At 50.0% G+C, this 115,343-nt stretch carries 107 protein-coding genes, 1 tRNA gene and 2 riboswitches (1 of these 110 cut by a window edge); of the genes, 46 read left to right on the top strand and 62 right to left on the bottom strand.

What is annotated here, in order from left to right; genetic code table 11:
• A protein-coding gene (locus tag ACEPSU_RS04165) for a peptide ABC transporter substrate-binding protein (protein ID WP_395345296.1) crosses the window boundary here: on the bottom strand, positions 1-359 show its start. 1,273 nt of this gene lie to the left of the window's left edge; the window shows 359 of its 1,632 coding nt (coding positions 1-359); it begins with the start codon at positions 357-359; the stop codon falls past the left edge of the window.
• Positions 360-928: 569 nt separating this feature from the next.
• Here ACEPSU_RS04165 and hflX point away from each other — a divergent pair.
• The gene (hflX, locus tag ACEPSU_RS04160) at positions 929-2,206 is read left to right on the top strand and encodes a GTPase HflX (RefSeq protein ID WP_395322916.1); all 1,278 of its coding nucleotides are present in this window, start codon (positions 929-931) and stop codon (positions 2,204-2,206) included.
• An 802-nt stretch (positions 2,207-3,008) separates the two neighbouring features.
• On the opposite strand, the gene ACEPSU_RS04155 is transcribed toward hflX, so the two are convergent.
• The 9 genes from ACEPSU_RS04155 to ACEPSU_RS04115 form a co-directional block, all read right to left on the bottom strand.
• A complete protein-coding gene (locus tag ACEPSU_RS04155; protein ID WP_027825936.1) occupies positions 3,009-3,662 on the bottom strand; it encodes an amino acid ABC transporter permease in 654 nt (217 codons plus the stop codon).
• Between the two features lie 19 nt (positions 3,663-3,681).
• Positions 3,682-4,320 carry an amino acid ABC transporter permease gene (locus ACEPSU_RS04150; RefSeq protein WP_020089045.1) on the bottom strand — a complete coding sequence of 213 codons (639 nt, stop codon included), beginning with the start codon at positions 4,318-4,320 and terminating at the stop codon, positions 3,682-3,684.
• Positions 4,317-5,153, bottom strand: a complete 837-nt coding sequence (locus ACEPSU_RS04145; RefSeq protein ID WP_395322915.1) for a transporter substrate-binding domain-containing protein — start codon at positions 5,151-5,153, stop codon at positions 4,317-4,319. The genes ACEPSU_RS04150 and ACEPSU_RS04145 overlap by 4 nt, the downstream gene beginning before the upstream one ends.
• Before the next feature lie 21 nt (positions 5,154-5,174).
• Positions 5,175-5,915 (bottom strand): amino acid ABC transporter ATP-binding protein, encoded by a 741-nt coding sequence (locus ACEPSU_RS04140; protein ID WP_020089047.1) that lies wholly within the window; start codon positions 5,913-5,915, stop codon positions 5,175-5,177.
• Between the two features lie 539 nt (positions 5,916-6,454).
• The gene (locus ACEPSU_RS04135) at positions 6,455-7,402 is read right to left on the bottom strand and encodes a DUF6681 family protein (RefSeq protein WP_395322914.1); all 948 of its coding nucleotides are present in this window, start codon (positions 7,400-7,402) and stop codon (positions 6,455-6,457) included.
• A gap of 20 nt (positions 7,403-7,422) precedes the next feature.
• Entirely contained in the window at positions 7,423-7,956 is a 534-nt protein-coding gene (locus tag ACEPSU_RS04130) for a hypothetical protein (RefSeq protein ID WP_020089049.1), read from the bottom strand.
• A 687-nt stretch (positions 7,957-8,643) separates the two neighbouring features.
• A complete protein-coding gene (locus ACEPSU_RS04125) occupies positions 8,644-9,111 on the bottom strand; it encodes a transcriptional repressor (protein WP_020089051.1) in 468 nt (155 codons plus the stop codon).
• Between the two features lie 84 nt (positions 9,112-9,195).
• Positions 9,196-9,756, bottom strand: coding sequence for a guanylate kinase (locus tag ACEPSU_RS04120; RefSeq protein ID WP_395322913.1), 561 nt, complete (start codon positions 9,754-9,756; stop codon positions 9,196-9,198).
• Positions 9,746-10,171: a bis(5'-nucleosyl)-tetraphosphatase gene (locus ACEPSU_RS04115; protein ID WP_395322912.1), complete on the bottom strand. Its 426-nt coding sequence runs from the start codon at positions 10,169-10,171 to the stop codon at positions 9,746-9,748. The genes ACEPSU_RS04120 and ACEPSU_RS04115 overlap by 11 nt, the downstream gene beginning before the upstream one ends.
• 742 nt (positions 10,172-10,913) lie before the next feature.
• Between ACEPSU_RS04115 and ACEPSU_RS04110 the strand changes: the two genes are divergently transcribed.
• The 3 genes from ACEPSU_RS04110 (at position 10,914) to ACEPSU_RS04100 (ending at position 16,483) form a co-directional block, all read left to right on the top strand.
• Positions 10,914-12,314, top strand: a complete 1,401-nt coding sequence (locus ACEPSU_RS04110) for an APC family permease (RefSeq protein ID WP_395322911.1) — start codon at positions 10,914-10,916, stop codon at positions 12,312-12,314.
• Between the two features lie 357 nt (positions 12,315-12,671).
• Positions 12,672-15,110 carry a Xaa-Pro dipeptidyl-peptidase gene (locus ACEPSU_RS04105; RefSeq protein WP_395322910.1) on the top strand — a complete coding sequence of 813 codons (2,439 nt, stop codon included), beginning with the start codon at positions 12,672-12,674 and terminating at the stop codon, positions 15,108-15,110.
• 461 nt (positions 15,111-15,571) lie between these two features.
• Complete coding sequence (locus ACEPSU_RS04100; RefSeq protein ID WP_395323135.1) at positions 15,572-16,483, top strand: proline-specific peptidase family protein; 912 nt, start codon at positions 15,572-15,574, stop codon at positions 16,481-16,483.
• A 387-nt stretch (positions 16,484-16,870) separates the two neighbouring features.
• Here ACEPSU_RS04100 and ACEPSU_RS04095 read toward each other — a convergent pair whose 3' ends face one another.
• Positions 16,871-17,860, bottom strand: a complete 990-nt coding sequence (locus ACEPSU_RS04095) for an IS30 family transposase (RefSeq protein WP_260145207.1) — start codon at positions 17,858-17,860, stop codon at positions 16,871-16,873.
• 164 nt (positions 17,861-18,024) lie between these two features.
• Here ACEPSU_RS04095 and ACEPSU_RS04090 point away from each other — a divergent pair, with 164 nt between their 5' ends.
• Positions 18,025-19,257: a DUF5776 domain-containing protein gene (locus ACEPSU_RS04090; protein WP_395361608.1), complete on the top strand. Its 1,233-nt coding sequence runs from the start codon at positions 18,025-18,027 to the stop codon at positions 19,255-19,257.
• Positions 19,258-19,529: 272 nt separating this feature from the next.
• On the opposite strand, the gene ACEPSU_RS04085 is transcribed toward ACEPSU_RS04090, so the two are convergent.
• From ACEPSU_RS04085 to ACEPSU_RS04075, 3 genes are all read right to left on the bottom strand, one after another.
• Positions 19,530-19,985 (bottom strand): hypothetical protein, encoded by a 456-nt coding sequence (locus ACEPSU_RS04085; protein WP_395322908.1) that lies wholly within the window; start codon positions 19,983-19,985, stop codon positions 19,530-19,532.
• Between the two features lie 553 nt (positions 19,986-20,538).
• On the bottom strand, positions 20,539-21,132 hold the full coding sequence (locus ACEPSU_RS04080; RefSeq protein ID WP_395322907.1) for a L,D-transpeptidase: 594 nt from the start codon (positions 21,130-21,132) through the stop codon (positions 20,539-20,541).
• A gap of 91 nt (positions 21,133-21,223) precedes the next feature.
• On the bottom strand, positions 21,224-22,747 hold the full coding sequence (locus ACEPSU_RS04075) for an ABC-F family ATP-binding cassette domain-containing protein (RefSeq protein ID WP_033388736.1): 1,524 nt from the start codon (positions 22,745-22,747) through the stop codon (positions 21,224-21,226).
• A 215-nt stretch (positions 22,748-22,962) separates the two neighbouring features.
• On the opposite strand from ACEPSU_RS04075, the gene ACEPSU_RS04070 reads away from it, so the two are divergent.
• The gene (locus ACEPSU_RS04070; RefSeq protein WP_020089059.1) at positions 22,963-23,346 is read left to right on the top strand and encodes a VOC family protein; all 384 of its coding nucleotides are present in this window, start codon (positions 22,963-22,965) and stop codon (positions 23,344-23,346) included.
• A gap of 669 nt (positions 23,347-24,015) precedes the next feature.
• The gene (locus ACEPSU_RS04065) at positions 24,016-24,708 is read left to right on the top strand and encodes a CPBP family intramembrane glutamic endopeptidase (RefSeq protein WP_395322906.1); all 693 of its coding nucleotides are present in this window, start codon (positions 24,016-24,018) and stop codon (positions 24,706-24,708) included.
• Between the two features lie 474 nt (positions 24,709-25,182).
• Here the strand turns inward: ACEPSU_RS04065 and ACEPSU_RS04060 are convergent, their stop codons facing one another.
• From ACEPSU_RS04060 to ACEPSU_RS04045, 4 genes are all read right to left on the bottom strand, one after another.
• Positions 25,183-25,953 carry an ABC transporter ATP-binding protein gene (locus ACEPSU_RS04060; protein ID WP_260339040.1) on the bottom strand — a complete coding sequence of 257 codons (771 nt, stop codon included), beginning with the start codon at positions 25,951-25,953 and terminating at the stop codon, positions 25,183-25,185.
• Complete coding sequence (locus ACEPSU_RS04055) at positions 25,883-26,851, bottom strand: ABC transporter permease (protein WP_260339039.1); 969 nt, start codon at positions 26,849-26,851, stop codon at positions 25,883-25,885. Before ACEPSU_RS04055 ends, ACEPSU_RS04060 begins: the two co-directional genes overlap by 71 nt.
• A 19-nt stretch (positions 26,852-26,870) precedes the next feature.
• Positions 26,871-27,842: an ABC transporter substrate-binding protein gene (locus tag ACEPSU_RS04050; protein WP_020089067.1), complete on the bottom strand. Its 972-nt coding sequence runs from the start codon at positions 27,840-27,842 to the stop codon at positions 26,871-26,873.
• A gap of 676 nt (positions 27,843-28,518) precedes the next feature.
• Complete coding sequence (locus ACEPSU_RS04045) at positions 28,519-29,406, bottom strand: DegV family protein (protein WP_395322905.1); 888 nt, start codon at positions 29,404-29,406, stop codon at positions 28,519-28,521.
• 1,345 nt (positions 29,407-30,751) lie between these two features.
• On the opposite strand from ACEPSU_RS04045, the gene trpX reads away from it, so the two are divergent.
• Genes trpX through ACEPSU_RS04025 form a run of 4 tightly spaced genes read left to right on the top strand, consistent with a single transcriptional unit; the run spans position 30,752 to position 33,851 of the window.
• The gene (gene trpX, locus ACEPSU_RS04040) at positions 30,752-31,747 is read left to right on the top strand and encodes a tryptophan ABC transporter substrate-binding protein (RefSeq protein WP_395361606.1); all 996 of its coding nucleotides are present in this window, start codon (positions 30,752-30,754) and stop codon (positions 31,745-31,747) included.
• On the top strand, positions 31,747-32,646 hold the full coding sequence (locus ACEPSU_RS04035; RefSeq protein WP_395323558.1) for an ABC transporter permease: 900 nt from the start codon (positions 31,747-31,749) through the stop codon (positions 32,644-32,646). The genes trpX and ACEPSU_RS04035 overlap by 1 nt, the downstream gene beginning before the upstream one ends.
• A complete protein-coding gene (locus ACEPSU_RS04030) occupies positions 32,639-33,409 on the top strand; it encodes an ABC transporter ATP-binding protein (RefSeq protein WP_395322903.1) in 771 nt (256 codons plus the stop codon). The genes ACEPSU_RS04035 and ACEPSU_RS04030 overlap by 8 nt, the downstream gene beginning before the upstream one ends.
• A gap of 10 nt (positions 33,410-33,419) precedes the next feature.
• Complete coding sequence (locus ACEPSU_RS04025; protein ID WP_395322902.1) at positions 33,420-33,851, top strand: GNAT family N-acetyltransferase; 432 nt, start codon at positions 33,420-33,422, stop codon at positions 33,849-33,851.
• Between the two features lie 68 nt (positions 33,852-33,919).
• Here the strand turns inward: ACEPSU_RS04025 and ACEPSU_RS04020 are convergent, their stop codons facing one another.
• The 4 genes from ACEPSU_RS04020 to ACEPSU_RS04005 all read right to left on the bottom strand — a co-directional run bounded on the left by ACEPSU_RS04020 (position 33,920) and on the right by ACEPSU_RS04005 (position 37,840).
• A complete protein-coding gene (locus ACEPSU_RS04020) occupies positions 33,920-34,345 on the bottom strand; it encodes a hypothetical protein (protein ID WP_395322901.1) in 426 nt (141 codons plus the stop codon).
• 267 nt (positions 34,346-34,612) lie between these two features.
• A complete protein-coding gene (locus ACEPSU_RS04015; RefSeq protein ID WP_395322900.1) occupies positions 34,613-35,476 on the bottom strand; it encodes an NAD(P)-dependent oxidoreductase in 864 nt (287 codons plus the stop codon).
• A 614-nt stretch (positions 35,477-36,090) separates the two neighbouring features.
• The gene (locus tag ACEPSU_RS04010; protein WP_395323557.1) at positions 36,091-36,915 is read right to left on the bottom strand and encodes a hypothetical protein; all 825 of its coding nucleotides are present in this window, start codon (positions 36,913-36,915) and stop codon (positions 36,091-36,093) included.
• Positions 36,916-37,072: 157 nt separating this feature from the next.
• A complete protein-coding gene (locus ACEPSU_RS04005; protein ID WP_395323134.1) occupies positions 37,073-37,840 on the bottom strand; it encodes a TerC family protein in 768 nt (255 codons plus the stop codon).
• Positions 37,841-38,251: 411 nt separating this feature from the next.
• On the opposite strand from ACEPSU_RS04005, the gene ACEPSU_RS04000 reads away from it, so the two are divergent.
• A complete protein-coding gene (locus ACEPSU_RS04000; protein WP_395322898.1) occupies positions 38,252-39,571 on the top strand; it encodes a serine hydrolase in 1,320 nt (439 codons plus the stop codon).
• Positions 39,572-39,702: 131 nt separating this feature from the next.
• Here the strand turns inward: ACEPSU_RS04000 and ACEPSU_RS03995 are convergent, their stop codons facing one another.
• A complete protein-coding gene (locus tag ACEPSU_RS03995) occupies positions 39,703-40,326 on the bottom strand; it encodes a glycoside hydrolase family 73 protein (RefSeq protein WP_020089080.1) in 624 nt (207 codons plus the stop codon).
• Positions 40,327-40,442: 116 nt separating this feature from the next.
• Here ACEPSU_RS03995 and ACEPSU_RS03990 point away from each other — a divergent pair, with 116 nt between their 5' ends.
• Positions 40,443-41,429 carry a YdcF family protein gene (locus ACEPSU_RS03990; RefSeq protein WP_395322897.1) on the top strand — a complete coding sequence of 329 codons (987 nt, stop codon included), beginning with the start codon at positions 40,443-40,445 and terminating at the stop codon, positions 41,427-41,429.
• 117 nt (positions 41,430-41,546) lie between these two features.
• On the opposite strand, the gene ACEPSU_RS03985 is transcribed toward ACEPSU_RS03990, so the two are convergent.
• Both ACEPSU_RS03985 and ACEPSU_RS03980 read right to left on the bottom strand, forming a co-directional pair.
• Complete coding sequence (locus ACEPSU_RS03985) at positions 41,547-42,524, bottom strand: linear amide C-N hydrolase (protein ID WP_395322896.1); 978 nt, start codon at positions 42,522-42,524, stop codon at positions 41,547-41,549.
• Positions 42,525-42,843: 319 nt separating this feature from the next.
• Positions 42,844-43,080 carry a hypothetical protein gene (locus ACEPSU_RS03980; RefSeq protein ID WP_260339023.1) on the bottom strand — a complete coding sequence of 79 codons (237 nt, stop codon included), beginning with the start codon at positions 43,078-43,080 and terminating at the stop codon, positions 42,844-42,846.
• Between the two features lie 204 nt (positions 43,081-43,284).
• On the opposite strand from ACEPSU_RS03980, the gene ACEPSU_RS03975 reads away from it, so the two are divergent.
• Both ACEPSU_RS03975 and ACEPSU_RS03970 read left to right on the top strand, forming a co-directional pair.
• Positions 43,285-46,077, top strand: coding sequence for an MMPL family transporter (locus ACEPSU_RS03975; RefSeq protein ID WP_395322895.1), 2,793 nt, complete (start codon positions 43,285-43,287; stop codon positions 46,075-46,077).
• A 413-nt stretch (positions 46,078-46,490) separates the two neighbouring features.
• Positions 46,491-48,647: a KxYKxGKxW signal peptide domain-containing protein gene (locus ACEPSU_RS03970; protein ID WP_395322894.1), complete on the top strand. Its 2,157-nt coding sequence runs from the start codon at positions 46,491-46,493 to the stop codon at positions 48,645-48,647.
• Between the two features lie 85 nt (positions 48,648-48,732).
• On the opposite strand, the gene ACEPSU_RS03965 is transcribed toward ACEPSU_RS03970, so the two are convergent.
• Both ACEPSU_RS03965 and ACEPSU_RS03960 read right to left on the bottom strand, forming a co-directional pair.
• Positions 48,733-50,496: a DUF5776 domain-containing protein gene (locus tag ACEPSU_RS03965; protein WP_395322893.1), complete on the bottom strand. Its 1,764-nt coding sequence runs from the start codon at positions 50,494-50,496 to the stop codon at positions 48,733-48,735.
• Between the two features lie 328 nt (positions 50,497-50,824).
• The gene (locus tag ACEPSU_RS03960) at positions 50,825-52,261 is read right to left on the bottom strand and encodes an MFS transporter (RefSeq protein ID WP_395361604.1); all 1,437 of its coding nucleotides are present in this window, start codon (positions 52,259-52,261) and stop codon (positions 50,825-50,827) included.
• 180 nt (positions 52,262-52,441) lie between these two features.
• Between ACEPSU_RS03960 and ACEPSU_RS03955 the strand changes: the two genes are divergently transcribed.
• Positions 52,442-53,083 carry a methyltransferase family protein gene (locus ACEPSU_RS03955; protein ID WP_395322891.1) on the top strand — a complete coding sequence of 214 codons (642 nt, stop codon included), beginning with the start codon at positions 52,442-52,444 and terminating at the stop codon, positions 53,081-53,083.
• A 146-nt stretch (positions 53,084-53,229) separates the two neighbouring features.
• Here the strand turns inward: ACEPSU_RS03955 and ACEPSU_RS03950 are convergent, their stop codons facing one another.
• Complete coding sequence (locus ACEPSU_RS03950) at positions 53,230-53,700, bottom strand: MerR family transcriptional regulator (protein WP_020089824.1); 471 nt, start codon at positions 53,698-53,700, stop codon at positions 53,230-53,232.
• 204 nt (positions 53,701-53,904) lie between these two features.
• Between ACEPSU_RS03950 and ACEPSU_RS03945 the strand changes: the two genes are divergently transcribed.
• Positions 53,905-54,384, top strand: a complete 480-nt coding sequence (locus tag ACEPSU_RS03945; RefSeq protein WP_260339014.1) for a C40 family peptidase — start codon at positions 53,905-53,907, stop codon at positions 54,382-54,384.
• Between the two features lie 183 nt (positions 54,385-54,567).
• On the opposite strand, the gene ACEPSU_RS03940 is transcribed toward ACEPSU_RS03945, so the two are convergent.
• Positions 54,568-55,002, bottom strand: a complete 435-nt coding sequence (locus tag ACEPSU_RS03940) for a GNAT family N-acetyltransferase (RefSeq protein WP_020089822.1) — start codon at positions 55,000-55,002, stop codon at positions 54,568-54,570.
• 15 nt (positions 55,003-55,017) lie between these two features.
• Positions 55,018-55,683 carry a histidine phosphatase family protein gene (locus ACEPSU_RS03935; RefSeq protein ID WP_020089821.1) on the bottom strand — a complete coding sequence of 222 codons (666 nt, stop codon included), beginning with the start codon at positions 55,681-55,683 and terminating at the stop codon, positions 55,018-55,020.
• Between the two features lie 560 nt (positions 55,684-56,243).
• Here ACEPSU_RS03935 and ACEPSU_RS03930 point away from each other — a divergent pair.
• On the top strand, positions 56,244-58,334 hold the full coding sequence (locus tag ACEPSU_RS03930) for an LTA synthase family protein (protein ID WP_395323133.1): 2,091 nt from the start codon (positions 56,244-56,246) through the stop codon (positions 58,332-58,334).
• Between the two features lie 86 nt (positions 58,335-58,420).
• On the opposite strand, the gene ACEPSU_RS03925 is transcribed toward ACEPSU_RS03930, so the two are convergent.
• Positions 58,421-59,416, bottom strand: coding sequence for an NAD(P)/FAD-dependent oxidoreductase (locus ACEPSU_RS03925; RefSeq protein WP_395322890.1), 996 nt, complete (start codon positions 59,414-59,416; stop codon positions 58,421-58,423).
• Between the two features lie 52 nt (positions 59,417-59,468).
• Between ACEPSU_RS03925 and ACEPSU_RS03920 the strand changes: the two genes are divergently transcribed.
• On the top strand, positions 59,469-60,224 hold the full coding sequence (locus tag ACEPSU_RS03920; RefSeq protein ID WP_395322889.1) for an alpha/beta fold hydrolase: 756 nt from the start codon (positions 59,469-59,471) through the stop codon (positions 60,222-60,224).
• Here the strand turns inward: ACEPSU_RS03920 and ACEPSU_RS03915 are convergent.
• Positions 60,209-61,252, bottom strand: coding sequence for a PrsW family intramembrane metalloprotease (locus ACEPSU_RS03915; RefSeq protein ID WP_020089817.1), 1,044 nt, complete (start codon positions 61,250-61,252; stop codon positions 60,209-60,211). The genes ACEPSU_RS03920 and ACEPSU_RS03915 overlap by 16 nt on opposite strands.
• Before the next feature lie 177 nt (positions 61,253-61,429).
• On the opposite strand from ACEPSU_RS03915, the gene ACEPSU_RS03910 reads away from it, so the two are divergent.
• Positions 61,430-62,386: a nucleoside hydrolase gene (locus tag ACEPSU_RS03910; RefSeq protein WP_020089816.1), complete on the top strand. Its 957-nt coding sequence runs from the start codon at positions 61,430-61,432 to the stop codon at positions 62,384-62,386.
• A gap of 124 nt (positions 62,387-62,510) precedes the next feature.
• Here the strand turns inward: ACEPSU_RS03910 and ACEPSU_RS03905 are convergent, their stop codons facing one another.
• The 7 genes from ACEPSU_RS03905 to ACEPSU_RS03875 form a co-directional block, all read right to left on the bottom strand.
• The gene (locus tag ACEPSU_RS03905; RefSeq protein WP_395322888.1) at positions 62,511-63,164 is read right to left on the bottom strand and encodes a hypothetical protein; all 654 of its coding nucleotides are present in this window, start codon (positions 63,162-63,164) and stop codon (positions 62,511-62,513) included.
• Positions 63,165-63,245: 81 nt separating this feature from the next.
• On the bottom strand, positions 63,246-64,061 hold the full coding sequence (locus ACEPSU_RS03900) for a Cof-type HAD-IIB family hydrolase (protein WP_395322887.1): 816 nt from the start codon (positions 64,059-64,061) through the stop codon (positions 63,246-63,248).
• Between the two features lie 43 nt (positions 64,062-64,104).
• Positions 64,105-64,932 carry an alpha/beta hydrolase gene (locus ACEPSU_RS03895; RefSeq protein ID WP_395322886.1) on the bottom strand — a complete coding sequence of 276 codons (828 nt, stop codon included), beginning with the start codon at positions 64,930-64,932 and terminating at the stop codon, positions 64,105-64,107.
• Positions 64,913-66,205 carry a PTS transporter subunit EIIC gene (locus ACEPSU_RS03890; protein ID WP_395322885.1) on the bottom strand — a complete coding sequence of 431 codons (1,293 nt, stop codon included), beginning with the start codon at positions 66,203-66,205 and terminating at the stop codon, positions 64,913-64,915. The genes ACEPSU_RS03895 and ACEPSU_RS03890 overlap by 20 nt, the downstream gene beginning before the upstream one ends.
• Positions 66,206-66,290: 85 nt before the next feature.
• Positions 66,291-67,106 (bottom strand): HAD-IIB family hydrolase, encoded by an 816-nt coding sequence (locus tag ACEPSU_RS03885; protein ID WP_395322884.1) that lies wholly within the window; start codon positions 67,104-67,106, stop codon positions 66,291-66,293.
• A 257-nt stretch (positions 67,107-67,363) separates the two neighbouring features.
• Positions 67,364-68,530 (bottom strand): serine hydrolase, encoded by a 1,167-nt coding sequence (locus ACEPSU_RS03880; RefSeq protein WP_395322883.1) that lies wholly within the window; start codon positions 68,528-68,530, stop codon positions 67,364-67,366.
• A 275-nt stretch (positions 68,531-68,805) separates the two neighbouring features.
• Positions 68,806-69,978, bottom strand: a complete 1,173-nt coding sequence (locus ACEPSU_RS03875; protein ID WP_395323556.1) for a D-alanyl-D-alanine carboxypeptidase family protein — start codon at positions 69,976-69,978, stop codon at positions 68,806-68,808.
• A 210-nt stretch (positions 69,979-70,188) separates the two neighbouring features.
• Positions 70,189-70,280: riboswitch (TPP riboswitch) on the top strand.
• A gap of 84 nt (positions 70,281-70,364) precedes the next feature.
• Between ACEPSU_RS03875 and ACEPSU_RS03870 the strand changes: the two genes are divergently transcribed.
• From ACEPSU_RS03870 to ACEPSU_RS03850, 5 genes are all read left to right on the top strand, one after another.
• Positions 70,365-70,919 (top strand): ECF transporter S component, encoded by a 555-nt coding sequence (locus ACEPSU_RS03870; protein ID WP_020089808.1) that lies wholly within the window; start codon positions 70,365-70,367, stop codon positions 70,917-70,919.
• Between the two features lie 419 nt (positions 70,920-71,338).
• A complete protein-coding gene (locus tag ACEPSU_RS03865) occupies positions 71,339-72,748 on the top strand; it encodes an ABC transporter ATP-binding protein (protein ID WP_395322881.1) in 1,410 nt (469 codons plus the stop codon).
• On the top strand, positions 72,745-73,398 hold the full coding sequence (locus ACEPSU_RS03860) for an energy-coupling factor transporter transmembrane component T family protein (protein ID WP_395322880.1): 654 nt from the start codon (positions 72,745-72,747) through the stop codon (positions 73,396-73,398). Before ACEPSU_RS03865 ends, ACEPSU_RS03860 begins: the two co-directional genes overlap by 4 nt.
• 24 nt (positions 73,399-73,422) lie before the next feature.
• A complete protein-coding gene (tenA, locus tag ACEPSU_RS03855) occupies positions 73,423-74,109 on the top strand; it encodes a thiaminase II (RefSeq protein ID WP_395323555.1) in 687 nt (228 codons plus the stop codon).
• 45 nt (positions 74,110-74,154) lie between these two features.
• Complete coding sequence (locus tag ACEPSU_RS03850; protein ID WP_395322878.1) at positions 74,155-74,517, top strand: hypothetical protein; 363 nt, start codon at positions 74,155-74,157, stop codon at positions 74,515-74,517.
• A 1,015-nt stretch (positions 74,518-75,532) separates the two neighbouring features.
• On the opposite strand, the gene ACEPSU_RS03845 is transcribed toward ACEPSU_RS03850, so the two are convergent.
• A complete protein-coding gene (locus ACEPSU_RS03845; protein WP_020089803.1) occupies positions 75,533-75,703 on the bottom strand; it encodes a hypothetical protein in 171 nt (56 codons plus the stop codon).
• A 263-nt stretch (positions 75,704-75,966) separates the two neighbouring features.
• Here ACEPSU_RS03845 and ACEPSU_RS03840 point away from each other — a divergent pair, with 263 nt between their 5' ends.
• The gene (locus ACEPSU_RS03840; RefSeq protein ID WP_020089802.1) at positions 75,967-76,161 is read left to right on the top strand and encodes an LBP_cg2779 family protein; all 195 of its coding nucleotides are present in this window, start codon (positions 75,967-75,969) and stop codon (positions 76,159-76,161) included.
• Between the two features lie 104 nt (positions 76,162-76,265).
• Here ACEPSU_RS03840 and ACEPSU_RS03835 read toward each other — a convergent pair whose 3' ends face one another.
• The 5 genes from ACEPSU_RS03835 to ACEPSU_RS03815 all read right to left on the bottom strand — a co-directional run bounded on the left by ACEPSU_RS03835 (position 76,266) and on the right by ACEPSU_RS03815 (position 79,666).
• A complete protein-coding gene (locus ACEPSU_RS03835) occupies positions 76,266-76,778 on the bottom strand; it encodes an O-acetyl-ADP-ribose deacetylase (RefSeq protein WP_020089801.1) in 513 nt (170 codons plus the stop codon).
• 4 nt (positions 76,779-76,782) lie between these two features.
• On the bottom strand, positions 76,783-77,037 hold the full coding sequence (locus ACEPSU_RS03830; protein WP_020089800.1) for a zinc-ribbon domain-containing protein: 255 nt from the start codon (positions 77,035-77,037) through the stop codon (positions 76,783-76,785).
• 11 nt (positions 77,038-77,048) lie between these two features.
• A complete protein-coding gene (locus ACEPSU_RS03825) occupies positions 77,049-77,378 on the bottom strand; it encodes a hypothetical protein (RefSeq protein ID WP_395322877.1) in 330 nt (109 codons plus the stop codon).
• Positions 77,379-77,390: 12 nt separating this feature from the next.
• On the bottom strand, positions 77,391-78,557 hold the full coding sequence (locus tag ACEPSU_RS03820) for a hypothetical protein (protein WP_395322876.1): 1,167 nt from the start codon (positions 78,555-78,557) through the stop codon (positions 77,391-77,393).
• A 125-nt stretch (positions 78,558-78,682) separates the two neighbouring features.
• Positions 78,683-79,666 carry an asparaginase gene (locus tag ACEPSU_RS03815; protein WP_027825997.1) on the bottom strand — a complete coding sequence of 328 codons (984 nt, stop codon included), beginning with the start codon at positions 79,664-79,666 and terminating at the stop codon, positions 78,683-78,685.
• Between the two features lie 294 nt (positions 79,667-79,960).
• Positions 79,961-80,059: riboswitch (purine riboswitch) on the top strand.
• Positions 80,060-80,244: 185 nt separating this feature from the next.
• Between ACEPSU_RS03815 and ACEPSU_RS03810 the strand changes: the two genes are divergently transcribed.
• From ACEPSU_RS03810 to ACEPSU_RS03790, 5 genes are all read left to right on the top strand, one after another.
• The gene (locus ACEPSU_RS03810) at positions 80,245-81,561 is read left to right on the top strand and encodes a nucleobase:cation symporter-2 family protein (RefSeq protein WP_395323132.1); all 1,317 of its coding nucleotides are present in this window, start codon (positions 80,245-80,247) and stop codon (positions 81,559-81,561) included.
• A 558-nt stretch (positions 81,562-82,119) separates the two neighbouring features.
• Positions 82,120-83,016, top strand: a complete 897-nt coding sequence (locus tag ACEPSU_RS03805; RefSeq protein WP_395322875.1) for an ABC transporter ATP-binding protein — start codon at positions 82,120-82,122, stop codon at positions 83,014-83,016.
• Complete coding sequence (locus tag ACEPSU_RS03800; RefSeq protein WP_395322874.1) at positions 83,009-84,232, top strand: ABC transporter permease; 1,224 nt, start codon at positions 83,009-83,011, stop codon at positions 84,230-84,232. Before ACEPSU_RS03805 ends, ACEPSU_RS03800 begins: the two co-directional genes overlap by 8 nt.
• Before the next feature lie 84 nt (positions 84,233-84,316).
• A tRNA-Ala gene (locus tag ACEPSU_RS03795) sits at positions 84,317-84,389 on the top strand.
• A gap of 222 nt (positions 84,390-84,611) precedes the next feature.
• On the top strand, positions 84,612-85,424 hold the full coding sequence (locus ACEPSU_RS03790) for a hypothetical protein (RefSeq protein WP_395323553.1): 813 nt from the start codon (positions 84,612-84,614) through the stop codon (positions 85,422-85,424).
• 211 nt (positions 85,425-85,635) lie between these two features.
• Here the strand turns inward: ACEPSU_RS03790 and ACEPSU_RS03785 are convergent, their stop codons facing one another.
• Entirely contained in the window at positions 85,636-86,889 is a 1,254-nt protein-coding gene (locus ACEPSU_RS03785; protein WP_395322872.1) for an RNA-guided endonuclease InsQ/TnpB family protein, read from the bottom strand.
• Positions 86,890-86,984: 95 nt separating this feature from the next.
• Between ACEPSU_RS03785 and tnpA the strand changes: the two genes are divergently transcribed.
• Positions 86,985-87,404 (top strand): IS200/IS605 family transposase, encoded by a 420-nt coding sequence (gene tnpA / locus ACEPSU_RS03780; protein ID WP_395322871.1) that lies wholly within the window; start codon positions 86,985-86,987, stop codon positions 87,402-87,404.
• Between the two features lie 139 nt (positions 87,405-87,543).
• A complete protein-coding gene (locus tag ACEPSU_RS03775) occupies positions 87,544-88,380 on the top strand; it encodes an alpha/beta fold hydrolase (protein WP_395322870.1) in 837 nt (278 codons plus the stop codon).
• A gap of 112 nt (positions 88,381-88,492) precedes the next feature.
• On the opposite strand, the gene ACEPSU_RS03770 is transcribed toward ACEPSU_RS03775, so the two are convergent.
• Together ACEPSU_RS03770 and ACEPSU_RS03765 are read right to left on the bottom strand one after the other, a co-directional pair.
• Complete coding sequence (locus ACEPSU_RS03770; protein WP_395361603.1) at positions 88,493-88,651, bottom strand: hypothetical protein; 159 nt, start codon at positions 88,649-88,651, stop codon at positions 88,493-88,495.
• A 112-nt stretch (positions 88,652-88,763) separates the two neighbouring features.
• The gene (locus ACEPSU_RS03765; RefSeq protein WP_395323551.1) at positions 88,764-89,648 is read right to left on the bottom strand and encodes a LysR family transcriptional regulator; all 885 of its coding nucleotides are present in this window, start codon (positions 89,646-89,648) and stop codon (positions 88,764-88,766) included.
• A gap of 145 nt (positions 89,649-89,793) precedes the next feature.
• Between ACEPSU_RS03765 and ACEPSU_RS03760 the strand changes: the two genes are divergently transcribed.
• A complete protein-coding gene (locus ACEPSU_RS03760; RefSeq protein WP_395322867.1) occupies positions 89,794-90,276 on the top strand; it encodes a GNAT family N-acetyltransferase in 483 nt (160 codons plus the stop codon).
• Between the two features lie 471 nt (positions 90,277-90,747).
• Here the strand turns inward: ACEPSU_RS03760 and ACEPSU_RS03755 are convergent, their stop codons facing one another.
• On the bottom strand, positions 90,748-91,077 hold the full coding sequence (locus ACEPSU_RS03755) for an ASCH domain-containing protein (protein ID WP_395322866.1): 330 nt from the start codon (positions 91,075-91,077) through the stop codon (positions 90,748-90,750).
• Between the two features lie 35 nt (positions 91,078-91,112).
• Complete coding sequence (locus tag ACEPSU_RS03750) at positions 91,113-91,340, bottom strand: hypothetical protein (protein ID WP_395322865.1); 228 nt, start codon at positions 91,338-91,340, stop codon at positions 91,113-91,115.
• A gap of 138 nt (positions 91,341-91,478) precedes the next feature.
• On the opposite strand from ACEPSU_RS03750, the gene ACEPSU_RS03745 reads away from it, so the two are divergent.
• The 5 genes from ACEPSU_RS03745 to ACEPSU_RS03725 all read left to right on the top strand — a co-directional run bounded on the left by ACEPSU_RS03745 (position 91,479) and on the right by ACEPSU_RS03725 (position 96,205).
• A complete protein-coding gene (locus ACEPSU_RS03745) occupies positions 91,479-92,225 on the top strand; it encodes an alpha/beta hydrolase (protein WP_395322864.1) in 747 nt (248 codons plus the stop codon).
• 198 nt (positions 92,226-92,423) lie between these two features.
• Entirely contained in the window at positions 92,424-93,536 is a 1,113-nt protein-coding gene (locus tag ACEPSU_RS03740) for an ABC transporter ATP-binding protein (protein ID WP_395322863.1), read from the top strand.
• The gene (locus ACEPSU_RS03735) at positions 93,514-94,338 is read left to right on the top strand and encodes an ABC transporter permease (protein WP_395322862.1); all 825 of its coding nucleotides are present in this window, start codon (positions 93,514-93,516) and stop codon (positions 94,336-94,338) included. Before ACEPSU_RS03740 ends, ACEPSU_RS03735 begins: the two co-directional genes overlap by 23 nt.
• A complete protein-coding gene (locus ACEPSU_RS03730; RefSeq protein WP_125700408.1) occupies positions 94,335-95,138 on the top strand; it encodes an ABC transporter permease in 804 nt (267 codons plus the stop codon). Before ACEPSU_RS03735 ends, ACEPSU_RS03730 begins: the two co-directional genes overlap by 4 nt.
• Positions 95,135-96,205, top strand: coding sequence for an ABC transporter substrate-binding protein (locus tag ACEPSU_RS03725; protein WP_395361601.1), 1,071 nt, complete (start codon positions 95,135-95,137; stop codon positions 96,203-96,205). The genes ACEPSU_RS03730 and ACEPSU_RS03725 overlap by 4 nt, the downstream gene beginning before the upstream one ends.
• A 74-nt stretch (positions 96,206-96,279) precedes the next feature.
• On the opposite strand, the gene pstB is transcribed toward ACEPSU_RS03725, so the two are convergent.
• From pstB to ACEPSU_RS03705, 4 genes are all read right to left on the bottom strand, one after another.
• Positions 96,280-97,083, bottom strand: a complete 804-nt coding sequence (gene pstB / locus ACEPSU_RS03720; RefSeq protein ID WP_395322860.1) for a phosphate ABC transporter ATP-binding protein PstB — start codon at positions 97,081-97,083, stop codon at positions 96,280-96,282.
• 11 nt (positions 97,084-97,094) lie between these two features.
• Positions 97,095-97,982 (bottom strand): phosphate ABC transporter permease PstA, encoded by an 888-nt coding sequence (gene pstA / locus ACEPSU_RS03715; protein ID WP_020090000.1) that lies wholly within the window; start codon positions 97,980-97,982, stop codon positions 97,095-97,097.
• Positions 97,972-98,925 carry a phosphate ABC transporter permease subunit PstC gene (gene pstC / locus ACEPSU_RS03710; protein ID WP_020090001.1) on the bottom strand — a complete coding sequence of 318 codons (954 nt, stop codon included), beginning with the start codon at positions 98,923-98,925 and terminating at the stop codon, positions 97,972-97,974. Before pstC ends, pstA begins: the two co-directional genes overlap by 11 nt.
• Before the next feature lie 82 nt (positions 98,926-99,007).
• Positions 99,008-99,898 (bottom strand): phosphate ABC transporter substrate-binding protein PstS family protein, encoded by an 891-nt coding sequence (locus ACEPSU_RS03705; RefSeq protein WP_020090002.1) that lies wholly within the window; start codon positions 99,896-99,898, stop codon positions 99,008-99,010.
• Between the two features lie 278 nt (positions 99,899-100,176).
• Between ACEPSU_RS03705 and ACEPSU_RS03700 the strand changes: the two genes are divergently transcribed.
• A complete protein-coding gene (locus ACEPSU_RS03700) occupies positions 100,177-100,527 on the top strand; it encodes a hypothetical protein (RefSeq protein WP_260339662.1) in 351 nt (116 codons plus the stop codon).
• A 417-nt stretch (positions 100,528-100,944) separates the two neighbouring features.
• On the opposite strand, the gene ACEPSU_RS03695 is transcribed toward ACEPSU_RS03700, so the two are convergent.
• Positions 100,945-101,148, bottom strand: coding sequence for a hypothetical protein (locus tag ACEPSU_RS03695; RefSeq protein ID WP_260339664.1), 204 nt, complete (start codon positions 101,146-101,148; stop codon positions 100,945-100,947).
• Between the two features lie 65 nt (positions 101,149-101,213).
• On the bottom strand, positions 101,214-101,480 hold the full coding sequence (locus ACEPSU_RS03690; RefSeq protein WP_395322859.1) for a PTS sugar transporter: 267 nt from the start codon (positions 101,478-101,480) through the stop codon (positions 101,214-101,216).
• Positions 101,481-101,630: 150 nt separating this feature from the next.
• Here ACEPSU_RS03690 and ACEPSU_RS03685 point away from each other — a divergent pair, with 150 nt between their 5' ends.
• Genes ACEPSU_RS03685 through ACEPSU_RS03675 form a run of 3 tightly spaced genes read left to right on the top strand, consistent with a single transcriptional unit; the run spans position 101,631 to position 105,601 of the window.
• Complete coding sequence (locus ACEPSU_RS03685; RefSeq protein WP_395322858.1) at positions 101,631-103,994, top strand: ATP-dependent DNA helicase; 2,364 nt, start codon at positions 101,631-101,633, stop codon at positions 103,992-103,994.
• Positions 103,991-104,677, top strand: a complete 687-nt coding sequence (locus tag ACEPSU_RS03680; protein WP_260339667.1) for a hypothetical protein — start codon at positions 103,991-103,993, stop codon at positions 104,675-104,677. The genes ACEPSU_RS03685 and ACEPSU_RS03680 overlap by 4 nt, the downstream gene beginning before the upstream one ends.
• A 3-nt stretch (positions 104,678-104,680) precedes the next feature.
• Positions 104,681-105,601: a sce7725 family protein gene (locus ACEPSU_RS03675; protein WP_395323550.1), complete on the top strand. Its 921-nt coding sequence runs from the start codon at positions 104,681-104,683 to the stop codon at positions 105,599-105,601.
• 289 nt (positions 105,602-105,890) lie between these two features.
• Here the strand turns inward: ACEPSU_RS03675 and ACEPSU_RS03670 are convergent, their stop codons facing one another.
• Complete coding sequence (locus ACEPSU_RS03670) at positions 105,891-106,934, bottom strand: lactonase family protein (protein WP_395361599.1); 1,044 nt, start codon at positions 106,932-106,934, stop codon at positions 105,891-105,893.
• A gap of 140 nt (positions 106,935-107,074) precedes the next feature.
• On the opposite strand from ACEPSU_RS03670, the gene ACEPSU_RS03665 reads away from it, so the two are divergent.
• Positions 107,075-107,530 (top strand): GNAT family N-acetyltransferase, encoded by a 456-nt coding sequence (locus ACEPSU_RS03665; RefSeq protein WP_395323546.1) that lies wholly within the window; start codon positions 107,075-107,077, stop codon positions 107,528-107,530.
• 370 nt (positions 107,531-107,900) lie between these two features.
• Here the strand turns inward: ACEPSU_RS03665 and ACEPSU_RS03660 are convergent, their stop codons facing one another.
• The 3 genes from ACEPSU_RS03660 to ACEPSU_RS03650 form a co-directional block, all read right to left on the bottom strand.
• On the bottom strand, positions 107,901-109,481 hold the full coding sequence (locus ACEPSU_RS03660; RefSeq protein WP_395322854.1) for an APC family permease: 1,581 nt from the start codon (positions 109,479-109,481) through the stop codon (positions 107,901-107,903).
• Between the two features lie 96 nt (positions 109,482-109,577).
• Positions 109,578-110,285 carry a VIT family protein gene (locus ACEPSU_RS03655; protein WP_020090012.1) on the bottom strand — a complete coding sequence of 236 codons (708 nt, stop codon included), beginning with the start codon at positions 110,283-110,285 and terminating at the stop codon, positions 109,578-109,580.
• A gap of 15 nt (positions 110,286-110,300) precedes the next feature.
• Entirely contained in the window at positions 110,301-110,987 is a 687-nt protein-coding gene (locus ACEPSU_RS03650) for a VIT family protein (RefSeq protein WP_020090013.1), read from the bottom strand.
• A gap of 447 nt (positions 110,988-111,434) precedes the next feature.
• On the opposite strand from ACEPSU_RS03650, the gene ACEPSU_RS03645 reads away from it, so the two are divergent.
• The gene (locus ACEPSU_RS03645; protein ID WP_020090014.1) at positions 111,435-111,938 is read left to right on the top strand and encodes a Fur family transcriptional regulator; all 504 of its coding nucleotides are present in this window, start codon (positions 111,435-111,437) and stop codon (positions 111,936-111,938) included.
• 226 nt (positions 111,939-112,164) lie between these two features.
• The gene (locus ACEPSU_RS03640) at positions 112,165-113,235 is read left to right on the top strand and encodes an N-acetylmuramoyl-L-alanine amidase family protein (RefSeq protein ID WP_395322853.1); all 1,071 of its coding nucleotides are present in this window, start codon (positions 112,165-112,167) and stop codon (positions 113,233-113,235) included.
• A gap of 170 nt (positions 113,236-113,405) precedes the next feature.
• Here ACEPSU_RS03640 and ACEPSU_RS03635 read toward each other — a convergent pair whose 3' ends face one another.
• Together ACEPSU_RS03635 and ACEPSU_RS03630 are read right to left on the bottom strand one after the other, a co-directional pair.
• Positions 113,406-114,188 carry a YibE/F family protein gene (locus tag ACEPSU_RS03635; RefSeq protein WP_260339675.1) on the bottom strand — a complete coding sequence of 261 codons (783 nt, stop codon included), beginning with the start codon at positions 114,186-114,188 and terminating at the stop codon, positions 113,406-113,408.
• Positions 114,185-115,303 carry a YibE/F family protein gene (locus ACEPSU_RS03630; RefSeq protein WP_395322852.1) on the bottom strand — a complete coding sequence of 373 codons (1,119 nt, stop codon included), beginning with the start codon at positions 115,301-115,303 and terminating at the stop codon, positions 114,185-114,187. The genes ACEPSU_RS03635 and ACEPSU_RS03630 overlap by 4 nt, the downstream gene beginning before the upstream one ends.
• Positions 115,304-115,343: the final 40 nt, after the last annotated feature.

Genomic DNA, 115,343 nt, shown 5'->3' with positions numbered 1-115,343 from the left:
CACCCGTAAACGAAATCGCGAGCCGTTACTTTGTCTCCGTTACTCCAGTTAGACTTCCGCAAGTTAAATGTGTAAGTCTTTCCGTCCTTAGACTTGGTGTAACTCTTGGCAACCCCGGGATGGGTGCTACTGTTCTTACCGAACTTCAGCAGACCTTCACCCGTGTTGTTCAACGTTTCACCGGAAACGACATCGGTTGCCAGCGAATTATCCATCGTTGGTAAGGTAGAACTTTCCATCCAGGTCAAGGTTTGATCCTTAGCCTGCTTGCTACTGCTAGAAGAAGTGCCACACGCTGCTAATGAAACTGTTGCCAGCGCTGCCACCGCTCCTAATTTAACGATTGACTTTACCTTCATAAAATTCCGACCCCTCTAAATATGTAATGCTCACATTGCGACGTTAGTTTTGGCTCGCGTCATCGACCGGCGGGGCATTGTGCCCGCACACCCCTCACGGAAGATGTCCGACTTACAACCACCCTAATCATCGATTGTCCGAAAGTTAACGGCGCAAATGGGACTTGCCTGTTGACTAAGCAACAGCAACCATTGTAGATTAAAGTTCTATGAGAATCAATACTGATTTCTAATTTTTTGAAAATTTATTCACTTTTTTGGAGGTCACCCTTGTGTTCACCCCCACTGAGCAAACTCATATTCACCAATGAATGTAGCTGTATACGCTGTCAGATAGGCATTCATTACCAACAATTTTTTATTCACTCGTGCTCACGTCATTTTACCTAAAAATGAGATATCAATAATAATGCGTTTTTAAGTTCATTAATTTTGCTCGACCGTTACCACGCCATCTCACCCAAACCGTCTACAAGACTGCGCCAGCCTTACTTACCCCGGCTAATCTTTATTCGTCAGTGAGCAAACATGTTATACTCAAGTCATAGACTTTAAAGGAGGGTGATCTTTTGGAAGAAACCCCACGTACACCCGTCATCACGATTGGTCTAAACGCTGGTCAAGCCACGTTTAACTACTCCATGACGGAGCTTAGAAATTTGGTGGAAGCCAATAACATGACCGTGGCAGAAGAGATTCAACAATCTTTGACTAAGCCCAATCCCGGGACCTACTTTGGTACTGGGAAGGTTGAGGAGTTAGCCCAAATTGTCGCTGACGATGGTGTCGACATCATTATCGTCAACGATGAGCTGACTCCCAGTCAGATTCGAAACCTGGAGAACGGGACGAAGGCCAGAATCATTGACCGGACCGGTCTGATTCTTGAAATTTTCGCTAACCGGGCACAGTCTCGCGAAGCTAAGTTACAGGTTCAACTGGCCATGTTGCAATACCAACTGCCCCGCCTGCACACCAGCGCCTCACAACGACTGGACCAGCAGACCGGTAGCGGCGGTGGCGGTGGCTTCACCAACCGTGGTTCTGGTGAATCACAGACTGAAATGAGTCGCCGGACCATCCAACGTTCCATTAACCACGTCAATCACGAACTCAAGGAAATCACCCAGGCAGCGGCTACCCAACGGCAACAGCGGGAACGTAACGAATTACCTTCCGTTGCCCTAGTCGGGTACACCAACGCTGGGAAATCAACGTTAATGAACGCCCTCGTCCGTGAATTCGGGAAGAGTGAAGACAAGCAAGTCTTCGTGAAGGATATGCTGTTCGCCACGCTGGATACCAGTGTCCGGCAGTTAGTCTTCCCCGACCAAAAGAAGATGCTGTTGAGCGATACGGTTGGGTTCGTGAGCCAACTGCCAACCCAACTGGTCAAGGCCTTCCGTTCCACGTTAGCCGAAGCAGCCAGCGCCGACTTACTGGTTCAGGTCGTGGATTATGCCGATCCGAACCGCGAGGCCATGATGGCCACCACGGAGAAGACACTGGAAGAAATCGGTGTGACCGACGTGCCAATGATCACGGTCTTCAACAAGGCTGATTTGACGGAAGCAAGCTATCCTAGCCGCGTCGGCGACCAACTGATTCTGTCAGCCAAGGATCCCGATTCCATTGCCATGTTGGTCAAGGCAATGAAGGAAAAGGTCTTCCACAACTACGTCACCGCCAACTTCCTGGTACCTTTCTCAGACGGCGAAATCGTCTCTTACTTAAACGAAAACGCCAACGTTCTGGATACCAACTACGAAGCTGAGGGAACGGCCCTGAAGGTTGAGCTACAACAGGCTGACTTCGACCGTTTCAAGAAATTCGTGGTTACTGAATAAATCAAAAAGATCATCCCCACATCAGTTGAGGATGATTTTTATTTGGTACTGGTTACTACTGGTCGTTGTCAGGCCTCCGGGCCGGTGAAAATGGGCCGTGACGCTGAGGGCGAACGTTAGTGGTTGTCGCCTGCGGCTGTCAGGGGTTCCACCTGCTGTGGGGACCACTTCCAGCCAAAGAACGGGCTTCCAGTTCGGTTTGAAACCTCGTCAGACCCAGACGAGTTTCCAAACACGTCCCGCGATGTAAGACCGAAGAACATGGTCTAACATCGCCGTCACAGCTGGTTCCATCCCTGACCTCCTCCAGCTAAGCTTCAGTCCCAATCGACCTAGCCAGCTGTCCCACGTTCCATGCTAAAATTAGAAATATCAGTTCCACGCAAAATAGCCATCAATGCACTCAAACTGAATGTGTTGATGGCTATTTTCAATTTATCTAAAATTCATTACACTACCAGCTCAACGGCCAGTTTATGATTGTTAGCAGCTTTCACGTACCGACAACTAGTTGTTGATCACCAATGCCCCACGGTCACAGCCCCAAACATAACTTTTGTTAGAGCTGTCACGTAGAGCCGGAGGCAGCCAGGGATGTAGCCGGCCGTGACGATGCTGTTAGCCCGGGCGCTAGGTTCTTCCCGGGGTTACAGCATGGGACGCGTTTGGAAACTCGCATGAACCTCGCGAGGTTTCAAACCGAGCCGGAAGCCCGCTCTTTGGCTGCAGGCGGTCCCCACAGCAGGCGGAATCCCTGGCTGCCGCAGGCGGCACATCACCACAACACATCCCTAACACAACCTTAGGCTTGGCGCTTCTCTAAGTAGCGTGATAGGAGCGACAGCAGGTAACAAACGATGAAGTACATCAAAGCAATCGCCACGAACATTGGAATAATGTAATTGGTGTTTTGCCCGTAAATGATCTGTGACCGGAACAACATTTCTGGTAACAGGATAATCGTCGCCAAAGACGTGTCCTTAACCAGTGAGATGAATTGGCTCACGATGGCCGGAATCATTTTGACTAAAGCTTGCGGCAACACGATGTGCCACAGACCTTGCCAGTAAGTTAGCCCGTTAGCTCGGGCCCCTTCCATCTGACCGGAGTCGACCGCTTGAATCCCAGAACGCACAATTTCAGCAAGCATTGTGGATTCAAAGATGGTCATGGCGAGGATGGCCGCCGGAATAATCTCCGGCTTAACTCCCAGGTTGGGTAAACCAAAGTAGGTAAAGAACAGAATCAACAACAGTGGCAGGTTCCGAATCACATCGATGATGAACCCAACGACTGCCGATAAATATTTGATCTTCACATAACGAATCACACCGAGAATCGACCCGATAATAAAACTCCCAATGATCGAGACGACGGAAACCAGAATCGTAATCCATAAGCCCCCGAGCAGGTAGCGCAGGTTGTCGGGAGAATAGGCATCAATAAAGTTTTGCAGCATAATGATTCTCCTCCCCTTAAGCTAACCGCTTTTCCAAGTAGCGCATGTAGTAACTGATTGGCATCGTAATAATCAGGTAGAGGACCCCGACAGCGGAGTAAGCCGCCATGGTTTCCAGTGAGCTTGAGGCGATGACGTTTCCTTGGTACATCAGGTCAAACCCACCGACAAAGGCTAACGTCGAAGAGTTCTTGACCAAGTTCACGAATTGATTTCCCAGTGGTGGGATGACGTAGCGAAAGGCCTGAGGCAACACCACGTAGCGCATGGCTTGCCAGTACGTAAACCCATTTGACCGGGAGCCTTCCATTTGACCGGGATCGACGGACTGAATGCCCGCCCGCACCGTTTCGGCGATAAAGGAAGACGTGTAGAGTGTCAATCCAATCGTCCCGGCGGTGAACCCGTTCATCTTGACCACGTATAGCGGGAAGACGACGTAGAAGAACATCGTGATTACCAGCAGTGGAATATTCCGGAAGAGCTCGATATAAGCCCGCGCGATTCGCCGGCCAATCTTGCTTGGTGATTCCTCCAGTAAAGCGAAGAACGTCCCAATTATCAGACTAAAAATCAATGCGATGAGGCTACACAATAGCGTTTGGCCAAGGCCATAGAGGAGTGTGCCTCCGTATGCTTGAAAGATATGAATCATTCTTTAGCCGCCTCCTTGTAGTCAAAGCCCTTCACGTTGTGGAACCACTTGTGAAGAATCTTGTCATATTCACCATTCTCACGCAACTGCGTCAGCGCCTTGTTCACGGACACCTTGAATGGCTCCTGGTTCTTGTCGATTGCAATCCCATAAGGTTCGGAGACGAACGTGCCCCCAGTAACCTCGTAGCCAGGGTTCTGAACGGACATCCCGTAAAGAATCCCGTTATCGGTCGTCAACGCTTGACCTTGACCGGACTTCAAAGCGGTCATGGCTTGCGCGTAGTCGGTCAATTGAAGCACCTTGGCATCGGGAGCGACCTTCGCCACATTTTGCACGGAGTCCGACCCCACAACACCGAGGACGGTCCCCTTCTGTTTGTTTAAGTCCTTCACGTTCTTGATCCGACTACCCTTCTTGACCAGCAGTGACTGCCCGGCAAAGAAGTAGGTTTTCGAGAAATCAACTTGTTTCCGCCGTTCTGGTGTGTTGGTCATCGTGGCAATGATGGCATCGATGTTCCCATTTTTCAGCATCGGCATCCGTGTTGAACTCGTCACCTGAATGAATTTAGCCTTGGCATCCTTACCGAGCATCTGCTTGGTCAATGCCGTAGCGAGATCCACTTCAAAGCCTTTAATTTGATTGTCCTTGGTGTCGAGTAACCCAAAGAGTCGGGTATCCGCCTTGACACCCCAAGTAATCGTCTTGTCCTGGCGGTCCGTCTGCAACACATTGCGTTGTGACAGCGGCTTATGGCCGCAAGCACTGGCGACCACCGTCAATGTTAACAGGGTCAGAACTAAGCCGAGGATTCGAATAAACTTTTTCATATGTCGTGTTCCTCCCCCGTTTTAGTGTGTAATAATTTTGCTTAAGAATTGACGCGCCCGTTCATTCGTTGGTTGCCCATCGAAGAAGGTTTCTTTAGAGTCATCTTCCAGAATCCGGCCATCCGCCATGAAGATAACCCGGTTGGCTACTTCACGAGCAAATCCCATTTCGTGGGTCACGACTAAGGTAGTCATACTGGAGTCCCGCGCGATGGTCTTCATAACGTTCAGCACATCATCGATCATTTCGGGATCCAAGGCACTGGTTGGTTCGTCAAACAACAGACACTTAGGTTTCATTGCCAGCGAGCGGGCAATCGCGATTCGTTGCTGTTGCCCCCCGGATAATTGGGAAGGCATCTTTGGTGCTTGATCAGCCAAGCCCACTCGGTCGAGCATTTCCATGGCAACCTTTTTGTTTTCGTTTTCGTCACGGTGCAGCACGATTCTTGGCGCTAACATGATGTTTTCAAGAATTGTTTTGTTGGCGTATAAATTAAAGTGTTGGAACACCATTCCCACGTTCTTACGGATCCGGTTCATATCGGTCTTGGGGTTGGCGAGGTCCTGACCGTTTACAATCAGTTGCCCATGGCGAATCGATTCCAGACCATTGATGGTCCGAATCAACGTCGACTTCCCAGACCCAGATGGTCCGATCAGCACGACCGTTTCACCGTCCTCAATCGTCAGATTAATGTTATGCAGTGCGTGAAAGCTACCGTAGTATTTTTCAACGTTGTGAAATTCAATCATTGACATAAGTCTTTCCCTCCACTAACTAAAGTATTTGCCCAAAGGCGACTCCCACTCCTGAATTTTTATTCCGTGTTTTTTGAGTCTAGGTTAAAGTTTAAACCAAAAAAATAACCCGGTCAAAATAAACACATCATATGTAACCACCCCCAGTGATGGTTTAAGCTCAAAAACGTTAGTCATACCACGGGTTAAGCCTCTGTGATATTCACGAGAAAATTTTTCTGTCAGTTAGCACCGTGATGTTAGAAAACGTGACATTTAGGCTATCAAAACCCGAACATTTTTTTACAAGTTCGCTGGTTTTCTCGCATCAGTTGGGACCAGCATGTTAGCTATGCACTATCTCACAGCGATATAGTCTGTTACCGACCACCCCGACTCTAGGAAAAGTCACCTGTCCACTTTGGCTATTTTGTAGCAGACTGACGTCACAATGTCATGGCCTCGGACGGCCGTTAGCGCATCTATAGCAACAATAATGGGTACAAAAAAGCACGTTCAGAGAGACAATCCCTGAGCGTGCCGGTTATCATGCTGACTCATTAATGGTGGTAACGGGAGGTCCGCGTCATCGGTTCAGACTCGGTCTCCGTCTGTGGCGCGTCGTCGTAACGGGCCCGTTGTGATGTCGCCGTAGACTCACGGGTCATCTGGTCAGTGCTCGTTGGCGCTAGCTTGGTGCCACCCTGGTGCTTATATGCCAGTTGAACGGCCACTTGAAAGTCGTTGGCCTGTTCAATCACTGACGTCCGGCCGAGAACCTTGAAAGGACCCCCGACTAACGTGGCATTGGCTAAATACAGTTCGATTTGATCCCGAACATCGGCCACATTTTGCAGACCGACCGTGCTGACCACACCGACGCGTTGCTTTTCAGCTTGATTAATGCCGGCGTAAACGACCAACTGATTATTTTCCGTTTGCATCTCGAAGTAAGGAATCAAGGCACCGGGACCAGAAGCGTAAACGGGCTTTCCCGTCTGCCGAGTCTGTTCCGTAATTTCACGGTCGCCCAATCCCGAATAGTCCATCTGCAGCAATTGATTCTGTTGCAGGCGCCCCGCCAAGTTTTGAATGTTGGCTTGTTCGATTGGCGTCGAGGTTAATTTCCCAGGTAATATTTTTTTCTCATCGAAGTAACCATTAGCGGGAATATTTCGACCACCCATCGTCCGTCGGGGCTTGTCCTCCTCGGCTTCTTTCGGCTTCATGTGCAGCGCCTTTTCAATCTTAGGCGAAATATCGAATGGAGCCTTCTTCTGGGTGAAGTAGTACACCGTATTGAGATAGACAAAGTACAGCAGTACCAAGGCAATCAACAGAATCAATAAGCCCCAGAATGGGTGACCATTTTGGAGATAACGCACGGCAATATAAAACAGGTAGAGATCCCCTAATGCGCCCAAAATGACGTAAATGCGGTTCTTAATCTTAACACTCACATTGATGTAGCCCAGGTAATGGTTGACCATATCAAGAAAACTAAGCATTGTCGGTCCCCCTTTCTTCGTTATTGACCCGTATCGTTGGTATCATTCGTATTGTTATAAGTCGTGGCGTGACTATACGTGCCTGATCCGGTATCGTCCGTGGTATCATCACTGTTCGTCGTGTCATCACTCGCGGTATTATCATTATCAGTCGTTGCTGAACTCGTCGTGCTGGATGACGTCTTCTTCTTGGAAGTCGTCCCCGTGTTGCCGGTGTTCCCCGTAGTTGTGCCATTATTCGTGTTGTCTTCGGATGTCGAATTTGCTGAAGAGCTTTCCGTATCCGTCGAGGAACTACTACTGCTACTCTCCTTGTTAGATGAGTCGCTGCTGTCCTTCTTGGAAGAATCAGAGTCCTTCTTCTTACTGTCGTCGCTAGCCTTCTTCTTAGAATCATTTGACTGGTTGACGACCAGCGATGAACTCGTCGACGTCCGTGAAGCCCCTTCATTGGTCTTCGTCACGGAATTAGTGACCACGTTGGTAGCGCCGAGCGCGAGTGCCATTGAAACGATGGCAAACGGCGTAATAAAGGGTGGTGTCCGGTACGCCATGCTACATTCCTCCTTCTGAATTAACTCAATGGTTCTTATTATCCCACGTTAAGTTCAAAAAAATCTCAAATTTCTTTTAATTTTTCCTAAGGTTTAAAACGATGTCTGCTTTCGCCTGCGGCTGCCAGGGATTCCGCCTGCTGTGGGAACCGGTCCAAGCCTGAGAAGCGGTCTTGGACCTCGACTTGAAACCTCGCCAAAACCGCGAGTTTCCAAGCTCGTCCCATGGTGTAAGAACGGGAAGAATCGCTCCCGTCCTAGCACCATCATCACGGCCGGTTCCATCCCTGACCTCCTCCGGCTTAAACAGGTTTTAAAACCGGATATCCAGTCTCTTTCTGTATTCCTTACGATTGACACAAGACAACTCTCGCTGACTAGGTGGCCACTTATGAATCATCCAACTTATCATAGTTCCTAAGTTCGTGAGAATCAGGTCGTTGACCACTCAGCTAACGTCAGATTAACAAGTTTTCCTAGCTGGAGGCAGCCAGAGGTGTAGCCAGCCGTGACAGCTGCGTTAGACCGGGTGCTCGGTTCTCCCCGGCCTTACACAGCGGGACGTGTTTGAAGACTCACAGAAATTTTGTGAGGCTTCGAACCGAGCCGGAAGCCCGTTCTTTGGCTGCAGGCGGTCCCCACAGCAGGCGGAATCCCTGGCAGCCGCAAGCGAAAACTTCTAACTCGTTAGTTGTTGACCAACGTCTTCTTGGGCGCCGCAACAACCCCGGCCGCCTTGCACTCTGCGCAGATGCCGTAGAGTTCGAAGCTGTGGCCCGTGATGTCGTAGCCCGGTAGTTGGTCCGTGAAAAAGTCCATCGGGCACATTTGGAGCTCGGTGACCTTCCCGCAATTCTGACAAATGAAGTGGTGGTGATGTTGATGGTGGAAGTCACACTGGTACTTTACCCGTGTGCGTTCCTGTTCCGTATTCTGTTCAACGATGCCGACCTCTTCAAATTCCTTCAGGTTCCGGTAGACGGTGTTGTGACTCATCCCCGGAAATTCAGTCCGCATATAAGCGTCAACGGTCACCACATCCGTATAGTGACCTTGATTGGTCAACAAAAACTCCAGCAACGCGTGACGCTGTTTGGTCAACTTAAACTTATTCTTTCTTAAAATCGCCACAGCGGCGTTCAACGTATCTGCCATGATGGGCGGCCTCCTCTTAAAAATTTAGTCCGAATTCCTAGTAAGTTTCGCACATTTCCAAACGAAACTCAACCAAGACGTCGCTTATTCTGCCTGTAAGCGTTTCATCAGTTCATCTAACTTAATCTGAGTCTGTTGCCAGTTATCATTGTTCAGCTGAATGGCCTTGCCCTGAAGCGCCAGTGGCATGGTCAAATCGCGCCGATATTCGGGACTGGCAAACCGTTGTTTGAGCATACTTCGGTCATCACCGCGCTGGGTCACCCGTGTAAGCAACTCGTCCGGCTGACTGACCGTCAAAAAGATTACGACGGCCTCGTCTCCCAACTCCTGTGCGTAGGTAATAGCACCTTTGCTATCCAAAACAATGGCCACAAAGGGGGCCCGCTCGAAACCAGCCGCCAAGCCTTCACGTGACGACCCATAATGGTAGCCGGAATAGAAAACGGACTCTAGGTAATGATTCTTCGGAAAGCTCTCATCACTCTCAAAATAGTAATCACGACCGTTGACCTCACCCTGACGTGGTGGTCGCGTTGTGTGCGTAATTACCTTGGTGACGGGATACTCATCGACCAGGTAATCCTGAACGGTGGTCTTGCCAGTCCCCGTCGCCCCGGTGATGACCAATACTTTATTTGACATGCCGATCCCCCGTTAAGAAGGCGTTGGCCTGCGTCATCAAGTCCTGCAGATTCGGGTAACTCAAGCGTTCATGGGCTGTCGCAAAGTCAAACCAGCCGAACTCACTGATCTCTTCAACTTGTCGGTGAATCGTGACGTCAGCTGGCACTTGCGCGGTGTAAAGAACCACGTGTTTGTGGTGTCCGTTCTTCATATCATAATCCAAGTCGGCATGGAACGTGGGGTCGATCGTCACGTGCAGGCTAGTCTCTTCGCGAATCTCACGAACGGCCGTTTCAATGTCGGTTTCGTTACCTTCCACGTGACCCTTGGGAAAGCCCCAGAAGTTGCTGGTGGCACTCTTTAACAATAAGTATTGTGGCTGCTCGTCGACGAGACGGTATACGACGGCACCACTTGCATTTTCGGTAATCATGATGAAATTGCCTCCTCTTTCACTTCTTCACAACCATTTGGTGGCTGGTTAGGCCCTTTTGCGGCGCCTTGCCGGGTGAGCAAAATGGACCGGAACGCGGTGGGCGGACGTCTGGAGCCAAAGAACGGTCTCCAGACTTGCCCTTGAACCTCTAAGGACCGAGTTTCAAGGACACCAATCCTCTAAGCGGCAAGCCGCCAAGAGAATTCCCACGGCTGAGTCCATTTTGCCCACCCTCACGGCTAACACGGTGCTAACCAGCCACAGGTGTGCTTTACATTTCTGATTAAATTGGCCACAGATTTACTGCATCTCGGTTTCGCTATACCCACTTTAGGACAGCTAGCTTTACTCGTATATAAATGAAAGTTAACCATACCACGAACTGCTTTTGATTTGGGGATTTTGTCAGAAAAAAAGTTCATTAATATTCTACCTGACTTGTTGGGCATAATTGGTGACTGCCGTGGCCACCAGGTTTTACTGAAAATCCGTAAGTTTATTCAGCCGAAACAGCGCCGCTATGGCCTTTCAGCCAGTCATTCTGTCCCTAACCCAGCTCCTTAATCACCAGTCCTCACCAAATCTGTTGTGACCATATCTGTTCTATTTTATATCGAAAACCAAGGTTGTGGGGATTTTTTAATCGGGTTTTGGTAAAACTCTTGCCAACTCTCATTGACTTTTAATTTAAGTCTAGGGTACACTATCCGAGATATCATCATTATTAAGGAGGCTTTTTATGGGTATTTCGCGAATATTTCGCCGCGAACGCTTAGATAATTACTTAAAAAGTGACCAGCACTTTGCCAAAACAATGTCGGCAAAGGATCTGATGTCACTGGGCATCGGTGCCGTCATCGGAACTGGGATCTTTATTCTCCCCGGAACCATCGCCGCGCAGTATAGCGGGCCCGGCATCGTTTTATCCTTCCTGTTAGCGGCCATTGTCTGTTCGACAGCGGCCATGTGCTACGCCGAATTCGCCTCCGTTTTGCCAGTCGCTGGGTCCGCCTACTCTTACGGCAACCTGGTGTTTGGCGAAATCATCGGCTGGGTACTCGGATGGGCTCTGATCTTGGAATACGTCTTGGCGGTCGCCGCCGTGGCCAATTCCTTTGGGGCCTATTTTAACTCGTTCCTAGCCGGTTTCCACCTAGACCTCCCCACAGCCGTCACGGGACCTTATGACCCCGCACACGGCACGTACGGGAACATCGTGGCTATCCTCGTCGTCCTGCTGATCAGTTGGCTCCTCAACCGGGGCATGCGCGAGTCGATGCGGATCAACAACGCTATCGTCATCGTCAAAATTGCCATCATTATTTTATTCGTCCTAGTAGGGATGTTTTACGTTAAACCAGCCAACTGGCAACCCTTCGCCCCGTTTGGGAGTAAAGGGATTCTACGAGGGGCTTCGACCGTTTTCTTCGCCTACCTGGGCTTTGACGTGGTCTCTGCCTCGGCTGCCGAAGTGAAGAATCCCAAGAAGAACATGCCGATTGGGATCATTGGGACGTTGATCGTAGCTTCGGTTCTCTACATGCTGGTTGCGGTCGTCCTTACGGGGATGGTCCACTACACCAAGCTGAACGTGGCCGATCCCGTGGCTTTTGCGCTGACGCTGGTTCACCAGAATTGGACGTCCGGGATCATCTCGCTGGGAGCTCTGGCGGGGATGTTTACCATGATGGTCACCATGATCTACAGTTTCTCTCGGCTGATCTACTCGATTGGTCGCGATGGCCTGTTGCCTAAATTCCTAGGAAAAATCGACGAATCTAATGGGACGCCTAAGAACAGTCTGGCCGTCATCACCGTGGTCATTGCCTTGCTGGGGGGCTTCGTTCCCCTGGCCCAACTGACCAACCTGGTTAACATCGGAACGTTAGTAGCCTTTCTCTTCGTTTCCTTTGGGATTATCCGGTTGCGCCACATCAAGGAACTCCCAGAAAATTCTGGGTTCAAGGTGCCTTGGTACCCGGTACTGCCAATCGTGTCTGGTCTGTTGTGCTTTGGCATGATGCTCCAGTTGCCGGCTGAGACTTGGATTGCCTCGTCGATTTGGTTTGCGCTGGGACTGGTGATCTACTTCACCTACGGCCTCCGACACAGCCGCCTCAACGACGATTTGCCAAAATAATTGTGTGTTTTCAGCGCCTTACCGGGTGGTCAAAATGGACTGGAACGCGGTGGGCGGACGTCTGGAGCCATAGAGCGGTCTCCAGACTTGCTGGTGAATCTCTAAAAACCGAGTTTCACCAGCACCAATTCTCTAATCGGTAAACCGCTAAGTGAATTTCCACGGCTGAACCGATTTACACCGTCCTCACGGCTTACACTAGTTCTTTTGGCACTTCGCCGGTTGGCAACTGCTTGGGAATTTTAATATTTGTTTTTTACTTTTACGTTTTTAAACCATGCTTACCTGACAAAGTCATCACGCCAACTAAGTAAGCTTAAACTATGACCCTTTAATTTATTCAGGAAGGTGATCAATTTGCGTAATCAACAATTTGCTATTCGTCCCACGCAGCCGGCCGATGCCCTGCGCGAGTTGGAACAGATTCATTTCTTAACCGCTGCTAATCAACAGTTGACCAGTCCCAGTGCCTTACTGCGGGACTTCTACGACAAGAGCTGGCCGGAATATACCACGGCTAACGTGGTCGACCAACAACTCAGTAACTTAATGGCAACACCAGATCTCGATGGGCTGGCCTTCTTGGCCCAGCACGAAACGGTCTCAGTCACTGGCTTCTACAACCTGGCCCTGCAACGGCTCGGTTTCACACCAGACTTGGACTTCCAATTGGCCGATCCACTGGCCGCAATGGCTAAAATTCAACTCCCCGTTGCCGACCACGCCAGCAATGACTTCACCCTTGCCGAACTCAAGCAAGCTTGGTACCTCTTGCTTACGACGCACACCAAGACTGGTCAGACCTTCCTCGACCACTTGACGACGCACGGTTACTTCGCCCCAATGGTGCACGACGCCAGCGTGGAGAAGCCTCTGATCTTTAACGGCAAATCCCAGGCTGTCTTCGACACGACCCAGCTGATTCGCGAAGTCGTTTACGTTGAAAGCCCCCAAGATACCGACCACGACGGCCACCGAGACCTGCTGAAAGCCGAGGTCATTCGGCCAGCCGAAACGGAAACCGGCTTAAAGGTCCCCGTCCTCTACACCGCAAGTCCTTACAACCAAGGGACTAACGACGAGGCCGGCGACCAAATGATGCATAACGTCAACGTGCCCCTGGAACCTAAGCAACCTAATGACTTGACGCTAGCTGATGTCACCGAACAGCCCGACACCACGCCAATTCCAGACCCACGGCCCGTGACAACGACCACTAAGACCGCTGAGGAAACCTTTGCGCGCGAACAATCCTACACGCTAAACGACTACTTCCTGGCGCGGGGCTTTGCGGTCGTTTATGCCGCCGGTATCGGGACGTTGGATTCCGATGGTGTCCGCACCACCGGGGACCCTGAGGAAACGACTTCAACCATCGCCATCATTGAATGGCTGGCTGGGAACCGTACCGCCTTCACCAGCCGGGCCGCAACCCAAGCCATCCCCGCCTGGTGGAGTAATCACGCCGTTGCCATGACCGGTCGCTCCTATCTGGGAACGCTGGCCACAGCCGCCGCTACTACTGGGGTCGAAGGCCTCAAGACGGTCATTTCCGAAGCCGCCATTTCCAACTGGTACGACTACTACCGTGACGGTGGCCTGGTCATCGCCCCCGGTGGCTTCCCCGGTGAGGACACAGACGTCTTGGCCGAAGAAACCTTTAGTCGGCAGCTCAAGGCCGGCGATTACCACCGGATTCAAGCCAAATGGCAGGCTGACCTCGCCGCTATTACCCACGGTCAGGATCGCAAGACTGGCAATTATAGCACCTACTGGGATGCCCGGAACTACCTGAAGAATGTTAAAAACATCAAGGCGGATCTCCTGCTCGTCCACGGGTTAAACGACTGGAACGTCAAGCCACGCAACGTCAACAATCTGTGGAATGCCGTCCGTGATTTGCCCGTCACGAAGAAGCTGATCCTCCACCAAGGCCAACACATCTACATCAACGCCTTCCGGTCCATCGACTACACTGACATTGTCAACCTTTGGCTAACTCACGAGCTCCTTGGCGTCGACAACCAGGCAGAAACGTTGTTGCCAAACGTCATCGTCCAAGACAACGTTACCCCAGAGACCTGGCACGCTACAGATGACTGGGACGCACCAAGTAACCCAACCCGGGTCTTCAATCTCCAACACGATGAACTGGTCGATGAGGCCACGCACGAACCGATGGAATTCGCCACCAGCTTTAGCGACCAGCTTCCCGTCACCCAGTACCAGCGCTACACCAAGGACATTGACGCTTGGCAAACGGCCCTCCTCGGTGACAAACATAATGATATGTTCGGCCACCGCTTGATCTTCAAATCCGCCGTCTTAAAGGACGACCTGGTCTTGGATGGCAAGCCAACCGTGAAGCTGCAAGTCGCCGTCAACCAGCCAGTCGGGATGTTAAGTTTCCAGATTGTGGATTACGGCGATGCTAAACGCCTTGGCGTGAGTCCAACACCACTGCGGGTCAGCCTCGATGAAGGCTATCGTTGGCGCGAGGATAACCTGCGCGAGTTCCAGACGACCAAGTCGACGCCATGGAAGATGATCACGAAGGGCCACCGCAACCTGCAAAACCGGACGAACGCCTACCACGTGGACGAGTTGAAGCCAAACCAGTTCTACGATTTATCCGTGACCTTACAACCAACCCACTACCGGTTGTTGGCGGGGCACCAACTGGGCTTGGTCATCTACGCGACCGACTTCGGCATGACTGTCCGCGGAAATCAGGACTTGCAGTACTCGATTCAACTGGGTGCTTCTTCCCTAACCGTCCCCTTCGTTGAGAAGTAAAACTTGCGGGTACAGCGCCTTACCGGGTGGTGGAAATAACCCGGAACGCCAGGGCGGGCGACCAGAGCCAAAGAACGGTCTCTGGCCTTGTCAGTGAACCGCTAAGAATCGCGTTTCACTGACACCAGTTCTCTAAGCGACAAGAATCGTCACTAAGAGAACTCCCACGGCTGGGCTTATTTCCACCACCCTCACGGCTTACACGGCAAGTAACTTCACCACTTGCTCGCTACACAATTATCTTTGGTTTCGAATTTACATGTACAGTGATAAAATATTAACTAACGCATCTGTTCGGTGCTGGCCAATGCCAATAGCTAGTCGTGGTCTACACGTAACTAGCCGTAGATTCGGTGAGAATGGACTCAGCTGTGGGGATTCTCTTACTGGCTGATTTTACCGGTCCGAAGGCACTGTTGACCAGCACGACAGATAACTCATTAGAAACGGGGGAATTACTCATGAAACAAGGCACTACGATCATTACCTTAGACAACGGCTACCACCTCTGGACCAATACCCAAGGGACTGGTGACATTCACCTGCTCGCCCTTCACGGTGGCCCCGGTGGCAACCACGAATACTGGGAAGACACTGCCAAGCAACTCGCCGCACAAGGCCTGAACGTTCAGGTCCACATGTACGACCAACTTGGTTCTTGGTATTCCGACCAACCCGACTATAGTGACCCTGAAACGGCCAAGAAGTACCTGACTTATGACTACTTCCTGGATGAAGTCGAAGAAGTTCGGCAAAAATTAGGCATCGACAAGTTTTATTTGATTGGCCAATCATGGGGTGGCGCATTAGTTCAAATGTACGCTGCTAAGTATGGTCAACACTTAAAGGGTGCCATCATTTCCTCCATGGTTGATAAAATCGACGAATACGTTGAAAGCATTAACCATATCCGAGAAACGGTCTTATCTGCCGACCAAGTTGCTTACATGAAGCAGGTCGAAGCCGACGGTAACTATGACGATCCTAAGTACCAAAGTTACGTGGACATCTTAAACGACGGCTACGTGGACCGTAAGAAACCCGCCGCTATCTCCCACTTGATCAGCACGATGGCAACCGACGTTTACGGGGCCTTCCAAGGTGACAATGAATTTGTCATCAAGGGCAAGCTGAAGGAATGGAACTTCCGTGACCACTTGAAGGAAATCAAGGTGCCAACCCTGTTGACTTTCGGTGAACATGAAACCATGCCAATTGCCACCGGTAAGAAGATGGCTGAACTCATCCCCCACTCTCGCTTCGTCACGACGCCTGAGGGTGGTCATCACCACATGATCGATAACGCACCGGTCTACTACGACCACTTGGCAACGTTTATTCGCGATGTGGAAAACGACAACTTTAATGCTTAATCTTTAACCTAAAACGTGCTGCGGACTTCTCTAGGAGAAATCTGCAGCACGTTTTTCAATTTCACTGGTGTTTAAGATCAACCAATGAAACCAGCATCATTCAAGTGTCACCCATTTAACCTATAATTTTGTTGCCAGAATCTTCATAAATTGACACGTTTTTTCAATTCTCCCACTATTTTATTTCTGGACCATTACCGCTTTTAATTAGCCATACAATCGTGGATACAACATAATTTATGTATTCTTTCGTTTCATCAATGAGGTAAACTACCTACCAATGACCATATTGTCCTATCCACCATCTGTGTCTATACTTGGTCTATGGGGCTTCATAGTTCATTTGATACACAAAGGGGAATTGATTATCTTATGAGACTTGAATTGTCAAATTAAGTGCAACACTACATTAAAGAATATTTCATAAGGCGTTTTCCATCCGAGACATTTACGGGGACGATTATTCATTTGTTCTGCATATGCTTGTATCCGGCGGTCAGTAATTGAATCAAGGTCAGTTCCTTTTGGCAAATATTCGCGAAGCAAGCCGTTAGTATTTTCGTTAGTTCCTCGTTGCCAAGGAGAGTGAGGATCGGGAAAGTAGAAGGGCGTACCAAACTTATCAGTTAAACATTGAACTTTGGCAAACTCTTTACCCCTATCCGGGGTAATCGTTAACGATCTACCAGGCCATAGCTTCATTAAGTCGCTCAAAGTATTCGTGACTGCTTCTGAAGTTCTTTTAGCAGCTTTACCAATAAGCAGGTAACGAGATTTTCGGTCAACCAATGTAACGACACAAGCCTTTCCGCTTTTGCCTAACACGGTATCACCTTCCCAGTGACCAATTTCTACACGGTTGTCAGCTTCTCGCGGACGATCATGAATCTTGTTGGGGATTGGAATCTTGCCTCGCTTTTCTTGATAAGCTTTATTGTGGCGAGACTTGCCGTGATGCCTTAGATGGCGCACGGCACTAGAGCTGCCAGATTTAAATAAATTATCAAATAAGCCATTGAAAATCCCACGATAAATAGTCGTGGTACTGATCTGCACCGGATACTTTTCGACTGCCAAGCGATTCGATATTTCTTCCGGAGACCAAAGGTCTTCGCAGAAGTGTTCTCTCACCACTTCAAACACCTGAGGATTACTCAAAAGAGAGACTCTGCCACAATTGCCTTTGCGCTGTTTGTACTTCTCCTGAGCCTTCGAAGGTGAATAGGATTTACCAGTAGAATTACGGCTTAATTCTCGAGAAATGGTTGAGTAACTTTTCTTGATATGGCTGGCAATCTCACGAAGTGAGTTTCCATGATTCCTCATTAAAAAGATAGTTTCCCGTTCATCTATGGTAATATGCTTGTAGTGGTCCATGGCTAAATTCCTTTCATGATTGTTTTCGCAAACATCATTTTACAGGAATTTGGCCATGGGCCATTCTTTATTTAATTAGTGTTGCACTTAAAGTGTAAATTCAAGGATTAAAAAAATTAGGACTATCTATCTTGCTGTTCTCAACTGCGTTAGTAACAGCTGGTGTGACTACACAGGCAAATGCAAGCGCTTCATCTAGTGATCCATCAGCTGTAACAAGTACCGCTGATACTACCACAAGTGATGCCACACATGGCGTTATCGATGGCACATCAACCGTTTGGGCTGAACTGCCCGCGGGTTCTGTAGCTCTATTACATAGCGGTCAGCTTCCCATATACAACGATGATGGCGTGCAATCTGACACTGTTACTATTTCTCCCGATGGTGCCACTAACAATGTCTCTCGTATCGCTATCAATCTCGATCCCGACAACACCAACAATTTATTCTTGCAGTACCAAAACAATTCCAGCGATCCTAACAAGTGGGTCAAAATCAGTTCAAATGTCTTTTTATTTATTGGTGGCAGTAGTGACATGTTGACTGATGAAGGTGGTCTCACGCCCACAAACTTAGTCGTTAACTTTACCGACCAAGATGGAAAATCAATTCAAAAATCAATCGTGCTACCAATCAGTTCAGAAACTGATCAACGTGTCAGCTACATGAACGATAACATTGCAACTGTTATGAAAACTTTACATAACGATCTTACTCAAGTAACCTACAACATCGACGGCTACACGCCACGAGCTACCGATCCTGTGACTAGCGATGGCGACTACACCACTACCTTCCACTACGTTAAGAAGAGTACTCCCGTTACCCCTGGTGGCAATACCACCGATAACACAACCAGCAACACGACCAGCGCTGCCGACAGCAGTTCCACTAGTAGTGAGCCCTCTTCATCTGAACAGCCAGCGGCCCAGCCAGCTCCCGTAAAAGAGACGGCCGTCTACGCAACCAAGGCTATCGGCCTTTACAAAACGCCAACCTTTACTAAGGCCAACCGGCAACACTTCTATGCCAAGCAATCCAGAACGAACCGGCCACAATTCGTCGTCACCGGCTATGCTCGTTCCAAGAACGGTCTCCTCCGCTACCGGGTCCGCGACGTTCACCATGCTCAATGGCAGGGCTACATCACGGCCAACAGTGCTTACGTCGCCCATACTTACTATCAAACGAACCCTAAGACTGTCAAAGTCCTGAGCCGTCATGGCATCAACGCGTACAATCGCGCCAGTCTCAAAGGCAAAGCTGTTAAGCATTACGCTCGTGGCACTAGCCTGAAGATCAAAGCCGTGAAGTCTTATCACCTGACGAATCGCTTCATGTTGCCAAACGGCCATTACATTTCGGCTAACAAGACACTAGTTATTGAAAAGTAACACTAAAAATCAAAACTGGACCAGCCGCCAAGTGGTAGCTGGTCCAGTTTCAATTACAGTTCCACAGTATCTGGTCCGTATTTCAATACAGCCAGTTATTAGGTAACGCTCAGTGATGCCAAATGACTAATTCACTAACATCAGTTCGTATATCCCAAGGGCTGAAGTCTATTTGAGCGCTTTCAACCTTTGGTTAGACAATTCTATAAATGGAAATACCAACGTACCAATCAAGAAGTACTGCCACTTAAGGACAATCTTACCATCACAAATTACACAAAGTACATCATAGTTCCTTCAATTTGAAAAAGTAATACACACAAAATCGAATAGGCATTTTTTCCAATTACTTGTCTTTTCCAAAGAGTTACGAATACTAACAACTGGGTTATAGCTATGGCTAGCGCTGCCCCCACTTTAGACGAAGAAAAGAAGAGATTCAAAAAAACTAATGCGGCAAATCCCCACCTTTGATTCTCAGATAAATCTGCATAATCTCCCTTTCCCATATCATTTTCAATGCTTCCTCTTTTTGTAACGAGAAGATAGACAAAAAACAAACTGACCGTGATAGTAGGAATCAAAGAAAAAAAGAGCACAGTCAAACTATCATAGTAATTCTGACTAGAAAATTTTAGATATATGACACTTCCCCAGCACCAAGTCAACATTAGTACTACCAAGTATTTAAATTGACGTTCAGATATAGACTCATACACTTTTTTCACTTTGAAGGAATCCTCCTAAATAACTTATTTTTTCTCAAATATACCATAAGAATACTACGGGAAATTCAGAAAAAACGCGACTAACAAGCAGAATGGACCTTGACTGTAAACAAAAAGCAGAACAGATTACTGATAGAGACGGGAATTGATCTCGTCATCGCTGTCACCCTCTTTTCCTCCCAAATGATCAAAGAAAATAGCCTTCCATTCAAACCCACGAATGATTCATTGGATATCGATCTACAACAAGCCTTAAAAGTTAACAAAAACGATGATACAACAGCCTACTCGACTAAAGATTTCATGAAGTATTTAAACACCCTTGAGGACTAAGCTAATGATTAACCATGTTAGATCGACCAATTTTTTTGGAAAGTGTCGTAGCTTTTGCCGGAATTTTTATTATCTAGACAGCCGGAAGCGTGTTATTAGACTAGTCATTTGGCGTCTGTCGGTCTATAGTAGCATAATTCGGTACAGTACAAAACAGGCTCACCGCATTCGGTGAGCCTGCTTTGTATTTGCTTAACAACTTAATTTCAAACGATCTATCCTAGTGAATCACAACCTTCATCCCATAAGGCACGTTGTTGTAAACCCACTTGGCATCGGAGACCGATAACCGGACACAGCCGTGTGACGCGGCCGTCTTGCCCAGTTCCTTGGCTTCACTTTCGATGAAGTTGCCGTCCTTATCCGTTGGGACACTGTGGAAGAGATAAATCCCATGATCCTTCCAGGAGACCCAATACTTCGCCCCTTCACCAGAGCCCTGGTTGTAGAAGAACTTGCCACGTTCGGCCTGGATGTAATACGTTCCGTGTGGGGTGCCATTTTCCTTGCCCGTTCCTGTTGAACAGTACATGGTATAGAGCACCTTATTGCCGTTTTTCACGTAGACCCGCTGCTTACTGGTATTCACATCCAGCCAGGCATTCGGGTAAGTCTTTAAGTTTGGATAGGCCTTATCTTCGGAAGGTGCACGCCAATCAATAGTCTTGGCTTTCGCCTTTGGTTTCGCTATTGACTTGACCGTCCGCGTGGTCGCGGCTTTGTCAGCCGACGTATGTTGCATGACGCGGTTAATCCCCACCGCCGCAACAACGACCAACACGACAATAACGAGTAATTGTCTGAATCGTTTCATGCTTTTCCGTCCTTTTTTACTGAATTTCAACCCACCGTTAACTGTAACGGATTTAGCGGCAAAAGGGAACGCCTTTTACCGAAACGTAATCTTAGTTTTGTGTATTCTTCAAACTCAGCTTTTCCACGTTCAGGATCTTATCGACCAATCCGGTGTAGAAGCTTTCCTCATGGCTGACGATGATGGCATTCCCAGGGAAAGTATTGATGGCTTCCTTCAGGGCTTGCTTGGTCTCGTCATCCAAATGGTTCGTTGGTTCGTCCATGATCAAGAAGTTAGCGGGTTCGAATTCCATCATCGCCAGCTTGACCTTGGTCTGTTCGCCCCCGGAGAGCTCGCCGATTGGTTTCATGGCATTGGCGGAATCCAGGCCACACTTGGACAACTTGGTCCGGATGGCCTTTTGTGGTAACTTTTCGTACTTCGCCTGGATAATCTGCAGAGGTGTCTGCCGATTGTTATCCCAAACTAAATCCTGGCTAAAGTAGCTGATTCGTGCGGATGGTGAGAAGGACGCTTCCCCACCCTTGGCCTTGATGATGCCCAAGATGGACTTGATCAGCGTTGACTTCCCGACCCCGTTGAACCCGGTCAGGCCGACTTTTTGGTCGGTCGTCACGGAGAAGGTCACTGGTTTCAGCAATGGCCGATCGTACCCAACGGACAGTTGATCCACGACCAGGGCATTCTGCGAGCCGGTTTCCTGATAAGGGAAATCGAAGTGGGCCTGAATGTTGGTGGAAGGTGGATCGACCCGGTCCAACCGGTTCAGCATCTTTTCCCGTGACTTGGCCATGGTCGACTTGGACCCAGCCTTGTTCTTACGGATAAAGCGTTCGGCCTTTTCAATCACGACCTGTTGCTTATCGAATTCACGTTGTTGCGCCTTTTCTTTTTCAGCCCGTTGCCGCATGGCCTGCTTGAAGTTTCCTCGGTACTTGGTGATCCGACCGAACGCCACGTTGATGATACAGTTGGTGACGTCTTGTAAGAAGTCGTAATCATGGGAAACAATCAGGGCAGCCCCATCGAAACTGTTCAGATAATCTTCCAGCCAGTCGATGTGTGCCGTATCCAGATAGTTGGTCGGTTCGTCTAGTAAGATCACATCTGGCGTTTCCAACAACAACTTGGCCAAGATAATCTTTGACCGTTGGCCCCCAGACATGTTGGCAACTTCGTGGTCGCGACCCATGTCATCCAAGCCTAGCCCGGAAATAACCCGTTCAATCTCGGTCTCAACGTCGTAAAAGTTCCGCGCATCGAGTTCCTCTTGAATCCGGCCGGCTCGTTCTAAGAGCTTATCATCCATGCTCTCGGCGTATTCCGTATACATGGCCGTCATCCGGTCGTTCATTTCATAGAGATCGGCGTAAGCGGTGTGCAGAAAGTCGATCAGCGTCATGCCTTCCGGAATATCGGCATACTGGTCCAAATAACCCACGTGGGTCTTCTTCTGCCACTTCACTTCTCCGGTCAGTGGGAGTTCTTGTCCCGTAATAATTTTGATTAAGGTTGACTTACCAACCCCGTTTTGCCCGACGACACCCATGTGTTCGCCCTTTTCTAGGGTAAAACTGGCCCCTTCGTAGAGCTTCTTATCAGCGAAACTCATGCTCAGGTCGTCAACTTGTAGTAATGGCACGTGTATCCTTCCCTTCTTCTCTCACGCAGAAAAAGCCCCGACGACGTCAAGGCTTCATCCCAAACCTAATATATAAGTAGTAACTTACCACGAAACGCCCGGGTTCGTCAACTTCACCGCTTAGGGTCTTTCCTGAAAACTATGCTATAATAGTGAAAATTTACTTGCTAAGGACTGAAACTTTCATGAATATTCGTAATATTGACCATTTAACCCTAACTGTTAGTGACATTGAGCGCTCCGTCCGTTGGTACCACGAGGTTTTCGACCTGCCCATCATCGAATTTGACGATGGCCGCCGTGGTGTTAAACTCGGCAAACAAAAGATCAATTTCCAACAGACTGACGCCCCCCATTTGCCGGTCGCCAAGCACCCCACGATTGGTGGCGCCGACTTCGCCATCATCGCGACCGACCCACTGGCAAACATCCTATCCCACTTGACCAACTACGCGGTGGAAATCGTGGATGGACCACTTCCTAAGCAGGGAGCACTGGGCCCAATGACGTCCGTTTACGTCCGCGACCCCGACGAAAACCTCATTGAAATCGGGAAATATGATAAATAACCTTCTTACATTGTCTTAGTGCTGGGTTGCGGTAACGTGCCGCCTGCGGCCGCCAGGGATTCCGCCTGCTGTGGGGACCGCCTGCAGCCTGAGAAACTGGCTTCCGGCTCGGTTTGAAACCTCGCGAGAATCATGCGAGTTTCCAAACGCGTCCCATGGCGTAAGCACGGGAAAATCACCCGTCCTAACGCCATCGTCACGGCCGGCTACATCCCTGGCCTCCTCCGGCTCTTGGTAGTCGTTGGCCACTAAGATTGTCGGTTATTTATCATGCTGCCGCGATGATGTGGTTTCCGATGGGCGTCGTACCCACTAAAATAGGCTTACTTAAATTGTGAATTCAAAAATTTCACCGAACCGCACAAATAAGTCGATCGACGCCAATCTTACATGTAATTCTGTTGATCTGCGCCGACCACTATGTAAGCCGTGAGGGCGGCACAAATAGCCTCAGCCGTGGGAATTCACTTAGCGACTTGTCGCTTAGAGAATTGGTGGTTTTGAAACTCGGTTCGCAGAGGTTCAAAACCAAGCCTAAAGACCGCTCCTTGGCTTTAAGCGTCCGCCCAGGCGTTCCAGGCTATTTGTGTCGCCCGGTAAGGCGCTGACAAAGACCAACTTAACCGCACCAAGCAAAACTGAAATACCTAATATTGGAGGATTGCCTGAATGAACTCTTGGAATAAGGGGATCAACTGGCTGCTTGACTGGATTCTACGTGACCTCAAGTGGCTAGGATTCCTACTGTTGTACCTCATCGACAGCGTTTTTCTCACCCTGGCGACCCAACAAGCCAGCCACGGGAGTAGCCCCAACCGGGCGATCGGTATGATGCTGATCTACTCCGGGCTGTTACTGGGCTTTATCACCTGGCGTTATCAGAAACAGCTGCAACAAAACAACCCGCGCAACTTCGGTCGAACCCCTTTCACTGGGAAAACCGTAAGCCAGCTGATTGGTTTCTTCATTCTGATGCTGGCGATTCAGCGCTTGTGGTCAATCTTGATTGCCACACACATTCTACCGAATCCCGCCAACCAGACGGCCATCACTCAGCAGGTCACGCAACTGCCCTTCTGGAACCTGGCCTACGCAATTTTACTGGCACCGGTGTTTGAAGAACTCATCTTCCGGGGAATCTTTCTGAATTACTTCTTCAGTAAAAATACTCGGCTGATGAACTTCCTCGGCATCTTTATCTCGGGAATCATCTTTGGCTTCATGCACGTCTCCAGCTTCACGCCAACGCTGATCATGTACTCCGCGCTGGGCTGGGTGTTGGGCTATAGCTACCTACACTTCCGTGATATTCGTTACGATATGACACTTCACTTTTTAAATAACGCGTTATCTTTAATTTGATACAAATAAAGGACTGAGGCCAATTGCCCCAGTCCTTTATTTATGTACGGCCGCTTCCCCACAATTTCCTAGTAGTCGTGGTTCGCGCGTCCTTGACGTTTTTTCTTGTACCCAGTGATGGCCGTCTCGCGGGACCAGTCACCTCACGGGTTACAAACGCTTCGCTCAACTTTACATGCGGATTCCGTTAAGCTCCCTAAACCTAGGTTACCTTAGAATCTGGCCATAGTATAGAACATTATCAGCGTGATAGAAAGCAAACTCCCACATATCGGGGAAGGTGCCGTACACGAGTTAAGACAGACTGAAATTAATGGTAATGACGTGCTTTTTGAATATCTCATCTACCAATTTAATAATACGAATATCACTTAAAACCAGTTCATCTAGTCATCAACGAATCCATTAGAATAATATGAATGACATTCTAATCAGAAATAAGTTATTCACATTGTTTTCTAACCTAATTGGTAATTACTCCACAAACATCGACAACAGATCTTCCTGCCGTAAGTTTTGTTTCTCTTCGCCACGGACGTCGAGCTTGATCTGACCGTCTTGAACCATGACTAACCGATTACCATAGGTCAACGCATCACTCATTTTGTGGGTGATCATCATCGTGGTCAATTGGTTTTCTGCCACGATAGTTTGCGTCAAGTCCATGACCTTGCGGCTCGTCTGGGGATCCAGCGCCGCCGTATGTTCATCTAGCAACAACAGTTGGGGTTGGCTCAGCGTTGCCATCAACAGGGAGAGTGCTTGACGCTGCCCACCAGATAAATACTTCACCTGCGTCGTCAACCGATTCTCTAATCCCATATCTAGTGGCCGCAATAACTCCTGGTACGCTTCAGTCTGCCCGCGATGCCGGTAACGGCGGAGACTCATGCTCCCCGTGTGTTGGGCCGCCAACGTTAAGTTTTCCGCCACACTTAGTTCTCCCGCCGTGCCCATCTTGGGGTCCTGGAAGACCCGTGATAACCAGCGTGAACGGTAGGCGATTGGCTTGCGCGTGATGCGGTGTCCAGCCAATGTGAGCTCCCCGGCATCAGCCGTCAGTGTGCCCGCAATCGTATTGAGCAGCGTGGACTTCCCCGCCCCGTTATTCCCAATGACGGAGACGAAATCGCCAGGTTCAATCGTGAGACTGACGTCCTTTAAGACGTGGCGCTCATTTGCCGTCCCGGGAAAGAAGACCTTCTGAAGGTGCTTGACGCTTAAGACTGCTGTTTGCTGTAGCATGCGAATCGACTCCAATCTGTGTGAGATAACGTTTCAACTGTTGCTTCGTCTGGTATTTATTGCGAATCAGTGGCAGGCAGATCACAACGACCAAGATGCCCGCGGAAAGAATTTTCAGATCGTCGACTGGGAAACCTAAGCCCATGGCGACGGTCAATAGGAACCGGTAAATGATGGCCCCAACGACCATGGCGGTCAGCCGCACCCACATTTGCCGACCGCGGAGGAAGATCTCCCCCACGAGGACTGAGGCCAGCCCAATCACGATCGTGCCGATTCCCATGCCAATGTCGGCGTACCCATTGCTCTGGGCGATCAAAGCCCCCGACAAGGCAATGCAACCGTTAGAGACCATGTAACCGATAATCACCATTCGGTCGGTATAGATGCCGTTGGCCGCACTCATTGCCGAATTATTTCCGGTCGCCATCAGGGACAATCCGAGCCGGGTCTTGAACAGCCAAATCAAGGCTGCCATGACTACCCCGGTAATGACGGCACCCACGATAATCGTTTGTAAATCAACGGACCATGTAGCCGGCAGGTAACTGGTCAACACCCGCTGATTCAACAGGGGCACGTTGGATTTCCCCATCACGTGCATGTTGATCGAGTACAACCCGGTCATTGTCAAAATCCCAGCAAGTAGTGAAGGCATCCGCAGCTTGGTGTCCAACACGCCGGTCACCCACCCGGCCAGACAACCAGCCAGGAAGCCTAACAGACTGGCCACTAGTGCAGATTGGCCGCTAACCATCGCACTGACCGTCACGGCCGCGCCAAGGGGAAAGCTCCCCTCTGTGGTCAAATCGGGAATATCTAAAATACGAAATGTAATGAATACGCCGATAGCGAGTGGCGCCCAGAGTAGGCCCTGGCCAATACTAGTGATTAACATAACTGATCTCCCTTTCTGTCTACGGTTCTTGAATCTGACTGGTCTTCAAGCCAATTGCCTTAGCATTGGCCTTGTTGATGTACATGTGAAGCTTCTTTGAGGTTTGAACGGCCGTCGTTTGGGGCTTCTTGTTGTTTTCCAGTGCGGCGTAAGCCATCTTCCCGGTTTGCTTCCCCAAGTCGTAGTAGTTGATGCCGTAAGTTGCGGTCCCACCGTCTTGCGCCATTTCAATCGAGCCGGTCACAACGGGTAATTTTGCGGCCTTAGCCTTTTGGCCGATGGTCTTCATCGCACTAGCCATCAGGTTATCGGTTGGCAGGTACAGGCCGGAAATCTTACCCTCTAAGCCGGCCAGCACGCTGGTCACATCGTTGGTGCTAGTAGCACTGACGACTTTGACGTTGATGTGGTGCTTCTTGGCGTAAGCTTTGGCCAAGTTGACTTGCAATACGGAGTTCTCTTCGGAAGAGTTGTACATGATACCGAGAGGCTTGTTCCCCTTGCTCATGCTAGCCAACAGCTTCAGTTGTAAGCCAACCGGTGTCAAATCACTGGTCCCACTGACGTTGGTCTGCGGCTTGCTATTGGATTTGACCAACCCGGCTGACTTCAGATCCGTGACGGCCGTGACTAACGTTGGCGTGGTCTTGGTCTTCTTGGCCAGTGCTTGAGCGGCTGGCGTTGCGATACCTAACAGTAAGTCATTCTTTTGTTGGACCAATTGTTGGCTCATCGTATTTAAATTGGCTTGGTCCCCCTGCGCATTTAAGTAGTGATATTTTACGGTCACGGACTTGTGATGGGTCTTGAGTTCTTGCTTCAACCCGGCCTTGAATCCTTGCCGCGCCTCATCGAGCGAACCGTGTTGCACAACCTGTAAGATTCCCACGTTCAAGGTGCTCTTGCTGCTAGCGTCGGACTTGCTGGAGCAGCCCGCTAATGTTAAGCCCAATCCTAATAATGCAATGCTCGTCAGTAATAATTTTTTCATAATCGATTCCCTCCAGATATGTTGGCCAGCCGTGCTGACCGTTGTGGTGGCGCTTTTGTATGTGTTGATAGTTGTCAGAAATGTTTGGATTTGGTTGATAAATGATACTGGAATTTACCGGTAGTGCTGATAAATTCCGCCCACGGATTAGATCAACTGACTGTTTAGAAGCTGGTAAGCCTTGGACTGGCTCAGCGCGTCCGCTTTGTCGGTCCTGGCTGCTTCTGAAACGCGTTCAGTCGGGCAGGTCCCTGCGCTTAACCCAGCTAAGCACCGGCTCGGTTCCACCGAGCGGGCACTTAGCTACGTTAATGCTCAGGACCTACCGCCCGCCTTCACGCTCTAAACAAAAAAACACCAGACAGATTCTAAGTAGAATCTACCTGGTGTTATCGGGCCCGATATTATTTCTCCAGATAGATTATACCCGTATCTATCTGGCGCTTAAGTCATGTTGAAAAACTTTAGCTTATCGATAGATACAAACGCAATTGAGCGGCGCGTTCGTATCCAAGGATGCTGAATACAAACGCTATCTAAAGAAGAAGCTAAAGGCAAATTGGCTATTCAAATGAGTGAGGTTATTTTGCTTCATGAGTGAAGTTCCTTTCATTTATCAATTTACAAGTACTAGTTAACCATTAAAAAATATCGGTGTCAACCCTAAATTTCTAATCTATTTCTCATTATCAGGAATTAAGCTCTGGAAATCCTGTGACCACGCCATTCCCATCGCACCATCGCCCACGTGAACACCGAAGCTGGGACCGATCAATGCCACGTCAAATTTCACCGTGGGGAACCGTTCCTGGGCAGCCGCCAACCACCGAGATGTTGCCTCGGGTTGGTCCGCATTTAAAATAGTGGCCCTGACTGGATACGTTGCGGCCAAGTCCACCGCAAGATCGTCGAGAAAGTCTCCGCGGGCTCCACGCCACCGCAAGGTACTGCCGGCATACCGCATCTTACCGGACGGTTCAAAACTCAAGATTGGCTTGCCCGCGTGTAGCGGCGTACTGCCGGGACCAGTCGGGTTGACTTCCCCCGTTCGCAGCAATGGCTTGATCGAATCCACCACGAAAACACTGTGAATCGTCTGCCGTAGCAAGGTCAGCTGACTAAAAACTTCATCGACCGTGGCACCGCGGTTAACCAACTCCGCCGCCAGCCGGACTTGATCGCCCATGACGGTTAAGATGCCGCGTGAATCCCACGGCCACACATGAATGGCCTCGATACTTTCGGCAAACGCCGCCAACGTATTCACGAAGCCGGAGATTCCCAGTGATGGGCCCACGATGATCACGTCGGTGTAGCCCTGCTTGACCAATTCGTGGCAGGCCGCTTCAATCGTCTTCATCGAGAGCTGGGGCGCGGTCGGCACTACCTTCTTGGTCTTCGCCAACCGCATTAACCGATAGTAATCCGCCGTTGAGAGATCTTGGTACTCGTGGTATTGGCGGTTACCAAACATTATTGGTGCCGGCAACAAGGTGATGTGGCGCTGGTCGGCTTCGGCAAAGTCGATGCCGGCCGAAGTATCGGTCATAACTGCTATTTTCATAATTTCTGGCAACCTCCTTGAGGTTCAAACATCTTTTTATGATTTAGTTACTTTATTGAATACATGCTAACAATTGTCGCCTGCGGCTGCCAGGGATTCTGCCGCTGTGGGAACGCCTACAGCCAAAGTGCGGGCTTCCGGCTCGGTTTGGAACCTCGCAAAATTCCGCGAGTTTTCAAACACGTCCTGCGACGTAAGGCCGGGAAGAATCAATCGCCCGGTCTAACGTCGCTGTCACGGCTGGCGCCATCCCTGGCCTCCTCCGGCTACACTAGTTTTTCATTTTTATATTGTTCCAATCATATGGAGCTGCCACCAACCATACCATCGCTAACCATTAAAAATAATCTATTGCCACACCATCCCGATAGTTTCATTCTCGAATTCTACCAATGGTGTTGTCACCAGAATTTCTATTCTTGCGAAGGTAAGTGATTAACGGCCCTGGATTCACCAACAACAAGCCTCTCAATCTCTGAAATTTCTGCTTTAAGTTGCGTAATCGTTAAAGTCCAGTATACCAAAAATTGAAAATTATGGTTGACGGTTTTTCAGCAATGCCGTACACTAAATTTATTCGAGAAACGGAAGGAAGGAAAGTTTATATGCAAATGTCTAGCATTCAACTTAATGGACGTTGGCAAAGCCGGTAATCAAGTCGTCATCGCTGTAGATGCGACTTGAGCTCCCAGAGCGATTTTCGCATCTGCGCCGGCTAACTTTCTGATGCAATAGCCCGCACGGATGTCTTCTATCCGGCAATGCGGGCCTTTTTCTTGGGCACCCAGCCGGACTGGGTGCTCTTTTTTTGATAAAGAGTGCGGAAGAAGGCGCCTAGGTCCTGAGCATTAACGTCATTAGGTACAAAATCCCGGGTCTGGATTTTTTGCCTAATGGGGTTAAGCGCAGGGACCTGCCTTCTGGAGCACGTTTCGGCCATGTCGCATTAGAGGCTAAAAGAGTGCGGAGCAAGGCGGTTAGACTCCGAGCATTAACGTCGATAAGGATAAAAGCCCGGGCTTGGCTTTTTCCTTATCGGGGTTAAGCACAGGAGTCTGCCTTGCGGAGCACGTTTCGGCTATATCGCATTAGAGAGAAGGTTCAAACCAATCCAATCATCAAGTACCACCCGCCCTAATCAAGTTCAGTCCCACCAACCTACATACAGTCACCATCCGACTCACAGCAACCTTTACGTAATTTGACCCACACAGGCAGAATCCTTCCATCGTCAAACCATCTCTGCCAAGATGAAAGTTAACGCTATTTTTCGTCAATAATTATCTACAAAAACAAAAGCACCCTAAACCAGCACCTACTATAGAGAATTGAGGTTGATTGCACCATGAAACGACTATACGGACTCATCGCCATCCTCGTGGTTTTTCTCGGCTTCGCCTTTGTTAGCGAGAGCCACAAGGAAGCAGCGACCACCAAAGAGGTTCCCACTGTTGGGATTCTCCAATTACTTTCCCACCCCGCGCTAGATGCCATTCACAAGGGCATCATCCACGGGCTAGCCGAAGAGGGCTATCACGTGGGCAAGAACGTTAAGATTGATTTTCAAAACGCCGAGAACGACCAGAGTAATCTGAAAACCATGAGCGCGCGCTTCGTCAATGAAAACGCCGATGCTATGATTGGAATCGCCACCCCAGCCGCTCAGGCATTGGCTAACGCCAGTTCCACCACCCCCGTCGTCTTGGGGGCCATCACCGATCCCGAGGGTGCCCACCTGGTCAAGAATAACAACCATCCCGGCAATAACGTTACCGGGGTCTCCGACCAAGCGCCACTGGCTGCGCAACTTAAATTGATTCAAAAGATTATGCCAAACATGAAGACGCTGGGGATCATTTATACCTCGTCTGACGACTCGGCAACGGCCCAGTATCACCAATTTGCCGCCCTTTGCAAGAAGGAACACGTCAATCTGAAGGCCTACTCCATCGCCAATACCAACGACCTGAACCAGGTCAGCCAGGAAATGGTGAGTCAGGTCGACGCCGTCTACGTGCCGACCGACAACACCGTAGCGAGTGCCATGCAAACGCTGGTTGCCACGGCTACTGCGAAAAAGGTGCCCGTCTTCCCAGCCGTCGACACCATGGTCAAGGCTGGTGGACTCGCCACGTTGAGCATCAACCAATACAAGTTGGGTGTGACTACGGGTAAGATGACCGCCGCTATTTTAAAGGGCAAGAAGCCCGCCGATACGCCAATTCACTTCGTACGTAAGGGTGAAATGACCATCAACCTGAAGACCGCACAGAAGCTGGGGATTACCCTGCCGGACTCGGTCGTTAAGGAAGCCAAACAACACGGGGAGGTATACCGCTAATGAGTTTAATTGTATCCGCTATTGGACAGGGCCTGCTCTGGGCCGTCCTGGGTGTAGGGCTGTTCCTCACCTTTAGAATTCTTGACTTCGCCGATATGACCGTTGAAGGCACGTTCCCACTGGGGGCAGCCACCGCGGTCGCCGCCATCAGTAACGGGATGAATCCCCTACTGGCAACACTCCTGGCCTTCGCCATTGGTGCCATTGCCGGCCTGATTACCGGATTGCTCTACACCAAGGGTCACATTCCAATATTACTGGCCGGAATCCTGGTTATGACCGCCTGCTACTCCGTCAACTTACGGATCATGGGCCGGGCCAACGTTTCCTTACTGGGAAAATCCACGTTATTTAAGAATCACTTTCTCGCCTCCCTGCCCCAATACTTTGACAGTGTCTTTCTAGGCACGCTGGTCATGGTCATCATCACGGGGCTCGTCATCTACTTTCTGCAAACGCAACTGGGCCAAGGCTTCATCGCTACCGGAGATAACCAGACGATGGCCCGCTCCCTTGGAATCAACACGGATAACATGAAGATCATGGGCCTAATGGTCTCCAATGGGTTGATTGCCTTTGGGGGCGCACTGGTTGCCCAAAACAACGGGTATGCCGACGTTAACATGGGGATTGGAATCATCGTGATTGCCCTCGCCTCCATCATCATTGGGGAAGTGGCCTTCGGTGATTTAACGCTGAACCAACGGCTGGTGGCGGTCTCCCTCGGGAGTATCCTCTACCGTTTCGTCCTGTTGATCGTCCTCAAGTTGGGATTCAGCGCCAACGACCTCAACCTGTTATCCTCAATCATCCTGGCACTTTGCATGATGCTGCCGGTCTTCAAGAAGACGTTTAACTTCAAGCATATTTTGAAACGGGGGCTGGATACCAATGACTAAACCATTACTCGAATTGAAAAATGTCGTGTTGAAGGTCAACCGCAACACGCCCGAGGAAATCATGATTCTTGACCACCTCAATCTGACCATCAATGCCGGTGACTTCATCACCGTGTTGGGGTCTAACGGAGCTGGGAAATCCACGTTGTTCAACGCTATCGGGGGCGACCTCAGTATTGACAGCGGTCAGATTCTGCTCAACGGTAAAGATATTTCTCACGAATCCGTGGAAAGACGCACACGTTTTCTGGCGCGGGTCTTCCAGGACCCCAAGCTGGGCACCGCACCCCGGATGAACGTGGCCGAAAACCTACTGCTGGCTGAACGGCGTGGACAACGCCGGACGTTAGCGCCGCGCCACCTGAACAAGCAACTCGACCGCTACAAGAAGATCACAGCCACCATGCACAATGGCTTGGATGAACGACTGACGACAGCGACCGGGAACCTCTCCGGGGGCCAACGCCAGGCACTGAGCTTCCTGATGGCGACGTTGAAACGTCCAGAGGTTTTACTGCTGGACGAACACACGGCGGCGCTCGATCCGCAGACCAGCCAAGATTTGATGCACCTCACCAACGAGCGGGTGCAAGAGGAACAGCTGACCTGCCTGATGATCACCCACCACTTGGAAGACGCCCTGACCTACGGCAATCGACTGATTGTCCTGCACCACGGCAAGGTAACGTTTGACGTGGCCGGTGCCGAGAAGGACGCCCTGACCACGGAGAAACTCTACAGCTTCTTCGCCGAGATCGAATAGGAGGCCTTGCATGGAACTCGTTATTTCAAACGCCCCCTTCAACCGGGCCGCCGCCTTGTCGCTACGCCAAGCCATCTTCGTCACCGAACGGGGAATCCCCCGCGACGTCGAGTTTGACGACCGCGACACCAGCGACCGGGTCTACGTGACGCTGTACCAGGACGCCACCCACCCCGTTGCCACGCTGCGGTTAGAGCCCCAATCGCCAACTGAGATGCGGTTCGGTCGGGTCTGCACCCGCCAAGACTTGCGCGGTCAAGGCTTGGGCACACGACTGCTGACGGCCGCCGAGGACTGGTCGCGCGAGCATGGTTTCTCGACCGGCGTTATCCACGGCGAAGTCAGTGCTCAGGCGTTTTACGAACGGTGCGGCTACGTGGTCAACGAAGGCCCGTTCGATGAAGACGGGGCACCCGTAGTTATTCTGCACAAAGACTTATAATTTAAACGCAATGGCGTCGATGACTTTCCAGCAATAGGAAATTCATCGACGCCATTTTTAGATTTATTTTAGTGTTTGCGCGCTTGCCACCAGTGCTTGCCCCATAGGAAAACCCAGACAAACGGTCCCGCTAGAATCAAGAAGAGCCGCATAATCAGGTTCATCCCCCACCGGAGCAACCAACCTTCCTTGGCATCGGCATCCCCGATCCGGGCAAAGCCCATGTGACCCGTATTCCCGTAATTGGACCCCATCTTCATCGCCTCTTGATCGGCGCTCATTGGTTTCTTGATCTTCTTACCAATGTCGACCGAGCCGTTCAGCATTTGCCGCGCCCGGTCGTACAGGAGTGGGAAGAACACCAGATAGCTCAACACGAGATACCCGTTCCACCAAGAAAGGGCCACCGACCACGCCCCCGTCTGCGTATTTAAATTGTGAATGAAGAAAATAAAGGCAAACGGGAAGATTCCCAAAAGATACTTTCTCACCATACGACTACCCCTGCTCCGTCTGAAATACCAGGTTTTACCCTGGCTAAATGTGATGCCACGTTATTGGCTTTCTGCCGCTTCATGGTGTGTAATTCATTAAATTGCGGTTCGTAACTTAATCTAGTCCACCCATACGGACTGCTTAAATTAAGAGTACCATCTACGCCCTTAATTAACAATATGATTAAACCATTTGTTGGGCATTTGATTATTATACAAAAGTAAAAATGCAACAGGCCGAAGCCCATTACATCACCCTTTCAAAACCTAATGTTCATAAGTCTTAATCAATCCTTGCGTCCCATCGTTGCCCAAACCAAAGTCATCGACCATCGCCTCGTAGAGTAACTTGGCCTGCTTGGTTGCTGGCAAATCCAGTCCCATGCGGTCGGCCTCCTGCAACGCGATCCGCAAGTCCTTGAGGAAATGCTTGGCGAAGAACCCTGGAGTGTAATCACCCTTCAAAATTCGCGGCACATAGTTGTCCATGCTCCAATTGTCGGCTCCGCCACTGCTCAATGTTGCCAACACCTGGGGCAAGTCCAGTCCAGCTGCCTTGGCGTAAACCAGCATTTCCGTCAGGCCGGTCATCGTTCCGGCAATCATAATCTGGTTGGCCATCTTGGTGTGTTGACCCTTACCAGCGCCACCGAAGTAGTTCACGCGTTGTCCCACCTGTTGAAAGACGGGCAATACGCGATCGTAAGCGGCCTGATCACCGCCAACCATCACCGTCAGGGTGGCGTTCTTAGCACCGACATCCCCACCGGAGACGGGCGCATCCAGTGCCTGAACGTCATGGTCGTGAGCCAAACCGGTCAATTTCACCGCCAATGCTGGGGTGCTCGTAGTCATATCTACCACGATACTCCCAGCCTGAATGCCAGCGAAGATGCCCTGATCTCCGGTGTAGACTTCCTCGACATCACTGGGATAGCCAACCATGGTCATCACCAACTGGACTTGCCGGGCAACAGCGGCGGGCGTCTCTGCCCAGGTTGCCCCAGCATCCAACACCGTTGCGGCGTGGGCCTTCGTCCGATTGTACACGACCACCGACTGGCCGGCCTTCAGTAAGTTCAATACGATGCCAGTCCCCATGACGCCGGTGCCAATAAATCCAATTTGCATAAGCGGTTGCCTCCTTGAGCTATTTGAAGTCTATGGTACCACGTTGTCAGTTGGGCCGGGTAAGAAACGGTCGGTCATATTTAACCACAAATCCTACGAAAATTGACAACATATTGCCAAGCCAAACCTCCCGAGCAGAAGTAGCTTCTACCTTCTCGATTCGCTCATATCACAACAATCATGCCTGCTTTCTCGCTTATATCACCCTACCATCTAATTAATGGTTAATACGATTTTCCAAGCTTTCTGACGAAAAATTGAGACAAGATCGCTGAAATTTACATTGGTATTAGTATCGGGCCAAGTTCTCGAAGGAACATCTGCATACGAAAAAAATCACCCAACATAACTACTTGCTGGGTGACATCTAATTCAAAGTTAAGAGTTTGCCAACTAGCCTCTGACGTTAGGGAAACAAACCGTTTAGCCGGAGGAGGCTAGAGATGGTGCCAGCCGTGACGTCGCTGTAAGACCGGGACTTGTTTCTTCCCGGCCTTACAGCGTGGGACGTGTTTGGAAACTCGCATGAACCTCGCGGCCGAAAGCCCGTCCTTCGGCTGCAGGCGTTCCCCACAGCGGCAGAATATCTGGCAGCCGCAGGCGAGCAAAACCAGTTAGTTTCCGTATTCGACCTCGCCGAAGTGGTAGGCCTTTCCGTTAATCGTGTAGTTCGTCCAACTGGCAAACGCATCAAAAGTATCGTCAGTCGGATTGATTCCCAGGCTTCCCGTCGTCTTCTTATTGGTGATTGTCAGTCGGTAGTGCCCCTTGCTGAGTTTCTTGTTAGGTAGCCCCTTTAACGCCTTGCTGTAGTCAATCTTAGTTGTGTTCCCCTTGACCGTCACCTTCGACACCTTCACCGAACGGGTCGGCTTGTACACCTTGGTCGAACCTGCCCAGCGTGCGCCAAACAGGAAAGGTGCCTTGGCCATCGCCGTCTTGCTGTAATACTGTAAGTAGTTGTCCAGCGTCAGATAGAACCCTGGCGTTGGATCGGCCGCCATATTCGTGCTATTGGCCGTATACCCCTTACCGTTCAAGAAAATCTGTGTCCGAATCGGTGCCTTCAATGTTACGTACCTGAAGTTAGCCTTGGTAAACGGAATCGTCGCAATATTCTTATACTTAAGCGCTTTGGCCCGTTTGTAGTTAACCACGCCATACGTGAACAGTGCTGTCGTCTTCACGCCACCGTGACCATCATCCATCGACATAATGCTCTCGGCATTCAACAGTGTGTTTTTCTTAACCTTAACTTGCTTGTATTTGCCATTAGTCTTCTTATAAATGCCAACGTACATGGCCTTCTTAGTTCGCACGTAGCCGACATTCCCCGTTAAATACTTACCGCTGGTTGCAGCGTTGGCAACCGGAATCCCGCTGCTGATCCCCATTACAACAGCAACTCCCGCTAGCCACCATTTCAATCGATTTTTCATGTACTACCTCCTCTTTCAAAAATCAGTATACACTGTAAAGCTTAAAAGTATGTGTCAAACACCTTACAAAAAATCGCGGCAGCCCGCTAACACCTTGGCATCCCCGTTTCGACGGGATAAAAAAAGGGCCTAAGAATTCATCTCAGGTCCACGTCTATTAAGATTCAGTTGAATTCGATGGCTTCTTATCGTCCTCGGCTTTAGCTTGTGGTTGCCGCCGCTTGCGGATTGCATGAATGATCAGCGTCAAGATAATGGCGCCAATCACGACAATTCCAAATATAGTTGCCGGAATCTCGATGTCGATAGCGGGAATCGAGATGAACAGCTTAACGGCAATCAAGCCAATCAAGATGTACGCCATTGGTTCCAACTCCGGAATCCGCCGCATGAGTTTCATAATCACCTCAGCAACACCCCGCATGGCGAGAATCCCAATCAAGCCCCCGATCAACACGATGACCGGATTGTTGGAAATTGCTAGTGAAGCCAGCACAGAATCCACGGAGAAGATGATGTCCATCATTTCGATTTGCATCACGACGGACCAGAACAACGGTAAGAGCCGTTTCTTCTTGTCCTTAACCAACTTACGCGTGTGCTTGACTCGCGTTTTACTGAAGTATTGGAAGACCAGGAAGACCAGATAGAGTGCCCCAACGACCTTGATTTCCCAGAAATTAATGAGGTATACACCCAGCCCAATGATGATGAACCGGAAGATATACGCCCCCCAGATCCCGTAGAACAGAGATTCTTCCTGCTGCTTACGGGTCGGTAACGATTGTGTCTGCGCTGCAAGAACTACGGCGTTATCGACGGACAACAGGCACTCAATCAGTACCAGTGAGAAGATAATCAGCCAGTCATTACCAGAAGTAATCACGGTTTCCCAGTTATGAAGATCAAAGAATGGGCCATACATTTGGCCTAGAAAGTGTAACAACGCTAGCTTCAGCTCCTTAGCTTGAAAGTTATTAAGATTGTTTCTGCTAGGAATCCATTAATAGCCACAACCATTGTCGCTATCTGGCCCTCAGCAGTTGGCAAAAATTAAGTCCACACGCGGATCGACCGGCACATGCCAGCGAGTCAAAACCCACCAGCCGCACACATCGACACCAATTATAAACTTATTTTTATCTGGATAAGTTTACCACACTCCCCCTTAACTTGCGACTCGTTTATTCGCTGTGCCCCATAACCAATTAATCCGTTGGTTAGGCCACTTAACTCGTTCATCAAATAAACGATTGAAAATATGACCGAGGCGCGTTAATATGAGACTGGCATTTGGGGAAACTTAGACCGACTTTAAGGGAATGGATGATAAATTTTGAAGAAAATTGTGACAATTTTGGGGTTAACTCTCGCGTGTGCGTTTGCTGGTAGCCTGCCGACGATTTCTGCCGACGCTAGCAGCTACCTGGGGATCAAGAGCACCAAGAACACCAGTTACAACGCACGTTTCGTCAATCAAGGCAGTCGTAACGATGGTATCTACTACTACGCACCCTACTACACCCAACGGTCGGCTAAGACCCGTGACGCCAGTGGTAAGAACTGGCAACACCGGTTTGTGAAGGTCAGCCAGGTGGCAACGCTCTCAAACGGCGTGCAGTTTGCCAAGTTCTCGTGGTATGGCGACAAGGTTGGGTGGGTCGACGTACGGGCATTGCAGAAGTTCAGTCGCAGTCAAAATGCGAAGGTACTGCTGAACAATGCTCATTTCCAAGGCAGCGCCATGCTATTCAATAACTACACGAACGGTGCCAGCAAAGTCAATGTTGGCTACGCTGATGCCGCCACGAAGACACTGAACTCAGCCAACACCATTTACCCCATCGCCTCGCTCCAAAAGGTGATGACCGGTGCGCTCATCGTGCAACTCGCTGGCCAGGGCAAGCTGTCGTTGAACGACAAGCTCAGCAAGTACTACCCTGGTGTTAAGAATAGCAACAAGATGACCCTTCGCCAGCTGCTCAATCAACGGTCGGGCATCGACATGGATGAGTCCACGCCCAGCAGCGTCCTCAAGACGCAATCCGCCGAGATCAACTACACGTTGAATCAGCTCAGGGTTGGCAGCAATGGGAGTTTTAACTACACCAACGCTAACTACACCCTGCTCGCCGGAGTGGCTTCCAAGGTGACTGGGCAAACCTATGACCAGCTGGTGCAGAAACGAATCATCGCGCCACTGGGGCTCAAAAACACCTACTCTTGGGATAACCTGCCGCGTAGTGGGTCTATCGCGACCGGTTACAGTTTTACCAATGGCAAGAGTAATAATACCAACAACGCCTCACAGAAATTGGTTTCATCGCTGTTAGGCGCTGGTAACTACTACTCGACACCAGCCGACTACTACAAGATTCAGCAGGGCTTGCGTAATGGCAAGATTCTGACGACTAATCAGTATTACGATCTCTCCAACGACTACAAGCTAAACTATGCCGGTGGGTTGTATCACTATAAGCACAGTATCAAGCGTGTCCGTGGAACCCTTAGCGGTGCGGGCTACGAAACCGCGCTGTACGGATCGGAAGGCAACAAATCCGGCGTCATCCTCTTTGCCAACCAGGCGCCAACCACGCCGATGAACAATCTGGCCGAGACGCTCTACGACCTTGCGCGATACTATGACGAAAACTAACGTGGCGTTCCATTCATGGCGGTAGCCGCGTTAAGCATCGGTTGCTTAGAAGACTTCAATCCATTTGGCAAGTAACGTCAAACGAGGCAGTACCAGCGTCAATGCCGGTACTGCCTCGTTTGTTGTATCATTTAAGTGTCATAGTCATTTAAATTGTAAGTGGCGATCAAGTTCGTCAACTTCTTGGCATAGCTCGGATCAGTGGCATACCCGTTATTTTGCAATAACGTGGCCGCCGTCTTGTAATCGGTCACCGTCTGCTTGAAGTAGCTACGTTTGAGCAACGCATCGTGGTCTAAAATAGCCGCCGTCAGGTTGGGATAGTCACGGAAGTTGGCCCGGACCGAAATCTTCTTACCGTTGACGTATTCATTGGTCCAAAACGACTTTGACTTGCCCTCATAAGCCCCCTTCACCCCAAACGGGTTATTGGCCTGCTGGAACAAGCCGGACGTTCCCCAGCTGGATTCCAGGATGGCTTGGGCAATGACGATACTGGGTAAGACCTGACCATTTTGCCGGTAAACCCTGACCGCTGGTTTCGCCATTTTTGCGATAAACTTTTTCTGAGCGGCCGTCTCGTTGTCAGTGATGCCCGTATCCGTCTGAGCAATGCGTTGCGACTGAATCTCAGTCTTAATCTTACCGCGCACTAGCAGCCCGCCACCGAGAACCAACAGGACCATGACGAAGATCCAGGTAGCGGTCGCGGGGTTATGAGTCGATTTTCTTTTCGTTCTTCGACGCTTAGGCACCCGGATTCCTCCAATCTCAGTTATAATGTTCTCAATTATAACGAGTTTTTCGTTAGATGGAATTAATTATCCAAACCCTCAACAAAACTTAAACTTTACCCAGAAAGGAGATTTCCATGTTACTGAGTGCCAGTGCTGCTATAATTTTTCTAATCATTTTACTGACTATTTGGGATCCCCACGGTCTGAACAGTGCGGTGATCACCGTGTTGGGTGGCGGTTTAATGACGCTACTGGCCACGTTATCACAACATCCTTGGGCCGTGCCACTGGCCGATTTGGGTAAACTAATCACTCTGGCTATCGGTGCTTGGGGCCTCTTCACGCTGTTTCTAATCATTGGCACGCCCAGCCTGATTGTACGCAAACGGGAACGCCTGACGTTTGGCCTCATCGCCGGCATCTGGCTCTGGCTAATCCTTGGCGGCGCGTGGCTGTATGCCGTGAGTCACGGTGCCTTCGACAATACCATTTGGCCGTGGCTGAGCTTCATCCCCGCCTTTAGCCTCTACTTGGGCGTACTCTTTGGGGCCAGCGTAATCGGTTACCTGCGGGCCATCTGTTTTCGTGCCCGACACGCCGACACTCTCGTGATTCTGGGAGCTGGGCTGCGCAACGGCAACCAGATTGGCCGCGTCCTAGGAGCACGACTCGATACCGCCCTCACCTTTGCCAGTCGGCAGAATCACCCGGTAACCCTCATTGTCAGTGGGGGCCAGGGCGCGGATGAAACGACCAGTGAAGCCGCTGCGATGGCCGACTATCTTGAATGCCACGGCTATCCGGCCAACCTAATTATCCAAGAGACGGCGGCCACAAATACGCGAACCAATCTGCTGAACAGTCAAAAACTCTGGTGGCAACTGCCCAACCAGGGAGGCCGGGTGGTGCTAATCACTAACGGCTACCACCTCTTTCGCACCCGCCTACTTGCCCAACACCTCCGCCTACACGTGGGGGGCTACCCGGCACCCACGCGACTGGGTTACCTACCAATTGGCTGGGCCCGTGAGTTTCTAGCGCTAATCATGGTGCATCCGCGACTCCACAGAAGCGTGCTGATTGGCATGGTCGCGACGAACTTACTGTGGATGCTGATGTAAGCGTGCGCCAAAAGACGACTGGCGGGCGAGCATTAAGGCTATTAGTTGCCGTTTTTAATAACGTAAAATGTAGAAAATCAAAAAGGTGCTGTGACGACTAATCACAGCACCTTTCCATTAATTTAACGGCGTCACACTAAGCTGATTGCTAACTTTATAAAACTTTGGTTCCGTCCACGTCAACATTTCTGGCGTTAATTTCAATTGGACCACATCCAAGCGATTGTACGGCTGGAAGTAATACGTCAGCGATTCGCTACAGGTCGCTGCACGATAGACGGAATAGGTTGGACGGTAGCGGTGACTCTTAGGTACCGCCACGCTGTCCAGCAGATGCCACGCGCTGATAATCCCCTCGTTCTCATCGACTGGGAGATCGGTGCGTTCCTTGTAATAGGCTGCGCGGACGAAGCGACCACCGGGGGTAAATGACCCACTGGGCACTGGTTTACCGGAGAAACGGCCGGTCGTGACGTGGGGTTCGTTCAGCGGTACCGTCCCGGCTTCAAAATCATCGGTATAGTTAACGTACTGACCGAGACGTTCGAGCTGTAATTCGAAGTCCTTACTGTTAGTGACCACGCCTAATGGATTCTCGCGGATGCGCATAGGAAAGTGCGTGGGTTCAATCACCACGGTCCGACCGGTGCGATCAACCACGGCAAAGTGTAATTCAGAGTCGCCGATGTTATTCACGGCGTATGCGCCACTCATCAGCTGAATTTCATCCAGATGCGCTTCGATATCGGCCACGGAAGCAAAGTTCGCCAGCAGATAAAAGGAAAACTCATACGGTGCTAGATGAACCTGCCCTGGTGTAGGCTTTTCGACCAGCTGAGAACCATTGGCAAACGTCAGCTTTTGCACGCTCAAGCCCATCTCATTGACGCCATCGGACACGTCGATTTCGTTATGGTGAGCACCCCCGCCACCAATCAAGGCGTAGCGGTTCGTGTGCCAGTGATTGTCAAAGACACTCTGCCACTGAAAGCCACGGGGCACGAACAACGGCTGAACGTAGAGGGCGTGCCAGTCCATGGTCCGCGCTAAGATGTGACTGCCGTCCTTGGCAATTTGTAAGATACTGGTACACATGGTAAATCCCCTCCTTTTCCTTAATCAATTGCATGATGTTAGTTTGAAATGGCCATGATTGATGTTAACTGCGCCTTACCAGGTGGTGAAAATGGACTCAGCTGTGGGAGTTTACGCCGGTTAGGAAACTGGTGCGGTCAAGACGCGATTCTCAGCGGCTTAACCACAAGCCTAAAGACCGCTCTACGGCTTTAGGCGTCCGCCTTCAGCGTCCCAGTCCGATTTTTACCGGCTCGGAGGCGCAATCTGAGTCAACTAATCGTTCAAAACAAGATTAATCTAGTTAATTAAGTTTACGTGAAAACGACTGCGACAGCAATTAAAGTGGCTTAGCTGCATCCTCTAAGAAAGCTTGAAACCGCTGATCAATTTCTTTTTGACGGTCAGTGACGGCCTTCGCCGGTTCAGCGACGTTTGCCGTAATCTCTAAGTAAGCAAACATAATTTGGCTGGCATCGAGGTGATACTGTGCCGCCAGCTTGAGGGCTAAGTCGAATCGGTCGGGCGTCAACATGGCTGCGTAGGGACTCTGGTAGGCTTGATGGTGCTTTGTCATGGATTCACGTTCTTTCTTTTAGTTAGTTATGAGGTCTTCTACTTTACCGCAATAGTTGTGGGAGTCAACCGTAAGGCTTTCTTAAACTTTGTTAAATAACGCCGAAAACGGCCCGATTCCGCCCCAATATGGTAGAATTAAACATGAACTGCACCCTGCTTGCACGGCGGGAAATTGATTAGATAGAGAGGACTCAGACTACATATGCAAGAACGGATAAGAAAGCTTCACCACAACCGGATTTTTGCACTCGTATTCTGGTTAGTCGTGGTCTTCGCGGCCATCGTCACCTTGCCAAATGTCAAGACCATCATTCAATATGACGGTCAACCACAATTGGCGAATACGAGTCAACCCGTCAAGGCGACCCAACTCAAGAACACTTGGGGGCGGAACCTGAATGGGACCTACACCGTCAACGCGGTCTTTAACAACCCCGACGGCGCCCTTACCAACAAGCAACTCGCCTCGGTCAACAAGACCGTTTCCGAATTGCAGAAGCGTTCGAGTTATTATGGGGTTCAAAAGATCACCACAATGACAAATACGCCGACTAGCAAGCCCCAACTGTTTTCCAAGGATAAATCCACGGAAATCGTTCAGTTAGAGGTTAGCCACAACCAAGGGACCGTCCGTCAGATGGCCTCACAACTCAAATCACAGATCTCGACCGTGGGGCTAAACACCTACGTCACGAGTCCTGAGATTATCAGCGATGCCGCCAACGAACACATTTCGTCGTTCACACTAGTCGTCATTCTGATGACCTTATTAATTGCTTTGATTGCTATGGGGATTCTCTTCGCGTCGATCATTGCCCCAATCATTACATTTTTAGCTATTTTAATTAGTTATATTACGACGCTATCCCTCGCAACCAACCTGGCCTACCACTGGAACTTCGCGTACTCCGAGTACACACCGATCTTCCTCCTGCTAGGCATCAGCTTATTCACGCTACTGACCAGCTTCTGGTTCTTCCGTGAATTGCGGAACCTGACTGATGATGGTGCCGACAACCAAGCCGCAACGACCAAAGTCGTCAACGACCTGGGCTACCGCATTCTGATCAGTACGTTGAGCTTAACGATTGCTTTTGGTAGTCTGATGCTCTTTGACTTCTCCACGATTCGTGCCTACGGTCTGTTGGGAATTGGTTTTGCCATCACTGGGATTGCCAGTGTCACCCTCGTCCCTGTCTTCACAGGGATGCTTGGGAACAGCCTCTTCTGGCCAAAGAAGACGCGGCCACGCCTTAAGGACCACAAGCTCTGGTTCCACTTAACCAAGTTTGGCCTTTGGCAACCATGGATCGCCGTTGCGGTCGTTCTGTATTTGATCGTCCCCGTAACGTTTGCGAACCGGACACACCTCAACTACAACAGTGCTCAAGATATTCCAAATAATCAAGCCGTGCAGGGTGCTCGGGTATTAAGCGCGCACTTCGGTCAAGGGAAGGCAACGCCAGTCACGTTGTACCTCTCAACTAACCAACGTCTCGACAACCAAAACCAACTCTATCAATTGGATAACCTGACTAAGAAACTCCGCGCCCAACCTGGTGTCGCTGCAGTCACGTCAGTTACCCAACCCGGTGGTCAACCGATCACGCAGTACTACATTTCTAATCAATTAAGTACGATTAACGAAAATATCACCGGCGTTGTCGGTCAACTTGGCACGGTCAGAAACGACCTGCAATCCGACAGTACCAATTTGAAACAAAAGTCACTGAAGGCTGAGGTTAAACGGTTGGACAAACTGACCAGTCAAACCAACACCCTGATGAGTGACAGCAGTACCTTACAGACGTCGCTCCAGACTGCTTTAAGTCGCTCAACGGCCGCTGGAACCACCAGTACGTCGAAGCGAATCACCCGTTACATTAACCAACTCAACGCCGTCAACAGCACGCTGAACACCGCGGTTAATGACTTAACCACCCTCTCCAATTCCGTCAACACTGCCAACACCGATGCCAGCGCTGCTCACTCAAACCTGAGTAACTACGCTGAATCGATCAAGGCAGTGAGCGACAGTTTGAAGACGTCCAAGAAGCAAGTCGCCAGCATGCAAAAGTCGATGAATCAGATTTACCTTTACCTCAGCGGATTGCAAACTTCTGAAGCGGCTAAATCCCTCTACCTGTCCCCTACGCAGATTGCCAGTGGTGATTTCCAACAATCACTCGCAAACTACACGGACGCCAAGGTACAATCGACTTACCTGACGATTACGTTAAAGGATGCGCCAAACGCCAAGAATACCACCAAGACGTTGCAACAATTGAAACAAGTTACCCAGAGTCAACTCCGCGGAACTGTTCTCAAGAACGCCACGTTAACGTTTAGCGGTCAACCAGTCGTCACAAGTACGATTCAAACGCAATACCAACACGACTTACCACGCGTCTTACTGTTAGTCTTTGGCATTACGTTACTTCTATTGATTCTGTTCAGCCGGTCAATTCTGCAAGCCAGCTACTGGTTCTTAACCTTCCTGGCTTCCGCATTTGCCGGCTACCAATTGACCCAAGTCCTGATGGGCTGGTTAACGGGTAACAGCGAGTTCAACTGGCAAGTGCCACTGCTGGCCTTCATCCCACTGACCGTTCTCGCCGTTGTCGAGCTCACGCAACTCGCGCTGAGTTACCGATTTAACGATGGTCCCCTGTTAGACTGGTTATTACCAGGGATTCATGAAGTCGGTCAAACGATGCGGCATTCACTGTTCATCATCATCGCCGGAGTCCTCGGTCTCCTAGCCGCCGAGTCACAAACATTGACGGCTGTCACGCTGATCACCATCTTTACGGTAATCATCTTCAACTTAGTCTTGCCACTAATGGCAGCCTCCTTCGGTAAACTCTCAGTTGTCATTCCGGCGCAAAAGCCAATGCAATTCAGACGGAAGAAGCGGCGTCCTCGCAAGTCACGTTCCAAGACGAAAGCCAAAGCTACGCCTAAGGCTTCCGATTCAGATAAGACTGAAAAATAGAAATAGTTATGAACGAAAAGCCTTCGCAATTGCGAAGGCTTTTTTGTCGCGCAAGAAAGGCGGAAACTTCCCATTTCAATCTCAGTGGCCCTCTCACAATAAATTAGTTCTGGTAGCAAATAGTCGTTAACTTTTGAGTGACTTTCCATGATGCTAAACTGATAGACTCATCGGGTAGAATCGCTAATCCCCGCTTCCTTCCAGTAAATAATTCAGATTTGAAATCCCCCATTTTTATTTACATGCCATTACTTAAAGTCGCGAAACCATCATCCTTTATAACAGTTTAGCGTTACATTCATCCCGATAAGGTGTACACTGGCCATAAGAAGTTGTCCACATTTACTAATGTGTGGCATAAATATTGGCTGGCTATTTAAAATGAACCACTTACCAACTAGGGGGTAACGATCATGCGGAAACAAATTATGACAGATACAAAAGAACACTATAAAAGCTACAAGGCAGGCAAACACTGGGTCTTCGCCTGTATGACGGCCGCAACTCTGGGCCTAGGACTGACTGGTATGAGCGTCAATGCTTCGGCCGATACCGACGCCGATAATCCAGCAGCACCAACGACTACCGCAACCGCAACATCCACCACAACCGCAGGTAATACGCAGACACTGCCGAAAACTACATCCGTTAATACAGATAGCAAAGCAGGAAGTGAACCCGGAACAGGTGATGATTCCGGGAATGCCGGCAATTCCGATATCAATACCAATGAGGGTAACGGTAGTAATGACGGTTCCATCATCAATAAAGACAACAACGGTAAGGACACCAACGACATTAAAAATAGTGAACTCAATACCGATGATCCGGCTAACAAGGACGTTAATAATAACAAAGAATCTGAGAAGACCGATGATACAGTTGTAAACAAGAATGATAACACCGGATTGGGCACCAATGATAATGATGTCGTGAATAAAAACAATGACAGTAATGATAATATCGTTCCAGGCACAAACACCCTCAAAGCACCGGGCACAAGCAGGATGAGTCGCGCGGCTCTCCTTAAAGAAGCCCCTACGTACGACGACAAGGATATTCAGGGTGTCGATGCGACTATCTGGTTACCGGACGCCGCCTTACGGTCTTGGGTCGAGTACAACACCCAAAAGAATCTGAACGGCGTCACCATTACGGATGCCAACCTCTACCAATACGTTGATAAATTATTGCTAGCCGGTGTCTCCGGCTACACGGGACCAAACCCAACCACACTTGAAGGTCTCCAATACTTCAAGAACATCACGGCGTTCGATTACACCGGCGATATTGCACCAGCCGATTGGATCAGCTTCTCTTTTGCTCCTAACCTCTCACAGTTCATGGTTTCCAGCAAAGATTCGGCTGCGCCAAGTATGGACGCCACAACTTTTATCAATTCGGTTCTAGGTGAAAACGACAAGCTACAATACCTGATGCTTACAAACCTCAACTTAACCGGCAATCTGCCAGATATGTCTAGTTTCCAAAATCTGACTAATCTCAATCTAGGCTCGAACCACTTAACCGGTAGCCTAGATGACATTGGGGATTTACAACCTAACACCAGCCTGAATCTGGCATCCAACCAGCTATCTGGCCCATTGACGCTCGCCAACTTTAAGAACCTGCGGGCACTGTACATCAGTAATAATGATCTCACCGGTGACTTTCCTGTGCTGGACGCTGCCGCTAACAGCATCATTTTGGATGCCCAGAATAACCACCTGACCTCGGGACTGCAAGATCCCACGAGCAACCAGGTCACGATGAACCAAACCCTTAAGGGGGGCAGTTACACGATTACCCCTAAGAACCGGACGTTCGATCCAATTACCCACTACGTTTCCGGGGTCCTCGGCGAGAATGGGACAACTATCGATATGACTGATCCCATGACCGTTTACGGTTGGAGTAACGGTGCTGGCAGTCTCTTTACGGTAACTAAGGATGATACTAACCCGATTGGTTTCAACCTTACCGCAAGTAAGGACGTTCCAGATGGCACCTACACCGTTTGGGCCTTGAATTCCAAAACGAGTCAATACGCCTTTTCACTCACCTTTTCTATCGTTAATGGTACAGACCCAGTCGTCACGCCACCAACGACTGGCGGTAACGGTGGCACCGTAACGCCACCTGCAACTGGTGGTAACGACGACAACAGTAACACCGTAACGCCACCAACTGACAACGGTACTAACACGGACGAAACACCAGTTACTGGCGGTGATGGGGCAACAATTGACAGTACTGCGCCCGCTAAGGCTACTAAAAATGCCAAAATTCAGCAGACACCTCCTGCAACTAAACAACCCACAACAACTGGCGGTGCCGCAGCTACGGTGAACACGACGCGTCATGCTGCAACTAAGCCAGTCGCCGTTGCCAGCGCGAAAGCTAAACATAATACGGTCACACTCACTAAAACGGCGCCTAATCGTCAGAACAAGGCAACCACGACCTTACCACAAACCAACGAAAAGCGTGGCGTCAGTGCCATCGCTGTCGGCGTTGCACTCGCCATCAGTCTCTTGGGACTCGGCGTAGGGTTACGGCGTCATGAGTAACTAACCAAACGCAAACAGCAAATAAAAAGTCTTCGCGTTTGCGGAGACTTTTTTTCGTCCTATTAGCGGATACCAGCGTTACGAATTATTTATTTACGGCTTTAACCATGGTCTTATTAGCTGTTACATAGTCGCCATTACTCAAAACTAGCCGCGTTGTCAGATTGTGCTTCACAAGCTTCTTGATGCGCAAAATCTGCCCCTTACGATAATGTTTAGTCTGACGCGTCAAACTCCCCTGTTTGTAGGTATTCACCCCACGTGGACTAATCACTTGAACTTTCTTAGGTGCTTTTTGATAATACGTCTTCACCACGTAAGCTGACTTGGCGGTGATGTAGCCTTGCCGACCGAACGTCGCAGAGCCATGATTGACATCCCGGACCTTATAGCGCAAACGTCCTTGATCAGACTGCGCATAGCCCGTTACGACAAACTGCGGCCGTTTAATCCGTGACTGACGCCGATAAATGAAACGACGTGCATGCTGCGTGAACGTTGGCTTACTGTATAAGCCAATCTTCTTAAGTGCATAGACAGCTTGGCCTTTACGTGCGCTGCTTGGATTCTGCGAGCTCGAGCTGTTTTGATTTTGTGATGAACTCTCAGCCGACGATGACTGACTTGAAGTTGAGGCGGTCGTTCCTGAAGAACTAGATTGGCTACTGTCCCGTTCCAATGGAATTGTCACTAAATTAGTTAGAGGTGCCCTATCCGCCTCGGCATCGGTGCCCACCCAAAATGTTCGAATGGACAATGAATTAACGTCATCTGGAATATTATTAATCACCACATCATTGAACTTATCCATATTAATATCTGCTTCATTAATGTTAGAATCAATTGGCATCTGCGTAATCTTCGGTATAAACCCCATAGGATGAATATATCCCCAGCTGTGATCATTAAAGTCAACCTGATTAAATCCATAGATATTATCCAAGCTCACCATCTGATTGCCAACAGAATACTGCCGCGTCACAGTTGGCATATCATCGATCGTACTATCTTCTGTTGAATCAGGCGTTTCAAGTCTAAATTCACCATTTTTTGCGGTTTGATTCACGTTATAACTGTCTGGTAAAAATTGGGCACCAGGAACCCCACCATGGATGACGACACTGCCATTCTTGACTTTGAGCGCAGACGCTTTTGCAGCCCCTTTTTCACGTAAACCAGTAACCGTATTGGCTTGTTGCGCTGGAAGCAAATCATTGATTTTAGAAAAATCGGTGATTTCATTATCACTGACATCCAGTCTTCCATACCTCACTGTTCCATTCTTACTCAGAGCCATCAGATCATTAAATCCACCATTGCCAATTCCATCTTTATTAAGCTCTACATCTAGATCCCAGTTTGGATTACCTAGGAGCCCTATCAATGGCCCGACCTTTTGGTCAAAATCCGACTGCTTTGTAATTTCAATTAGCCCAAATAGTCCAGCAACGGCATCGATACCCGTCCAGTCCGTAATAGGCGTATCAATAAGTAGAATTGCGTCAGGTTGACCAATCACACCCGAATCCTCGCTTGCCTTAGCGCCCTCAACAGCCTCTTTTAAATTACTGTCAACAGTCACCGTTCCCTCTTGTAAACTATCTAAGCTTTGAGCAACAATACTAGCCAAATTTTGATCTTTAAACGCTTGGCTAATCGGTTGGTCCGTATTCACCGGAGCAAATTGATTGTCAGTTTGTTCCGGTAATTCTGAGGCCGCGCTCGTTTCCTTAGCAACAGAAGTTTGCGTTGCCGCCTTCACTGGTTGTGATGCAAAAGATGCTAGGCCAAATGTACCCAGTGTGATGCCTGCTAAATAGACTAACCAAACTCTTTTTCTATTTTCCATTGCTTCATTTTCCTCCCACAAACCTGCCACGCGATACGGTATGTATCCTACTTAATATTATGAAATACGAACTCTAACAAAAGATAACAGTTACCATTGTTAGATGTCCCTCACACATAAGTATAACTATGCAACAGTTCTTTTACAAAATATTAATGGCACTTCACAAGAAATAATCAAAAAGGGCCAGCCTCTCTTACCTGGCTAGTCCTTAATTCTACTTCACTGCTGTCATCCCAAAGCGGTTAACTCAAGCAGACCGTTCATCTATGACCAATTTTTGAATAGTTAGTCAACATTTTAGTTTGTTTATAACAGCCCCATCGATTTAAGCCCGTGCTCGCCGATTAAATAACCGCCAGCCCGTAATCACACTAGCCACCAAACAAATCGCCAACGAGACCATAAAGGCCACGTGCATCCCACTAATGAAGATCTCTGGATGTGCTGGCAGATACGCGGTGACCTTGTGCCCCGCGTAGTGCCCCATGGCGGAGAACAGAACGGTCGTGGCGATGGAAATACCAACGACCATCCCCATTTCCCGTGTCAGCGCGTTAACGCCACCGGCGACACCAAGGTCTCGCATCGGCACGGAACTCATAACAATGGAATTGTTGGGCGCCATGAAGACCCCGTTTCCAAAGCCAACCAGACCGATGAAGAACATGAACACCCACAGTGGCGTCGCCAAGGTAGACAGCATGTACCCCACCTGACTGATTGAGATCAACACCAGGCCGATAAACGTCAGAATTTCTGGCCCAATTCGATCCGAAATACTCCCAGCAATCGGGGCGACCACCACCTGCACGATGGGAAAGGTCATCAGCGCATAACCGGCATAGTTCGCCGCCATACCCCGGGCATTTTCCAAGTAGAATGGAGCGATAACGTTGAAGAAGAAGTTTGCCACAAAAATCAGGAAGGCACAAAGAATACTGATCGTAAATCGCTTATTTTCAAAGAGATGTAACGCTAAAATTGGGTCGTCGATTCGCAGCTCAAGCCGTACGAAGACGGCCGTAGCAACGATAGCGACCGCAAATAATCCCAGAATCACTGGCCTCGTAAATCCAATCTCCTGGCCGATAAAGACGCCAGCAAACAACGTTACCATCATCAGAGCGAACAGCCCCGCCCCAGGCTTATCGATTGCCTGTTGACTGACCGTAATATCTTTGGGTAGGATGTGCTGGCCAATCAGTAGCGCCACAATCCCAATTGGCACGTTGATCCAGAAGATGTAGCCCCAATTGAAGTGGGCCAGAATCAGGCCCCCTACCCCGGGACCGGCAATACTGCCGAGTGCCACAAAGGAGCCAATCATCCCCAGCGCTCGTCCTCGCTCGTTGAACGGAAAGACTTCGGTAATGATGCCGCTATTGGTCGCCATGGTCATGGCTGCCCCGATGGCCTGAATTGTCCGGGCCACCAGCAGGAACCCCAGGCCCACACTGAATCCACAGAGTAGCGAGCCAACGGTGAACAGGACGGAACCAATTTTAAAGATGCGAATCTTCCCGCGGGTGTCGCCGAGTTTGCCAAAGAGCAGTAGCAACGCGCAGATGGTAATCAAGTAGATTGACACCACCCACTCCGCTTGATTCATTGGAATGACAATGTCCTTACTGATGACTGGCAGCGCAATGTTGACGATGCTCCCATCCAACGTCGACATGAAGGTAAATAGACAGACGGCCACCAGAATTAGCCACCGATGTTTTTGAATCGCAGGATCATCCGCAAAATTTTTCATGTTCATTCTCCCCTACGTTACCCGGTCCGAACCGAGTCAACTCTTTTATCGGCCCCCATTATAGGGTATCCGGTCAACAGATGAAAGCTAAATTCTCGGCTATTTAATTTTCCACGCATAACCCAACGACTTTACGCTGATGCTCTCGTGCAGTACGCTAGGGTTATCCAAAAGGAGGGGTCGCTTATGTATGGGATTAATCGAACAACGACGGGGGCAAAACTACTGATCTTAGCCGCTCAGTTTTGCTACCTCGTGGTGAGTGGTTACTGGTTGGCAAACGCCGCGCAACCCCCACTACTCACCTGGACCATGGTTGGCTGCCTCGCCATCATCTTCCTGCGGCTTAACGCCATGATGTTTGTCTGGCTACCGCGCGGCATTGGGTGGTCTGAAGCGTTGGGAAATAGTCTGGCCTTTGCCCTCTACTATCTGGGGTTCCCCTGGCTCTTAATTCACGGTGGCGGCTTCGTCCTGTGGTCCTATCTACTCGGACTCCTCTTCTTTGTCGGTGGTAGCGCCCTGAACACGACCGCTGAGCTGCTTCGAAAACCCTTCAAAAACGATCCCCGTAACGCCGGAAAGCTCTATCGCGGCGGTCTTTTCAAGTACGCCATTCACATTAACTACTTGGGTGACGTATTGTGGGTGCTGGGCTGTGCACTAGTGACCGGTAACCCTTACGCGCTCCTGGTACCGTTACTGCTGCTGGCACTGTTTGTCTTCTCTTACATCCCCACAGCCGACCGCTACCTCGCGCAGAAATACGGAACGGCCTTCACAGACTACCAGCGTGAAACCAAGGAACTCATCCCCTTCATCTGGTAAGGATGTAAGTAATCAAGCCACCCACCTGCTTCACGTTGCAACCATCAAGTACACGCCTCGCAAAAAGGCGCCCGGGATTTTCCCCCGAGCGCTTTTCATTTACGATTAAAGATCAACGACGCTACTGACGAGCAAACTTTCACCGCTTAAACGCGACTCGCATCGGTCAAGCGCTGGGCCTCATCGTTTGGTAATAGTTTGTAATGAATGGGACCATCGTCAGGCAACAGGGCCATCAAAGTCTGGGTATCATCGAAAGCCCCCAAGTTAATGGCCATTTGATTGTCAATCATGGCAAAGCCCTTCATCCCGGTAGAAACGAAGCGGTGAATGTGCTTCACGTTTTCCTCACGCGCCTGTGCCTGCTTAGCGGCTCCGGCCAACGTGTAGCCGGCATCCAAGAAATATTTCATCATTGACACCTTGATAAACGTTTTAAATGTATAGACCCGGGCCTGCTGACCGTCTTCACGCTCTCGAGAAGCAATCAATTCCTTCTTCTCCCAGTAACGTAACTGCCGAGCCGAAACACCGGTCATTGACGATAACTCCCCGATTCGAAAGACCAACCGGTGAAAATCAAAGGTCTGCCGGATCTGATCTGTAAATTCTGCCATCCTGGTATGACTTCCTCCCCGTGTTAACTTACTTACCAATCCTGTTAGATTTTAACAAGTTTTGCCCCTAAATTGCAACTATATTGCTAAAAGTAATGATTTGTTTAAGACATTTAACGGGTTTGCAAAGGGCTTGTTACACATTTGTCACATTACATTGGTACGCTAGTAACTGTAATAATTCATGAGGAGTTGTCAGTAGGAATGAAGAAAGTTGTTAAAATATTAGCCGCATTTGCATTAGTTATTGTTGGTGTCTTCGCTGTCTCGATGAGTACGACCACCACGGCATCCGCCGCTTCTAACTCATCATTCAAGTCCGTTTACAAAGTTGCCAAGTCACATTTAGGTGCTAGTTACGTTTATGGTGCTACTGGTCCTTCCGCATTTGACTGCTCAGGGTTCACTGGTTACATCTACAAGAAGGGTGCCAAGACGACGTTGCCTCGGACTGCACAAGCCCAATACAACAAGTACAAGCACGTCAGCTACAAAAACATCAAAAAGGGTGACTTGGTCTTCTTCGGTTACAGTAAGGGATCTATCTCCCACGTTGGGATGTACATCGGTGGCGGCAAGATGATTGATGCCCAAAACCGTGGTGTGGTCCGCGAAGCCGTTCACGCGCCATGGTGGCACGCTGTTGGTTACGCCCGCGTTGATACCGCAACTGACGCTGACTAGTTCTACTGAACCTCATGAATTCAAATGAACGTTAATAAATGACAAACACGTTACGCACTGACAATTGGTCGGTGGTAACGTGTTTTTTTGTGGAAAATATCTCCCCCACCTCAGCTATCAAAAAAAGACAAGCAGCACTGAATCCATCGCCTGCCTGTCTCGTTTCGTTTCGTTACTGTTACATTATGCAATCGTGTACCGCATGGTTCGATGGGGAATCCCGGCTTCTTCAAACACATCGCCGATAACCGTGAAACCCAGTTCCTGGTAGAATTCCAAGGCTGTCTGTTGGGCATCCAACTCCACTCGCGTCACATCAGACTTCTTGGCATCCTGAATGATCTGCTTGATCAATTCTCCGGCATAGCCGTGGTGCCGCGCATCTTTCTCGGTGGCAACCCGCTGAATCTTCACGCGGTTTCCCGCCAACATGTCAATCCGCGCCGTTGTGACCGGCTGATCATCCTCATAGCCCACATAGTGCATCTTGTCCTCGTCAGTGCCGTCTAGCTCCAACTGAGGGTCAATGCCCTGCTCCGCAATAAAGACGTCCTTACGAATCTGTAGCGCGTCCTGATAGACGGGGTTTAGCTTACCCCAAGCCATTCTAATTTCCATCAAACCATCCTCGTCCTAATCTTTTTGGTTGTAACTCAACACCTGAATGTCGTCTGGTGTCAGTAATAATTTCGTTAAACTCCCGTTGGCTGGTCGCACACTCAGGTCGTATTTCCCCTGACCGTAACGCTCCATCAGACTCAGCAAGGTATTGCCATGACTGATCATTAAGACCTTGTCACCGTCTTTTAACTCGGGATTACGCCGAATCATGTCAAACGCCTGATCAACCCGCGCCCAGTATTCCGCGTTGTTCTCAGCTTGCCGGAACGGATCGGCCTCTTTCAAAAAATCCTTGGCCTTGCCAATGGAATACTTCTCTTCAATCGCCTTAAACGTTGGTACACCATGCGGTGCGCCCGCCACGTACCACGCTTGGGCCATATCGGTCCCTTCATAGTAACCGTAGAACTCCTCACGGAAGTACGGTGCCGTTGTCAGCTTGGCCGCCGGTTGTGAATGGTTCGCCGCCAGAATAGTCTCCGCGGTCTGTTGGGCCCGAGTAGTATCACTGCAATAAGCTGCCGCAAACTTCACGTCCTGCAGCCGCTCACCGGCCGCCTTGGCATCGGCAATCCCGGCGTCGGTCAACGGCGAATTGCTCCAGCCCTGTAGTTTATTGTAGATGTTGAAATAAGTCTGACCGTGCCGTACCACGTACAACGTGATCTGCTTGTCCATAACGTCTTCACACCTTTCATTTTGTTGGTTTCCACTAGACATGTACCTCCGGGATGGTGAAAATCGCCCGTGACGCTGTGGGCGGACGCCGGAAGCCACAGAACGGTCTTCCGGCTTGGTTTTAAGCCGACAAATCACGTCTTAAAACCACCCAGTTCTCTAACCGGCTAAAATACGCCGGTAAGAGAACTCCCACAGCTGAGGCGATTTTCACCATCCCTGCGGCTAAGCTAGTACTAACCAACCATTCAAATTACCTTCTACTGTATTCATTTATTAACTAAAAGTATGACAGTCTTACACCATCAATTCTATATCTCTAGTGTACCAAATAACCTCATCAGCGGCGCATGATTTCCCCATGGGACTTAAAATTTCCCTAAACTTGCCTCAAGAATCCCTATCGGACCGGGGAATTTGCTAGGATAGGGAAAATGCCTGCGTTACGGGTGACGGTTATTGCCCGTTAACTATGGTAGAATAAGACTACTTATTTACAAATGAAGGAGCGAAATAACTTGGAACGTTTCAAAAAGATCTGGGCCAGAACGGGGACACGGATGGGCTTTACGACCCTGCTCGTCGTGCTCTTTTGGCTAAAGACATTAGTCGCCTATTTCGTCGACTTCAAACTAGGGCTCAGCGACCCCTTCCAGTTTCTCATCGTCCTCTTGAATCCAATTGCGACGACCATCCTACTCTTCGGACTGGCGCTGTACCTGAAGCGGGCACGATTCTTCTACCCGTTTATTTTTCTGATCGACATTCTTAACTCCCTACTGCTCTACATCAACGTCATCTACTTCCGGGAGTTCACCGACTTCATGACGGTCAGTACCATGTTGGGTTATTCAAAGGTCGACCAAGGGCTCTCCGGCAGTTCGCTGGCACTGACCTCCCCCCACGACATTCTCTACTGGCTGGACCTGGTCATCGTCATCGTCTTGATGCTGACGCGGCGAATCTATATTGATCCTCGCCCCGTCAACAAACGGGTGGCTTTCGCCGTGACGTCGGTCGGCCTCCTCGCCTTTTCCGTCAACCTGACGCTGGGCGAAATGGACCGGCCACAGCTTCTGACGCGGACCTTCGATCGGACCTACGTGGTGAAGTACTTAGGATTAGACGCCTTCACCGTTTACGATGGTATCAAATCTGGCCACACTAGCGAGCTTCGTTCACACGCCAAGAAGTCCGAGCTCAGTGGTATTCTAAAATACGTTCATGGCAACTACGCGGCACCCGACAAGGATCTCTACGGGGTCGCTAAAAAGAAAAACGTCATCATCATTCACTTGGAAAGTTTCCAACAATTCTTGATTAATAAGAAGGTTAACGGGCAAGAAGTCACGCCATTTCTGAACAAGCTCTACAAGAGCAAGTCCACCTACAGCTTCGACAACTTCTTCCATGAAGTCGGTCAAGGGAAGACTTCCGACGCCGAAACGATGCTGGAAACCGGGACGTATGGCCTCTCTCAAGGGTCCCTATTCACCCAGCTGGGCAACGACAACACCTTCCAGGCTGCACCGGCCATCTTCAATCAAGCTGGTTACACGAGTGCCGTCTTCCATGGTAACGTTGGGAGCTTCTGGAACCGAAACAACACTTACAAGAACCTGGGCTATCAGTACTTCTTCGATGCCAGTTACTATGACACCTCTGGTGATAAGTCGTTAGGCTATGGTTTGAAGGACAAGCTGCTCTTCAATGACTCCGTGAAATACCTGCAGCACCTCCAACAGCCATTTTACGTGAAATACTTGACTGTCTCGAACCACTTCCCATTCTCCTTGGATAGTGAGGATAGTACCTTCAAGACCCCAGACACTGGCGACAAGACCGTCGATAATTACTTCAAGACGGCTAACTACCTCGATCAGTCGATTCAAGAATTCTACCACTACCTCAATAAGTCTGGGTTAGCAAAGAATTCACTGGTAATGATCTACGGGGACCACTACGGTATTTCTAACTCATCCAACAAGAGTCTGGCAAAGTTGCTCGGCGTCAATCCGGACGACTGGAACGATTACAACAACGCGCAGCTACAACGGGTACCGCTGATGTTTAACATGCCTGGCTACAAGAAGGGTAAGATTGAGCACACTTACGGTGGGGAAGTCGATGTGTTGCCAACCCTGCTCCATCTGATGGGGATGAACAGCAAGAAATACCTCCAGTTTGGAACTGACCTGTTCTCTAAACAACACAATCAAGTCGTCGCCTTCCGTAACCGTGACTGGGAAAGTCCGGGTTATACATCCGTCGACGACACCATTTACAGTAACAAGACCCAACAGGTCATTCACCCGACTGGGAAGCTGAAGGCTAAGATTGATAAGATGCAGGCACACGTCAACGAGGGACTGAGCCTATCCGACTCACTGAACAACAAGAACCTCTTACGTTTCTACCATCCTAAGGGCTTTACAGCAGTCGATCCGAGCGATTATAACTACTCGGACGGCTTACAAAAAGCTGAAAAACTGGAAAAGAAACTGGGCTTAAAATCAACCAGCCTCTTCTCCCGCAATGGCGACAAGTCCACGCAAGGCCTCTACAAGACTGATGCGCCAGAACTTAACCACAAGCAGACTGATTCTAACCGGATCAAGATTACCAATCAGGACGATACAAGCGGCAAATAAGTCACAATTTGCCACAAAATAAAGAAGCTATCCGTTCAATCTTAACGATGAGCGGATAGCTTCTTTGCTTTTAACAAACCGAAAACTTAAGGTTTAGGGGTAATCGACGTACTGTGGACTGGGCCACGCCGGTCAGGAAAGTACGTACTCATGATGGCTTGCACGGCAATTGGTGCTTCGCCGTAACCAATGGCAATCAATGGCTCCTTGCCAGGATAGGTAGCCCCATCCCCAATCGCATAGATGCCGGGAACACTGGTCGTCATCTGCCGGTCAACGGCAATCAAACGCCGATCCTCAGCCATATCTACGTCCCAGGCGGCCAAGGCCGAGTGGTCGGCGGTAAAGCCGTAGCTAACGACCAAATCATCAATGACTTGGTGAACCATATCGCTAGCCGCACCCACGGGCTTCAACGTTACATCTAAAGCACCTTCGGCCGTGGCTTGCAGGTCCCGAATCAGATATGGCGTTTTTACATTAACGGTCGATTCATGCAACAAGTCCACCATGTGCGCCAGTCCACGGAACTGGGCGCGACGGTGAAGAAGCGTGACGGACTTGGCAACCGGCACCAGCATTAGAGCTTGGTCGATGGCGGCATCGCCACCCCCAGCGACCATCACACGGTGGCCACGGAACTTTTCCAAGTCACGGACACTGTAAAAGAGCTGCTTGCCGGCAAAGTCATCGGCACCGGCCACGTTTAACTTACGCGGCTTGAAAGCACCGTTACCCACGGCAACAATGACCGCGCGTGTCTGGCTTGTCCCCTTCGGTGTGGTAATCAAGAAGCCATCTGCATTAGGCGTCACATTAGTCACCGACTCGCCCGTCTTGATAGTCAACGGGAATTGCTTGAGCTGCTCGCGTTGCCCGGCAATCAGATCACGGCCGGTGACGCCCGGAAAACCCGCAACGTCAAGAATCGTCTTCTCCGGATAGAGGGCATCGACTTGCCCACCCAGTGAAGAGAGGCTCTCGACGACTTGGGTCTTGGCGTTGTGCATCCCGGCGTAAAAGGCGGCAAACATACCGACTGGGCCACCGCCAACAATGGTAATATCATAAGATTCTGTCATAATTTTGAACTCCATTTCTTTAACTCGACAAACACCTGAGGAGGTGATGGCTATGAAACATCTGCGCGGACTCACAATTCTCCTGACCGTACTGGTCACGCTAGGCGCACTCGCTTGGGGCTGGCACGCGCGTCAAGCCGCCTTAGCGACGACCCGGGTTCCGCAGACGCGCACGGCCACCCTTTTCTTACCAGGAAATAGCGGTGGCTGGCTCTCCATGCGGGACATGGTTCTCAGTCTCAGCCGCCCACAACTGGCTCACTTTAGCCTGACCGCACACGTTACCGATAGTGGACACGTCAACTGGCAACAACGCCAACCCATCAGCGCTAATCCACTGGTACCGGTACTCTTTAAGGATAACACCCATGCCGCCAGAGAAGCGCGTCAACTCGTGACGGTGTTGACCCAATTAAGAGCACGTTACGGCATTACCCACATTAACTTCGTTGGCCACTCCTCGGGTGGCACGATTGCTTACGATTACCTGAACCAAGCCCGACACGCACCCGTGACGGTCAGCCGAATCGTCTGCATCGGCGCTGACTTTCCTGGCTGCTCACCACTTCGAGCACACTACCCTCAGCTACACATCTTAAATCTTGCAGGTAGCATTGGTTTAACTGGCAACGACAGCGAGGTCCCTGTAGACACGGCGACCCCACTACGACACTTAGTTTCGGGTCACGTTGGTAGCTATCGCTTCGAAGAGCTGCGTGGTCCGGTGTGGGATATGCAACATTCCCTGCTTCACGAGAACCCGGCGATTGATCGAAAAATCATCAGGTTTCTCTATCCGCCGAGTTGACTATTTTTCAAGATCCGTTGGCCTTGCAGCGTTCTGACCTCTCGAAGACCGGCATTGATCAGCACAAAGATTGCCACCCAACCAATGGCGATCAGAGTCCACTGCTGGAGGTAAAGGATATCCAACACATCGAATGGCGCATTCCAATCCCAACCGGCGTGGAGCAGAATCGCCAGCAGGTAGAATCGCAGGAACTTTGGCGCAACAATGTTACTTCCGGTCACGGGTTGATGCCGTTCCTTGGCAAGCATGATGGCCGCCCCCATGATGGCGGACCAGATCGTATGCGTCCCAATCGCCTGCCAGCTACGCATCAGCAAGGTCACCAGGCCGTATTGCCCCGTGTACCCGGCCGTTTCAAAGACGGCAAACCCTGCGCCGATGGCCGCTCCCAACAGCAGTCCATTAAAGATATAATTCAAACGGAAACGATTGATAAAGAACGCGATCACTAACATCTTAGCGGTCTCTTCGATAAAGCCCACAATCAGGGCGGACTCCCACGACACACCGTTCCCCGATGGAATCAGCGAATAGAGAATCATCGTCGCCACCAATGACAGGATCCCCCCGACCAGAAAGACCGCCATGAGTTGATAGACGGAAATATTGCGGAAAACGTTAATTTCAAAAAACATGATCATGAGTGAAAATGGCACGGTCAACGACCCAATAAAGATCATCCCGGGAACGGCGTTGTTACTCCGAAAGCCCAGAAATAGTAAGGCTAACAAGACAAAGCTAGCGCCCAGTAGTGCAAATACCCGGGAAAATAGCCACGGTTTCACTGGTGCGGTCGAAACGGCCTCCAACGAAGGCGTGGTTTCTTTGGTCCCGACAATAAAGAGCGACTCCGCATCGTCTAAATCGTGATGTTTAAAGACCGCCGAAAACATAGAAAATAAATGAATTTCAACAACTTTATTTTCACCAGTCCACTCATTCATTTCTTTTGTTGCATCATCCAGTAAATGATTGTGATACTCAAAATGCCGTTTTGTCGGCTTCACTGACTCCTTATTCGCCATTGCCCAATCCCCCTTGACCGGCCCATCAAAACGCTTGAGCCTGATTCTTAGTTTACCGTGAATGCCGTAACGCTTCAACTTGATTCCGAGACCGCTTGCTAAATGTAAACCGTTACATTATAGTTGTAGTAGGCGCTCAGCCAATTAAATATAGATCAAAGGGGAGACAATTATATCATGGCAAAACGTAAAATGATTTTAGACTTAGATACTGGTATCGATGATTCCTTAGCAATTGCTTACGCATTAGGTGCCCCAGATGTGGACTTAATCGGGATTATCGGTTCTTACGGTAACGTCGTTGTTGAAGCAGGTGGCCAAAACTCCTTAAAGATTTTGGAACTCCTCGGCCACACCGACATCCCCGTTTACCTAGGTGAAAGTCATTCCTCAACCAGTGATCACTTTGATCGGATGCAAGTTAGTGCCGACATCCACGGTGAAAACGGGATCGGCCAAGTCGAATTACCAGAACCTAAGCGCGCTATCGAAAAGGAATCCGGTGTGGACTTCTTAATCGATGCTGCTCACAAGTATGGTAAAGATTTGACGTTAGTGCCAACTGGTCCAATGACCAACTTAGCTGCTGCTTTGAAGAAAGCTCCAGAAATCGCTACGGAAATTGGCAACATGACCTTCATGGGTGGGGCCTTAACTGTTCCTGGTAACGTGACGGCCTACGCCGAAGCCAACATCAACCAAGATGCTGAAGCCGCTAACGCCGTTCTGACCAGCCCAATGCACTCAACGATGGTCGGCCTGGACGTAACGCTGCGGACCCTCTTAACCAAGAAGGAAACCCAACAATGGCGTGACTTAGGCACCGAAGCCGGTGAAAAGTTTGCCGACATCGTTGACTACTACATTCAAGCCTACGTTGATGTTAACGACAACTTAGGTGGTTGTGCTTTGCATGATCCACTGGCTGTTGGGGTTGCTTTGGACCCTAGCTTCGTTACCACGATTGACCTGAACATGGTCGTAAACTACAACAAGGAAACTTACGGCCGGACCATCGGTGACGATAACCGGTTGAACGAACCAACTAACGTGAAGGTATCTGTTGCGGTTGATAAGGACCGTTACTTGAAGACCTTTATGGAATACTTGACGAACCTGTTCAAGCAAAACTAAATTTAAGTCATTTGAATCCCGCCGTTTCGTAATGGCGGGATTTTTTTGCGCTAAATTGCTTTTTCAAGACAACAAAAAACGAGTGGCAACGCCAATTGGGATTTGCCACTCGCTAGAATCAGATTTATTTCGTCTTGTAATTAAAGTTGCTCGTCATGTTCTTAACACCTTGATTGGCATACTGATTCGCATACTTTTTCTGGTTAGTTGCGTCCAAACTTTCAAACGCCTTCATGTACTGTTTGTACAATGCTGGCTTAACGTACTTCTTGCCATAGGCTGCGGCTGGACTCTTCTTAGTCTTGGTGTACGTGTAAGTCTTCCCGGTCGTTGCCAAACGCCGGTTAGCCTTCGTCCCCGCAATCTTAGCGGTGAACTTCGAGCTCGACTTCTTCGTTAACTTAAAGGTATAAGTCTTCTTGGTCAACGAGGTCGTGGTCTTGTTTTTATCGGCGGTCTTAAATTGGATTAACTTGTACTTCGTCGTCAACGTTTGCCGATTCTTACTCAGCTTGGTTGAAGTTGGCACACCGTACTTCACGTTCGGCGTGGACCCAAAGTCACCAAAAATCAGCATCGTGCCGGTTTTGCCGCCTGATTTGTACGTCTTAAAGTAAAAGGCCGTCTTTGACTTGGCATTCTTATAGTACCGTTTCAAATCGGTATTGTTGATTGTTGGCTTCTTGGTAGCACTAGCAGAAACGCTCGGTGCAACGACCCCACCAAGGGTCCCCAATGCCATCACTGTTAGTCCTAGCTTAACCATTAAACGTTTCATGACGATAATCCTCCTTAAAATTCATCCACTACACCTTTTATAGTGCCATTATTCTTTTGTAATTGCAAGAAGTCTCATCCGTTAGTCTAAGATCTCTGCAAAACGTTGTTTCAGATACTCAGCGACACCAGCTTCGTTGTTCGTCGTTGGCGTCTGATGATTGGCCGCAGCCTTGATTTCTGATTGACCATTTAACATGGCAACCCCATCACCGGCGGCCTTAATCATCCCTAAATCATTTTCAGCATCGCCAAAGGCCATTAAGTCATCGAAGTCCCACCCGAAGTGCGTCAACAGTTGACCCAAGCCAACCGCCTTGTCCATATCGGCAGCTAAGAATTCAAGGATCTTGGGCTGCGACCGCACCACATGGTACAAATCGTGTAGTTCAGGCGTCAATTTGGCAACGACTTGATCCAAGACATCTGCATCCGTTGCCATGACCGCCTTACTAAAGAGGTGTTCTGGCAAGTCAGCAAACGCCGTAGGAATAAAGTCCATCGGTGCCTTCAGCATATGCTGGTAGACGGATGGTGTTAGATCCGACACGGGGTAGACTTGGTCAAAGTCCAAGACATCGAGTGGGTACCCGTTCTCCTTAGCAAAAGCGTGAAGCGGTTGGAAATCGTGCTTGCTTAACCCGCTTTGAGCCAAAGCTTCTTTAGTTGTATTTTGAATAACCAACGCCCCGTTGAAAGTAATCGTGTAATCTTCAGCGGTCGTCAGGCCGAGTTGTTCGAGGTAGCCCCAAATCGCATTGATTGGGCGGCCGGTGCATAGTACCACTTTAATGCCAGCGGTGTGAAGCTTGCGCAAAACGGCAACATTCTCCTCACTGATGGTCTTATCAGTATTCAGTAGCGTCTCGTCTAGGTCGAGTGCAATCATTTTTGTCATTCGTTTTCGTCCTCCGTATACCTCCCATTTTACACGTAACCGGTTACGAATTAAACCCGGTCACCTTCAAAAGGTCTTGGCGAATCAAGCCAACAATTTGCTGATTCTCTGGAAGATCGGCGTGATTGGCATTCGCGCCGGTCACCGTCATTTGCGTAAAGCTTTTAACTTGGCCCTGAAAGATCAATTTGCCACGGTTCACGCTATCAAAGGGCACAATCCCATCGCCAGAATAACCTTCGCTTCCAGCAATCGAATAAACCGTGACGGACTTAGGTAGGTGTTTGCGATGCTGACTCAGCTGTTTAAAGAGTGGTGTATCCACATTTTGATCAGACTCTTCTAAATTAAATGGCGAGGCAATCGTCATCAACCGATCGGCGTGGGTCTTGGTTCGGGCAACATCGTCTTCCAAGAAGATTGTCAACACCAAGCCACCATTAGAGTGACCCATCGCTGAAAAGTGGTTGAAGTGATACGTCTGCTGCAGGGCCTTGAAAGCAATTGTGAACCATTTAGCCTGCTTCTGAATTGTCTCGTAACCATCATGATGATTCTCAAATCCGACGACAATAATCGGTTGCTTGTCCGTTGGCCGAATACTTCCCGTATACTTCAACGTCCCATCAGTCATGACTTCTACGCGTAATAGGCTGTGTTGGTGCGGTGTCTCTCGATTGAGTTCTGCGACCAACGCATTGAAACGGTTCTGCGTAGCGCTTGATCCTGGCACTAGAAAGACGGGGGCCATGGCACTCCGATAATTTGCCTGAACATGGGCCCGTTGTTGCGACCGCCAAAGAAATCCCGGAATGCAGAGAACCACCAAGACCAAGAGGATAACTCCCAAACTACGAAATCTTCGTTTCATAACCGATCGCCTCCTCCGCAATTCCTGCCCATTTGACGAACGGATAATAGATGACTGTGCTAATGACGAGCTCAATCACGGCTAAGAGCAGAGCAGCCCAACTGCCGCCGGTTCCCAAGAAAGCCTGTAAGATTCCCGGTGTCCCATTGGCTAACGGATAGGCTACTGCTGGCACCCAATGGAGGACTAACGCTGCCCAACTCAGTGTGATACAGACTAACGGTGCAAGGATGAACGGTAAGAACAATATCGGACTGAAAATAACGGGCAATCCCATCAATAACGGTGCATTAAAGTTTCCTAGGGTCGGGACCAAGCAGTACCACCCCATCCGCCGTTGCGCCGCATTGTGCCGGACTAAAAAGATAGCAAGCAAGAGTGCCAGGACCATCCCCGGTCCCCCACTTGTGGCATACACATCAACGACCGTGTGTAATGTAATTGGATGCGGCAACTGCCAGCCACTATGATTCAACACGGCGGCCAGGTTCTGTGCTGCCTCAATCGATTGTCCACCGACACTGGCAACTGGCCCCAGAATTCCCAACCATTGACAGGTCCCCGTGAGCAAGCCAAATCCTAACAGTGTTCCCAAGCTATGTGGGAGCTGAAACGGCCACCGCGCTAGCGTCAGGAGTGCTGCATTCAAACTGACTGTCTGGGTACTGACCCAAACAAAGCCTAAACCAGTTAGTACCACCAACCAAAGGCCCACAACCCCCACCGTTTGCTCCAAGTGCTCGTGTTCCGGATCCTGATGATTGATTAACCATCGGTACCCATTCCCCACCAGCAAGCCAACTAGGACCCCCACTAAGATACCCGAGAGCCCGAGATTACTAGAAAGCCACTGCACCGAATGATTGCTCAATACGGATTGGCGATTCACATTCAGTGACTTCAGGGCAATAATCGCGATGACTCCCGCCATCAGCCGATCCCTAATCAGTGGGGTGGCCGGCGCCACCAGATAAAAACTCACTGCAAAAGCCATTAGAATCGCCGTTAATCCGAGCGTACCGGCACTCAATAGTCCGAGGTACTGACGAAGGAGGTGCAATTGAAACGCCCACTTCGCCACGTGAAGCGTTTGATAATAATACCCGCTGCGCTGTAGCCACGTCTGATTGATAAAATCAGCTAACGTTCCGACTAGAATTACAGGAAAAATCAGTCGCAGTGCTCGGTAAATAGCACTAACTTGCCGATTCCGTCGAAACTTAATTTCAAGTCCAATGAGGTTGCAACCAACCCTACTGATCCGTTCAGCCATCGGGACCACCCCCTCAATACCGCTGATTGTACGGCATTTAGTGGTCGCCCGGTTACACGCGACACTCGGTTAGTCTGGCGATCACCTAAACTAACCACTGGTCAATTTGTTGACCCACAGCACCTAACTGATTGTTCGTAGGCAAGCGCTGAATATTTCCCGTAATAATAGCCGGGTCGGCATTTGCCACGGCAAAACCTTGACCCACCATTTCTAACATTGCGTGATCGTTGCCGGAATCGCCAAACGCTGCCATTTGCTCCGGTAAAACGCCCCAGATTCGGCCCAAAGCTAACAGTGCGGCGGCTTTACTGACCAGTGGCAGCGTCACGTTCATGCCACCTAGACCACTGCTGGTTCCCACCAAGTGGTTCTGAAAATGTTGATTAAATGCCGCCACTTGCGCAACCACGTCTGTCTTGAGCCACGTCACGTCAATCTTCAATATGGCATCTGTCACCTGAAGCAGATCTGAAACGCTCGTCAGACTGGGATAAAAAGCCTGAGATGCCTGGAATCGCTGACTCGTCGCCGGTAACTCAGTGTACGCCCGATCCCGGCCGCACACGATCACAAAACAGTCAGCCATAATGGGAGCCGTCTTCAGCCAGGTCACCGCGGCTTGCCAGTCCTGTGGTGCAATTGCTTGGGACTGCAGTTGCTCCCCCGTCCCGGTCACTGTCAACGCACCATCCTCAACGATATAGGTTAACGTTACCCGATTGGCCAGTGGCGCAAACAGCGCTTGCACGTGGTCTAACGGGTCGCCTGTCGTTACCACAAAGCGTATTTCGCGGCGTGCCAGCGCCGCCAGTTGTGCATCAAACCGATGCTGATTGTAGTGGCCATTTTCATCTAAAAACGTCCCATCTAAATCCGTTGCGATAACCTTTGGTCGCATCCACTGACACCCTTTCTTGAAATAACATACCCCCATCATACCTGGCCAGTCAGCCCAGTACAACGCATTTCTCTTATAAATAAAATCATAAAACAAACGCTGTCACACCAGGGATACCGATAGGCTAAATGGCTTAATCTAGCATCTGTTTCAGTAACGATTCATCCCCCCAAAAGACCATCCACGCTCAAGATAGTCGGCCACAAAAACAAAAATCGCCCTGGATTTCTCCAGCGCGATTTGGCAACTATTTATAATTAGGCATCCATGCCCAAACTGTAGGCGTGGTTCATCAATGACTTGGTTTCGGTAAATTCGTTCTCATCGTGCAGAACGACCGTGATCACCCGGTGCTTACCGGCTTTCTGGCCAGTCCCCACGAAGCAGTACCCTGCCAGTGGCGTGTACCCGGTCTTCAAACCGTCCACGTTCAGGCTCGCTTGGTAATACTTGCGACCCTGTAACATGTTGTTGTAGTTATAGCACAATTGACCGTTGACCCGCTTGGAACCAACAGAACCGTCCGTTAGGATCTGCGGGTAGTCCTTGATCAGATGCCGTGCGATCAACGCCACATCCTTAGCGGAAACCATGTTGGCGTTGGCGGAACCGTAGTTGTAGCCAAACGCCTTTAAATCACTATTTTCCAAACCAGAAGCGGAGACAAAGCTGGCCTTGTCCAAATTCCAGGCTTGCGCTTGCGCATTCATCTTCTTGATGAATTTAGCGTTACTACCAGAAACCCATTGGCCCAGCGCGATGGCGGCGTTGTTCGACGAATCAAGCAGTGCTGCATCGTATAATTCCTTAACCGTGTACTTGTGATTGCTGTAGAACCTGAAGCCCCCACAGCTAGCACTATTGCCCATCGCAACTAACCCCCGATTATTGGTCTTCACGATGTCGGTCCACTTACCGGAACCATTGTCGATCTTATCCAAGACCAGGTACAGCGTCATCAGCTTGGAAACGGAAGCGATTGGCCGCGCCGTATTCGCACGCTTAGACCAAACCGCCTTCCCCGTCGTGTAGTCTAAAGCAACGGCATTTTTGGCGTATTTCAGCCCAAATGGTGCCTTTCCCTTCTTCAGGTAGCCGTGCCAGATCCAGCCCTTAACGGAACCGCTCTTGTTGGCAACGTAGTAGTAAATCCCCTTGGAGTTACTGTGCTTGAGCGTGGCCTGTTGCGTCACGTACCAGGTTGTGTTGGGATAGCCCTTCATTGTGGCGATTCGCTTGTTATGCGCCTTGTTGTAAATGGCTCCCGCCGTACTCTTCTTGTGATAGGCAGCCTTCGTCACCGTCTTCGTTGACACCGTGGTATAAGTTGCGGCGTTGGCGGTCACCTGAACGTTTACGGCAGCCCCTAATGTGACCGTAAACAACAGGGCCAGCATGAACCCCTTGAACTTTGAAATTCTCATTGGTATGTATTCCCCTTTTCTAATCTCTAACCCACAGCCTACCATGTTAAATGGACAGCAGACAAGGGGACATGCGACTTTGTAACCTAGTTGTTGGGACCGTAATTTTACCGTAATCCATCACTTGTCGGCTGAACTAATTGTGGGCTTTACTTTTACCCACCAACCCTATCCTACCGCCCGAGTCGCCCTTGACCCCAAAGTAAAAAGCGTCCAGTGAGAATTAATCCATTCTCACTGAACACTAAATCTATGCGCTTTTAGCTGCACACAGCCTAGTTATTCATGCTACGCATACCGTAAGCATGATTCATGAGTGACCGTGTTTCTGTGAACTCATTTTCATCGTGTAGGACGACCGTAATGACTCGGTGCTTGCCGGACTTCTGACCCGTCCCAACGAAACAGTAACCGGCCAATGGCGTGTAACCGGTCTTTAACCCATCAACCTTCAAAGACGCCCGGTAGTATTTCCGCCCCTTCAATAAGTTGTTGTAGTTGTGGCAAACCTGCCCGTTGACCTTCATTGAGCCAATCTTACCGTCCTTCAAGACTCGCGGATACTGAGTCATCAGATGACGCGCAATCAACGCCACGTCCTTAGCCGAAACCTTGTTGGCGTTGGCCTTGCCATAGGCGTAGCCGTACTGCCGCAAGTCGCTGTTCTCCAAGCCGGATGCCGAAACAAAGTGAGCTTGGCCCATCTTCCAGGCCTTAGCCTGCGCATTCATTTTCCGAATGAACTTACCGTTACTGCCACCGACCCACTGGCCCAGTGCAATTGCTGAGTTGTTAGACGAATCCAGAAAGGCTGCGTAGTAGAGCTGGCGGACCGTGTACTTATGGTTCAGCTTAAAGTGGAAACCACCATACGCTGCACTACGACTCATCGAGACCAGACCGCGACTGGTAATCTTGATTTTATGATTCCAGTTACGCGACTTGCCATCGATCTTCTTCAACGTCAGATACAATGTCATCAATTTAGAAACGGACGCAATTGGTCGCGCCGTGTTGGCGTGCTTGGCCCAAACGACCTTCCCCGTCTTCGCGTCCATGGCAACGGCCGCTCTGGCTTTAGTCAAAGTAAACGGTGCTTTCCCTTTCTTCAGGTACCCGTGCCAGATCCAGCCCTTAACGCTGCTCTTGCTATTCCTGACGTAGAAGTAAATTCCCTTGGTCTTCCCGTGCTTCAACGTCGCTTGCTTTGTCGCATACCACGTCGTGTGGGGGTGTGCAGTTAGGTTAATAACCTTACGGGTGTGCCGCTTGTTAAAGATGGCGCCTTTGGCACTCTTCTTGTGATAAGCCGTTTTCTTGATTGATTTGGTGCTGACCGTCTTATATCCAGTGGCGGCGTTCACTGGCACAACTGGACTGACTACGCCGCCCACCGTAATGGCCACGGCAAACGCGATAAGACCGCGTTTCATATGTACTTTACGCATAACTCGAACCCTTCCTATCCAACAATAATTAAGACAACTAACGATTAGAATAGCACTCTTCCTCAGCAACTGGAAGCGTTCTGGGGGTCACTGATGCGACTGTAACGTAGTTGTAAAAATAATTTTGCCGCTGAACAGCTCATAGCATAGAAACGATTTTTCACGGCTGCGGTTGCAATTCCCAGGTAAACTCGTTAAGCTAAGATTAATCAAATACGACTGGGGTGCCATCGCGGCTGAGATCAAACCCATTGAACCTGCTCTGGTTAATACCAGCGAAGGGAACGCGTAATCAATAGCTATCAATGACCCCACTAAGTGCATTAGTGGGGATTTTTTTAGCATTGGTGGCCCCTCAGCGTCAAAATTTTAGGAGGCGGATGTTTATGAAACGTTGGCATATTAGAGATATTATTTTGGTAACGATTATTGCAATTTTTATGGGAGTTATTTTTTGGGCAATCGGTCCGGTTTACACAATCTTGGCGGCTGCTTTAGCGCCATTCGGGTTACAACCGCTAGCAAATGAACTGTTGTTAGGCATCTGGGTTATGGCGGGGCCCCTCGCCGGTTTCGTGATTCGGATTCCCGGCGCGGCAACCTTGGGTGAATTGCTGGGTGCCGTGGTAGAAATGTTTCTCGGTGGTATCTGGGGAGCCAGCACCTTGATTTCAGGTGTCCTCCAAGGTTTCGGTTCCGAACTCGGTTTCATTTTTACCGGCTACAAGCGTTACGGCTGGTTCACACTGGCTATGAGTACGCTCACCACGACCATCGTCACCTTCGCATGGGACCTGATTCGTAACGGGTACACGGCTTACCACTTACCATTCCTGTTACTGTTGTTCGTTGTGCGGTTGCTGTCCGTCTTCGTCTTCGGTGGCGTGCTGACCAAGCTGATCAACAATCTCCTAGTCCGCGCCCACGTTTTGAAGGACTAACTTCACTGGTCGCCTTACAGCGCCTCCAGAGCGGTGAAAATGGACCGGAACGCTGAGGGTGGACGCCTAAAGCCACAAAGCGGTCTTTAGGCTTGGGATTGAGCCGAAAAAACACGTCTCAATCCCACCAAGTCTCTAACCGGCATACGCCGCTAAGAGACTTCCCACAGCTGAGTCCATTTTCACCACTCCTGCGGCTCACACAACGTGAACTCAGCAAAAAGGTAACCCTTCACCGATCACTTAACCCGTTATACACTTTAATCAAAATCGCAACGCTTACCATAGACGTACACTCACGCAACGAAAATTTTAGTCTGAATCAGGCTGAACTGAGCTTCTGACAACTACAAGCAATCATTCACACGTTATCAAGCAACATATTTCCAAGTCTTTCAAGCAGTATTGGGGGAATTTATTTGGCTACCGTCACGGTACAATCACTCACTTACACCTATCCGAAGCAAGACCAGCCGGTGCTGAATCACCTTTCTGGCACCTTTCCTGCTGGCAAATTTTCACTACTGACCGGCGTATCCGGCGGCGGCAAGTCGACACTACTCAAGTTGATTGCCGGACTGCTCCCTAACGCCGGTGATACGATTACGTTTGATGGCCATCCACTCAGTAGCGTCGCCCCAACCCAGCGCGCCGCCACCGTGGCCATGCTCTTCCAAGAACCCAGCACGCAGTTCACTATGGATACCGTCCAAAACGAACTGCGCTTCGCCTTAGAGAATCAACAGGTGCCTGCCGGACAGATTGCGCAGCGTAGTGATGCCGCTCTGTCCTTCGTGGGTATTTCAGATTTGAAATTTCGTAAGCTCATGCAGCTCTCTGGTGGTGAGCAACAGAAGGTGGCTTTGGCCATCATCGTTGCCATGAACAGCGATGTCATCCTTTTAGACGAGCCGTTTGCTAGCATCGATCCACCGACTCGCTTAACCCTGTTGGAGAAACTGGTGGCGCTATGTACCGACCGGGGCAAGACAATTGTTCTGGCCGATCACGACCTCAGTGGCTATCAGCAGTGGGTCGACCACCTCGCTGTGTTGGCGGATGGTCAACTCAACTTGCTCTCCACAGCCGAGACGCAGCAACGGTTTGCGGCCTTTACACCACAGCGCCTGCGTCTGTCACACGTGCAGTTGCCGACCGAGCAGCTCATAACCTGCCTTCACGGCACCCAACTAGGTCTGGCCCACGGCGACCGGCAGCTTCTGACACCACAAGATCTACGCTTTTACGCGCACCGAACGACTCTGATTACCGGTCCCAACGGCAGTGGAAAATCCACACTGTTCAAGGCGCTCGTTCGTTTGGGTCACTACCAAGGCCACATCGCCTACCGCGACACCGATATTAAAAAGCTCCGAAAACGCCACTACGCCCGACAAGTCGGCTTGATGTTCCAGTCGGCTACCGCACAATTTCTCAACGTCACCGTTGCTGAGGAACTGGCACTCTCGCAAAAATATGGCAATAGCACTTACTTCACGTCAACGCGGGTTCAAGCCCTTCTACGCGACCTCAACCTCGATGGCCGTGACGATCAGGTGCTCTATTCCCTGAGTAGCGGTCAACAGAAAAAGCTTCAGCTCCTGTGCATGCTCATGATGACACCAGAAGTCCTGTTGCTCGATGAACCTTTAAAGGGACTGGATTACGCCTCAATTCAAACGGTCATGACCATCCTGACCACGGTGCAACGTGAGCTCAACCTCACGCTGATTCTGATCAGCCATCAACTCAGTGGGTTGGATGACTTGGTCGATCTGCATTTGCAATTAGCCGACCAACACCTGACTTACCAGGGGGTGAGCGCATGAATCCCTCACTAAAGTTAGCCTTGATTGTGCTGATTGCGCTGGAAGTTTCCTTCGTTCAGGTGTGGACGGTCAACGTCGTCCTGATTATCGTGAGCCTCCTACTCATGCTGATCAACCGCGTGCCGTGGCGCCGACTCCTCTTACTCACGATTGTGCCGCTCTTCTTCGCCAGCGCCCTCGTTTGGTCGTTGATGCTCCGTGGGAATGCTTCGACACATTTTCTAATTGTCATCTTCACGCGGATGTTCGTGTACGTCTACATGGGGGGCTGGTTCACGCTGACCACGAAGCCCCTGTGGCTGACCCGTTCTCTGGAACAAAATGCCAAGTTACCTAGCAAATTTGCTTACGGGTTTCTGGCGGCTTTCAATCTGATGCCCAAAATTCAGGCTGAAGTCTCCACCGTGCGAGCCGCAGCCTTGATGCGTGGGGAAGTCCTACACGTTTGGTCACCCCGACTGTATTTCAAAGTCATCTTGGCGGCCATGAACTGGTCGGATCAGTTAGCAGCCGCCATGGTCTCTCATGGTTTCGTGGAAGGGGCCCCGCGGACGCATTCTCTAACCGTGCCACTCGTTGCTCGTGACTGGTGGCTCTTTGGTGGTAGCCTTGTCTTGGTTCAGATCGGTCTGTTCGTCGGCCTACCTTAACGTTCATTCAAAAGGAGTTTTGTCATGTTTACCGATCAAGCACATGCCGCCACACTGGCTTCATGGACGGCTTCCAAGCATCATCCCTTCATCACCCAACTCTGTGCGGGGACTCTACCACGCGAGACGTTTCGCTACTATCTGATTCAGGATCACTATTATCTGCAGGAGTTCGGCAAGATCCACGACCTCGCTGGCGACCAAAGCACGGACCCACGCGTTGCTAAACAGCTTCACGCCGGCGCTGAACACTTGCGGCAAGGGGAAATTGCTGTGCGTCAAGCCTTCTTTGACCGTCTCAACATTACGGCGGCAGAAGTCGCGGCAACGCCCGTAGCCCCGACCGGCTACGCCTACACCAGCCACCTCTACCGTGCGCTGACTACGGTCGGTCCAGCTGGTGCAGTGGCGGGTCTTCTCCCCTGTTACTGGCTCTACGCCGAAATCGGTCAGGAACTGGCGCAAGCAGGCTCACCGGTGCCCATTTACCAGGATTGGTTGGATACTTACGATGCCGATGACTATACCGAAATGATGACGGACCAATTGGCTCTCGCTAACCACATCGCAACGCCAGCCAACACGGCCACGTTGCTCGACATTTTCGAAAAGAGTAGTTGGTATGAACTGAACTTCTGGCAAATGGCCCTCGACCACGAAAATTGGAATATTCCGGTCGCAGAGCCGTCAGATTTTTCAGCCGAAAACTAATGCGGTATACTAGAGACACCCTAAGAGAGAAAGTAGGTGTCGTCGATGAAAAGAATTCGACAATTAACATTCTTGCAGTCTTTCGGTTACCTGGCCCTAGCGCTGGGCCTCATCATTGAGGTCTACGCATTATTCAATGGCGTGGGAACCCGGTTGTCCGGTGACGACATGTTCGGGGGTGCGGTGGTCTTAGCATTAGCCATCGCCTTCATCCACAGTAAGAATCTACCAGTCAACTTGATCTTAATTGCACTGAGCACACTTGGCTTTGCATACTTCACATTCATCCACACCCATGCCTGGTTCTGGACGATTGTCTTGGCTCTATTAGCCGCAGCATTCATGATTTACTTCTTCGGCCTGCGCGGTGAAGTTCGCCGCAACCAAAGCGAGTGGTTCCATTTTTAAGGGTTGAATGAGCTACATCGCCTGCGGCTGTCAGAGATTCCGCCGCTGTGGGGACCGCCTACAGCCTGAGAAACGGGCTTTCGGCTCGGTTTGAAACCTCGCTAGGTTCATGCGAGTTTCCAAACACGTCCCACGGTGTAAGTCCGGGAAGATCCAATCGCCCGAACTAACACCGTTGTCACGGCTGGCTTCATCTCTGACCTCCTCCGGCTAAGTATTGCATTCAATCATACAATCTACCTGAAGGAAGCATCGACTGGCTTTCATTCCATGCTAGTAAAATATAATTAAAGATGCTCTTAGTCCGTCCGTGGTGGCGGACTTTTTTTGATTTTGAATGCCCCTCCAACACAGTGAAGTTGCAGAGAGACATGTACAAACTAAAAAGGGAATGCTAAATCCATGCGAGCCGTGAGGGCAGCGTAAATCAGCCCAGCCGTGGGAAAGCTCTTAGTGGCGGGCCTGCCGCTTAGAACTTTGGTGTCTTTGAAACGCGCTTCTCAGCGGTTCAAAGCAAGGTCAGAGACCGCTCTTGGGCTCTGGCTGACCGTCTCTACATATAACCATAACCTGGCAATTATTTACTTACGGAGAATGGGCTAATTCTCGGATATAACCATAATTATCTGTTTTGACTCACAACTGACGGCAAAGAACCGTCCTAGTCGAAGGTGGTCAGCAACGTAACCGGCCGTGAAAGTGATCTAGGCTGAATCAGCCTAGATCACGGGACGTACTTGAAGACTCGTCGATCTATACGAGGCTTCAAGTCGAGGTCAAAGACCGCTTCTCAGGCTTTGGCCGGTCCCCACAGCAGGTGGAGTTGCTGACCACCGAAGACGACCGTCTCAGCTCAGTTTGTTTCAGAACAAAAAGAAACAGACTAACCGAAGTTAGCCTGTTTCCCCGCTTGATAAACTACAAGAGACTGTAGTCATGTAATCAATATGATTACCGATATTTAAGATGGTACAGCCGGTTGCCCGGCCCCGGTGGCGGAGTATCTCTCCGCAATTTATTTAACGCGCATCTGTGAAGCATGCGTCCGCGTGACATTAACCGTTGCGGGTTGCGTGCCAACGTGGGTCACGGTGCGTTTCCCCATGGTAAACCAGGAGAAGACACTAACAATGGCCAACAACACAACTGCCGTGGTCAAACTCGAAATTACATGTTTCAGATTCATCCTGTCACCTCATGGTCTTTCTCACCGCTTAGCTTAAGCCAGCAATATCACAAAACCATGACAGGTTGACCAAATTACGTTAACAATTAGCAGTCTAATCAACGATAATTGTTATATTGGATATAAGTTTACGCAATTTTGGTCTATTCATCAAGTAGAATACAAAAAAACTTGCAGATATCGAGGGTTATTTCACCGCTTTTGCAAAACTTTAGTATAATAAACGTAAGCAGTAATTTGGATTATCATTTGGAGGGATATTAATGAGTCAAGAATTAAATGATCTTGCTGAAGCAATCATCGCCTACCAAAAGAAATACGATAAAACTGATGGCGAAATGGCCTTTGGCTCTCGAATTTCAGTCGAAAAGTACCACGCAATCAAGTCGGGGGAACTCACACCGACGAGTGACGAGCAAAGTTCTCTGAAAAGCTTAATCGCCACGAAGCCAAATTAACTGAGTCGCTGACTTAATCAGCCCGATTTACAAATTACATTGTCACGTAATCAAAACAAGTGCTCCAAATCAACTTTGGTTGGTTTGGAGCGCTTTTTATCATTTTATTGAATTTGATCCCAGGCCGTACGATAAGCCGCCGCCGTATGATCGTCGAACGCGACCAGGCGCACCGTTTGGACACTCGTCGTATGCGCCAACACGGTCGCAATCGTTTGGGTCGCAACAGCCGCCGCTTCTTCTAGTGGATAGCCGTAAACTCCCGTGCTGATCGAGGGGAAATCGACCGTCTGACAATCGTGTTGTCCAGCCAAGGCGAGACTGTTGCGGTAACAAGCCGCTAGCAACTCTGCCTCGTGCTGGTCGCCACCGTGCCAGACCGGTCCCGGCGTATGAATCACCCACGTTGCAGGGAGTTTAAACCCCGGGGTAATTCGCGCCTCCCCCGTTGGACAACCGTTGAACGGCACACACGCCTGGAAGAGCTCTGGACCGGCTGCACGATGGATCGCTCCATCAACGCCACCGCCACCCAACAGCGTGGTATTCGCCGCATTGACGATAGCGTCCACGTGACTCTCCGTAATATCGCCATGAATTACCGTAAACTCTGCCATCTGATCACTCCTTTGACCACGGCCAATGCCACCGCTTCTTTGCGGGTGCCTGACTCGTCTGATCACGTGCCTTTAACCGTTTCATGCCTTCTCGATACGGGTTGGCATACAACGCTGATAAGTTTAACTTCTGACTGTTCGCTGGAGCCTTGGGCGCGGACCGAAACGGCCGCAGATCCGTATGACAGCGCGGACACTCATCGTCAGTGGCCGTCACTGCGGCACCACAGTGGGGACAAAATTTTAAGTCTTCAGCCATCGCTCTGCCTCCTACTTGGGTTGTTGCCGGTGCTGCTGATTACGCTGGCGGCGAACCACCGCGTTATTAGCCTCACGAGCCGCCGCTTGACGTTGCTCCTCAGCACGTCGTTGTGCCGCTTCTGCCGCCTGCTTAGCGGCCAGTTGACGTTTAGCACGACTATGATAGCTCAAGAAGCTCCACGCTCCAACTGCGATCAGGGCCAAAACAATCTGCACTGGCACAATTCCCCAGTCAGGATGCTTGGCAACGACTAGATTATAAGCGATTAACAGCACCGACATGGCACCGACCACCGACAAAGTATCGCGGAGCCAGCGCGGCATCTTCTTGGCTTTCATGGTTACAACTCCTTACAGGTCGCCTTCCACACGTAGTTGACGCTCTACCAGATAGGCGTCCAAATACCCAAAGGCGATTTCGTCAACATCACTGATGCGATAAACCTTGCCCACCTGATCCAGCTGATTATCCTCAACTTCATGGAAGATGAACCGCTCACCACCGACCTGACTTGGGTACCCCAACAGACCAGTAGTGTCGTGCATCTTCAAGCGGATAATCGTTCGAAAGGCTGCCGCTTGGGTCAACCGCGCGCTGAACTGGTCAACGGTCGGATCGAACAGCCGCTCGTCGTTTAAGACCGGCTGAATCTGATGCTGCCGCGCTTGATTCAAGAGCGAGAACAGCCGCATCGTTTGCAGATAATCGGATTCGATGACAACTGCATGTAGCTCAGTCAGCCGCATCACGGTGTACCCACCAAATTGCCCAGTCATATCGATCAAGTTCATGACCACAGCATTTTCCGTGACCACGTTGATCCGCCCAACAAAGAAAAGCTCCTTGTCGTGTGCTGGTACCAGCGCAACCAGTGACTCTTGTCCCGCCAGTTTCTGCAGTGTTTCTGGAATGGCCTTGGCATCGGTCACTTCCTTAGGCGCCACGTGCGATAACTTCCGCAGATGGGGTGCCGCAATCCCTTGCAGCGTCAATTCTTTACCTTGAAACTCGATAACTTCAAGTTCAGCTGGATTCAGCGTAAAGACCGGCTGATCCGTATAATCAAATTTATTCAAAAGTTGGATGGTCACTTGATCCGCTGCCACGCTGGTCACTAAGCCCTCGTAGAAGTGATCGTCACCCTTGACGACTAACATGACGACCAGATGATCGACCCACGCGTGACTCAACACCTGCCGGCGCAAGTCGCGCTGACTGTCAAAGTCCATGGTTAGACCACCGGCTTGGATAAACTGCTCTTCTTGAGCTGTTTGAATCCGAAAAGCCATGTTATCCAAGTCATCGCTTGAAAACTCAACTTCATCGATGACATCGACCGCTAGGAACACGGCACCATCCGGCAAGCCAAAATCATCAAACGTGGCGAGAATAATGCCGGAATCGCTGACCGTCGTCACGTAGCCGGTGTACACGACCTCTTGGTTGGTTTGATACACGTTAACCAATATATGCTGAGCCAACGCCCGGTTTAAATCATTCATAATCGAATTCAACATGACGACCCCCTTTTTATTTGAAGCTTAACTCGGCCGCTAAAACGCACCCCGAGCTTATTTCTACTGTTCTGAAAATCTTATCATATCTGACTGAAAATAGCTCGTGAGCCGCCGCTAATTTTCGTTTAAGATACGGCCGTGCTCAGATACTCCGCGAGACGGTCACCCTGTAAGCCAGCGCTGAGGCCAACTAGCAGCTTGATCCGAGCCTTTTGGCCGTTCAAGCCTTGGCATAACATCAAGCCCATCTTGCGTAGCTCGATACCACCACCCTGATAGTCGTAAATGTCCTCGGCAACGCCATTATAACACCGTGAGACTAAGACTAACGGGATATGCCGATCTAAGAGGCGTTGAATGGCTGGTAAGGTAACTGGCGGTAAATTCCCAGCACCTAAGCCTTCGATGACAATACCGGCTGTCTGGTCACTGTTCAGGGCATCAAATAAACTGGCGTCCATCCCCGCGTAGGCCTTGAGCAAGTAGACGTGATCCACCACGTGGTCGATGTCGCAGGTTGCTTCTCGAATCAGCTGTTGGAAGTAGATTGGCTGTCCCTTGGCAACCAGACCAATGGGACCAAACGTCGGCGTACGGAAAGTGGCAACGTTGGTGGTATGGGTCTTGGTCACGTACCGCGCCGTATGAATCTCATCGTTCATCACGACCATGACCCCATTGCCCCGTGAGGCATCGTCTGCGGCCACTTCAATGGCCGTCTGAAAGTTATACAAGCCATCGGACCCAACTTCGTTAGAGGAGCGCATGGCCCCCGTCACGACTACGGGAATGGTGCTGGGCAGGGTCAGGTCGAGGAAATACGCTGTTTCTTCTAGCGTATCGGTTCCGTGGGTGATGACCACGCCGTCGATACCTTCCTTTTCTCCCTGATTAATACGTTCTTTGATCTTCAGCATTTCAACCGGTGTCACGTGCGGTGACGGTAAATTGAAGAGTTCGTCGGTAATCAGCTCAACGCGCCCTTCCATAATCGTTTCTTGCTGGGCAATTGGGTTCTGAGCGTTGGGCACGACCTCCCCCTTTTCGTTCTGGGACATCGAGATTGTTCCGCCCGTATGGATGGCTAAAATTTTCTTCACAACCGTCAACTTCTTTCTCAAAAGATTTTCTTTCCCACATTGTACCTTATTTGCTGTAGAATTTAGTTAGAATTAGGAGAGGATGTGTGGAAATATGCCGAAAAAAGATGAAAGCGCTAAACCCTACCGCCCTGGTGTGGTCGTCCACCCCAAAAAGTACAGCAATTCCGGTGGTGTCGCAGACTGGGGACCGCTATTCACTTGGTTTAGCGGGCTTTTCAAGAAACTATGGCATCGGCATTAGAAAAGTCTACCGGGTGTTGTTTTTTTCATTTTCACGTGGTAAAGTTATCAACATTCCATTAAAAAAATAAAGTGATTGCCTATATAATGCCAAGATAAGGTTGGCGAGTTTCTACCCAGAGCCGTAAACTCTGGACTATAAGCAAATTGAGGACGAAACTCTTTTTGCCGATGAAAAGAGTTCGTCGGTAGAGTTTTTAAGAAGCCCCCTTTTTGCAAAGGGAGCTTTTTTGTTTTCATCACCCTTGGCGGCGTATGGACATCACGAGAAGGAGGAACTTTTCTTGCAGTCCACTAAGTCCGCAACACCAGTCTCGTCATCAGAAAAAGGATCCGCCTTACCCATGTGGCGCGCGGCCATTCTCGGTTTTCAGCATTTATTAGCTATGTACTCTGGTGACGTCATCGTTCCCTTACTGATCGGGGGCGCGCTTCATTTTAACGCCATGCAAATGGCCTACTTAATCAGTGCGGATATCTTCATGTGTGGGGTTGCAACCCTCCTACAGCTCAAACGGACACCGTTGACTGGAATCGGCCTGCCCGTCGTTCTCGGCTGTGCGGTCCAAGCCGTGACACCACTGAGCGCCATCGGTAATCAATACGGCGTGGGCGTCATGTATGGCGCCATCATCAGTGCCGGGATCTTTGTCTTCCTTAGCGCTGGGTGGTTTTCAAAGATCAAGAACTTCTTCCCACCCGTTGTGACTGGCTCACTCATCACCATCATTGGGTTTACGCTAATCCCCGTCGGCTTCCAAGATCTCGGTGGTGGGGACGCCACGGCAAAGAACTTTGGTGATCCCAAGATGCTGCTGATCGGCTTTCTGACGATGGGGATCATCTTAGGGCTCAATGTCTTTGCCAAGGGATTTCTTAAATCGCTGGCTATTCTAGCCGGTATCCTGATTGGCACAGTCATTGCCGCCGCTATGGGCATGGTTTCTCTAAAGGCCGTGGGTCAAGCCAGCTGGTTCCACCTGCCGCAGTTCTTCTACTTTGGCACGCCCAAGTTCGAATGGTCTTCTATTCTGACGATGATTCTGGTGTCGCTGACCACGATGGTTGAATCAACGGGAGTCTTCTTCGCTCTCGGCGAAATCACCGGTCGTAAGATTGGCGAAAAGGATTTAAAACGTGGCTACCGCGCTGAAGGCATCGCCGTGATTCTCGGCGGCCTCTTCAACACCTTTCCCTACTCGACTTTCTCCGAAAACGTGGGAGTCGTGCAACTATCTGGCGTCAAGACCCGTAAGCCACTTTACTTCTCAGCATTGTTTCTCATGTTGCTGGGCTTGCTGCCTAAGATTGGGGCCCTCGCCACGGTCATCCCCAACGCCGTCCTCGGCGGTGCAATGATCGTTATGTTCGGGATGGTTGGTGTGCAAGGTATCCGGATGCTGCAACAGGTTGACTTTAAGGACAACAACAATCTATTGGTCTCCGCCATCTCCATCGGTTTGGGCTTAGGCGTCACCGTCTATCCCCAGATTTTCCAAGCCATGCCTCAGTCACTTCAGATCATCATGAACAACGGGGTCGTCATCGGCAGTTTCTCCGCGATCACCTTAAATATTGTGTTCAACATGCGGCCACAACGGGCAGTAGCACCAGCCCAAGCACAGGTCAACACAACTGTCCAACCGCAGAATCATCACTAACCGTTTCACGTTGTCTGTCACTGTAGCCAGTAACCGGGCCCCTTTGCCCTGATTGCCGGCTATTTTTGTCCGCAATTTATGACGGTTAGGATTGACTGTAAGTTATGTAGCAGAAACCTTCCGCCTACGGCTAAGCAAACGATTTTCTACTTCTATGAAACGTCACGCCTATCCTGACCGTCATAAATCATTTAATTTTGATTCTGTATATTTCCACTTAGATTGTTCCCAAAATGTGCTACCCATCTCCACTCTAAGTCAGCAATTCAATTGGATACTTACATCCATGTGAGCCGTGAGGGTGGCGCAAATAAGCTCAGCCGTGGGAATTCTCTTAGTGACGGGCTATGCCGCTTAGAGAATTGGTGCCTTTGAAACTCGTCTTCCAGAGGTTCAAAGCAAGCCCGGAGACCGCTCCTCGGCTTTAGGCGTCCGCCCTCAGCGCCACGGCCCATTTTCACCGGCCCGGTAAGGCGTAGTAATGCAAGCATACATTTTGGCTTGCAGGCGGGGGTTCGCGTATAATGTGAGTATTAACTTTGAAGAGGAGAACTGTGCATGCTAAGCATTCAACACATCAGCAAGCAATTCGACACCGTGAAAGCCCTAACCGACGTGAGCTTTGACGTACCCAATGGCCAGATCTTAGGATTGATCGGCCAGAACGGTGCGGGCAAGTCCACGACTTTTCACAGTATCCTAAATTTCATTAAATACGATGGCACCATCACCTGGCAGGGTCATCCCCTGTCGCCCGACGACTTCGATACGATTGGCTATCTGCCCGAGGAGCGGAGCCTAATGACGAAGTTGACCATTGAACAGCAGATTGTTTACCTCGCGCGACTCAAGAATAAGTCGGCCAAGGATATCCGGCCACGCATCGATGATTGGCTGGGCCGTTTTGCCGTTAAAGGCACCCGCAAGAGCCGAATCAATGATCTGTCCAAAGGGAATCAGCAAAAGGTCCAGTTGATCTGTACCCTGATCCACCATCCCAAGCTGTTAATCTTAGACGAACCCTTCAGTGGTCTCGACCCCGTTAACGCCGACTTACTGAAACAAGCGATATTAAACGCGCGTGATGACGGCGCCGCCATTATCTTTTCTAGCCATGACATGGAAAATGTTTCGGCCCTGTGCGACCACTTAGTCATGTTAAGAAAGGGCGAAATGGTGCTAAACGGGACGCTCAACGAAGTCCGTTCCCAATTCGGTAAGACTGAGCTCTACGTCACGACGGATTGGTCGGCGACGCGGCTCGCCACACTGCCCGGGGTTGCTAACGTGGAAACGCGGCAACCGGGACAATACCTTCTGCATTTGACCGATCCAGCCGTGGGCCCCGACATTTTTGCAGAGCTTACTCAGGGTCACTACATCGAAGAATTCAGTCAGCAGCCACCGACCCTCGATGAGATTTTCCGGATGAAAGTAGGTGAAGACCATGCGTAAGACCTGGGTCGTCACCTTTGAAACCTACCTTCGTCAAATCAAGTCCTGGAGCTTCCTGTTCATGGTGCTCGGACCCTTCCTGATGATTGGCCTGACGATTGGGATCAGCTATCTGAGTGCCAACAGCGCTTCCAGTAGCAAGCAAGTCGCCGTCATCAGCACGTCGCAACCCCTGCGTCGTGACTACATCAAGCAACAGGATAGTGGCCTCAATACCAAGATCACCACGGTCAGCGCGGCCAAGTCTGCGATGGGCAAGAATCATCTGGCAGGCTACCTGCTACTCAGCGATAGTCGGCAACAGATTCGCGCCGACTACCATGGCAGTAGCCAAATGAGCAACGCACTCAAGGCCCAAACGCAGAACTTTCTGAGTCGCTATCAACAGGCCCACAATTACCAGCAGGCTAAATTAACGACTAAACAGCAACGCTTATTGGCTCGGACACCGGTTCTTCAGCAACACATCGAGAAAAAAGCCGGTACCGCTAATTTAGCTAAAACTATCTCCTTCTGGATTCTGGTGACGATGATCTACATCATCCTGATTACCTACTCCACGATTGCCGCGCAGGAGATTGCTTCCGATAAGGGCACTAAGATTATGGAGATCATCTTCTCAAGTACCACGGCCACCAGTTACTTCGTGGGAAAAATCGCTGGGATCCTGCTGGTCATCCTCACCCAAATTATCATCTACCTCTTAGGTGGCTGGGCAGCATTTCAATTCGCCATGAACAGCGCTTCCCTAAAGCCGCTGATTACGCAGTACCAAAGCTTGATTGACACCGTTCTCCACAACCTGTTGAGTATCAATCTGGTCTACCTGTTCTTGGGTGTGATCATCTACACGATTCTCGCGGCATACAGTGGTGCGGTCGTGGCCAAGGCCGAGGACGCTTCTAAGGCGGCCCAACCGGTCGTCATGCTTGGAATGTTTGGCTTCTTCGCGACCTTCCCGTTCCAAAATAACATGGACGCCCTCTTGGTCAAGATCCTCTCGTACGTGCCATTCTTCTCGTCATACTTCATGCCGATGCGGATCATCAACGGCACAGTCAACGGTTGGGAACAGGCGATTTCACTGGTCGTGTTACTAGCTGCTATCGCCCTATTTGCCGGGTACATCGGCAGTCAATACCAACGACTGATGCTACAAACGGACAACCGTAGTTTCTGGCAACACCTGTTACACGGCTGGCGTCACCAGAGCTAATCTACGCTAGTCGCTCACTTCTCCAATAATCACATTGCCCATTAACATTTTTAGCCAACGTGCTATACTTAATGGGTAAGTTTTGGGCCTTTAGCTCAGTTGGGAGAGCGCCTGCTTCGCATGTAGGAGGTCGTCGGTTCAAGCCCGATAAGGTCCATCGTGTAGTTTTTAAAGGAGCAAATAAAAATAACTGACCGTTAGCTCAATGGCTACCAGTCAGTTATTTTTATTTCAGGTACTTTAAAGTTTCCACGCAGCTCTAATATTATCGATTATATTCTATTTTCTTCCTAAGTATTTTTACTCAGAATATGTTTTTACTTTTTACATATTCGCGTTACACTAATTGTGTACCATACATATATTAGGGGGTAGTTACATGATTAAGTTAACGGGTAGAGGCGCCACTGTTCTCATGATATTGGGGTTAGCCGCAGGGATTGGCCTTGCTACGGGGACGACCACAGCACACGCATCAAGTAAGTATTTAGACTTGGGACAGTCGGGGTATGTGCGGACTAAGAAGGCTATGTACGTTGGTCTCTATCAAAAGCATGGTAACACTTATAAGCCACTGCTCAAGAAAAAGGGCGCCCTATTACGGGTTGCTGGTATCTACCAGCCGACTGGTAAAGGCCCCATTAAGGTCTCTTTCACCTCTGGACCTGTCAATTATAACCGACTGAGCATGCTTAGATTCTCAGACACAGCAACTATTCCGCTCACTAAGGCAAATTTTAAAAACGTCAAGCTAAAAGCACCACTCCGTGGAACTGTGCTACGAGCAGGTAATGGGTTCAAAGAAGACAGCAAGTTTAACTATGGTAATAGTTCCGCATTCTACCTTACGCTGGATAACTATATTCAATATTACAGTAAATCAGCACTGGTTAAGGATGATGCTCAGGGCGAAATGGTGATTGATGGTGGAAACGCCATGGAGAACTACAAGCCTACTGCGTCAGCTAAGATGATTAAGACAACCGTCAAAGGCAACACAACTACTGTGCAATATAACAAGCGTATTAAGGGGATTCCCGGCAAGAAACTGAGTACCCACAAATATCAGATTAAAATTACCAATCTCAAAACACACGACGGTAAAAATTTTGCCGAAGAAACTCGGGGTAGTTGGACGAACTATACCGTTAATGCTAAGCCCTACTTTGAAGGCATGATGTACTTCGACTAGTTGCCACTCAAAAAGACTACTCATAACTGGGTAGTCTTTTTTGAGCCATTAACGTCAACCACGCCCGTTTAAAAAACGGACGCTTGTGAGAACCACACCCCACGGCATGGTGACCACAATTTGCTTAGATACAGCGCTAGCCTACGAATAGGACTTATCCACTAATTACCAAAGCCTTTTAGGTCCGCAGGTTGCCAGACGGACTCATTTCTTATAGGGTTGCTAAACCCTTAGCTAATATATTTTTTGCCGCGTTATGATCACGGACATGGAATACCCCACAACTAGGACACGTCCACTTGCGATCAGCCAACGTCAACTTGTTTTTACCGGTCATGATATACCCACAACGGCTACAAGTTTGCGTTGTATTTCGGGGATTGACAGTCAAAAACTTACAGCCGTACAAATCAGCTTTGTAGGACAGCATAGCCAACAGCGTCCGCCAACCAACGTCCGAGATGCTCATTGCCAAAGCATGGTTCCGCAACATATTTTTACTCCGCAGTTCTTCAGCTACGACTAAATCGTGGTTTTTGATTAAGGCCGTAGAGACGTGGTGCAGGAAGTTTTTGCGTTGATTAGCGACTTTAAGCTGGAACTTAGCCACCAGTATCCGTTGCTTTTGATAATTCCTTGATTCTGATAAGCGCCGTTGACTCTTTTTAGCTCGTCTGGCCCGCCGTGACAGTTTCCGCTGGGCTTTAGCCAGCTTTCCTTTAATCATCCGGTAATAACGTGGATTAGCAGTCACTTGTCCATTGGAGTCCGTCAGAAAGTTATCAAGGTTCAAATCGATGCCAACTTTAGATTCAACGGCTGATTGTTTAGAAACGAAGGGGTGTTCTGACCCAAGCTGTATGGACACAAAGTAATGGCCGACAGCATCCATCGAAATTGTCGTGGTCCCGATTCTAATATCATCGGCTCGGTCCAAAATCTTCGATGGCAGCCCCTTGAAACGGAGATGCCCCAGCTTGGGTAGTTGTAGGTGGTGGGTATCATTTAGTCTTACACTACCATTACGCATGGTTGGTACTGTCACTTTGGCACCGTACAAACATGACGTTTGATACGTCTGAGTATAGCCACGCTTATGAAATTTAGGCGTCCCTGCTTGATGAGCCTGGCGAAATAGCTTCCAGGCAGTCTTGTAATTTTTGATAGCATTAGCTTTCATCAAGCTATCAAAGTCCGAATGATTTAACCACCCGTGAATATTGGAGATAGCAGTTGATGGCTTCTTTAGACGTTCAGTCAAATCAGCGATGCGATCCAAGACAAGTGTAATAGGAATCTTCACTTGCTTTAACCAGAACAAGTCATTGTTCATACCGTTCATCTGATTATAAATAAATCGACTAGCGTCACTGTTACGCTTAATCAACCGTTTCTGTTCGGTTGAAGGAAAGGCCCTAACCTTAACGCCATAATGATAAGGTAGTTGTGCCATTGTCTTCGCCATAAGTTGCCACCTCCTCTTGCTTGATAGAAGCATACCATATGAGTATACTGTATCCATAACAGAACGTCTTATAATAATATTTATGGAGTACTCATATGAGAAAAGATGTTGGCGGAATAATTCACGAACGAGGTTATGTTTACAACTTTCATTTTCACTTGATCTGGGTCACTAAATACCGGCATGAAGCATTTACAACGCCCAAGTTAGTCGCTGAAATGGCCGACATTCTAACGAAAATAGCCCGACTGAACGAAGTGAACATTGAGCAAATGGAAGTAATGCCAGACCATATCCATTTACTACTAAGCTTTAAGCCCAAGTATGCACCAACCAATGTCGTCAAAGCCTTCAAGGGCGGTTCGGCTCGTTTATTCTTTGAATTACACCCAGAAATAAAGGTTCAGAAGTTCTGGGGCGGACATCTCTGGTCTCCAAGTTATTTCATGAGTACTCTTGGTGATATGAGCAAGGAAACTGTAGAAAACTACATTGCCAGTCAGCGAAAGGCATAGTGGCACTCATCCCTTGCTTGAAAGCAAGGGAATTCTGCCTAGCTTATATTAAAAAACTGCCTAGACAAGTTGCCCCCTAAATGATCGCTAATGCCCAGGGCAAAGTCCCTCATTCACTTTGCTGGAAAGGAATAATCACATGACCCCATACATTAATGTCCCCACCAAAACCATTGTCACTCCAGAGAACAAAACCTTCGCCTACCGCGTGATTGGTGCGCCCTCTGCCGTACCAGTAATCGGCCTGATTCACCTTTCCGGTAACCTCGATAACTGGGATCCTAGCGTTATCGACGGTATCGCCCAAGAACACCGACTGATTCTACCCGATTACCAAGGCGTCGGTGGTTCCGGCGGTAAGGCAGCGACAACTATTCAAGGCATGGCCCAGGAAATTCGCGAATTCATTCACGCCCTCGACCTTGGGAAAATCGATTTGTTTGGGTTCTCCATGGGTGGCTTCGTTGCCCAAGAAGTCATCAATCAGGAACCGGCGTTGATCAGACGGGCCATTTTAACCGGGACGGGCCCCCGTGGTGGTCAAGGGATTCGCGATGTGACACGCATTTCTGACCGGTCCTTGGCCAAGGCACTGGTCACCTTCACCGACATCAAAGCCTACCTTTTCTTCACCCGGACCCCCAATGGTAAGCGTCAAGCCGCACAATTCCTAAAGCGGATCAAATCTCGGCAGACCGACCGTGATCATTCAATCGGCTGGTCGGCCTACCGTACCCAACTGAAGGCCATCAACCAATGGGGCTCAGAGAAGCCGATTGATTTTTCCAAACTGGATATTCCCGTCTTAGTTGCGAACGGTGATCACGATATCATGGTTCCAACCAAGCCGAACAGCTATGCCCTTGATGAAGCCTTCACCAACAGTCAACTCATCATTTACCCAGACGCTGGTCACGCGGGTGTCTTCCAATTCGCCGACGACTTCGTCAAGCAAGTCAATAAATTTTTGAGCTAGTCACACTTTAAAGGCAAACTGGATTCTTTAATAGACAGAACGGCACTCTCTGAAATGGCGGAAGCCACTCAGAGAGTGCCGTTTTATTTTTATCATTATAATTTTTCACGAATTAACGACTACCGGCTAAATAGCCCTTGAAGACCTCACTAGAAATTTGACCAATCTGCCCTCGACACAGATAAATACTAATCATCCCCAACACCACGATGCCAACGCCTAACCAGAAATGCCAAGACTTAGTGTGTTTTGTGATAGATTGCCATGTCATCATTTCATCCCCTAATGGTGGGTTTCTGCTCCCTGATTGCTAGCATTGTAGCACCCTGCCACTCGGACAGACGTCTATAGGATTTCGATAGTAAGTTTAGTCGAACAATACTCTAGACAAATGACGTGGCCAATGTCTTGATGAAGGTCGTCAGCATCCGTGACTCCTGCTGGCTTTTTCGCTGAATGTAAACTGCCGTGAGCGTCTGACCGTCAAATTCTGTGGGCAAAACCTGTAATTGGCCGGCATCCAATTCGGGTTGAACCACAAACTTGGGCAGGTAAGCGATTCCCAGATTGCTGATCACACTCCGTTTAACGGCCTCAACGCTCCCAATTTCCAAGAAATTACTGAACACAATGTCTCGAGCAGCGATTGCCTTCATAAATTTCTTGTGGTAAATACTTTCTCGATCATCGGTAATCAACGCACATGTTAAGCGTTGATGTGCCTGACGCAAATCGACGGTCCGTGAGTCCAGCTGGGCACTCGCGACTAGAACCAGTGGAAAGTCACGCAACCGGGTCACCGCCAGGCTATTTCCATACCCGCCGACATCGTAATGAACGCCTAAATCAACGGTACCATTGGCCACTAGCTGCGGAATCGCAAAACAATTCGCCATTCGTAAAGATAATTGAACGGCGGGAACTTGGGCGTGAAACGCCTTTAAAATCGGCTGCATCCGATAAGTCAACAGTGTGTCTGGGATGGCAATTCTTAAATTCCCAGTGATCTCGGCATCTGCCTTACCGTAATTCTGCATTTCCGTAACCGTCCCTAGAATCCGGTCAACCGCGGGCAGGAGATTCTTGCCGGCCGTCGTGAACACCATCTTCCGCCCCACCTTTTCAAACAGTTGTAGCGATAACTCCTGCTCCAACTGCTGAACCTGAAAGGTCACGGTCGACTGCGCGTAATTCAACTGGTTCGCGGCCGCCTGAAAGCTGCCGGTCTCCGCAATGGCGCGCAGTGTCTTTAGGTTTTTAATATCCATTTCGGTGCTTCCCTTCTCTGGCCATATATCGATATTATTGAATAGTTAATTTTAATATTTCAATTAGACTGAACAATCATGTTGCATTAGTATAAATAATAACATTGCGAAAGTCAATTTCGCATCTTAGAGAGGAAGTCCCATCTTGAAAATCGCAAGCTATACCCCTGAATATCGCAATCAGGTGATTGCACTCATTCTCTACCTGCAAAACTATGATAACAAGGTCAACCTTTCCTTAGAAGAGCAGCCGGATATGGCCGACATCACCACCCACTATTTAAGCGATAATGGTGGCTTCTGGCTAGCCATCAACGACCAGGACATGGTTGTCGGCACGATTGGCCTGATGGTCGAGGACAGCCAATATGGTATTCTCAAAAAGTTCTTCGTCCATCAAGACTACCGCGGCACGGCAGCCGGTGTTTCACACAGCCTATTTGCCACCCTAATCGCTACCGCAACGCAGAAACGGCTACAACACATTCTATTGGATACGCCCGCTGCCTGCCACCGTGCTCACCACTTCTATCGTAAGAATGGGTTTACGGAAATTACGCGAGCAGCCGTGCCACTAACCTATGATTATCCAGACCGCAATTCACTCTTTTTTGTCCGCGACCTGTAGCAACCCACCGAAAGACTTCAATGCTCCCCTCACCTGTGCTACCATGAGACTAGTTCTGAACAAAAAATAGAATCTTAAAAAGCTAATATTAGAAACACAACTAGAAAGCAGGTTATCTCATGGGCCACCTCGTCTCGATCATCACCGTAATTATCTCGATTACTGCATTAGTTATTTCCTTAATTGGGCTCACTTTAGGCTTCCGTAACTGGAAACGAGCTACTGCAGGCCAAGATAAATCTGAAAAATAGGCCGAATGTTCCTCACCATATGGGGATAATTAGATTATTAAATATTGCCTAATCCTAGATTCAGAAATCGCTAGTGATTTCTGAATTTTTTTCGACTTTACGACCGTTATAAAAAAGAATCCTCAGCCATCGCCAAGAATCCGTCCAAAACTTATTTGTCCAATCTGTCGCAATAGATATTTATCCGACTTGTAACCTAAAACTCTTTCGACGCATTATCTCAAATACCAATTGCTACGACACCCCATTGCTTTTCTTGATCCGGCGTATAAATGGTATACGTGTCCGCTACCATTTGGGCGACGTCATCCTCCGGTGCGCTACCCACGCTCTCCGGGGAATACTGACTGTAAAGATTAGCAAAAGTCCTAAACTGGCGTACACTTTTCACGCGCCGAACGAGTTGCTGCGTTTCATCCGCTACATTGTAGAAACAAATTGAATCCCCCACGTGCAACCGCCGCCGTTTTTCATCATTTAGTCGAATCTCAATTGTTTTTGTTCCCACGAAGACCAACTCAAATTGGTCTGAATTAAGGCCCATCTTCAAATTTGTCTCTTCTTTCCAGTGCTTGGGGTAAGGATCTATTTACGCTGCTGTCTCAACAAATATTGATGCTGCTTATATGCCGAAATACTGAGTCCCGTCAGCACAACCGCCAACACCAACGACCACCCGAATATGCCCTGAGGCCGGTTGTAAGCGATGATTGGCACTAAGCTTAGCAAGTGATGATGCCAATCAGCTTGAATAAAAGCCCCCGTTGCTACAATCCATGAAACAAATGCTCCCCCATAAAACCATCTACGCACGTTGAATCTCCTCCTAATTGTCGCTACTCCGCTATCTACTCTACGCCGCCCACCAATCTTTTTCAAAAAGTTTAGCAAAGTTACCAATTTCCGACTATCCTAGAGAGGTAAGCACGATGAAAAATGGAGGTCTTCAAGATGGAATTTAATGTGACGCGTGATGGTTTAACCTTAGCGGGAATTTATGAGCCGGCACCTGAACCAAATGGGACAGTTGCCATTCTCATGCACGGCTTTACCGGTAATCGTGGCTATACCCCAACGGAACTACTGCCCCAACTCGCACAACGGCTACGAGCAATGGGTGTCGGCACCGTGCGCTTCGACTTTAATGGTCATGGTCACAGCGATGGCAACTTTGCCGACATGACCGTGGCCAATGAGATTGCCGATGCACAGGCTGTCCTAACCGCCGTTCAAACGCGGCTTGCCCCGAAACAGATTGACCTGTTAGGTCATTCCCAAGGTGGTGTGGTGGCCAGCATGTTAGCCGGCTACTATCCGGATCTAATTCATAAACTAGTGCTCATGGCGCCCGCCGCAACACTCAAGGACGATGCCATTGCTGGGCACACCCGCGGCCTCGACTATGACCCCCACCATATTCCTGCACAACTCCCTATGGATAACGGCAAGGTGTTGGGGGGCTTTTACCTGCGCACAGCGCAACTGCTCCCCATCTACGAGATCGCTCAGAACTTTACCGGTCCCGTCTGCTTGATTCACGGGGACGCCGACCAGATTGTTGCCAACCAAGCTTCGCAACGCTACGACGATGTCTACCAGAACAGCACCTTCCATCTCATCCCCGATGCCAGTCACCGTTTAGACGGTGCTGCACGGGCAACGGTGTTGCAACTCGCCACTGACTTTATTTCTGATTAATAATCGACGCGTTCAGCCAATGACTGGGCGTGTTTTTTTGTCTCACAGGGCCAACAGTCCGTTCGTTGATTACCTCCCCTAATTATCGTGGGCAACCATCATCTTTTTTCGTTCCCTTTTCGCGTAAAACCCGCTATAATCATTTAGGTTACACCATATTTCAATCCCAAAAACTCAACAGATAGAGGAGGTAGCCTGATGACGCAACCCATTATTACCTTGCGCAATGTCACCAAACGTTACGGGAACCACACCATTTTAAAAAATATTAATCTGACACTCGAGTCCGGCAAATTTTATACTCTGCTGGGACCATCGGGCTGCGGCAAAACCACGATTCTGCGGGCAATTGCCGGCTTCATGTCCGTGTCCGAAGGCGATGTCCTCTTCGCCGGGCAACGGATCAACGAAGTCCCCGCCAACAAACGCAACGTCAACACGGTTTTCCAAGATTACGCGCTCTTCCCCCACTTGACCGTGGCGGAAAACGTTGCCTTTGGTCTCACCCTTAAAAAGGTCGCCAAGGCTGAAATCGCCGAACGCGTCGCTAAGGCCCTCAAGCTTGTTCAGCTTGCCGGTTATGGCGACCGGGCCATCAGTGAACTTTCCGGTGGCCAACAGCAACGAATCGCCATTGCCCGCGCCATCGTCATGGCGCCTAAAGTTCTGTTGCTCGACGAACCGTTGTCCGCTCTGGACGCTAAACTGCGGCGGCAAATGCAATATGAACTGCGCGACCTCCAACAACGCCTGGGCATTACCTTCCTCTTCGTCACCCACGATCAAGAGGAAGCCCTCGCCATGAGTGATGAGATCTTCGTCATGAATCAGGGTGAGGTCCTGCAAAGTGGCTCGCCCGTCGATATCTACGATGAACCGATCAACCATTTCGTGGCCGACTTCATTGGGGAGAGCAACATTCTCCCCGCTAAAATGATCGAAGACTTCCAGGTTGCCTTTGGCGGGCACCAGTTCGAATGCGCCGACGCCGGGATTCCCGACAACGAACCGGTTGAGGTCGTGATTCGTCCCGAAGATCTCACTCTGACCACATTGGATCAAGCCAAGTTGACCGTGACCATTGACACCCAACTATTCCGTGGCGACTACTACGAAATCGCGGCGACCGACACCCACGGTAATGACTGGCTCATTCACTCCGTCAATCCCGCCGAGGACGGCGAGACTATCGGCATCACCTTCCGCCCACAGGATCTCCACGTCATGCGGTTTGGCGAGAAGGAAGCCGAGTTCGACGCACGCCTCGAGACCTATGAAGAATTGGAGGATGATGGCGTTGACGAAACGTAGAACTTGGGGGTACTTCATCCCCTATGGCCTCTGGCTGGCACTATTCGTGATTGCTCCGGTCGCGCTTATTATTTATCAATCCTTCTTTGACCTAGGCCAGCATTTCACACTAACCAATTACAGCACTTATTTCCGGTCCGCAACCTACTTAAAAATGACGCTGAACTCCGTCTGGTATGCCTTCTTAATCACATTATTCACCGGACTGATCAGCTACCCCACGGCCTATTTTATTCATCAGCTCAAGCACCGCCAATTCTGGTTACTGCTAGTGATTCTGCCCACCTGGATTAACATTCTCCTGAAGGCCTACGCGTTCATCGGCATCTTCAGTCAGGCCGGCCTCGCCAACCAATTTCTCACGTTCATTGGCATCGGCCCGCAGCAGATTCTCTTTACCAACGCCAGCTTCATCTTCGTGGCGACTTACATCCAGATTCCCTTCATGATTCTACCGATCTACAACGCTCTCGATGACCTGAATCCGGCGTTCGTCAATGCCAGTAAGGATCTGGGAGCCAGTACCTGGCAGACCTTTCGCCACGTCATCTTTCCACTGACACTTCCCGGCGTCAAGGCCGGGGTGCAGGCTGTCTTCATCCCTTCGCTCTCCCTCTTCATGTTGACCCGTCTGATTGGCGGTAACAAAGTCATCACACTGGGGACAGCAATCGAAGAACACTTCCTGACCACGATGAACTGGGGCATGGGCTCAACGATTGGGGTCGTCTTGATTGTGGCGATGATCGTCGTCATGCTCCTGACTGGCGACCAGAAGACGAAGGGAGGGACGCCACGATGAAACATAAATTGGCAAATACCTACCTGATTCTGGTCTTTATCATCCTTTATGCGCCTATTATCTTTCTGATTGCGTACTCCTTTAGCCAGGGTGAGACCATGACCAACTACCACGGCTTCACATGGCGCCACTATCAAACGCTGTTCAGTGACGCGCGGATGCTGGCAATCGTAGCCAACACCCTGTTGATTGCCTTGCTGTCATCGCTGATTGCAACCTTGATTGGTACCCTGGGTGCGCTGAGTATTACGCGCACAACCAAACGGGTGACCCGCGAATCGCTCCTCACGCTGAACAACGTCCTGATGGTCTCTCCAGATGTAATTATCGGCGCGAGCTTCCTGATTTTCTTCACAATGCTGAAGATTCCACTGGGATTCGGAACGGTCCTCATGAGTCACATTGCATTTGAGATTCCCATCGTCGTGTTGATGGTGCTGCCCCGGCTTCGCGAAATGTCGCGTTCCCTACTGGACGCCGCACAAGACCTGGGAGCGACCACTCGGCAGCTCCTGACGCAGGTGATTATTCCCTTCATCTCACCTGGCATCTTCGCGGGTTTCTTCATGGCCCTGACCTACTCGCTGGACGACTTTGCCGTGACCTTCTTCGTTACCGGTAACGGCTTCTCAACGCTGTCCGTGGAAATTTACTCGCGGGCACGTCAAGGGATTAACCTGGAAATCAATGCGCTGTCCGGCGTCATGTTCCTGTTCTCACTGCTACTGGTTGCCGGCTACTACTGGATTCAGCAGGCGAGTCAGAAGCGCCGCCACCGGAAACGGGAGGTGACCTCATGAAGCGTTTAGTGAGTTTGATTGTGGGCCTGCTGGCGGTCTGTGGGCTACTCGCCTACACCGGCTACCAACTTCAGGCCTCCAATGGTAGCACGGGTAGTAAGGTGCTGAACCTTTACAACTGGGGCGACTACATCGACCCGCACCTCCTGACGAAATTTCAAAAGGAGACCGGCTACCACGTCAATGTCGAAACCTTCGATAGCAACGAGGCCATGTATACCAAGATTAACCAGGGCGGCACCCACTACGATTTAGCGGTTCCTAGTGAGTACATGGTGGCGAAGATGAAACGCGCCCACTTGCTCCAGCCACTCGATAAAAGTCGCCTGACCGGCTTGCAGAACTACGATTCACAATTTCTGAATCAGACGTTTGACCGGGGCAATCGCTACTCGTTGCCGTATTTCTGGGGAACGTTAGGCATCATCTACAACGATAAATTTATCAAACCCGGTAGCATCCGTCACTGGAACGACCTGTGGTCCACCAAGTATCGCGATCGTATCATGTTGATTGACTCGGCTCGTGACATCATGGGGATGGCCCTCGCCTCACAGGGAAAGTCCATGAATACCACCGATCCGACAACACTGCGAGCGGCGGAACAGAAGCTCAATCGCTTGGCACCGAACGTCAAGGCGACGGTTGCCGATGAGATCAAGATGTACATGACCCAAAACGAAGCGCCACTCGCCGTGGATTGGTCGGGGGAAGCCGCAGAAATGTTGGCAAACAACGACCATCTCCACTACGTCGTGCCCAGCGAAGGCAGTAACTTGTGGATCGACAACCTCGTCATTCCTAAGACGGCACAGCACACCAATGCCATCTATGCCTTTCTGAACTTCATGTCGCGACCGGATAACGCTGCACAGAACGCGGAATACGTCGGCTACGCTACGCCCAACCGGACAGCTAAGACGCTACTGCCCAAAGCCACTCGCGATGATCAACAATTCTATCCCGATGCTACGACCTTGCGTCACTTAGAGGTCTACCGCGACCTTTCACCAACGAAGGTCCAGCTCTACAACGACCTCTACCTTGAATTCAAGATGCACCACTAGTTAATGACTCACAACAAATTAGTTAGCAAAGCCCCGCAACGTTTCTCCGTTGCGGGGCTTTGTCGTGTCGGTATCTAGCCAAAACTACCGGCAATATAATCTTGCGTGACAGGGATTTGGGGATTGCTAAACATCGTTCCAGTTGGCGCATATTCCATGATATGGCCCAAGTGGAAGAAGGCACACTGACTACTGATTCGCGACGCCTGTTGCATGTTATGCGTCACGATGATAATCGAATACTTCTTTTGTAATTCCAACAAGGTTTCTTCAACCTTAACCGTTGAAATGGGGTCCAAGGCGCTACAAGGTTCATCCAATAGGAGAACGTCTGGCGCCATGGCAATTGATCGGGCAATGCACAACCGTTGTTGCTGACCACCGGATAGAGACAAGGCACTCTTATCGAGGCTATCCTTGACTTCATCCCACAGGGCGGCCCCTTTCAGGCTCTGTTCGATGCGTTCCTCGAGCTCGGCTTTTTTCTTGATGCCGTTGGCCCGCAACGCGTAGACGATATTCTCCCGAATCGACTTGGCAAAGGGATTCGGCCGTTGAAAGACCATCCCAATGTGCCGGCGAATTTCATAGATGTTCACGCCCGGCTCATTAATGTTCACGCCGTGGTACCAGATTTTACCGGTCACCGTGGCGATGCCATCGTTCATCCGGTTCAGTGAACGCAGATACGTTGACTTTCCAGAACCAGAGGCACCGATTAGCGCCGTAATCTGATTCTTGGGAAAAGCCAAGTTCGCGTCAAACATGGCATGGTTACTGCCATAGAAGACTTGCATATCTTCGGTCCGCATCGCTAACGATGTCTTATCGTCAAACGTTTGTACCGCTGTTTCTTCAAATGAATATTGTTTTAACATGACTGCACCCCCTACTTGCTAGCCGTGACGCGCCGATACAGGTAATTTCCTAATAACCGTGCGCCTAGGTTGAAGAGGAGAACCGCAATGATCAGGACGGCCGAAGCCGCTGCGGATAAGGCTGCCGCGTTGCTGGCCAGTCCTTCAGTGTTCACTTTCCAGATGTGTACCGCCAACGTTTCGGCTGGTCGGAATGGGTTCAGCGGACTCGCTGGATCCATTGGATTCCAATCCGCGAAGTTGGTCACGGGAGCACTCTGGCCGGCCGTGTAAATCAAGGCAGCGGCTTCACCGAAGACCCGTCCGGCACTGAGGACGATCCCGGTCACAATCCCCGGTAAGGCTACCGGTAAGATAATTCCCAGTTCAGTCTTCCATTTGGACAAGCCCAGTGACAAGCCGGCCTCACGTTGGCTCCGCGAAACGGCACTGAGTGATTCTTCAATGTTCCGGGTCAACAACGGCAAGTTGAAGAAGGTCAGGGCAATCGACCCTGAAATAACGGAGAATCCAATCTTGAACTTCACCACGAAGAGTAAGAAACCAAACAGCCCCACCACTACGGATGGCAAGGAGCTCAGCACCTCAATCGCGGAACGGATCAGACTAGTCCGCCAGTTGTCTTTAGCATATTCGGCCAGGTAGATCCCGGCACCCAACGAAATGGGCACGGAAATCAACATCGTCAAAAGCAACAGATAGAATGAATTGAACAGTTGCACCCCGATACCACCGGCACCGCTAAAGGCATCGGTCGCACCCGTCAGGAATGACCAGCTCACGTGGGGCAAGCCAGCAGTTAAAATATAAGCGAGTAGGAAGAAGAGAATTCCCACAACGGAGGCAACGATCAAGTCAATCACGACCGTTGCAATGAAATCAGTCCGTTTAGCGTTCATGTTTGAGTTGCCCCCTCTTAGCAATGAAACGTACCAGTGCGTTGAAAAATAGTGACATTAATAACAGAATTAGAGCTAATGACCACAAGGCGTTGTTCGGTAACGTCCCATCAATGGTGTCCCCGATCCCCGTCGTTAATTGACTGGTCAACGTTGAAGCTGGTGAGATTAAGTTTTTCGGCATGATTGCGGCGTTCCCAATCACCATTTGAACGGCTAAGGCTTCTCCAAAGGCCCGGGCCATCCCAAAGATGATTGCAGTTAAGATTCCGGAAGTTGCCGAGCGCAGAATGACCCGCGACACCGTCTGCCAACGCGTTGCGCCTAATGCTAGTGACGCTTCCTTGTAGAACCGTGGAACGGCCCGTAAGCTGTCAACGGTCATCGACGTAATCGTTGGCAGGACCATGACGAACAGGACGAAGGTTGCTGAAATGATTCCGAAACCAGAACCACCGACTAAGTGCCGCATAAATGGTACGACGACGGCCAGACCAATGAACCCGTAAACAACGGATGGAATCCCAACCAGCAACTCAATGACTGGTTGTAGGAATTTCCGCCCGCGGTTCGGCGAGATTTCAGTCATGAAGATGGCTGTACCCAACGCAAACGGGGTTGCAACGATTGCGGCGGCGAAGGTCACGGCAAACGACCCTAAGATCATGGGCAATGCCCCGATTTTGCCTTGGTCGGGTGCCCAGTTAGTCCCCGATAAGAATTTCCAGAGGCTCACGTGATTTTGCGTAAACGTGGCAATCCCTTTCGAGGTGATGAACCACAGCATCGACGCGACCACGAGAATGATAATACCAATACAGAAATAACTGATCCCGCGACCGATCCAATCTTCATGCGTAGCTTTGGTTGCGTGATGCAACCGTGTATCCCACTCATGTGATTGGGTGTCTTGGTTTTTGAGCTGTGAATTAGTTTGTTCCATTGAATGACTCCCCCTTAAAAAAAGTGAAGGTGCTACGACCGCACCTCCACCCTGTGACGACTACTGACAAAGATTTTCGGTGCTAGTTCTGGGTAACGACACCCTTAGCATCCTTGGTAACCTTCATGTCATGAATACTGATGTAACCCATGTCCTTAACCAAGCTGTTTTGAACGGCCTTTGAGTCCATGTACTTCAAGAAAGCAGCGGTTGCCTTGTCAGGCGTACCCTTGGTGTACATGTGTTCGTAGGACCAGATCTTCCACTTGTTCGTTTGTACGTTGTTATCAGTTGGTGTTACATTATCGATAGAAACGGCTTGTAACTTGTTCGTGAAGTAAGAGAAGGCCAAGTAACTGATGGCCCCTGGCGTCGTGGAAACGATCTTTTGAACGGCACCGTTGGAGTCTTGTTCTTGTGACTTAACGGCAGTTGCACCCTTCAATACGGCGTTTTCAAACGTTGCTCGCGTCCCACTACCTTGGGCCCGGTTGATGATGACGATCTTTTGATCCTTACCACCGACTTCTTTCCAGTTGGTAATCTTACCCGTGAAGATCTTCTTCACTTGGGCCATCTTCAAGTTCTTGATGCCGGCGTCCTTGTTGACGACTGGTGCCATCCCCACGACGGCTACTTTATGGTCAGTCAACTTGTCAGCCTTGATACCATCCTTCTCTTCGGCAAAAATATCGGAGTCACCAATTGAAACTGCTCCGGCTTGAACTTGACTTAACCCAGTCCCAGAACCCCCACCTTGGACGGTCAAATTAACCTTGCTGTTCTTAGCGGTAAAGTTGGCACCCGCCTTAGCTGCCAGTGGTTGTAATGCGGTTGACCCCACGGCAGTTACCTTACCAGAAAGTGCTTCGCTACTTCCCTTACTACTAGTTGAGCTAGTGGCTTTCCCACAACCGACTAATAATATGCTAAGTGCTGCAATCCCCATTGCTAACTTTGATCCCTTATTCATCTCTGTCACTCCATGTCATTAAAAGTAGTAGAACCATTTTAAGAATCGCGATAGCTTTTCTCAAAATGCCTCCCCATAACTTACAACCCTGATTCTAAGCGATGAATATATATTATTCGTAGCAATCGTGTAAATTTTCGGTAAATGTTGCCAAATTCTCCATAAATTCCTTTATATTTCGATAGTTAACCCCCAAACACGATTAATTGCATAAATGTGGGTCGTTAATTGCGTCTTGCCGCCAAAATGGCTAGAATTAGAGTAAGAGGTGACCAGAAGTGGCAAATAAAAGTGAACGTAAAGCACGACACGCCATGATCGTTGATATGAACGACTTCTTAATGGATTATGCCGCATCAAAATTGGGTGAAAAGGCAGATTTAGCGCAGCAAGTCGCTGCCGCCGGCAAGAGTGATCTGACCGGTCTGGACGACCTATTCAAGGATAATGGTGTCGGTCGGCGAACCAAGTATTTGGACCTCGCCTCCGGTTTCCTTCGGGACGAAGCTGACGCCGATAAAGCTGACGCACCAAGTGACTTCGATGCCGCAACCAAGGCGTTGGGACAAGAAGCCATCGATTACCTGAGTAGCCATCCCCAAGAATTTAATCGCTGGGAAGAAGCTTAAACGCAAATACCGTTAGTCCGATTGACTTTTAAAGTCACCGGGCTAACGGTATTTTTTCATTGCTTTTGTCTGTTTGAATCTTATTACAAGGAAATTTTTTCGATCAATTGTTGGGGACTGCTTAATTTGAAACTGAAGATACTATTTGTGGTTACTTTCTAATCTCATATAGCCGAAACGTGAGACAGCAGGCAGCTAGCTGCGCTTAACCCCATAAGAAGAACAATCCAAACCCGGGATTCTTCTCCTTATGACGTTAATGCTCGGGATTGCTTTCCTAACTCTACACAGCCGAAACGTGCGCCAAGGAGCAGACAGTTGCGCTTAACCCCATAAGAAGAACAATCCAAACCCGGGATTTTTCTCCTTATGACGTTAATGCTCGCTGTCTAATCGCTCCTTGGCGCACTCTTTTCCTTATTTCCAATCCCACAAATCGGCCTTCATATTAGTTCCAATAATCTGCGTCAACAAATCAATGAACTGATCCGGCATGTACTTGGTCGTATCCAGTTCCGTGGGTTGGTCGTTTACCTTGGTGATGACCAATCCCCGATGTTCCAGATGTAAACCATACTTGGGGGCAATTTCACATAGTCGTGCTATCTGTTCTTCACTCACCGCTAAGTCTCCTTGAATTCTTGTTTAACCTGAGCTTAGCGAATCTGTTGGTCGCCGTCAAGCGGCTAGTAACAATACTTATCTGCTGCCAATTGTTGGTGGATTGCGCCGGCCAGTTGCGCTTCGTCTGGCCCCTCCGCAACGATTCGAACGTAATGGCCTGCGTAGCCCACTAGTTCGGCAACCTCTTCGTGCTGACTGGGGTCAATTTCAAGGTCACGAACCTTAATCCTAGCCTTGCTATCATGCTTCTGGCAGATCTTCTGTAATGCGGGGGCTTCATCAACGGTTGGCATCTCTTCAAACAATGGAAATCCAATGGTCTTCATCATGATCACCTCTTACTTCTATTGTAAGCGATTACATATTGAAAGCCAAGACTTTTCACTTTATTTCACAAGGTCAAACTATCCCGCGAACACGCGTTCAAAGTCAGTCCAAAGTATGGTATGATTATTGCCAGAAATGGAGGCGATGAGCGCATGCCAATTAAACTAGGGGTTCGTGAATTAGTTGAATTTACCTTGCGAACCGGGGACTTGGGTAGCACCAGTAATAGCCAAAATACGGCGCTCCTGGGTGCGCGCATCCACCGTCGCCTGCAAAAACAGCGCGGAGAAAATTATCAGAAAGAATACTATCTCGACCTAAACCTTACCCTAAATGGGGCCGACTACTTGCTTCACGGCCGAGCGGACGGCGTGACATTGACCGACGACGGCGCCAGCATTGAAGAGATCAAGACGTCCGAGACCGTTTTTGACCAGCTCAGCGAGAACACACTGACCCTCTACTGGGGCCAGGTCAAGCTCTACGCCTACTTACTGATGCAAAAAGAGACCGATCTCGATGAAGTCACGTTGACTTTAACTTACTTTCAGACCAATACGGAGACGACGACCCAGACGGACCAAGTCATCAGCCGTCAAGCCGCCAAGGCGTTCTTCGACAAGGTCATTGCCGAATACGTCACTTGGCTAAAATTCCGGTCCGACCTGCGAGAGCGCCGCGACCCAACCATTCAACAGCTCACTTTTCCCTTCGGCCACTACCGCCCGGGTCAACACGAGCTTGCCGTTGCCGTCTACAAGACGATTCTCACCAGCAAACGACTCTTTGCCGAGGCACCGACTGGTACGGGGAAAACGATTTCCACCCTCTTTCCAACCATCAAGGCCATCGGCGAAGGTGTCATCCAACGGATCTTTTACCTAACAGCCAAGCAGAGTACGCGAACCGTGGCCGAAGAAGCCGTCAGCCTCATGGCGAGTCAGGGACTCAAGCTCAAGAGTATCACGCTCACAGCCAAAGAAAAGATTCAGTTTCCAGAAGAAGCTGACCTGCAGCCGGATGAGAACCCCTACATGTTAGGCTACTATGATCGGCTCAAACCCGCTCTGCTCGATCTCATCAATCACAACGACCAGCTCACGCGACCCGTGATCGAGGAATACGCCCGCAAACATACGCTCGACCCGTTTGAATTTCAACTGGACGCGAGCCTCTTTTGTGATGTCATTATTGGCGACTACAACTACCTCTTCGATCCCCAAGTCCACCTCCAACGGTTCTTTACCGCCGAGGATCCGGACAACTTCTTCTTGATCGACGAAGCCCACAACCTGGTCAGCCGTTCACGAGAAATGTATTCCGCCGAACTCACCAGTCGGCCGTTAGACCGCCTGGTTGAACAGAGTCGCGACCTCAAACAGGCCACACCGAAGCTACGACGGCGCTTGCAGGATCTGCGCGCCACTTTCGATGACATCGTGGCCCCACTCCTTCAGGACGGCAAGACCGATACTACCTTTCTCACACCACCGGAGGACTTCAACCACGACCTGTCACGGCTGGTTGAAGCCATCCACGATTGGCTGGTTGACCAGCCCCAGACGCCCTTCACCCAGAGCATTCTCGACTACTACTTCGCCGCCATCAGCTATCAACGAATCGGCGAGTATTACGACGATACGTATCGCATGCGCTTAGCCGTGGTAGACGGCAATATTACGATCAAGCAGCTTTGCCTGGACCCCAGCGCCTTTCTCGCCGACAGCCTCGCCCTGGGCCACGGTGCCGTCCTCTTCTCAGCGACCCTCTCCCCCATGGACTACTACCAAACAGTCTTGGGGGGCGACACCGACAGCCTGGCTTACCAGCTTAATTCACCGTTTGAACCGCAACATCAAGCTATTCTGGTCACCAATTACATTCAAACGACCTACAAACAACGCAACGCCAATCTCGCGAATATCCTGCTAGCAATCAAGACGCTGGTGGACGGCAAGACCGGTAACTACCTGATTTTTCTGCCATCCTACAGCTACCTGCTCGACGTGACGCAAGCCTTTCAGATGGCTTACCCGCACATTAAAACCGTCGTCCAGCAGTCTAAAATGGCCGAGGCCGACCGCACAGCCTTTCTTGCAAACTTCGTGGCCGATCCCCAGGAAACGCTGGTCGGCTTTGCCCTTCTCGGTGGGATCTTTGCCGAGGGTATCGACCTCAAGGCCGACCGGCTGATTGGCGTGGGGGTCGTCAGCGTTGGTCTCCCCGGCATCAATCCGGAGACCGACCTTATCCGTGACTACTTCGACGAACAGTCCCAGCAGGGCTTCGCATTTGCCTACCAACTTCCCGGTTTAAACAATGTCTTCCAAGCGGCTGGCCGGTTGATCCGCGGCTCCAAGGACGTGGGCATTATCCTGCTGATGGACCAACGTTTCTCTAGTCCACGCTACACCCACTTGTATCCGCAACACTGGCAGCATTTCCGCCGCCTCTACCGTCCTGAACAACTGACGACTGCCGTGCAAAATTTCTGGCACCAGGAGGTCTCCTCATGAAAACGAAGCTTACCCTTGCTTTAGAAAAAACACTCTATTATTACTGTCGTGAGGCCGGTGCCTTCCCCGTTGAGGAGGTCACAATGCCTGATGATGCTGGCATTGTTGACACTCTCAGCTATCAGGAGATGCCGGATCTATCGATTGAATGGCGCTGCTACGAACTGAAGGTCACCAAGTCTGATTTCCACTCCAAGGCCAAGCTGTCCTTCGTCGGTCACTACAACTATTTCGTCCTTCCGTTGAAACTTTATCAGGAAGTTGCCGATGAGATTCCTGCTGGCATTGGCGTTCTGATTTATCGGCCCTTCGATAAAGATATGCTGGCAACGGCCACCGAAGCCCCCGTCACACCGGGTTACTTGACCGTGGCACGGCCACCACGACGGCAGGAACTCCAAGTACCGGCTAGTCAACTGACGACCCGTTTCATTGCGTCGCAGGCCCGCGAAGTCAATAAGGCCAAGCAGATGGAAACCGGCCTGAAGCAGTATGGCACCGATCGTCTCTATCAGGAATTGAAGAAGCGCCACCAACACTACGACGTCTACGATCCCGAAGCCAATTTCTACGACCAATTCATTGAAGACACCCAATCGGCCGCGGTCACCGCACTCCAGACTGAAGTGGACGCTCTGAGCCTAGAACTGCACGACCTCCAACAACGGTTAAGGGAGGACTGACGCATGCTTTATTTCCCTTACTTTCGTGGCCGGCAGTACGACCTGCTTGCACTGAAAAATATTGCTCAGCAGCACGTATTACCCGCCAACATCATCCCCATCATCGAACCGGTCAGGGACATCCGTGCCCTACCCCAAACGGTGGCGGCCTTCGTCGACCATGACCAGCCGGTGGTGGTCATTGCCAATCCAACGGTTAGCGACTATGCGTTGACCCAACAAAAGCTTCACGACTGGCGGCCGTATCAGGATAACCCCAATCTCATCGTTGGCCACGTGCTGACCCCCATGCTCATTCCAGACAGCCTTACAGCACCAGCCGGACACCACACACTGCTGATTGCTCGACAATACGATGAGCTCAAAGCGGCCCACCACGCTGGCTGGTTGACGGCGCCCGATTACCTATTAGTCCCCCCGGAAGCTCGCATTCGCCAGCTGCTGGACCGCCCGACTGTCAGCCTGTTCGATCACGCTTGGTTTCCGGAGCACGACCGAAGCTACGCCGATATTGTGGACGGCTTCTTCAGTGACGATTGGACACTGGCCGACTTCAATAACTACGTCGGCTTTAGTGACTACACGATTGGTGGCAGCCACTACAGCGAACATGGCTATCCCGCCAAAGCGGTCACCCTGCATCTCACGTATTTCCGTGGAAATCAGCTCCGCATCCACCGCTTCGTTTCCACCGACCGCAATGACTTCCGCCACCCCAAGGAGAAGTTTTTCCAGGCCGTGGCTAAACTGGCCGAGTGGTTGCCACAACAACCGGCGGTCACTCAGACCCCCGCGGCACAACAGCTAGCCGCCTACCACGAGCAGCAGCACTTCCCTGGACTGGGCGTGGTAAAACGGCTGAGTCTGGAACACCACTTACAGCTGATGGCGCAGTACTTCAAGGAAAATTTTCCAGTGGATTAAGGCTTTCTGGCTAGTCATTCATGGGATTTTTCACTCGAGATAGCTACTATCCTATAACCATTAAAAAACGAGTAACCAGATTTTTTCATACTGGTTACTCGTTTTAATTTTTATTGGTGTTTCGTAACGGCAACTTTGAGCTGGCGATTACGCACCAAGGCTCTGTTGCCGAAACGTGTGAGCAAGGGCAGCCAGTTCCGCTTAACCCCAATAAGGAAAAATCCAAACCCGGGATTTTCTCCTTATTGACGTTAATGCTCACTGGCTACCGCCCTTGCTCACACTCTTTTTACTTAACTGGCACCACGCAGACGCCTTCTGGTACCATGAAGTCTTTCTGAACCATCGTTAACTTACCACTGTCTGCGTCGCGCTTGTATAACGTAGCGTTGTCGGAGTTTTGGTTGACGACAATCACTAAGCTTTCGTCGGAATTCATGTTGAAGTCGCGAGGGAAGTCACCTTCCGTGGAGATCCGTTGTACCGTGGTCAGCTTGCCTTCGTCATCGGCCGCGAAGACCGTGATGGAGTTGTGACCCCGGTTGGAAACGTACACGAACCGACCATCGCTACTCAAACGAATGGCAGCTGAGCCGTTGTGTTCCGTCCAGTCATCGGGAATCGTGTGGCTAATTTGCTTAACCGTTAATTTACCAGCGGCGGCATCGTAGTCCAAAGTAGCAACGTTGCTACTCAATTCACCGACCAGATAAGCAACGCCCTTCTTGTCATCAAAGATGATGTGACGAGGACCATAACCAGCTGGCAGGTCAACGTGACTAACGGCCGTTAATTTACCGGCGTCTGAAACGTCGTAAATGTAGACCTTGTCCGTCCCCAGGTCACAAACGACCAACCGGTTGTCCGGCGTCAAATTGGTGAAGTGAGGATGCGCGCCATCAGCTTGTTCCGGTGCTGGTCCAACTGGATCATCGTCGTGAACTTCGTCAGTTTCCGTCAACGTTCCGTCGTCAGCGATAGCATAGACGTTGACCAAGCCCTTGTGGTAGTTGGCCGTGTAGACCAATTGCCGTGCTTCATCAACCGCAACATAAGCTGGAGAAGCGCCGTGTTCCAGCACTTGTTGAATGGCCCGTGGCTTTTCTTCGGAAACATCATAGATAATCAAACCACCCTGGGTCTGGCCATCGGTTTCCTTCTTGTTGATGACATACAGGCGCTTCTTAGCGGCCTTCGCGATATAAGTCGGACTCCCAGCAGACGCTAACCATTCGCAATCCATCAGCTTAGGCGTCTTCGTGTCCAGACTCACCCGGTAAATTCCGCGACTAATGCGCTTGGTGTAAGTCCCAATATAAAAATCTTCCGTCATGTGTGCTACCCCTTTCAACTTACCATATCTATTTCAAGTATAGCACAGCTCAGCCAACAACACCTGACGAAGTCACTGGTAACCTAGTCGATTTACCGGTACAATAGGGTAAATTAGCTTTAGGAAAGGAATCACTGTAAATGTCTAGCTTTGAGGGTTACCACCCGCTGTTAACACCTAGTTTTCGGTTCGACTGGCTTACCCGTTTCAAATTAAAAAATGTTGCCACACTCACGAATCGTGATCTCGCCGAAACTGCCGACTGGATCAATAATACTATGCGCTCCACCATGAAGGAATCCACCTTAACCTGGGGGATCGAACGGCGCCGGACCCACAAGTTAGTGGGCTGGGGCGGCTTTTTCACATTGGACCTACCCGCTCACACCGGCCACGCTGGTCTAGAGGGCAAACGGTTGCCGATTAACGAGCAACAGGAAATCGTCGACAGACTGGTTAACTTTGGGCGCGATGAATTACAACTAACTGAAATGACGCTGACGCCATCCGTTAACTTGGATGAAACGGTGCTGGCGGCGGCCGGCTTCACGGCCAACAGCGCCGATGCCGATTGGACCTGGCGCCTCCACCGTTAGACTTTAATGACGTCTACGGCTGCCAGGGGTTCTGCCTGCTGTGGTCAAAATTCAGACGCCTTGCCGGGCGGTGCCAATCAGCCGTGACGCTGTGGGCGGACGCCTGGAGCCACAGAGCGGTCTCCAGGCTTGCTTTGAACCTCTGAGAACCGAGTTTCAAAGTCACCAATTCTCTAAGCGGCACAGACCGCCACTAAGAGAATTCCCACGGCTGAGCTGATTGACACCACCCTCACGGCTAACATGGCTTTAGCCCACGCCAGTTCCATTCGAATTTTATTTCTGATTGACATAACAAAATATTTAACGACAAAAGAAGCTGTTAGACCTCCTATTAGGCCTAACAGCTTCTTTAAATTCTCCCTTAAACCTAATCCTCTTCCGTCACCCGCTGATTTAATTCGCGTGCGATGTCAAAAGAATCACTCCGATAAGCATCATGAACCCCGAGATAATAACATGCCAGGCTACCCAATGCGACGACCAGGAAGTCTAGGGGATAGGCAATCTGCCCGATCCCGCCAAACTCGTGACTGCCGGCATACGACATCAGCGTAAGCCAGACCATTTCTGCCAGTAACCAACGGCTTCCCTTGAGGCTCGCGCGTAACGCGTGCCATCCCGCTGGCTGGCGAATTTCATAATAAATGTAACAGATCAGACCCAAGGCAATCACACCAAAGACCTCAACCGTGGTCGGCCACTTCGCCCAGTAGATGGCCAAACTGGCCAGCACGTAGGCAAGTGGTGCCCACAGGTGAATCCAATGGAGTCGAAATGGCCGAACAAAGTTGCGTCCCTGATGTCGCAGAGCAGTCACCGTGACTGGCCCCGTCAGGTAAGCGATCAGCGTTGACGTGGAAATCACGTTAGACAACGCACTCCAGTTTCGGAAACCGGCAACCAGTAAGACCCCCAACAACATGTCAACCACCATGGCCCGCCGGGGGGTCTGGTATTTCCGGTTGATTTCACCCAACCGGGTCGGCACGTGCTTGGTCCCCGTCATGGCAGCCAGGGCGCGACTCGTCGTGGCCACGAAGGACACGCCAGTCCCGAATGGCGAGACGAACGCATCCAAATACAGTAATGTAGACAACCAACCCAGATTTAACAGGATGGCAATATCCGCGAACGGCGACTGGAAGTTAACCCCCTGCCACCCGTGCGCCAGATTTGCCGCGGGCACGGACCCAATGAAGGCAACCTGCAGCAACGTGTAAATCACGGTACTGATCCCAAAGGCAATCACGATTCCCCAGAGAATGTTACGCTCCGGGTGCGCGATCTCATTTCCCATGTTGATCGTCGTCTGAAAGGCGTTGTACGAGAAGATAATTCCCGCGGCCGTCGTTGCCGAGAAGATGGCCGCACTCCCACCGGGCATGAAGCCCGCGGTATGACCAAAGTTATTCGGCTCAAACCCAGTCGCAATCAACACGATAATGGTCAGCGTGGGAATCGCTAATTTGAAAACAGCGATAAAACTGGTAAATCTAGTCAGTAGCTTCACCGACCAGAAGTTCAATAACGTAAAGGCCAAAATAAACAGGAAGACAATCATTAACCCTTGATTGGTAATGTTCCCATCCTTCAAGAATCCCCTAGTCCAGTTCGCCCAGGCCCAGGGCCAGGAACTCATGTACTGCACGGCGGCAACGGCTTCGATTGGAATAATCGTCAATAACGACAGCCAGTTGGACCAGCCGGCAACGAACCCCAGTAAGGGGCCGTGGGAGAAAGCCGCATACTGGCTCATCCCCCCACTCGTCGGAAACATGGTTCCTAGTTCAATATAATTCAATGCAATCAGGCCGATAACCACGGCCCCCAAAATCCAAGATAGGATAGCGGCCGGGCCGGCGATCTGAGCGGCCATTCCCGCCCCAAACAACCAACCTGAACCGATGATGGCACTCAGCGTTAGCATGACTAATGAAAATAAACTCATCTTGCGCTTCAACCAAATTCCTCACTTTCAAAAAAGATATTGGCCCATTGTACACTAGGAATCTGGCAATGCGCTAAGAAAGCAGCGATATTTCACTTAGAAGAGTTGCCCCACGTAATAGTGAATAAACATGGTAATAATCCCGACAATGACGTTTCTGATGATCGCCGTCCGGACTAATCCGTGTCCTAATTTAGCACTCAGAAACCCGGTCAAAGTCACCGAAAGCAGAACGGCAACGATGGTCGCTGGCCACTGCCAAGCCGTGGAAAAGAGGCTCATGGCGATCAGAGGAAAAGCGCCCCCCAGCGAAGCCGCAATCAGGGATGAAAAGGCAGCGTTCCAGGGATTCATGTAGTGCCCAAGCTGAATGTCTTCCTTCACGTTAACCACTGTGGCCAAGGCATCCTTGTGCATCAGGTCCTGCGCGATGGCCAGGGAGGTCTCGGCGGAGACACCCCGTTCCTCATAGAACTTCTGGACTGCGGCCTCCTGGTCAGCGTAGTTGGACTTCAACAGCGCCGCTTCCTGTGCCACGGCCGATTTTTCCGTATCCTTCTGCGTGCTGACGGAGGCATATTCCCCCGAAGCCATCGAGAAGGCACAGGCCAACAGGTCGGAGAGCCCGGCAATAAAAATCGTAAACTGGTTGTTCGTCGCCGCGGCGACACTGAACAGCACCCCAACAACGGTCAGAATCCCATCATTAGAACCCAGCACCCCAGCTCGCAAGGTATTTAGTTTTTCACTCATCGTTTGCTTTTCTTTTTGCTTTTTGACACGTACTTCTTCATTTGCTGCCATAGAATCGGCCCCCCTCTATGCAAATAAACTGCCGATGCCGTATGTGACCAGCATCGTTAAAATTCCAGCAATGACGTTACGCTTAGTCCCATTCCACCGGTTGGCCTTGCCCAAAATGGCAGCCGTGTAGCCGGTAATTGATAGCGCAATGATCACGGCAATAAACGTCCCGATGATTCGCCACTGCTCAGGCAACAACGTAATTGAGACTAATGGCAGAATCGAACCAGTTGGAAACGAAATCATCGACGCAATCGCTGCTGAATAAGGATTGGTGTACTCCCCTACGTTAAATCCAAACCGTTCCCGCACGGTGGTCTTGAGGGGATCTTCACTCATCATTTCCCGAGCCGCCTGATCGGCCAGCTCCGGACGAATCCCACTCGCTAAGTATTTGTCCCTAACAAAAGCAAACTCACCTTCGTAATCGTTATCCAACGCCACGGTCTGTGTTTCGATCGCCTTACGTTGGGCATCCTTCTCCGCATTGACTGAGACGTATTCCCCCATGGCCATCGACACGGTCCCGGCAATCATGCCGGCAATCCCGGAAATAAAGATGGCAAAGCTACTCGTCGCAGCACCAGCCACCCCGACAACGATCCCGGCTACGGAAAGAATCCCGTCGTTGGCACCCATCACGCTAGCTCGTAGAACGTTGATTCGCTGAGCCAACGTTGCCGTTTTCTTCTCTTTCTTCATAACTATCCGCCCCCAAATAATATCCGTCTATTATTTTAACACTCTTATAAATAAAAGTTAGGTGTCACAAACTAAATTGTGGCTCAACTTTTAGTAAGTAGCCTGTCGCGAGTCCCAAAACTTGTGGTATCATCATAGTTTGTGACCATCTCGTCAATGATTTTAGTTTTAATTTAGAATCATTATCATCTACTAACAAATACATTGTACTCAGGTTACCTCTAAAAGTAAACTCTAAAAATCAAAGTCAGTCAATTCAGCCGTCTAGGATCCTACGGTGAGGCATAAAACTGGAAGTATTGTCAAAGTGTGGTTTAATAGAGGCAAACTAGAGTGATTATAAATAAATGATTCTCAAGACAACTTAAGAATCAACGCGACATTCGAACGCCTGACAACCACAGGTGCTTCACCATGTCATCACTAAAACTAAGGAGGGATAGTATCATGGCAACGCAACAGCAATTGTTGACTCAAGCCTTACAGACCCTGAAGGACCATCACGTCCGGGTCACGCCCCAGCGGCAAATTATTTTGACTTATCTCGTCACGCATCACAATCATCCCTCGGTGGATACGATTTTTAATGCGCTGGCCAACCAGCTCCCCAATCTGAGCATGGCGACAGTCTACAATACCTTGAATCTCCTAGTCGACCTGGGTGTCGTCATCGAATTGCCTAACGATAACGGCGGCCTGCGCTACGACTTCTACGGTCGACCGCACTACCACGTTATCTGCGAAAATTGTGGCAAGATCACGGACGTCTTCGCTCCTGACTTTCCACAGATTGAACAGCAATTGAATAGCGAGGCGGCGGCTCAGACTGGCTACCTGATTACCAGTAACCACGTCGAAGTCTACGGTCTGTGTCCCGAATGCCAGCAGAAGCTCCACATTGATCCCAGCCGGCAAAATTGGGCGGCCAACGGCTCGAAACCGCTGTCATAGCAATGTTACAGCCACATTACAGGTGTCGTAAACATTTAATGTATTTGCAAACACCCTAAACAAATCCCGTCAGTATTGATATTAATCGCGTAATATTACAGTCTTAGCCCAGCCCGGCGGTTGTCGTACCCACTGATATTGTATATAGTTGATAACGAAGAATATCGACTGAGCGGCGTCACAGCCGCAGTATAATATAAAGATTTGAGGGATGATCAGGGTGAAGATGCATAAAGTAGTATTGACCGCACTGGCCGCTTTAGGGGTTGTTGGCGTTCTCGGAATGACCAACACCACGACGGCTAACGCGAGCTCCAAGGTGAACGATTATATCAACAGTAAAAATATTAAGCCTGCTAAGATTACCAAGTCCATTTGGAATGGTTTTCCAAAGAATAAGTATCGTCATGGTAAGGCTAAGCCTGAAGGTGTTGTCGTTCACGAAACGGCCAATCCATCTTCAACCATCTACAACGAAATTGCTTACATGAAGCGTAACTACAATAACGCTTTCGTTCACAGTTTCGTCGATGGTTCTCGGATCATCAACATTGCCAATACCGACTACCTCGCTTGGGGAGTTGGCTTCCCTGGGAACGCCCGCTTCGTTCAATTCGAACAAGTTGAAGTTCACAGCAAGTCTGCCTTTGCTCACGAAGTTTCTAACGCGGCTTGGTACACGGCTTACCTGTTGAATGAATACAACCTGAAACCTAACGATGCCGCTTACGACGGTAAAGGGACAGTTTGGTCTCACGGTGCCGTTGCTAAGAACCTGGGTGGCTCTTCACACACCGACCCAGTTGGCTACTACTCTACCACTGGTAAGCGTTACTTTGGTCAGAAGTACACCATGGCTGCGTTCTACCAGATGGTCAAGAAGTACTACAACGCGATGAACGTTAAGCACACCAAGTTAGTTAATGCTGATTACACATCCGTTAACAAGCAAGCCAAGTTGAGTAGCAAGTACACCAAGTACTACCTGTACAACCACGTTAAGGGTGCCAACAAAAACGCTAAGCGCCAAAGTTGGTCAAAGATCTCCCCTAAGGTTGGCAAGACTTACTACGTCGACATGACGGCCAAGAAGAGCACTGGCTCGACTTGGTACCGAATCAAGCCATCTAAGAACACCACCAGCAAGACGCGTTACTGGGTCTACTCTGGGAATCTGAATGGCGTGAAGGATGTGCCAACGGAAACTACTGCCACGGCCATGAGTGCCAGCGCAAGTTCCGATGACGCTTCATCTGTCAGTAGTTCTAGCGTAAGCTCGAGCTCTAACAGCAACTAAATTTTAACGATTACGAACGCGGTTGGAAATTATTCCAGCCGCGTTTTTCTATTGAACTTATGGGCAAATTATAGCTCCAAATCCCCCTTGCCGATTACACGAAAAAAAGCCAGATAAAGCCTGAGCACTGTACTTACTCAAGCTTTATCTGGCTTTTTTTACAAATAATTCTATTTTCCACTCATCTGTTTCGCCGCACGCTTGCGCTGACCAGCAACCGCTCGGGTCATCACCCAAGTGGTGATTGGTACCGTCAGGATCACGCTGACCATGGCAAAGAGGATCATCAGAATTTCCGACACAAAGATTTTATCGTTGAGAATCTCACCAAACGAGTAGTGAACCCCCGTGAACCAGATGAACAACGCCAAGAAGCCCCCGAAGAAGCCAAAGAACAGCGTGTTGAAGGTGGTCCCGATAATCTGCTTGCCCACGGCGATACCATCCCCTAGGAGCGCCCTGGTAGACACTTTCGGGTGTTGCTCGAGGATTTCACTGAGGCCCGCTGCAATGGCCATAGCGGCCTCCGCAATGGCCCCCAGCGTGCTCAGGATGGCTGTAGCGGTCGTGACTTGCACAAAGTTGATCCCGACCAGCACGGACAACCCCTCCAAGTCCTCACTGTCTTCCGGACCGAATCCCTGGACCAACGCCCAGTGTTCGACCGGTACAATCAGTAAGACGAGAATGACCAGCACTGCCGCCGAGGCTAAAAACGCCACGGTACTCGACATATCATCACCGCTACTCATGAAGATGGTCAGTGCCAGGACCAGCACCCCCACCACTAGTGTGACGGGCAATGGCGGAAAGTGAAAGGCCACCAGCACGATGGCGAGAAAGAGCAGGCCGAAGTTCAAGAGGAGTGCTAGAAACGATTGAAGCCCGGCCTTGCCCCCGACGAGTACCATCAGGATCAACAGAATCAAACCTAAAACGTTAATCGTACTCATGCGCGCACCTTCTTTTCCATGAAGCGACTAGCCAGATAACTCGCTAATGGCACCGCCAGCACAATTCCGATCCCACTGATCAGGCTTTGAACGACTCCCATCGACATGTTCATCGAGAAGGTGTAGCCCCAGCTATTGCCATTCTTCAGATAGAGCATTGCCATTGGGAAGGTATCCGCCACGAAGATGAAGAAGAGCACGTTGATCAGCGGCCCCATGATGGTACTTCCAATCTGTCGGCCGGACTTAAAGACCTGCGTGGCTGACAACTCGGGCCGTTCCCGTTTTAGGGCGAATAACGACGAAATAATATCGGTCGACTCATCCATGACAGCTCCCAACGATCCCAATAACGTTTCGGCCAAGAACAACGGGCGGGGAAGTTGGGTGACGTACTGCATGGATTCGTAGTACATCCCCTTCTCGTGGGTGAAATGAAAGACCAGTAGCGCCACGATAATCGACAGCGCCGTGCCTCCCAACGTGGTCGCCAGCGTAATCAGCATCTGCCGGTTGGCGCCGATAACTAGCCATAGGGTCAGGGCCGCGAAGACCACAGCGAGACTGCCAAAGATCCACAGCACCCGGGCACCCTGCGTCGAGCCATTTAAAATGATGGCCATCAGGAATAGCACCCCGTTGAGCGCCACACTGAGGAACGCCATGAACCCACTGAACTGCATAATCAGCAGTAGTAGGCCCACGACCAGCCACAGCATGAAGACCAGTGCCGTATCCCGCTTGGCGTCCTTAGCCGTGGCCGTCAGCTGACCGTGTTGATGTTGATGAACGACGATGAAGAGCTGACTACCCTTGCGGTAACGCTGATCCATCGCTCCTGAAAGTGAATAAGTATTGGTAACAGTTAGCTTTTGTCCGCGGTACTTACCATTCAGAATATGACCATACAGTTTCTGCTTGGTCTGGTAATCCACGTTGTGAAAATCATCCTCGTCTTTGGTAGCTTGCCCCTTCTGGACACGAGTCACCTGCATGATGGGATCGCTGTAGAGACCCGCGTTGTGATGCGTTGCCCACACGAGCAGACCCCCGATCAGTAACACCAGCACCCACAGGCCAAGGGTGACCTTTCTTCTCTTAAGTAAGCCTTGCATAATCCCTGTCCCTTCCAACCTTTGACGCGTTGCATCCAAT

The organism is Levilactobacillus parabrevis, assembly GCF_044051715.1.
GTDB lineage: Bacteria > Bacillota > Bacilli > Lactobacillales > Lactobacillaceae > Levilactobacillus > Levilactobacillus parabrevis.
This window is presented reverse-complemented; position numbering and strand designations above follow the sequence as displayed.

Bases quoted from the DNA above. Each gene is read 5' to 3' on its own strand.
- ACEPSU_RS04150 (WP_020089045.1), bottom strand. From the start codon at position 4,320: ATGATTCATATCTTTCAAGCATACGGAGGCACACTCCTCTATGGCCTT.
- ACEPSU_RS04145 (WP_395322915.1), bottom strand. From the start codon at position 5,153: ATGAAAAAGTTTATTCGAATCCTCGGCTTAGTTCTGACCCTGTTAACA.
- ACEPSU_RS04140 (WP_020089047.1), bottom strand. From the start codon at position 5,915: ATGTCAATGATTGAATTTCACAACGTTGAAAAATACTACGGTAGCTTT.
- ACEPSU_RS04135 (WP_395322914.1), bottom strand. From the start codon at position 7,402: ATGCTTAGTTTTCTTGATATGGTCAACCATTACCTGGGCTACATCAAT.
- ACEPSU_RS04130 (WP_020089049.1), bottom strand. From the start codon at position 7,956: ATGGCGTACCGGACACCACCCTTTATTACGCCGTTTGCCATCGTTTCA.
- ACEPSU_RS04125 (WP_020089051.1), bottom strand. From the start codon at position 9,111: ATGGCAGATACGTTGAACGCCGCTGTGGCGATTTTAAGAAAGAATAAG.
- ACEPSU_RS04120 (WP_395322913.1), bottom strand. From the start codon at position 9,756: ATGTCAAATAAAGTATTGGTCATCACCGGGGCGACGGGGACTGGCAAG.
- ACEPSU_RS04115 (WP_395322912.1), bottom strand. From the start codon at position 10,171: ATGATTACCGAAAATGCAAGTGGTGCCGTCGTATACCGTCTCGTCGAC.
- ACEPSU_RS04110 (WP_395322911.1), top strand. From the start codon at position 10,914: ATGGGTATTTCGCGAATATTTCGCCGCGAACGCTTAGATAATTACTTA.
- ACEPSU_RS04100 (WP_395323135.1), top strand. From the start codon at position 15,572: ATGAAACAAGGCACTACGATCATTACCTTAGACAACGGCTACCACCTC.
- ACEPSU_RS04095 (WP_260145207.1), bottom strand. From the start codon at position 17,860: ATGGACCACTACAAGCATATTACCATAGATGAACGGGAAACTATCTTT.
- ACEPSU_RS04080 (WP_395322907.1), bottom strand. From the start codon at position 21,132: ATGAAACGATTCAGACAATTACTCGTTATTGTCGTGTTGGTCGTTGTT.
- ACEPSU_RS04075 (WP_033388736.1), bottom strand. From the start codon at position 22,747: ATGAGTTTCGCTGATAAGAAGCTCTACGAAGGGGCCAGTTTTACCCTA.
- ACEPSU_RS04070 (WP_020089059.1), top strand. From the start codon at position 22,963: ATGAATATTCGTAATATTGACCATTTAACCCTAACTGTTAGTGACATT.
- ACEPSU_RS04065 (WP_395322906.1), top strand. From the start codon at position 24,016: ATGAACTCTTGGAATAAGGGGATCAACTGGCTGCTTGACTGGATTCTA.
- ACEPSU_RS04060 (WP_260339040.1), bottom strand. From the start codon at position 25,953: ATGCTACAGCAAACAGCAGTCTTAAGCGTCAAGCACCTTCAGAAGGTC.
- ACEPSU_RS04055 (WP_260339039.1), bottom strand. From the start codon at position 26,851: ATGTTAATCACTAGTATTGGCCAGGGCCTACTCTGGGCGCCACTCGCT.
- ACEPSU_RS04050 (WP_020089067.1), bottom strand. From the start codon at position 27,842: ATGAAAAAATTATTACTGACGAGCATTGCATTATTAGGATTGGGCTTA.
- ACEPSU_RS04045 (WP_395322905.1), bottom strand. From the start codon at position 29,406: ATGAAAATAGCAGTTATGACCGATACTTCGGCCGGCATCGACTTTGCC.
- trpX (WP_395361606.1), top strand. From the start codon at position 30,752: ATGAAACGACTATACGGACTCATCGCCATCCTCGTGGTTTTTCTCGGC.
- ACEPSU_RS04035 (WP_395323558.1), top strand. From the start codon at position 31,747: ATGAGTTTAATTGTATCCGCTATTGGACAGGGCCTGCTCTGGGCCGTC.
- ACEPSU_RS04030 (WP_395322903.1), top strand. From the start codon at position 32,639: ATGACTAAACCATTACTCGAATTGAAAAATGTCGTGTTGAAGGTCAAC.
- ACEPSU_RS04025 (WP_395322902.1), top strand. From the start codon at position 33,420: ATGGAACTCGTTATTTCAAACGCCCCCTTCAACCGGGCCGCCGCCTTG.
- ACEPSU_RS04020 (WP_395322901.1), bottom strand. From the start codon at position 34,345: ATGGTGAGAAAGTATCTTTTGGGAATCTTCCCGTTTGCCTTTATTTTC.
- ACEPSU_RS04015 (WP_395322900.1), bottom strand. From the start codon at position 35,476: ATGCAAATTGGATTTATTGGCACCGGCGTCATGGGGACTGGCATCGTA.
- ACEPSU_RS04010 (WP_395323557.1), bottom strand. From the start codon at position 36,915: ATGAAAAATCGATTGAAATGGTGGCTAGCGGGAGTTGCTGTTGTAATG.
- ACEPSU_RS04005 (WP_395323134.1), bottom strand. From the start codon at position 37,840: ATGTATGGCCCATTCTTTGATCTTCATAACTGGGAAACCGTGATTACT.
- ACEPSU_RS03990 (WP_395322897.1), top strand. From the start codon at position 40,443: ATGTTACTGAGTGCCAGTGCTGCTATAATTTTTCTAATCATTTTACTG.
- ACEPSU_RS03985 (WP_395322896.1), bottom strand. From the start codon at position 42,524: ATGTGTACCAGTATCTTACAAATTGCCAAGGACGGCAGTCACATCTTA.
- ACEPSU_RS03980 (WP_260339023.1), bottom strand. From the start codon at position 43,080: ATGACAAAGCACCATCAAGCCTACCAGAGTCCCTACGCAGCCATGTTG.
- ACEPSU_RS03975 (WP_395322895.1), top strand. From the start codon at position 43,285: ATGCAAGAACGGATAAGAAAGCTTCACCACAACCGGATTTTTGCACTC.
- ACEPSU_RS03970 (WP_395322894.1), top strand. From the start codon at position 46,491: ATGCGGAAACAAATTATGACAGATACAAAAGAACACTATAAAAGCTAC.
- ACEPSU_RS03965 (WP_395322893.1), bottom strand. From the start codon at position 50,496: ATGGAAAATAGAAAAAGAGTTTGGTTAGTCTATTTAGCAGGCATCACA.
- ACEPSU_RS03960 (WP_395361604.1), bottom strand. From the start codon at position 52,261: ATGAACATGAAAAATTTTGCGGATGATCCTGCGATTCAAAAACATCGG.
- ACEPSU_RS03955 (WP_395322891.1), top strand. From the start codon at position 52,442: ATGTATGGGATTAATCGAACAACGACGGGGGCAAAACTACTGATCTTA.
- ACEPSU_RS03950 (WP_020089824.1), bottom strand. From the start codon at position 53,700: ATGGCAGAATTTACAGATCAGATCCGGCAGACCTTTGATTTTCACCGG.
- ACEPSU_RS03945 (WP_260339014.1), top strand. From the start codon at position 53,905: ATGAAGAAAGTTGTTAAAATATTAGCCGCATTTGCATTAGTTATTGTT.
- ACEPSU_RS03940 (WP_020089822.1), bottom strand. From the start codon at position 55,002: ATGGAAATTAGAATGGCTTGGGGTAAGCTAAACCCCGTCTATCAGGAC.
- ACEPSU_RS03935 (WP_020089821.1), bottom strand. From the start codon at position 55,683: ATGGACAAGCAGATCACGTTGTACGTGGTACGGCACGGTCAGACTTAT.
- ACEPSU_RS03930 (WP_395323133.1), top strand. From the start codon at position 56,244: ATGGGCTTTACGACCCTGCTCGTCGTGCTCTTTTGGCTAAAGACATTA.
- ACEPSU_RS03925 (WP_395322890.1), bottom strand. From the start codon at position 59,416: ATGACAGAATCTTATGATATTACCATTGTTGGCGGTGGCCCAGTCGGT.
- ACEPSU_RS03920 (WP_395322889.1), top strand. From the start codon at position 59,469: ATGAAACATCTGCGCGGACTCACAATTCTCCTGACCGTACTGGTCACG.
- ACEPSU_RS03915 (WP_020089817.1), bottom strand. From the start codon at position 61,252: ATGGCGAATAAGGAGTCAGTGAAGCCGACAAAACGGCATTTTGAGTAT.
- ACEPSU_RS03910 (WP_020089816.1), top strand. From the start codon at position 61,430: ATGGCAAAACGTAAAATGATTTTAGACTTAGATACTGGTATCGATGAT.
- ACEPSU_RS03905 (WP_395322888.1), bottom strand. From the start codon at position 63,164: ATGAAACGTTTAATGGTTAAGCTAGGACTAACAGTGATGGCATTGGGG.
- ACEPSU_RS03900 (WP_395322887.1), bottom strand. From the start codon at position 64,061: ATGACAAAAATGATTGCACTCGACCTAGACGAGACGCTACTGAATACT.
- ACEPSU_RS03895 (WP_395322886.1), bottom strand. From the start codon at position 64,932: ATGAAACGAAGATTTCGTAGTTTGGGAGTTATCCTCTTGGTCTTGGTG.
- ACEPSU_RS03890 (WP_395322885.1), bottom strand. From the start codon at position 66,205: ATGGCTGAACGGATCAGTAGGGTTGGTTGCAACCTCATTGGACTTGAA.
- ACEPSU_RS03885 (WP_395322884.1), bottom strand. From the start codon at position 67,106: ATGCGACCAAAGGTTATCGCAACGGATTTAGATGGGACGTTTTTAGAT.
- ACEPSU_RS03880 (WP_395322883.1), bottom strand. From the start codon at position 68,530: ATGAGAATTTCAAAGTTCAAGGGGTTCATGCTGGCCCTGTTGTTTACG.
- ACEPSU_RS03875 (WP_395323556.1), bottom strand. From the start codon at position 69,978: ATGCGTAAAGTACATATGAAACGCGGTCTTATCGCGTTTGCCGTGGCC.
- ACEPSU_RS03870 (WP_020089808.1), top strand. From the start codon at position 70,365: ATGAAACGTTGGCATATTAGAGATATTATTTTGGTAACGATTATTGCA.
- ACEPSU_RS03860 (WP_395322880.1), top strand. From the start codon at position 72,745: ATGAATCCCTCACTAAAGTTAGCCTTGATTGTGCTGATTGCGCTGGAA.
- tenA (WP_395323555.1), top strand. From the start codon at position 73,423: ATGTTTACCGATCAAGCACATGCCGCCACACTGGCTTCATGGACGGCT.
- ACEPSU_RS03850 (WP_395322878.1), top strand. From the start codon at position 74,155: ATGAAAAGAATTCGACAATTAACATTCTTGCAGTCTTTCGGTTACCTG.
- ACEPSU_RS03845 (WP_020089803.1), bottom strand. From the start codon at position 75,703: ATGAATCTGAAACATGTAATTTCGAGTTTGACCACGGCAGTTGTGTTG.
- ACEPSU_RS03840 (WP_020089802.1), top strand. From the start codon at position 75,967: ATGAGTCAAGAATTAAATGATCTTGCTGAAGCAATCATCGCCTACCAA.
- ACEPSU_RS03835 (WP_020089801.1), bottom strand. From the start codon at position 76,778: ATGGCAGAGTTTACGGTAATTCATGGCGATATTACGGAGAGTCACGTG.
- ACEPSU_RS03830 (WP_020089800.1), bottom strand. From the start codon at position 77,037: ATGGCTGAAGACTTAAAATTTTGTCCCCACTGTGGTGCCGCAGTGACG.
- ACEPSU_RS03825 (WP_395322877.1), bottom strand. From the start codon at position 77,378: ATGAAAGCCAAGAAGATGCCGCGCTGGCTCCGCGATACTTTGTCGGTG.
- ACEPSU_RS03820 (WP_395322876.1), bottom strand. From the start codon at position 78,557: ATGTTGAATTCGATTATGAATGATTTAAACCGGGCGTTGGCTCAGCAT.
- ACEPSU_RS03810 (WP_395323132.1), top strand. From the start codon at position 80,245: ATGTGGCGCGCGGCCATTCTCGGTTTTCAGCATTTATTAGCTATGTAC.
- ACEPSU_RS03805 (WP_395322875.1), top strand. From the start codon at position 82,120: ATGCTAAGCATTCAACACATCAGCAAGCAATTCGACACCGTGAAAGCC.
- ACEPSU_RS03800 (WP_395322874.1), top strand. From the start codon at position 83,009: ATGCGTAAGACCTGGGTCGTCACCTTTGAAACCTACCTTCGTCAAATC.
- ACEPSU_RS03790 (WP_395323553.1), top strand. From the start codon at position 84,612: ATGATTAAGTTAACGGGTAGAGGCGCCACTGTTCTCATGATATTGGGG.
- ACEPSU_RS03785 (WP_395322872.1), bottom strand. From the start codon at position 86,889: ATGGCGAAGACAATGGCACAACTACCTTATCATTATGGCGTTAAGGTT.
- tnpA (WP_395322871.1), top strand. From the start codon at position 86,985: ATGAGAAAAGATGTTGGCGGAATAATTCACGAACGAGGTTATGTTTAC.
- ACEPSU_RS03775 (WP_395322870.1), top strand. From the start codon at position 87,544: ATGACCCCATACATTAATGTCCCCACCAAAACCATTGTCACTCCAGAG.
- ACEPSU_RS03770 (WP_395361603.1), bottom strand. From the start codon at position 88,651: ATGACATGGCAATCTATCACAAAACACACTAAGTCTTGGCATTTCTGG.
- ACEPSU_RS03765 (WP_395323551.1), bottom strand. From the start codon at position 89,648: ATGGATATTAAAAACCTAAAGACACTGCGCGCCATTGCGGAGACCGGC.
- ACEPSU_RS03745 (WP_395322864.1), top strand. From the start codon at position 91,479: ATGGAATTTAATGTGACGCGTGATGGTTTAACCTTAGCGGGAATTTAT.
- ACEPSU_RS03740 (WP_395322863.1), top strand. From the start codon at position 92,424: ATGACGCAACCCATTATTACCTTGCGCAATGTCACCAAACGTTACGGG.
- ACEPSU_RS03735 (WP_395322862.1), top strand. From the start codon at position 93,514: ATGATGGCGTTGACGAAACGTAGAACTTGGGGGTACTTCATCCCCTAT.
- ACEPSU_RS03730 (WP_125700408.1), top strand. From the start codon at position 94,335: ATGAAACATAAATTGGCAAATACCTACCTGATTCTGGTCTTTATCATC.
- ACEPSU_RS03725 (WP_395361601.1), top strand. From the start codon at position 95,135: ATGAAGCGTTTAGTGAGTTTGATTGTGGGCCTGCTGGCGGTCTGTGGG.
- pstB (WP_395322860.1), bottom strand. From the start codon at position 97,083: ATGTTAAAACAATATTCATTTGAAGAAACAGCGGTACAAACGTTTGAC.
- pstA (WP_020090000.1), bottom strand. From the start codon at position 97,982: ATGAACGCTAAACGGACTGATTTCATTGCAACGGTCGTGATTGACTTG.
- pstC (WP_020090001.1), bottom strand. From the start codon at position 98,925: ATGGAACAAACTAATTCACAGCTCAAAAACCAAGACACCCAATCACAT.
- ACEPSU_RS03705 (WP_020090002.1), bottom strand. From the start codon at position 99,898: ATGAATAAGGGATCAAAGTTAGCAATGGGGATTGCAGCACTTAGCATA.
- ACEPSU_RS03690 (WP_395322859.1), bottom strand. From the start codon at position 101,480: ATGATGAAGACCATTGGATTTCCATTGTTTGAAGAGATGCCAACCGTT.
- ACEPSU_RS03685 (WP_395322858.1), top strand. From the start codon at position 101,631: ATGCCAATTAAACTAGGGGTTCGTGAATTAGTTGAATTTACCTTGCGA.
- ACEPSU_RS03680 (WP_260339667.1), top strand. From the start codon at position 103,991: ATGAAAACGAAGCTTACCCTTGCTTTAGAAAAAACACTCTATTATTAC.
- ACEPSU_RS03675 (WP_395323550.1), top strand. From the start codon at position 104,681: ATGCTTTATTTCCCTTACTTTCGTGGCCGGCAGTACGACCTGCTTGCA.
- ACEPSU_RS03670 (WP_395361599.1), bottom strand. From the start codon at position 106,934: ATGACGGAAGATTTTTATATTGGGACTTACACCAAGCGCATTAGTCGC.
- ACEPSU_RS03665 (WP_395323546.1), top strand. From the start codon at position 107,075: ATGTCTAGCTTTGAGGGTTACCACCCGCTGTTAACACCTAGTTTTCGG.
- ACEPSU_RS03660 (WP_395322854.1), bottom strand. From the start codon at position 109,481: ATGAGTTTATTTTCATTAGTCATGCTAACGCTGAGTGCCATCATCGGT.
- ACEPSU_RS03655 (WP_020090012.1), bottom strand. From the start codon at position 110,285: ATGGCAGCAAATGAAGAAGTACGTGTCAAAAAGCAAAAAGAAAAGCAA.
- ACEPSU_RS03650 (WP_020090013.1), bottom strand. From the start codon at position 110,987: ATGAAGAAAGAGAAGAAAACGGCAACGTTGGCTCAGCGAATCAACGTT.
- ACEPSU_RS03645 (WP_020090014.1), top strand. From the start codon at position 111,435: ATGGCAACGCAACAGCAATTGTTGACTCAAGCCTTACAGACCCTGAAG.
- ACEPSU_RS03640 (WP_395322853.1), top strand. From the start codon at position 112,165: ATGCATAAAGTAGTATTGACCGCACTGGCCGCTTTAGGGGTTGTTGGC.
- ACEPSU_RS03635 (WP_260339675.1), bottom strand. From the start codon at position 114,188: ATGAGTACGATTAACGTTTTAGGTTTGATTCTGTTGATCCTGATGGTA.
- ACEPSU_RS03630 (WP_395322852.1), bottom strand. From the start codon at position 115,303: ATGCAAGGCTTACTTAAGAGAAGAAAGGTCACCCTTGGCCTGTGGGTG.